This is a genomic window from Streptomyces sp. JJ38, from assembly GCF_019303475.1.
Lineage (GTDB): Bacteria > Actinomycetota > Actinomycetes > Streptomycetales > Streptomycetaceae > Streptomyces.
In genome coordinates, this window is sequence record NZ_JABLSI010000017.1 from 1 (window position 1) to 115,343 (window position 115,343).

The window sequence follows — 115,343 nt, forward strand, 5'->3', positions numbered from 1 at the left end:
GCCCGCCCGGTGCGGCCCGTGCTCAGCGCACGGCCATCAGCACCGCCTTGTTGAGGGAGGTCTCCTTGAACAGCTGGTGCGCGACCAACAGGAGCGTGCCGTCGCCGTACAGGGGACGCGCGTTGGAGGTCGTGGTCATCCGCCGCAGGTCCTCGTCGTCGTCCGTCGGCAGTTCGAGGAAGAGCTCGCCCTCGCCCGTCGCCGGGTCCAGGAGCTGGAGGTTGGCCTCGACCTCGTAGCCGCCGTCGGCGAAGGCCAGCAGCTTCCCCTCGTGCATGGCGACCGGCGAGATGCTGCCCGCCTGGCCCAGCTCGAAGACCTGCTTCTGGCCACCGGTCCCCAGGTCGTAGGAGACGATCTCGTTCGTCCGGCTCTTGCCGCCCTGGTGCGCCTTCGTCTCCAGGTAGATCACGTTGGCGTCCGGGTCCACGACGACGTTGTGGGCGTCCGTCAGGCCGATGCCCGCGGAGTTGTACTGGAAGCGCTCCTCGTCGACGGTGATCTTCTGCTGGAGCTTCAGATCCTGGGAGAGAACCATCAGGTCGGTGATCGAGATGCTGCTCTCACCACCCGCGTTGACACCGATGACCAGGGGGTTGGTCGAGAACACCCGCTTGATCTCCACACCGTTCGGGGCGACCCACTCGGCCTTCTTGCCCCCCTTCGCGTCCAGGTGCTGGAGCTTCTCCTCCTCGCCGAAACCGCACTCGACCTTCGAGAGGAACATCTCCCCGCCCACATAGGCGCGGTCCCGGCACTTGGTGTAGTCCTCGGTGGGCTTCCACAGCAGCTTGCCGCTGGTCAGGTTGTAGGCGGCCGAGCCGCCGATCCAGGCGGCGCCGGCGATGTCGCCGCTGACCCCGATCTGCGGGTAGCTGACGTCGGCCATGCTCTCGCCCTCCTTGGCCGGAAGGTCCGCTCGCCACAGCTCCTTGCCGGCCGCGAGGTCGATGCCCATGGCCTTCTCGCACTTGCGGCCCCACAGGATCATCGTCTTGTCACCGGAGGCCGTGTCCGCCGCGGCGCACCGCTCACCGCGGACCGCCGGGATCTCCCAGGCCTTCTGCCCCGTCTCCAGGTTGTAGGCGCGGACCGCGTCGTGCTCGTACTTGACGACGTTGTCCCCGGCGAACCAGACGCCCGGGAGCTCCATGATGATCTTGGCGTTGAAGTCGGTGGGCGGCTCTACCTGCCAGGCCAGCTCGCCGTTGGTGTCCTGCGGCTTCTTCTGCTCGCCCCCCTTGCCGCCGTCTTGGCCACCGTCCTGGCCGCCGTCCTCGCCGCCCTGGCTGTGGCCCTTGTCGTCGTCCTTGGCCTGCGCGTCGTCGTCACGGCTGGTGAACAGGAAGATGCCGCCGACGGCGATCAGCGCGACGGCCACCACGGCCGCCACGATGACGAGCAGCTTCTTGCTCCCGCCGCCCTGGCCCTGCGGCACGTTCGGCATCGGGTAGGTCGGCTGCTGGCCGTAGGGGCCGGGCTGGCCCGGCTGGGCGTACGGGGTGGGCTGGCCCGGCTGCCCGTACGGGCCCGGCTGCGCGTAGGGCCCGGGCTGGCCCGGGGCCTGGCCGGGCCCCTGCGGGTAGCCGTACCCCGCGGGCGGCGGCGTCTGGGCCGGGTCCTGGCCGGGCGCCTGCGGGTAGCCGTAGCCACCGGGCGCCTGCCCGGGCGGCGGCGGGGTCTGCGGCGGCTGACCGGGCTGCTCCGGCCCCTTCTGGAACGAGGGGCCCTCGGCCGGCGGCTCCTGCGGCGGGCCGAAGCCGCCGGACGGCGGCTGGTTCGGCGGCTGCCCCGGCGGCTCTGGCGGCTGGTTGGGCGGCGGCGGCTGCGACATGGCGATCCTTCTGCGCATGCGGACCGATTGCCCTGCCCCTCATTCCCCCGTAGGGACGAGCGAATCGGACATCTGGCCCGCCTGGTCTCGGCAATCGACTGGAAGTTGGGCGAAGCCCTTTGTACCACCGGACACCGAGGGCTCCTCGATCGGTTCCCGGGAGACGCCGCGGTCGCCACCGGGCCGGNCCGGGCCGGGTCACTGCCCGTCGGCCAGTTCCAGCCAGCGCAGCTCCAGCTCGTCCTTCCGCTCCGTCAGCTCGCGCAGCTCACCGTCGAGTTCCGCGACGCGTTCGAAGTCGGTGGCGCACTCGGCCATCCGCGCGTGCAGGGTGCTCTGCCGCTCCCCGAGCTTGTCGAGCTGCCGCTCGATGCGCTGCAACTCCTTCTGCGCGGCCCGGGAGACGGCGGCGGGCTTCCCGGCCGCCGGGGTGGCCGGGGCCGCGGCCCCACCCGTCGCACCGGCGCCCGTCGCGCCGCCGCCGGCCGCTCCGCCCGGCCCCTGGGCGGCCCGGGCCCGCTCGCGCCGCTCCAGGTACTCGTCGATCCCGCGCGGCAGCATCCGCAGCGTCCGGTCACCGAGCAGGGCGAACACCCGGTCGGTGGTGCGCTCGACGAAGTAGCGGTCGTGGCTGATGACGACCAGCGAGCCGGGCCAGCCGTCGAGCAGGTCCTCCAGCTGCGTCAGCGTCTCGATGTCCAGGTCGTTCGTGGGCTCGTCCAGGAAGAGCACGTTGGGCTCGTCCATGAGCAGGCGCAGCAGCTGGAGTCGGCGCCGCTCACCGCCCGACAGGTCGCCCACCGGCGTCCACTGCTTCTCCTTGCCGAAGCCGAACTGCTCGCAGAGCTGCGATGCGGTCATCTCGCGCCCCTTGCCCAGGTCCACCCGGCCCCGGACGCCCTCCACGGCCTCCAGCACCCGCAGGGCCGGGTCGAGCTCGGACACCTCCTGGGACAGGTACGCCAGCCGCACCGTGCGTCCCACGGTGATCCGGCCCCCGGCGGGCTGCTCCTCGCCGTCACTGCGCGCCGCGGAGTCCATGGCGCGCAGCAGCGACGTCTTGCCCGCTCCGTTGACGCCGACGAGGCCGATGCGGTCGCCCGGCCCCAGCTGCCAGGTCAGATGCTCCAGCAGCGCGTGCGGGCCGGCCTGGACGGTGACGTCCTCCAGGTCGAACACCGTCTTGCCGAGCCGGGCCCCGGCGAAGCGCGTCAGCTCGGCGCTGTCGCGGGCGGGCGGCTCGCTCTCGATCAGCGCGTTGGCCGCCTCGATCCGGAAGCGTGGCTTGCTGGTGCGGGCGGGGGCGCCCCGGCGCAGCCAGGCCAGCTCCTTGCGGACGAGGTTGCGCCGCTTGGCCTCCTCCGACGCGGCGATGCGCTCGCGCTCGGCCCGGGCGAAGACGTAGTCGCTGTAGCCGCCCTCGTACTCGTGGACGACACCGCCCTGCACGTCCCACATCCGGGTGCAGACCTGGTCGAGGAACCAGCGGTCGTGGGTGACGCACACGAGCGCCGAGCGGCGGGCGCGCAGGTGCGCCGCGAGCCAGGAGATGCCCTCGACGTCGAGGTGGTTGGTGGGCTCGTCGAGCACGACGAGGTCCTGCTCGGCGATGAGGAGCTTGGCCAGGGCGATCCGGCGCCGCTCGCCGCCGGAGAGCGGGCCGATGACGGTGTCCATGCCCTGGGGGAAGCCGGGGAGGTCCAGCCCGCCGAACAGCCCGGTCAGCACGTCCCGCACCCGGGCGTTCCCGGCCCACTCGTGGTCGGCCAGCTCACCGACGACCTCCTGGCGCACGGTGGCGGTCGGGTCCAGGGCGTCGTGCTGCGTCAACACGCCCAGCCGAAGCCCGCCCGCATGGGTGACGCGGCCCTCGTCGGCCCGTTCCAGCTTGGCCAGGATGCGGATCAGCGTCGTCTTGCCGTCGCCGTTGCGGCCCACGACCCCGATCCGGTCCCCCTCACTCACGCCGAGGGAGACGCCGTCCAGCAGGGTGCGCAGCGTGTACGCCTTGCTGACGGCTTCCAGATTGACCAGGTTGACGGCCATACGGTGCGGCTCCTTGTCACGGTGGGGCAATTCCCCAGCGTAGTCGCACCATTCGCCCCGCACCCGGGGGCGGTCCGGGCGCGGGGCGGAGGCCGGGGTGGAGTCGGCGGGTCAGGCCGGGGCGGGTCAGCCCGCGCCCAGGATCTCCGCCACGACCGGTCCGGCGTTCGTGCCGCCGTGTCCCGAGTTCGGAATCACCGCGGCGGCGGCCAGGTCGTCGCTGTAGCCGATGAACCACGCGTTGGGCTTGTCCTGGCCGTCCACCTCCGCGGAACCGGTCTTGCCGCCCTTGTCGCCGCCGACGGAGGCCATCGCCTGGGCGGCGGTGCCGCTGGTGGCCGTCGTCTTCATCAGCGAGCGCAGCTCGGCCGCCAGCGCCGGGCTCATCGCGCGCGGCGCGGTGGCCAGCTTGCGGTTGTCCACCGTGGGCGGGACGAGGTACGGCTGCTTGAACACGCCCGCCTTCACCGTCGCCGCGACGGAGGCCATGTTGAGGGGGTTCGCCCGCACGCCGCCCTGGCCGATCAGGGAGGCGGCCATCTGGGCGTCGGCCTGCACGGGCACCGAGCCGTCGAACGTCCCGGTGCCGACGCTCCAGGTCAGACCGATGCCGAAGAGGTCCCGGGCCTGCTGGGTGAGGTCGTCGTCGGCGAGCTCGGGAGCCTGGCTGATGAAGGCGGTGTTGCAGGACGCGGCGAAGCTGTCCCGGAAGGTGCCGCCCTTGATCTCGAACTCGTCCAGGTTCTGGAACTTCCAGCCGCCGTGGGTGAAGTACTTCGGGCAGGGGTGCGGCTTGTCGGCGCTGGCCAGGTTCTTCTCGATGAGCATCGAAGCGCTGACGACCTTCCAGGTCGAGCCCGGGGCGTACGAGCCGCGCAGCGCGAGGTTGAAGCCGCCGGCCGGGGCGTCCGCGATGGCCAGGATCTCGCCGGTGCTGGGCCGGATGGCGACGGCCGCGCCGTTCTTGTCCTTGAGCGCGGCCTGCGCGGCCCGCTGGAGGTTCGCGTCGATGGTGGTCGGGATCTTGCCCGGCTCGCCCTTCGACAGCTTCTTCAGAACCTTCTTCTCCTCGCCGCCCTTGTCGACGATCCGCATCGAGACGGGGGCGACGCCCTCGGAGTCCTCGGCGTAGCGCTTGGAGACGTCGAGGAGCACCTCCTTCAGCTCGGGGAACTCCTCGGCCGTCAGCTCCTCGCCGTCCCGGTCGACGGTGACCACCTCGGGCATGCCGCCCGCGTCGGTGACGATCCGCTCCCCCTCGGCCAGCTCCGGGTGCAGCACGGAGGGCTCCCAGTCGATGACGGGCTCCCCGGTGTCGGCGTCCCGGACGACGGTCAGCGCGCCGTCGTACTCGACGCTGCCGGTCACGTCCTCGTGGGCGACCTGGGCCGTGAGGCCGAAGGGCACCTTCGCCCCGCTGGGCGCGCCCTCGGTGAGCGTCACGCCCGTCACCCCGGCGTCCTCGGTGAACGCCGTCAGCGCGGCCCTGGCAGCGCCCTCCTCGTCGGTGAGCTCGGCCGCCTTCGCGGCGTCCCCGGACTCCCACGCGGTGAGGAACGCCTCCGCCGCGCCCCGCACCTCGGTGGCGCTGAGCGGGCCCGTCTCCTTCTCGCCGGGCTTGCCGTCGTCCTGGCCGCTCACGGTGCTGTTGCCGCTGTCCCCGTCGTCCCCCACCAGGGCGTACGCGCCGAAACCGGCCGTCGCCACAGCAACGGCACAGACGGCGCCGATCACCGCCATGCGCTGAGCGTCTCTCATAAGTCCTCGGTCCTCCACCCCTCCCCGGCGGCCACCGGGGACCACGTCGCACCCTAGAGCACGCGCCCGGCGGTGTGAGGGCACCGCCCTTCCCAGAGCCGGGCCGTTGCCGGAGTGTGACAGAGCGGCCCGCCCGCCGGTCAGATCCAGGTGCCCAGCCACATGCGGGCGCGCCACTCGGCCATGGACAGCTCCTGCCCGGTGTAGAGGGGCCAGAAGTAGACGAAGTTCCACACGACGAGCAGCGCGAGCACCCCGCAGGCCACCAGCCCGACGGCCCGGCGCACCTCCGTCGAGCGCGGCGGGCCGGCGGCGGCGCCCAGCAGCTGGGCGACCGCGAGGCACAGGAACGGCACGAACACGACGGCGTAGAAGTAGAAGATGGTGCGTTCCTGGAAGACGAACCACGGCAGGTAGCCCGCCGCGAGCCCGCACAGCAGCGCGCCGGAGCGCCAGTCCCGCCGCAGCGCCCAGCGGTAGAGGGCGTACACGAGCGCGGCGCAGCCGAGCCACCACAGCAGCGGCGTGCCCAGCGCCAGCACCTCCTGGGCGCAGCCGCCGCCCTCCGCGCAGCCGCCCTCGCCCGGCTCGCGGGACTCGTAGAAGTACGACACCGGCCGCGCGGTCACGAGCCAGCTCCACGGGTGGGAGTCGTAGGCGTGCTCGTCGGTGAGGTCGACGTGGAAGGTGAGCTTCTGCCACTCGTAGTGCCACAGGCTGCGCAGCGGGCCGGGCACGAAGCCGAAGGACGTCTCGGCCCCCGGCCCCTCGTGCCAGTTCCGGTAGTAGCCGCCGTCGCTGGCGAACCAGCCGCTCCAGGACGCCAGGTAGACCAGCCCCGCGACGGGGACGAGCGAGAGGAAGGCGGGGCCCGCGTCCCGGCGGAGCACGGCCCGCAGCGGTCGCCGGGCCCCCGCGGTGCGCCGGGCTCCGACGTCCCAGGCGACGGCGAGCAGGCCGAACGCGGCCAGCACGAACAGCCCGCTCCACTTCGTCCCGCAGGCCAGCCCGAGGCAGACCCCGGCCGCGAGCCGCCAGGGCCGCGCGCCCAGCGGCACGGTGCTGGCGACGGCGTCGTCCGGACGGTCCCCGGGCAGGGCGGCGGCCAGCCGGGCCCGCGTCCGGTCGCGATCGAGGAGCAGACAGCCGAAGGCCGCCAGCACGAAGAACATGAGGACGATGTCGAGCAGCGCGGTGCGGCTCATGACGAAGTGCAGCCCGTCCACGGCCAGCAGCGCGCCCGCGACGCAGCCGAGCAGGGTCGAGCGGAACAGCCGGCGGCCGATCCGGCACAGCATGAGCACGGACAGGGTGCCCAGCACCGCCACCATGAAGCGCCAGCCGAACGGCGTCAGGCCGAAGAGCTGCTCGCCCACCGCGATGACCCACTTGCCCACCGGCGGATGCACGACGTAGGAGGGGGTCTCCAGGAGCGGGATCGACTGCGGGTCGGCCAGGATGGCCTCGTTGGCCCCCTTGTCCCAGGTGCCCTCGTAGAACAGCTCCCGCAGCGACCAGGCGTCCTTGGCGTAGTACGTCTCGTCGAATATCACCTCGTGCGGGGAGCCGAGCCGCCAGAACCGCATCAGCCCGGCCACGAGCGCGACGAGGAGCGGCCCGCCCCAGCCGCGCCACCGCGGCTCGACGCCGAGTGCCGACCACACGCGCGTCCGCGCCACCGGGAAGGGCGGGACCAGCCGCTCCCGCACGCCGGCGCGCGGCCGGGGGGCGTACCCGTAGCGGCGCAGCCGGTCCGGCCACCCGGAGCGGGTGGGTTCGGTCGCGGGGCGCCCCGGCGCCGTGATCTCACTCCTCACCGGGACATCGTAGGGAACGCGGGGCGCACCGCCCCCGCAGGCGGCGGTGCGAGGATGGTGCGGTGACCGGAACGCTCGTACTCGCAGGAACCCCCATCGGCGACGTGGCCGACGCCCCGCCCCGGCTGGCGACGGAGCTGGCCGAGGCCGACATCGTCGCCGCCGAGGACACCCGACGGCTGCGGCGGCTGACCCAGGCCCTCGGGGTGCGGCCGGCCGGGCGCGTCGTGTCGTACTTCGAGGGCAACGAGGCCGCGCGCACCGAGGAGCTGACCGGGGAGCTGACCGGCGGGGCCCGGGTCCTGCTGGTGACGGACGCGGGCATGCCGTCCGTGTCCGACCCCGGGTACCGGCTCGTGGCCGCCGCGGTCGAGCACGGGGTCCGGGTGACGGCCGTGCCCGGGCCGTCGGCGGTGCTGACGGCGCTGGCCCTGTCGGGGCTGCCGGTGGACCGGTTCTGCTTCGAGGGCTTCCCGCCCCGCAAACCGGGCGAGCGGCGGTCCCGGCTGGCCGAGCTCGCCGGCGAGCGCCGGACCCTCGTCTACTTCGAGTCCCCGCACCGGCTCGCGGCCACGCTGGCCGCGATGGCGGAGGCGTTCGGCCCGGACCGGCGGGCGGCCGTGTGCCGCGAGTTGACGAAGACGTACGAGGAGGTCCGGCGCGGCCCGCTGGCGGAGCTGGCCGCCTGGGCCGCGGAGGGCGTGCGCGGGGAGATCACCGTCGTGGTGGCCGGCGCCCCGGAGCCGGACGCCGCCGAGCTGGACGCGACGGAGCTCGCCCGGCGGGTCGCGGCTCGCGAGGAGGCGGGCGAGCCGCGCAAGGAGGCCATCGCGGCGGTGGCCAAGGAGACGGGCGTGCGCAAGCGCGCGGTGTTCGACGCCGTCGTCGCCGCCAAGCCCCGGCCGTAGGGTCCCCGGGCCCGGGTCCCGGGGCCCGCCACGCGCCGTATTGCCGTTATGCGGCACTCTGCACCGATATCTCCTACTCCCCAGTACGGGTTTACGCTCGAATTCGGTAGTGGGAGGAGCCGCGATGACCGACTTCAGGGACGCGCCGCCGCGTACGGTCCAGGAGTCGTACGCCTTCGCCTGCCTGGCCTGCGGCCAGTCGTGGGAGCAGACGTACGAGATCGAGCACCACGTCGACCGGGACAACCGGCCGTACCTGCTCTACTTCGCCGACGGCGAGCGGGTCCCCTCCCCGCTCAGCCGGCTCACCTGTCCCCAGTGCACCGGGCACGACGTACGGATCGTGCGCGCGGGGCAGGCCGCCTCGGTCGCGACGGCGATGGGGGTGGGCTGGCCGCCGCTCAGCCACTGAGGCCCGCCGGAACGATGACCCGCCGGGGCCGCGCGGCCCGCCGGGACCACACGAGCGGCCGGGGCCGCGTGGGCGGACGTCCCGACTGAGCGGGTGGCAGCAGGCAGCCCATAGGATCGGACGCATGCCCGCGTCATCGACCGCCGACCCGTCCGCGCCACCGCTGCCCGAGCCCCTCGACGTGGCCGTGGCCGACTCCCACACCCACCTCGACATGCAGGACGCCACCGTGGCCGAGGCCCTGGAGAAGGCAGCCTCGGTCGGGGTCACGACCGTCGTGCAGATCGGCTGCGACCTGGAGCGCGCCCGCTGGGCGGCCGAGGTCGCGGGCGAGCATCCGGCGGTCTGGGCGGCCGTGGCGCTGCACCCGAACGAGGCGCCGCGGCTGGCGCTGGAGGAGGGCCCCCGGGCGCTGGAGGACGCGCTGGCGGGCATCGCCGAGCTGGCCGCCCTCCCGCAGGTGCTGGCCGTCGGCGAGACCGGGCTCGACTACTTCCGCACCGGCCCCGAGGGCATCGCCGCCCAGCAGGAGTCCTTCCGCCGGCACATCGCGCTCGCCAAGGAGCTCGACAAGGCACTGGTCATCCACGACCGCGACGCCCACGACGACGTCCTGCGCATCCTGGACGAGGAGGGCGCCCCGGAACGGACCGTCTTCCACTGCTACTCCGGCGACGCGGAGATGGCGAAGGTCTGCGCCGCCAAGGGCTACTACATGTCCTTCGCCGGCAACGTGACGTTCAAGAGCGCCCAACCACTCCGGGACGCCCTGGCCGTTGCCCCGCCGGAGCTGCTGCTCGTCGAGACGGACGCGCCGTTCCTCACCCCCGTCCCCTACCGGGGCCGCCCGAACGCGCCCTATCTGATCCCGGTCACGCTGCGGGCCATGGCCGAGGTGCGGCGGACGGACGTGAACGTGCTCGCCGGGCACGTCGCGGAGAACACCGCGCGGGCCTTCGGCTATCCGCCCGCCCCGTAGACTGCCCTGGTGAGCACACCCCCCGACCCCGCCGCCGCGGCCGGTGCGCCGGACGCGCTGCTCGGGCCCGCCGACGTGCGCGAGCTGGCCGCCGCGCTCGGGGTGCGGCCCACCAAACAGCGCGGGCAGAACTTCGTGATCGACGCCAACACCGTCCGCCGCATCGTGCGCACCGCCCAGGTGCGGCCCGAGGACGTCGTGGTGGAGATCGGCCCGGGGCTGGGCTCCCTGACCCTGGCCCTGCTGGAGACGGCCCGCTGGGTCACCGCGGTCGAGATCGACGACGCCTTGGCCGCGGCCCTGCCGGGCACGGTGGCCAGCCGCCTGCCCGAGGCCGCCGAGCGGTTCTCCCTCGTCCACTCGGACGCCATGCGCGTCACCGAGCTGCCGGGCCCCGAGCCCACCGCGCTCGTGGCCAACCTGCCCTACAACGTCGCCGTCCCGGTGCTGCTGCACATGCTCGCCACGTTCCCGACGATCGAGCGGACGCTGGTCATGGTGCAGTCCGAGGTCGCGGACCGGCTGGCGGCGGCCCCCGGCTCCAAGGTCTACGGCGTGCCGTCCGTCAAGGCCGCCTGGTACGCGGACGTCAGGCGGGCCGGGGCCATCGGGCGGAACGTGTTCTGGCCCGCGCCGAACGTGGACTCCGGGCTGGTGTCGCTGGTGCGCCGGGAACCGCCGGCCACCACCGCGAGCCGGGCGGAGGTGTTCGCCGTCGTGGACGCCGCCTTCGCCCAGCGCCGCAAGACGCTGCGGGCCGCGCTGAGCGGCTGGGCCGGTTCGGCCGCCGCCGCGGAGCAGGCCCTGCGGGCGGCGGGCGTCTCGCCGCAGGCGCGGGGCGAGTCGCTGACGGTGACGGACTTCGCCGCGATCGCCGAACAGGCGGCGGCCATCGGGAAGAACGTCGAAGAGACGGAACGAACGGTCGAGGGGGACTGACGGGATGAGCGTCACGGTTCGGGTGCCGGCGAAGGTCAACGTGCAGCTGGCGGTGGGCCCGGCCCGCCCCGACGGCTTCCACGACCTGGCCAACGTGTTCCTCGCCGTCGGCCTGTACGACGAGGTCACCGCGACGCCCGCGGCCGAGCCGCGCCTCACCTGCACCGGGCCGGACGCCGGCCAGGTGCCCCTCGACGACTCCAACCTGGCGGTCCGCGCCGCCCGGCTGCTGGCCGCCCGGCACGGCATCGCCCCCGACGTCCACCTGCACATCGCCAAGGACATCCCGGTCGCCGGCGGCATGGCCGGCGGCAGCGCCGACGCCGCGGGCGCCCTGCTCGCCTGCGACGCCCTGTGGGGCACCCGCACGCCCCGCGCCGAACTGCTGGAGATCTGCGCGGAGCTGGGCTCGGACGTCCCCTTCTCGCTGGTCGGCGGCGCCGCCCTCGGCCGGGGCCGGGGCGAGCTGCTGACCCCGCTTCAGGTCGGCGGCACCTTCCACTGGGTCTTCGCGGTGGCCGACGGCGGCCTGTCCACCCCGGCCGTCTACCGCGAGTTCGACCGGTTGACCGCCGGCCACGACGTCCCCCAGCCCGAGCCGTCCCCGGCCCTGCTCGACGCGCTGCGCACCGGCGACGTCCACGGGCTCGCCGCGACCCTCGCCAACGACCTCCAGCCCGCCGCGTTGTCCCTGCGCCCGGCCCTGGCCGACACCCTCGCCGCCGGCACGGAGGCGGGCGCCCTCGCCGCCCTCGTCTCCGGCTCCGGCCCGACCTGCGCCTTCCTCACCGCCGACGCGGCCGCCGCCCGCAAGGTGGCCGAGGCTCTCACCGCCTCCGGCACCTGCCGCGCCGCCCGCCCCGCCTCCTCCCCGGCCCCCGGCGCCACCGCCCTGCCCGCCTGAGCCGGGGCCGGCGGAGCCTCAGAGACAGCCGCGGAGGGCGCGGACGAGGGCCTGGGGACGGGGGTCGGACGTCACGGACCGCTGAAGGCCGCAGGTGACGTAGCCGAAGCCGAGGCCGTGCTCCGGGTCGGCGAAGGCGAGCGAGCCGCCGCGGCCCGGGTGTCCGAAGGAGGACGGGGAGAGCAGGGGCGACGAGGGCCCGTGCAGCATGTACCCGGAGCCGAAGCGGGTGCGGACGAGGAGGACGCGGTCCGGGCCCGCGGATTCCTCGGTGCGGGCGAGCGCGAGCGTGGCCGGAGCGTAGAGCCGGGTCCCGGGGCCGCGCCCGACGTCGTCCACGGGGCCGAGGAGCGCGGCGTAGAAGCGGGCCAGTGCGTGGGCGGTGGCCACGCCCGCCGAGGCGGGGTGCTCGGCGGCGCGGTAGGCGGGGTCGTTCTCGTCCGGCAGCGGGTCGATGACGGTGAACGCGCGCCGGGTGACGGAGGTGGGGTCCTGGTGGGCGCGGGCTACGGCGGGTTTGGGACGGACCTTCAGCCCCGCGGAGGCCGGGGGTTCGGGCGCGGTCACCGGGGCGACGCGTCCCACGCGGTGGGCTTCGGCGTCCGGGAGCCCGATCCACAGGTCCAGGCCGACCGGGGCGGCGATCTCCTCGGCGAACCAGCGGCCGAGGCTGCGTCCCGTGGCCCGGGCGACGACCTCGCCGAGCAGCCAGCCGTAGGTGTGCGCGTGGTAGCCGTGGGCGGTGCCGGGCTCCCACAGCGGGGCCTGGGCGGCGAGCGCGGCCGGGCCGCTGGCGCCGTCCCGGGCCTGCTCGGGAGTGAGGGGGGTGTCGAGGACGGGCAGCCCGGCGCGGTGGGCGAGGAGGTGCCGGACGAGGACGCGCTCCTTGCCGCGGGCCTTGAACTCGGGCCAGTACGTGCCGACGGGCGCGTCCAGGTCGATCCTTCCGCGCTGGTGCAGCAGGTGGAGGACGGCGGCGGCGGGGCCCTTGGTCGCCGAGCGGACGATCTGCGCGGTCTCGCGCTGCCAGGGCCGCGCGTCGGTCCCGGAGGCGTCGGCTTCCGCATGGCCGGCCCACAGGTCGACGACGGGGCGGCCGTCGCGGTAGACGGTGACCGCGGCACCGACGTCACCGCGCTCGGTGAAGCCCGCCCGGAAGGCGTGCAGTACCGGTTCGAAACCGGCGGCCACCGTGCCCTGGACCTCGGTCACTGCGCTGCTGCTCCTGCCTGGTGCCGTCCGGCCGCCCGCGGGGTGGGCGTGGCCGGTGTCGTACTGGTCGTCCCCTATGGTGCGCTACGCGTCCGGGAGGGCGACCGAGCGGGGGTCGAAGCCGAAGGGCAGCTCCAGCCGGTGGGCGCGCAGGAGGGCGTCGTCGCACAGCAGGGTGCGGGTGGGGCCGTCGGCTGCGATGACGCCGTCGCTGAGGATCACCGAGCGGGGGCACAGCTCCAGGGCGTAGGGCAGGTCGTGGGTGACCATGAGCACGGTGACGTCGAGTCCCCGCAGAATCTCGGCGAGTTCGCGACGGGCGGCCGGGTCGAGGTTGGAGGAGGGCTCGTCGAGGACGAGGATCTCCGGCCGCATGGCCAGCACGGTGGCGACGGCGACACGGCGGCGCTGGCCGAAGGAGAGATGGTGCGGGGCCCGGTCGGCGGCGTCGCCCATGCCGACGCGGTCCAGCGCCTCCCGGACCCGGGCGTCGAGTTCGGGGCCGCGCAGTCCGGCGTTGGCGGGGCCGAAGGCGACGTCCTCCCGGACGGTGGGCATGAAGAGCTGGTCGTCCGGGTCCTGGAAGACGATGCCGACGCGGCGGCGGATCTCGGCGAGGTGGGTCTTGGCGACGGGCAGTCCGCCGACGCTGACCCGTCCGGCTCCGGCGGTCAGGATGCCGTTGAGGTGCAGGACGAGGGTGGTCTTCCCGGCGCCGTTGGGGCCGAGGAGGGCCACGCGCTCGCCGCGGCCGATGGTGAGGTCGACGCCGAACAGCGCCTGGTGCCCGTCGGGGTAGGCGTAGGCGAGGCCGGAGACGTCCAGCGAGGCGGCCTCGGGAGTGGGGGCGGGGACGAGTGCGGGGCTCACAGGGTCCATCCCATCAGGCAGACGAGGAGGGCGGCGCCGGGGAGTGCGGCGGCGGCCGCCCACTGGGCCGGGCGCGTCGCGGTGCCGTTGTCGAGATCCGGCATGGCGCCGGTGTAGCCGCGGCTGAGCATGGCCAGGTGGACCCGCTCGCCGCGTTCGTAGGAGCGGATGAACAGGGCGCCCGCGGTCCTGGCGAGCGTCCCCCACTGCCGCACGCCGCGGGCGTCGAGGCCGCGGGACGCCTGGGCGATCCGCATACGGCGCAGTTCGCCGGCGATGACGTCGAGGTAGCGCACCATGAACGCGGCGATCTGCACGAGGAGCGCGGGCAGCCTGAGGCGGCGCAGCCCGAGCAGCAGGTCCCGCAGCTCCGTGGTGGCGGCGAGCAGGACGGAGCCGGCCACGCCGAGGGTGCCCTTGGCGAGGATGTTCCACGCGCTCCACAGCCCGGACTCGCTCAGCGACAGCCCCAGCCACTCCACCCGCGGCCCTTCGGCGAGGAAGGGCAGCAGGACGGCGAAGACGACGAAGGGCACCTCGACGAGCATCCGCCGCAGCAGGAAGCCCGGCGGTACCCGGGCGGCGACGGCCACGGCGGCGAGCAGCAGCGCGTAGCCGCCGAAGGCCCACACGGCGGTGCGGGGCGTGGACACGACGGCGAGGACGAAGGCGAGCGTTGCGACGATCTTGCAGTGCGCGGGCAGCCGGTGCACCGGTGAGTGACCGTGCCGGTAGAGGGCGTGGGCGTGCCCGGCCCCCATGTCAGACGCTTTCGCGCCGCGGAGTGCCCGCGGCGTTCCGCCCGGCCTCCCGGCGCCGGGCGAGCAGGTAGAAGCCGGTGCCGACGCCGAGCGCGGCGGTGACGCCGATCAGCCCGGCCAGGCCGCCGGAGAGCCGCTCGTTGTCGACCCCCTCGACGCCGTAGTCGGCCAGCGGGGAGTCCGCCGTGGCGCTGTCCTCGGCCTGCTGGATGATCTCGTGGTCGGTGGCGACGCGCTCCAGCCCGTCGAGCTCGGAGGAGGCGTAGAAGCTCAGGAAGCCCGCGCAGACGACGGTGGCGGCCAGGCCGCCCACCCACAGCGGGCGGATGGAGCGGGCGGTGGCGGGCTGCTCCTCGGGCCGCGGCTCCGCGGCGGGGACCTCGGTCTCGGAGCCGCTGGCGTCGCGCAGGACGAGCGGGGCACGCAGGCCGCGGGCGCCGTGGACGAGGTCGGGGCGGGCGGCGAGGACGGCACCGACGGCCAGCGCGGTGATGACGCCTTCCCCGACGCCGATGGCGGTGTGGACGCCGGTCATGGCGGCGAAGACGGAGCCGGTCGAGATGTCGGCCGTGCCGCCGACGGCGAAGAGCAGGGTGAACACCATGGCCGCGACGGGCACCGACACGAGGGCGGAGACGAAGGCGGCGGCCGTCAGCGAACTGCGGCGCCGGGGCAGGGCCGTGGCGAGCAGCCGGAAGAGCGGGTAGGCGACGAGGACGGCGACGACGCCGAGCAGCGTGATGTTGACGCCGAGCGCGGTGATGCCGCCGTCGGCGAAGAGCAGCGCCTGGAGCATGAGGACGACGGACAGGCACAGCACGGCCGTGTAGGGGCCGACGAGTATGGCCGCCAGCGCACCGCCCATGAGGTGGCCGCTGGTTCCGGCACCCACCGGGAAGTTGATCATCTGGACGGCGAAGACGAAGGCCGCGACGAGCCCGGCGAGCGGGGCGGCCCGCTCGTCCAGCTCACGTCGGGCGCCCTTGAGGGACACCGCGACTGCGGTGACGGCGACCGCCCCTGCGGCCACCGAGACGGGGGCGTCGAAGAATCCGTCGGGGACATGCATGGCTGATCGCCTCACGGTCGGCTGAATCATTTCGGTCGCGGCTGCGACCGGACGATGATAGTCCCCAGTTGCGAACGGCTTGCAAGAGCGCATGTCTCACACCGCGGACGGCACCCACGGCCCCTCGGCGGAGGAAGGCCAGGTCAGGGAAGCCTGTGGGGCAGCTCACAGCCGCCGAGCCGCACCAGGACGGTGATTTTCGGGTCTTACGGGGTGGACGGGCGCCCGCCCGCGAAGGAGCCGACGCATGCGACGACCGCTGACCATCGACCACACCGTCCGGGTACGGCTGCCCGGCCGCCCCGGCTCCGGGCCGGTGCCGGCCACGCTGCACTACGACGGCGCCGACCCGCTCGCCATGCGCGTCGCCTTTCCCGCCGAGGCCTCGCTGAACGGCACCGAGGTGACCTGGGTCTTCGCCCGCCGCCTGCTCGACGACGGGCTGCGCGGACCGGCCGGGGAGGGCGACGTCCGCATCCGCCCGGGCGGGGCGGGCCGCACGGTGCTGGAGCTGTGCGCACCGCAGGGCACCGCACTGGTCGAGCTCCGCCGCGAGGACCTCCACCGCTTCCTGGCGGCGACGTACACGTTCGTACCGGAGGCCGCCGAGTCCTCCCGCATCGACGTCGACGCCGCCCTGGCCGCCCTCCTCGGCCCCGTCTGAGCCCGATCCCCCGACACACCGGTGGCCCGGTACCGCGTGCGGTACCGGGCCACCGGGCGTCGGCGGGATGCCGGCGTCAGACCCTGGCGTGCTCGGGGGCGGGGTCGGGCGCGGTCTTGGTGGCGGTGAGGTGCTGCTGCAGCCGCTCACCCTCCACGTCGACGTTGGGCAGGATGCGGTCAAGCCACTTCGGCAGCCACCAGGCCTTGTCGCCGAGCAGCGCGAGCACCGCCGGGACGATGGCCATGCGCACGACGAACGCGTCGAACAGGATGGCGATGGCGAGGCCGAAGCCCATCATCTTGATCATGGAGTCGCCGGCCCCGATGAAGCCCGCGAAGACGCTGATCATGATGACGGCGGCGGCCGTGACGACGCGGGCGCCCAGCTTGAAGCCGGTGACGACGGCCTGGCCGGGCCGCTCGCCGTGGACGTAGGCCTCCCGCATCCGGGTGACGAGGAAGACCTCGTAGTCCATCGCCAGGCCGAAGATCACACCGATCATGAAGATCGGCATCATGCTCATGATCGGGCCGGTCTGGTCCACGCCCAGCAGCCCGGCAGCCCAGCCCCACTGGAAGACGGCGACGACGGCGCCGAGCGCGGCGAGCACCGACAGCAGGAAGCCGAGGGCCGCCTTGAGCGGCACCAGCACCGAGCGGAAGACCATCAGCAGCAGGACGAAGGCCAGGCCGACGACCAGCGTCAGATAGGGCACCAGCGCGTCGTCCATGACCTGTGAGAAGTCGATGAGGCTGGCGGTGAACCCGGAGACGAGCACGACCGCGCCGTACTGCTCCTCGATCTGCCCGGACATGCCGCGGATCTCGCGGACCAGGTCCTCGGTCTCGACGCTGCTGGGCCGGGTCTCGGGGATGACGGGCACGACGGCCGCGTTCTTCTCCTCGTTCATCATCTCCGGCTCGCCGACGACGGCGACGCCCTCGAGATCCCGCAGGGAGTCGCCGATGTCGCGGACCGTGCGGTCCGCGTCCCCGCCCTTCTCGACGACCTCGTCCAGGTCGACGACGACCATCAGCGGGCCGTTGAACCCGGGGCCGAAGCCCTCCGCGACCAGGTCGTAGGCGCGGCGCTGCGTGGTGGAGGTGGGCGAGTTGCCGTCGTCCGGCAGGCCGAGCGTCATGCTGCCGACCGGGATGGCGACGGCGCCGAGCCCGATGACCGCGGTCAGCAGGACGACGAGAGGGCGGCGCAGCGTGAAGCCGGCCCAGCGGGCGCCCAGGCTCGGCTTGGCGTCCTCGGAGGGCATCGGCGGAACGCCGGTCTCCGGGTTGGCCTTGCGCACTTTGCGGCCGAAGATCCGCTTGCCGACCATGCCGAGCGCGGCGGGCACGAGCGTGATGGCGACCAGCACCGCGATGACGACCGTGGCCGCGGCCGCGAGACCCATCTTGGTCAGGATCGGCACGTTGACGACGGCGAGGCCGGCCAGCGCGATGACGACCGTCAGACCGGCGAAGACGACGGCGGAGCCGGCGGTGCCGACGGCCCGGCCGATGGCCTCCTCGCGGTCCCGGCCCTCCATCAGCTCGGCCCGGTACCGGGAGGCGATGAACAGCGCGTAGTCGATGCCGACGGCGAGGCCGATCATCATGGCGAGCGTGTTCGTGGTGGCCGACAGACCCAGCGTGGAGCCGAGCGCCGCGATGCCGGTGACGCCGATCATGACGCCGATCAGGGCGGTGATCAGCGGCAGCCCGGCGGCCACGAGCGAGCCGAAGGTGAGGATGAGGACGAGCGCGGCGACCCCGATGCCGATGATCTCGCCGTTGCCCATCTCGGGTTCGACGAACAGCACGTCACCGCCGACCTCGACGGTCAGCCCCGCGTCCCGCCCGAGCTCGACCGCGTCCTCGATCTGCCCCCGGGTCTCGTCCGTCAGCTCGGGGCCCGGCACCTCGTAGACGCCGTTCGCGATGGCGGTGGTGGCGTCCTCACTGATCGACTTGGCCTCGAAGGGGTTCGGGACGCCGACGACCTGGCTGTGCTTCTCCGGGGAGAGCTCGCCGAGCACCTTCTCCACGGCGGCCCGGTTCTCCGGGTCGGTGATCTTCTCCCCGTCCGGGGCCTTGAAGACGAAACGGCCCTGGGCGCCGTCGGCGGCGGCGTCCCCGGGGCTGCGCTCCTCCATCAGGTCGAAGGCCTGCTGGGACTCCGTCCCGGGCAGGGCGAACTCGTCGTCCGGCGGATCACCGGCGGTGGAGGCGGCGCCGATCACGACGACGAGCAGCGCCGCCCACAGCAGGGCTACGATGCGCCGCCGCCGGAAGGCGAGCCGGCCGAGTTTGTACAGGAAAGTGGCCACGGGAGGGTTACTCCGGTCTGGTCGTGCGGGCGGTCGGTGCGAGATGATCGGACAGTTCGGCGGTGCGGGGCCGGTCGGCTCGGAAAATGACAGCCCCTGACAGAAGAGACGCCCAGGCGCACTGTACGGGTGCCCGCCCCTCGAAACTGAGGCGTAGGTCACATCCCCGCTGTGGAACGGTTCACCCCCGGGCGCGCGTCTCACACGCACTCGCGCGGGCCGGGCCGACTTGCCGGGCCCCTGGCACGGCCGAACCATAAGAGGGGTGAGTGACGACGCCGCGTACCTCCGGTATCCGCACCTCCACGGTGACCTGCTCTGCTTCGTCACCGAGGACGACGTGTGGGCGGCACCGCTCGCCCCGGCGGGCGAGCCGCCGGGGCGAGCGTGGCGGCTCACCGTCGACCGCACGCGGGTCGGGCCGCCCCGCTTCTCCCCCGACGGGCGGCACATCGCCTTCACCTCCTGGCGCAGCCTGGACCCGGAGATCCACCTCGTCGACGTCGCCGGCGGCCCGGCCCGGCGGCTGACGTACTGGGGCGCGCCGGACACCCGCGTCTGCGGCTGGACGCCGGAGGGCGACATCCTGGCCGTGGCCTCCCACGGGCAGCCCTTCTCCTACTTCACCTGGGCCTACCGGCTGCCGCTCGACGGCGGGCCCGGCGGGCAGCTCCCCTGGGGTCCGTGCAGCGACATCGCCGTCGCCGACCTGCGCGACTTCCCCGGCGGTGAGCGCCGCACCCTCCTGCTGACCGGCCGTCCGCCGCACGAGCCGGCCGCCTGGAAGCGCTACCGGGGCGGCGCCACGGGACGGATGTGGCTGCACGGCGAGCGGCTGTTGCCCGAGCTGGCCGGCCACCTCGACTCCCCCATGTTCGTGCGCGACGGGACGCGGACCGAGGAGGACGGGCAGCCCGCCTGGCGGGTCGCCTTCCTCTCCGACCACGAGGGCGTCGGCAACGTGTACTCCTGCCGCCCCGACGGCTCCGACCTCCGCCGCCACACCGACCACGCCGACTTCTACGCCCGGCACGCCGCCACCGACGGCAGCCGCGTCGTCTACCAGTGCGCGGGGGGCCTGTGGCTGGTGGACGACCTGAGCCCCGACGGGCAGCCACGGCGGCTGGACGTGCGGCTGTGCGGGCCGCGCCCCGGGCGCCGGAGCTACCAGGTCCCGGCCGCCACCCGGCTCGACGGCCTCGCGGTGGACACCACCGGGCGGGCCAGCGCCGTGTGCGTCGGCGGCAGCCTGTACTGGCTCACCCACCGCGAGGGACCGGCCCGGGTCATCTCCACCACGCCCGGCGTGCGGGTACGGCTGCCGGAGATGTTGGGCGCCACCGGGCGCATCGCCTACGTCACCGACGCCGAGGGCGCCGACGCCATCGAGCTCGCCTACCTGCCGAGGGCCAGCGGCGGCCAGAGGCCGCGCCGGATGGCGTCCGGACGGCTCGGGCTCGTCCACGAGCTGGTCGCCTCCCCGGACGGCGGCACCCTCGCCGTCGCCACGCACGACGGACGGCTGCTGCTCGTCGACGTCGCCGGGCTACTGGAGCGCGGGAACGACCTGACCGCGCGGCGCACGACGGGGGACGGCGGCGGGGAGGAGGGCGCGGGAACCACGCCGCCAGACGCCGGTCAGGACGGGCCGGCGGACGAGGACGAGGGGCCCGAACCGGCCGTCACCGAGCTGGTGCGCTCCGCCAACGGCCCGGTCCGGGACCTCGCCTTCTCCCCCGACTCGCAGTGGCTGGCCTGGGCACACCCCGGGGTCGGACGCTCCCTGCGGGAGATCCGGATCGGCCGGCTCGCGGACGGCACGGTCATCGAGGTCACCAACGGCCGCTTCGAGGACGAGCAGCCGGTGTTCACGCGGGACGGGCGGTACCTCGCGTTCCTGTCCTGGCGGGGCTTCGACCCGGTCTACGACGTGCACACCGGCGACCTGTCGTTCCCGCTGGGCTGCCGCCCGTACCTCGTCCCGCTGTCCTCCGCGACGCCCTCGCCGTTCGCGCTCAACCCGGAGGGCCGCCCCGCCGCCGGCGGCCTCGACCCGCGCGAGACGCCCAGCGGCTTCGACGAGGACCGCGCGGTGATGGTGGAGGCGGAGGGGCTGGCCAGCCGGGTCACGCCGTTCCCGGTGGCCGCCTCGAAGTACTCGGCGCTGCAACCGGTGGCCGGGGGCGGGGTGGTGTGGCTGCGCTACCCCATCTCCGGCGCGCTGGGCGAGACGTTCGTCAACCCGGCCGACACCTCGGGCCGCCCGACGCTGGAGTACTTCGACATCGCCCGTGCCAAGCGGGTGGAACTCAGCGTCGACGTCGACTCCTTCGCCGTCAGCGGCGACGGCACCCGCATGGTCCTCAACGACGAGGGCGACCTGCGGGCCGTGCCCGCCAACGACAGCCCCGACAGCGACTCCACGGTGTGGATCGACCTGCGCCGCATCATGCACGAGGTCCACCCCGTCGAGCAGTGGCGGCAGTCCTTCGAGGAGGCCGGGCGGATCACCCGGGCCTACTTCTGGGACCCGGGCATGTGCGGCATCGACTGGGACGCCGTCCTCGACCAGTACCGGCCGCTGGTGGACGCGGTGGCGTCCCCCGACGAGTTCGCGGACCTGCTGCGCGAGGTCCTGGGCGAGCTGGGCACGTCGCACGCCTACGTGGCCGGGTCCCGGCGCAACGAGGGGCCGCCGCACTACCAGCGGCCCATCGGGCTGCTGGGCGCCAACCTCGCGCGGACGAAGGACGGCGAGTGGCTGGTCTCGCGCATCCTGCCGGGCGAGTCCTCGGACCCCAGGGCCCGCTCCCCGCTGGCCGGTTCCGGCATCCGGGAGGGCGCCGTCCTCACCCATGTCGACGGCCGCCCCGTCGACCCGGTGGCCGGGCCCTACCCGCTGCTGTCCGGCGCCGGGGGCACCACGGTGGAGCTGGCCTTCCGCAGCCCCGACGGCTCCGGGCCGCCGCGGCGGGTCGCCGTCGTCCCGCTGGTCGACGAACGGCCGCTGCGATACCAGGACTGGGTCGCCAAACGCCGCGCCGTGGTACGCGAGTTGAGCGACGGGAAGTGCGGTTACCTGCACATCCCCGACATGGGCGGCTCGGGCTGGGCGCAGTTCAACCGGGACCTGCGCATGGAGGTCACCCGGCCCGCGCTCATCGTGGACGTGCGCGGCAACGCGGGCGGCAACATCAGCGAGTTGGTCGTCGAGGGACTGACCCGCCGCATCCTCGGCTGGGACCTCACCCGGGGCGCCGAGCCGGTGTCCTACACCTCCAACGCGCCGCGCGGGCCGATCGTCGCCCTGGCCGACGAGGCGACCTCCTCCGACGGCGACATGATCACCGCGGCCTTCAAACTCCTCGGGCTCGGGCCCGTCGTCGGCTCCCGCACCTGGGGCGGCGTCGTCGGCATGACGGGACGTCACCGGCTCGGCGACGGCACGATCATCACCGTCCCGATGAACGCCGCCTGGTTCGACGCCTACGGGTGGGACGTGGAGAACCTCGGCGTCGCCCCGGACATCGAGGCCCTGCGCACGCCGCTGGACTGGGCGGAGGGCCGCTACACGGTCCTGAGCACCGCCGTCGGGACGGCGCTGGACCTCCTCGAGAGCAACCCGGCGAGCACACCGCCCGACCACTCCGACGTCCCCGACCGTCGACGCCCCCCACTGCCACCCCGCACGGTTTAGGCCGACATGCGAAGTATGCCGGTGCGTGTCAGGCTGATCACGGCCGATCACGGCCGTTCTCTCACACTGACGTGGAGCAGCGGAACATGGGTATGCAGGACGAGTTCAAGAACAAGACGCAGAACGCGAAGGACGCCGCGCAGCGCGCGAAGGAGGAGGCCCGACGACGGGCCGGCCGTGGCGGCGACCGCGAGGAGGAGCGCGGCCAGGACATGCAGGACCGTCTCCAGGAGGAGCGGGACCGGCTCGGCGAGCGGGCCGACGACGCGCGTGATCGCCTCGGCCACTGATCCGGTCGGCGACCGCCCGCCGACGCGGGCCCGACGTCGGGGCGCACCCCCTCCCCGGGGGTGCGCCCCGACTCATCTCCCCTCCGGCCCGCCCTGGGCGGGCCGTCGCGCGTCGCGTCTCAGACGCGTTCGCGCTCGTCGGCGGCACCCCCGGCGCCGACGAGTCCCGTGTGCCTGCTGCCGCGGGAGGCGAGCAGCTTCGGCTCGGCCTTGCGCATCTCCCGCCTGCCGCCGATCCCGACGATGGTCGGCAGGGTGCCGCGGACCATCTGCATGCCGCGCAGCCACCACTGCCCGTAGACATGTGCGGACCGGCGCTCGACACCCGCGACGATCCGGTCCACGGCCGGCCCGAGCGGATAGGTCTTGTTCAGGGGCGGCGGCATGGAGTTGCGCCGCAGGTCGCGCATGAAGTCGTCCTCGTCCGCGCCCCGCACCATGTCGGTGTCGGTCCAGCTCAGATAGCCGACGCCGACCCGCACGCCCCGGTGGCCGACCTCCGCGCGCAGGCTGTGCGCGAACCCCTCCACGCCCGACTTGGACGCGCAGTAGGCCGTCATCATCGGCGCCGGGGTGATCGCGGCGAGCGAGGCGATCTGGAGGAAGTAGCCGCGGGACTCCGTCAGGACGGGCAGGAACGCCCGCGCGGTGACGGCCCCGCCGATGAGGTTGACCTCGATGACCCGGCGCCAGACGACGGGGTCGCTCTCCCCGAACGGACCGCCCATGGCGACCCCGGCGTTGGCGACGACGACGTCCACCTTGCCGAAGTGCTCCCTGACCTCGGCCGCCACCGTGGCCATCGCCTCGTGGTCGGTGACGTCGGCGTGCCAGTGCGCCGACTCCGTCGGCAGGGCGGCGCTCACCTTCTTCAGCGCGTCCGGCTCCAGGCCGACGAGCGCGATCTTCGCTCCCCGCGCCGCGAGCTTGCGGGCCAGCAGCTCGCCGACGCCGCGGGCGCCACCGGTCACCACCGCGACCTGGCCCTCCAGGTTCCAGCGCTTCATGCGTCCTCCTTCGTCCGGGGGGCCGCCGCGTCTCCGGCGGGCTTGAGATGGTCGGCGACCAGGCCGCGCAGGACGTCCGTCACCGAGGCCGGGTCCTCCAGCGGCGTCATGTGGCCGAGGCCCCGCTTCTCGTGGGCCCCCACGCACCGCGGCAGGTTGGCGACCAGCTCACGGGCGTTGGGCAGCGGGGTGAGCCGGTCGTGGGTGCCGGCCAGCACGGCCACCGGCAGGGTGAGCCGGGCGATCTGCGGGAAGAGGTCCAGGCTCTGGAGCACCCGGCCCCACCCCGCGCGCACCCGGCGGGGGCACGCGTGCACGATGCGGGCGGTGGCCTCGATCTGCTCCGCCGCCGCCGACGGGCCCATCGTGGCGTAGTGCAGCAGCCGACGGGTGACCGCCGAGACCGGGCCCAGCGGCGCCGACGAGTGGAGCAGCAGCCGGTGGGCGAAGCCGCGCGCCCGCGGCCCGCCGGGCGCCGGGATCACCCGGGCCCGTTCAGGCAGCCGCTGGGTTCCCGTGCTGCACAGGAAGGCGGCCGCCGCGTGCCGGGTCAGCGTGGGACGCCCGGCCGCGGCCACGATCGTCATGGCGCCCATGGAGTGCCCGCCGACGACGGCCCGTTCGCCCTGGGCCAGCACCGCCTCCAGGACGGCGCACAGGTCGTCGGCGAGGGCCTGTGTGCTGTACCGGCCGGGGGTGGCCGGGGACTTGCCGTGCCCGCGCTGGTCGTAGGCGACGACGCGCAGGCCGTCGGCCGTCAGGTTCCGGATCACCGGCGCCCAGAAGGCGGTGGAGCACGTCCAGCCGTGGGAGAGCACAACGGTGCGGCCGTCGGCCGGGCCGTGCTCCTCCACGTGCAGCCGGGCGCCGGTGCTGGAGGTCACCGTCCGGGTGGCCCTGGGCGTCGGCGGGGCGTAGGGGCCGGAGGCCGGGTGCGTGGTGTCGCTCACGCGGCGGCCCCCTTCGCGGACGCGGACGGCGCTGCGGGCTTGGCAGCGGGCTCGCCCCCGGCCGTGGCCCCGGACCCGGCGCCCGACGTCGCGCCGGGCTGCGCGGCGGGCTTCCGGGTGGGCTTCCGGGTGGGCGCCGTCTCGTCGGGCGCCCCGGCGGTGGCCGGAGCCGCGCGGAGGACCGTGTACTCCTCCAGCCGCACCTCGCGCGTCGCCCGGCGGAACTCGGTGGTGGTGCCGGGCCAGACGGTCGTGTTGCGCCCGTTCGCGTCCAGGTACCAGCTGTCGCAGCCGCCGGTGGTCCACACGGTGCGCTGCATCCGCTCCTGGATGCGGTGGCTCCAGGCGTGCACCGCGCTGCGCCTGGCGTCGAGCGCCACGCGGCCACCGAGCGTGTCGAGTTGGCGCAGGTAGTCGACCATGTAGTTCAGCTGGGCCTCGATCATGAGGATCATCGAGCTGTTCCCGAGCCCGGTGTTGGGCCCGATGATCGTCAGGAAGTTGGGGAACCCGGCCGCGCTGGCCCCGCGCAGGGACTCCATGGAGCCGTTCCACTCCTCGGCGAGGGTCCGTCCGTCGGCGCCCTTGATCCGGTGGGCGATGGGCATGTCGGTGACGTGGAAGCCGGTGCCGAAGACCACGGCGTCGGCCTCGGTCTCGGTGCCGTCGCTCGCGACGAGCGTGTTGGGGCCCCGGAACTCCCGGAGCCCGGAGGCGACCAGGTCCACGTTGTCCTGGGCGAGCGCCGGGTAGTAGCTGTTGGACAGCAGAATGCGCTTGCAGCCGATGCGGTAGTCCGGCGTGAGCTGCTCGCGCAGCACCGGATCCTTGATCGCCCGCTTCATGTGGGCCAGGGCGAGCCTCTGCACGAGCCCGAGCTCGCCGGGGTGCTTGGTGAAGGCGCTCACCTGGAGTTCCCGGATGCCCCACAGCAGTTGGCGGCGCAGGTAGCGGGTGGCGGGCACCTTGGCGTGCAGCCAGCGCTCGGCACCGGTGATCTTCCGGTCCATGCGCGGCATGACCCAGGCCGGGGTGCGCTGGAAGAGGGTGAGCCGCCCGACGGTCGGCTGGACGGCCGGGACGATCTGGATGGCGGAGGCGCCGGTGCCGATCATCGCGACGCGCTTGCCCCGCAGGTCGTAGTCGTGGTCCCACTGCGCGGAGTGGAAGACCTTGCCCTGGAAGCCGTCGAGCCCCGGGATGTCGGGGATCTTCGGGTCGGAGAGCGGGCCGGTGGCGGAGACGACGACGTCGGCGGTGAGCGTGCCCCGGCTGGTGCGCACGACCCAGCGCAGCTCGTCGGCGTCCCACTCGGCCTGCTCGACCTCGTGGTGGAACCTGATGTGCGGACGCAGCCCGAAGGTGTCGGCGACGTGCTCCAGGTACGCCTGGATGTGCGCCTGCCCGGAGAAGTTGCGCGGCCAGTCGGGGTTGGGCGCGAAGGAGAAGGAGTACAGGTGCGAGGGGACGTCGCAGGCGCACCCGGGATAGGAGTTGTCGTGCCAGGTGCCGCCGACCGCACCGCGGCGTTCGAGGACGACGAAGTCCGTGATGCCCGCTCGGCGCAGTCGAACGGCGGCGCCCAGGCCGCCGAATCCGGAACCGATCACCGCCACCCGTACGTGCTCATGTTCGCGCTCGGCCATGCCGCGCCCTCCCGGTCCGTACCGTTCGTTCAACCGTGCCAGCAATCACTGGCGCAGTCGCAGCGTAGAGGAGCGACCCCCGCCTGGATAGGGGTCGGGCGCAGAAAAGTTACCGGCGGTTGCACCCGCGTTCGCCCGGCGCCGCTCAAGGCCGGCCAGGGCCACCGGGGCCCGCCCGGCCCCGTCCCCTTCCCCGGCTGAGGTCATAGGCTGGCCGGGTGGGGAACTCACACGAGCGGCAGGACACGACCGACGACCGCGGCCGGACGCCGGACGCCACACCGGAGGCCACACCGGGCGCCCCGGCGGCGCATGACGGCCCGGGGGCCGACGGCACCCCGGCGGGACACGACGGCGTGGTGGGGCACGACGGCCCGGCGGCCGATACGGCGACGGGCACCGTGGGCGCGGAGCGCGAGTACCGGATGGCCGAGCTGGCCGAGGCCGCCGGGATCACCGTGCGCACCGTGCGCTTCTACCGCGAGCGCGGGCTGCTCCCGCCGCCGCGCCGCGAGGGCCGGATCGCCTGGTACAACGAGCACCACCTCGCCCGGCTCCGCACGATCGGCGCACTGCTGGCCCGGGGGCACACCCTCGGCGGCATCACCGAGCTGCTCACCGCCTTCGAGAAGGGTCGCGACTCCCATCAGGCCGCCGAACTCCTGGGCTTCGAACCGGCGTTGACGGCTCCCTTCTCCGAGGAGGTCCCCGTCCGCCTCACCCCCGAGGAACTGGCCGAGTACTTCCCCGGCGAGGCCACCCCGGACAACCTCTCCGACTCCATCGAGCTGGGCTACCTGGCCGTCGACGGCGACGAGATCGTCCACATCAGCCGCCGCCTGCTCGACGCCTCGGCCGCCCTCGTCCGCGAGGGCATCCCGCTGGCCGAGGTGCTGGCCGGGGCCCGCGAGGTCCGCGCGCACGTCGAGGCCATCTCCGCCGTCTTCGCGGGCGTCCTCACCGAGCACCTGCTCAGCGGCGACCGGCACGCCGAGGACGTCGCCACCGCCGTGGACCGGCTGCGCCCCTACGCGAAGCACATCGTCGACGCGGAGCTCTCCATGGCCCTCGACCGCGGGGTGCGCAGCAGGTTCGACGCCTGGCTCGCGGCCCGGGAGAAGCCCGACGCCTGAGGAACGCCGGACACGCCGCGCCCGTCAGGGGCGTGGGGAACTGCGCGAACGGCCACGGGGTGCCCGCAGCCTCCCACGCACAGACGGGGGCACCCGCGCCCACACGGCCTCCGGCGCGGCGGCAATGAGCCGGCGCAGCCCCCGGGCGGGGTTGTCGGCCCACCGGGTGGGCGGCCCTCAGCGCTCGAAGACCGCCGTGACCGGAGCGTGGTCCGACCAGCGCTCGGCGTGGCTCGCCGCACGCTCGACGTACGCCTTCACGCAGCGGGAGGCGAGCCCCTCCGTCGCGGCGATGAGGTCGATGCGCCAGCCACTGTCGTTGTCGAAGGCCCGCCCCCGGTAGGACCACCACGAGTAGGGGCCGGCCTGCTCCGGGTGCTGCTGCCGGACGACGTCGACGAAGCCGCCGTCCGCCGGGTCGAGCACGCGGCCCAGCCACTCCCGCTCCTCGGGCAGGAACCCGGCGTTCCTGCGGTTGGCCTTCCAGTTCTTGAGGTCGGCCTCCTGGTGGGCGATGTTCCAGTCGCCGCAGACCAGCGCCTCCCGGCCGGCCGCGGCGGAGCGCTCGCGCAGCTCCTTGAGGTAGGGCAGGAAGGCGGCCATGAACCGTTCCTTCTCCTCCTGCCGCTCGGTGCCGACCTCACCGGAGGGCAGGTACAGGCTCCCCACGGTGACGCCCGGCAGGTCGACCTCGACGTACCGGCCCGCGGTGTCGAACTCGGACACGCCGAAGCCGATCCGTACCGCGTCGGGTTCCCGCCGTGTGAGAACCGCCACACCGGCCCGGCCCTTGGCGGCCGCCGGGGCCCACTGCGCGTGCCAGCCCCGCGGGGCCCGCACCTCCTCCGTGAGCTGCGCGGGCTCGGCGCGGACCTCCTGGAGGCACACCACGTCCGCCTCGGAATCCTCCAGCCAGGGCAGATACCCTTTCTTGGCCGCCGCCCGCAGACCGTTGACGTTCGCAGTCGAAATCCTGAGCATCACGGCAGGGTACCGACATTTCCTTCCTTAGGATTTCCGGTATGCACACGGCCCGGATACGTTACGACGACCCCGACGCGCGGCGTCTGGAGGCGGAGGTCCAGCAGGAGTACGTCCTCCGCTACGGCGATGAGGAGGGCGACGCCACACCGCTGGACCCGGAGATGTTCGAGCCCCCGCGCGGGCTGTACCTGATGGTCTACGACGACGCGGGCGTGCCCGTCGCCACCGGCGCCTGGCGGGCCATGGACCGCGACGGCGAGGGCTACCAGGACGGGGACGCCGAGATCAAGCGGATGTACGTCGTCCCCGCCGCGCGCGGGCAGGGCCTGGCCCGCAAGATCCTCGCCCAGCTCGAAGCCGACGCCCGGGCGGCCGGGCGGGCCCGGATGGTGCTGGAGACCGGCGACAAGCAGCCGGAGGCCATCGCACTCTACGAGTCCGAGGGCTACGAGCCGTGCTCCAAGTTCGGCTACTACCGCAACGAGCCGGAGAGCCGGTGCTACGCCAAGACCCTGACCGCCTGAGCCCCCCGCCGTCCGAACACGTCGACGTCCTCGTCGTCGGCGCCGGGCTGTCCGGGATCGGCACGGCCTGCCGGCTGGTCAGGGACAGCCCGGGCCGCAGCTTCGCCATCCTGGAGTCCCGCGACGCCGTCGGCGGCACCTGGGACCTCTTCCGCTACCCGGGCGTCCGCTCCGACTCGGACATGTTCACGCTCGGCTACGCCTTCCGGCCCTGGCGGGGCGACCGTGCCATCGCCGAGGGCGCCGCCATCCGCGACTACATCCGCGACACGGCCCGCGCCTTCGGCGTCGACCGGCACATCCGCTTCGGCCACCGGGTGCTGCGTGCCGACTGGTCGAGCCGGGAGGCCCGCTGGACGGTGACCGCACGCCGGCTGGACACCGGCGAGGAGACGCGGATCACCTGCTCCTTCCTGGCCGCCTGCGCCGGCTACTACCGCTATGACGCGGGCCACACCCCCCACTTCCCCGGCGCGGACCGGTTCCGGGGGCCCGTCGTGCATCCCCAGCACTGGCCGGAGGACCTCGACTGGCGGGACCGGCGCGTCGTCGTCATCGGCAGCGGCGCCACCGCCGTGACCCTCGTGCCCGCCCTGGCCGAGTCCGCGGCCCACGTCACCATGCTCCAGCGCTCGCCGAGCTACGTGGCCGCGACGTCCGCCGCCGACCCGCTGGCCCGGCTGCTGCGTCCGCTGCCCGAGCGCCTGCGCCACTGCGCCGTCCGCTGGAAGAACGTCCTCGTCTCCCAGGCCGGATACCAGCTCAGCCGGCGCCGGCCGAAGCTGATGAAGGCCCTGCTGCGCCGGGGCGTCAGGACCTGGTTGCCGGACGGTTTCGATGTCGAGACCCACTTCACGCCCCGCTACGAGCCCTGGGACCAGCGGCTGTGCGCCACCCCCGACGGCGAGTTCTTCCGCGCCCTGCGCCGGGGGGACGCCTCCGTCGTCACCGACCGCGTGACCGCCTTCACCGAGACGGGCATCGCCCTCGCCTCCGGGGCCCATCTCGACGCGGACGTCATCGTCACGGCGACCGGGCTCACCCTCCAGCCCATCGGCGGCATCCGGCTCGGCGTGGACGGCGAGGAGGTCGAACTCGGCCGCACCCTCGCCTACAAGGGCGCCATGCTCTCCGGAGTGCCCAACTTCACGCTCACCCTCGGGTACACCAACGCCTCCTGGACGCTGAAGGCCGACCTCGTCGCCCGCTACGTGTGCCGCCTCCTCGACCATCTGGAGAAGACGGGCCACGCCGCGGCCGTCCCCGTCGCCCCCGCCCTGCCGTCCGGGGAGGAGCCCGATCCGCTCATCGACCTGCGCTCCGGCTACGTCCTGCGCGGCGTCGACGCGCTGCCCCGGCAGGGCGCCCGGGCGCCCTGGCGCCTCCACCAGAACTACCTGCGGGACCTTCGTCTGCTGGGCCGAGCCCGGGTCGACGACGGTCACCTGCGCTTCACCGTCGCGACCTCCGAGGCCACGACCTCCCCGGCCGACGCGCGGGGCTGACGCGCACGGCCGACGCGCGGGACGGCACGCACCGCTGACCTGCCTGACGGTCCCGTCCGCCTGCCCCCCGGTCAGGCGCCGGGCGGCCCCGGGAATCCGCTCAGCGGTGCATCGGACTTCTTTTCGGCCGCCCGGCGCGGCACGATGGCCGCCATGGAGAGGGACCGGTATGGGCGGTGAAGGTGAACCCCGCTGGGCGGCGTTCGGTCGGCGGCTGCGGTACTGGCGCTCGCGCTCCGGGCTGACCCAGGCCCAGCTCGGCTCGCTGCTGGGCTACCACCACAGCCACATCAGCAAGATGGAGCGGGGCTTTCGCGGGCCGCCGCCCCGGTTCCCCGAGGCCGCCGACGAACTCCTGCGGAGCGGAGGGGAGCTGACGGCCCTGTGGGAGCGCTCCAGCGGCGCCTCCTCCCCGCTCCTGCCCTACCCCGTCCCCGCCGTGGACGGCCAGCCCGCGCGGGTCACACCGGAGCTGCTGGCCAACTGGCCGTCGTCCCTTCCCGCCAACGGGCTGCCCTGCCCCCTGCACGACACCGCCGGGTGCGCCGTCCCGCCGCCCGGCCACGTCCTCGCGCCCGGCCGCGCGCTGCCGGTGGACACGGACGGGGTGCACGGCCTCGCCGCGTTGCTGGCCGCCTTCGAGGGCATGGCGGTCGGCCGCATCCGGGTGGACTGCGCCCCCGTCGAGCGGACGCTGCGGGCCCTGGTCGAGCGGTCGGAGCAGGTGGCCGCCCGCTCCGCGCCTCCGCTGCTGCGGCTCGCCGCACGCTACGCCCAACTCGCGGGCTGGCTGCGCGTACTGCACGACCAGCACGGGCTGGCCATGTCCTGGTACGGCCACGGGCTGCGCTGGGCCGACTTCTCGGGCGACGCGACGGCCAAGGTCGCCCTGCTCTTCGACATGGCCATGGTGGCCCGGATCGAGCGGGACCGCGACGCCGTCCACTCCTACGCCGCCGCCCTCGAACAGGCGGCCCCGGGCCGCCGCTGGGTCGCGACGATGGCCTCCCTCTACCGGGCGCGCGGAGACGCGCTGCGGGGCTCGCTCGGCGACGTCGAACGACACATCGCCCGGGCCCGAGAGCTCCTGGACGGCCTCGGTGAACGCGACCGCGCCGAGGCCCCGTGGCTGGTGGGCCCGCAGGGCGTGATGAGGCTGGAGTCCAGCGCGGCCGGGGCACTGCGGGACGTCGCCGCCCGGGCCCAGGACCCCCGCGCCGCCCACCGTGCCGTGGCCGCCAGTCGCGCCGCCCTGTGCGCCCTGCCCGCCCACATGCGCCCCACCCGGACGCTGCTCACCCTGCGGCTGGCCGACGCCCACGCCTGCGCCGGGGACCCGGAGGCGGCGGTGGCGGCCGCGTACGAGGTCCTCGACGACGCGCTGGCCGCCCCGCGCACCACCATCGTGCGGGAACTGGGCGGCCTGCAGGCCAGATTGACCGCCGACACCGACTGGGCCGGGACGGCGGCGGCCCGGCACTTCCAGGAGCGGCTCCGCGCCACCCTGCCCTCCCCCTGAGCGGACCGGCCCACCGCGGCCGGTCGCGTCCCGGCCGGACCCGGGGAGGAGTGGGTCCGGCCGGAACGCCCGAGGGTCAGTACACGCTGACCTTGTAGCGGTTCACCGCCTCGGGTACGGGCTGGTAGTACGTCGTGCCGCCGGAGCGGCAGTCACCACTGCCGCCCGAGGTCAGCCCGAGGGCCTTGCCGCCGTCGTACAGCGGGCCGCCGGAGTCGCCGGGTTCGGCGCACACGTTGGTCTCGATCATGCCCCGCACGGTGCCGGAGCCGACGTAGCGGACGGTGACGTTGAGCGCCGTCACCTCACCGCTGTGGGTGCCGGTGGTGGAGCCGGTGCGCTTGACGGACTGGCCCACGTAGGCGTCGTCGGCCACGAAACCGCCGGGGTGGCTGAGGGAGGTGTTCGTGTACTCGACGAGCGCGTAGTCGTTGTTCGGGAAGCTGGAGTGGACGGTCGGGCCGATGTGCGTCCTCTGGCCCGAGTCGGCGTACCAGTCGCCGGCGACGTCACCGCAGTGACCGGCGGTGAGGAAGTAGTACGTGCCGCCGCTTCGGACGTTGAAGCCCAGCGAACAGCGGTAGCCACCGCCGTAGATGGCGTCGCCGGCGGACATCAGGGGCTTGAGGACGCCGGGCGTCCGCTCGACCCGCAGGGCACCGGCGTTGGGCTCGGCGGCCTTCCGCAGCTGGGCCAGCTCGGCCCGCGAGACGGTGGAGTCGGCCTTGACGACGACGCGGCCGGAGGCCTCGTCCACGTGCCAGGCGATGCCCTCCACGTCCGTGTCGAGCACGGCCTTGTCGACCTGGGCCAGTTCGGTCGCGCTATACGCGTGCGGCTGGGCGGCGCCGGCGTTGGGCAGTCCGATCGTGGTGGCTGCGACGAGACCGGCTACGGCCCCGATCAGGTGAGCACGCTTGCGGATTCTCGGCCGGGGGGTGGTGCGCTTGATCCTCACTGCAAGCTCCTCCTGGAGTGGTAGGGCCCGTTGGGGTGCGGGCCTGTGGCCGGAGCGGTCCGGCGCGCGAGTTCGTCCCGCGCCTGACGTGCCCCTGCCAAGGACGCATTATGAAGGGGCCCTGAAGAACGTCAAGGCCCACCGAACGACGCGCCGAACCGCTCCGCACAACCGCCGCCCTGTACGCTTTCCTGACCCCGGCTCGCCCGGCGTCGGACTGCGGACGTCCAGAGGAGTGTGGTGATCGAGGGCCTGGTTCCCGCGCGGACCGTCTCCGTACACACCGCCACCCGCCCCATCGGTGACCCGGCATCGGCTCTCTTCCCCGAGGAGGCCGCAGCGGTGGCGGGGGCCGTGCGCAAGCGCCAGGAGGAGTTCGCCACGGTGCGCTTCTGCGCCCGCACCGCGCTCGCGCGGCTCGGCCACGCTCCGGCACCGCTGCTGACCAACCGCCGAGGCGCGCCGCAGTGGCCCGCGGGGGTGGTCGGCAGCATGACGCACTGTGACGGCTATCGGGCGGCCGCCGTCGCGCGAGCCTCCGCCGCGCTCTCGGTCGGCATCGACGCGGAGCCCAACGCCCCGCTGCCCCACGGCGTCCTGGGCAAGATCGCCCTGCCCGCGGAACGGGAACGGCTCGGCCGGCTGTCCGCTCTCCGTCCGGCCGTGCACTGGGCCCGGCTGCTGTTCAGCGCGAAGGAGAGCGTGTTCAAGGTCTGGTACCCGCTCACCGGCCGGGAGCTGGACTTCACCGAGGCGGAGGTGACGATCGAACCGGGTGACGGAACCTTCTCGGCCCGGCTGCTCGTCCCCGGGCCCGTCGTGGACGGCCGTCGGCTGGAGCTGTTCGGCGGCCGCTGGGCGGCGGGCGACGGGCTGGTCGTGAGCGCGATCGTGCTGCCCGCCCCCGAGCCGGGCGGCACGTCCGGGCGTTGACGCCACGCCACCAGGAGACCTCGGGGGACGGCGCGCACCGTCAGGAGAAGTTCCTGCGGAACATCCGGTAGAAGACCCAGGCGCACAGGCCGTAGAGGAGCACGGCCACCAGGGCGGCGGTCAGGAACGCGCCCGTCCCCCGGGCGTCGTAGGCCGCGAACACCCAGTACGTCGGCAGAACCGCCGGGACCCGGTTCCAGCCCTCCAGAGCTCCCAGGCCACCGGCCGCTCCCCCGGCGGCCAGCACGTAGAGCGCCTTGAAGGCCGTCAGACACTCGATCTTGTTCTTCGCCAGCGACACCGCGACGAGGAGAGCCACGGCCCCGCCCGCCGCGCACAGCGCCGCCAGCACCAGCGCCCGCCCGACCCCGTACGACCCCATCCCCGCGCCGAGCGTCAGGAGCAGGGGGTACAGCAGACCGAGGACGACCACCATCGTCACCCGGTGCCCCAGCAACCTCCCGGGGGAGACCGGCAACACCCGGAAGACCGCGAAAAGCCCCTGGTCACGCTCGTCCAGCATGATGAACGCCATCATGAACGCCGGGAACATGCCGACGATCACGCAGAACAGGCCCAGCAGCACGGCGTGATGGTCGCCCAGCGCGGGCCACTGGTCCTCCAGCGGCGGAACGCCGAAGCGGAGCAGCGCCAGGAAAATCAGCGGGACGAAGAGCAGCACCCCCACCGTCCGGTCACGGACGATGCACGTGAGGTCGTTCCGCCAGATGGCTCGCGCGATGCTCATGCCCGCCCCGCCTTTCCGCACAGGTGCGCCGAGAAGGACCGCACGGCCCACACGAAGGCGGCGGCGCACGACAGCGTCAGCAGCGCCACCGCGTAGCCGGCCTCCCACCAGGGCCGGGCCTCCAGCGAGCGCTGGATGAGCAGCAGCGACGCCTGGGTGGGCAGGGGGTAGTACAGGGTTGACGTGCCCAGCCCCAGGAAGCCGAGCAGGGGAAGGTAGAGCGGCACCAGGAAGACCGGGACGATCAGCAGGTACTCGTTCAACGAGCGCACCCGCACGACGGCCGCGAGCCCGATGAACACGAAGAACAGCGAGGTGAGGACGGTCGCGACGAGCAACGGCAGGGGCCGGAAACCCGAGCCGTGGCCCACCGCGGTCATCATCGTCGCGCACACCACCGAGATCGCGGTGAGCGACAGCGCCTTGGACCACACGTACAGGGCCGGGGACAGCGGCGTGACGGCCACCGCGTGCAGGGTGCCGGCGCCCCGTTCGAAGAGCACGAGGGCCCCCACGAACAGGAAGCCGATCATCGTCGGATCGGCGAGCACGAGCAGCACGGTCACGTCCGTCAGCCAGTCCTCCGGGAGCAGCCGCAGCCCGACGCCGTAGGCCGCCGTGACGAGCAGTGCCACCGTGACGATCTGGTGCCGCAGTTGGAGCCGCAGGTCCCATCCGACCGCCCGGGCCAGGGTCCGCAGGGTGGACCGGCCGCTCCGCCGCGCCGTCGTGGTGGGCCCGCTCACGACAGCCTCCGCCCGGTCGCCGTGACGAAGACGTCCTCCAGGGAACGCTCCCTGGAGTGCACCGACACCAGTTCGTGGTGGCGCAGCAGCTCGACGAACGTCTCGTCGGTGCCGAGCCGGTCGAGCGCGAACTCCTTGGCGGAGACGACCCCGTCCTGCCGGTACTCGACCACCACGCTGCGCCGGGAGCCGTCGGCGCGCAGTTCCCCGGGCGCTCCGGACAGCCGGATCTCGCCGTCGACGAAGAACGCCACGCGGTCGCACAGTTCCTCGGCGTCGTGCATGTTGTGCGTGGTGAGGAACACGGACTTCCCGCGACCGCGCTGTTCCAGCACCATGTCCTTCAGCAGGCGCGAGTTCACCGGGTCCAGCCCGCTGGTGGGCTCGTCCAGGAAGAGCACCCGCGGGTCGTGGAGGAGGGCGCGGACGAAGCACAGGCGCATCTTCATGCCCTTGGAGAAGTCCTCCACCCTGCGGTCGGCGTCCGCGTCCAGCCCCACGCGGGCCAGCAGCTCGGTGATGTCGGCCGTGGAACGGTAGAAGGAGGCGAAGAAGCGGAGGTTCTCCCGCGCAGTCAACTTCATGAAGAGGTTCGGCAGTTCGAATCCGACGCCGATGTCCTCGTAGTACTCCGGACCCCGCCCGCGGATGTCCCGGCCGAGGATCCGCACCGTTCCCTCGAACGGCGCCAGTCGGCCCGTCAGGATCTTCTGCACCGTGCTCTTGCCCGCGCCGCTCGGGCCCAGGAAGCCGAAGACCTCCCCCGGGCCCACCGTGAAGGAGATGTCCCGCACCGTGGGCCGCGACCCACCGCGATAGGTGTACGTCAGCCCGTCGACCTCGATCACAACATTCGCTCGCTTCCTGACGTCGCCTGTCTGCCGGGACCGCGGGCCCGCCGGGTGCCCCCGGCGGGCCCGTCCGACGCTACGGGGCCGGCTCCGCGACCCTGGCCACGATGACGCACTGGGCCTGGTCGTTCTCGTCCTCCCCCGCGACGCCGCGGATCTCCACCTCGTCGAACCCGGCGCGGCGCAGCGCGTTCCGCCAGCCGGGCACGTCCAGGAGCGGCGAACCCTGGACGCGCGTGTCCTCGTCCTGGAACAGCCACCAGCCGGCCGTCAGTCCGAAGGTCAGGGTGTTGTAGTCGAGCCGGTGGGTCAGCTCGTTGACGACCAGGATGCCGCCCGGCTTGAGCAGTTCGCGGCAGTTGGCCAGGGTCGTGTCGATGTCCCGCGTGGTGTGCAGGACGTTGCTCGCGACGACCACGTCCATGGTCCTCGGCTCGTACCCCTGGCCGGCCGGCGGGCGCTCCACGTCGTACGTGTCGAACTCGACGTAGGGGTGGTCCGGCCCGAACTGCTGCTCGGCGACCCTGAGAAAGGCGCCCCCGACATCCGTGTAGACGTACCTGAGCCGGTCCCCGAGGTTTTTGAGGGCGTCGAAGACAAACGTGCTGGTGCCGCCCGTCCCGGCGCCCACCTCGAAGATCTGCGGCCGGGAGCGGGAGTAGCGGCGGGCGAAGTGCCGGGTGTGCTCCTCGACCACGTCCGCGACCAGCCGGTTGTAGAACTCGCTCTGGATGCTGCCCTTGTAGATCTCGGCGACCAGCTCCATGGAGCCGCCGGGGAAGATGACGTCCGTGGCGTCTCTCCCGCCCGCCATGACCTGGAGGACGGCAGCCTGGCAGGTGGTGAGCAGGGGGAGGTACTCGGCGACCGAGGGGTGCGCCTTGGCCAGCTCTGCGGCCCGCTCCGCGATCTCCTCGTCCCCGCCGGGGAAGACGGCCTGGGGCAGCTTCCTCGTCGCCGTCAGAACACCATCCCGCTCCTGCACGTAACCCTCCCGCTCCAGGATGTCACAGCAGGCGTGGAACAGCCGGTCGTAGCCGGGCTGGACGGCGAGGGAGCGGCGGAGTTCCTGCCGGTCGGTGGCGGAGCCGTCGCCCGGGATCGCGCCGGAGCCGTGGAAGGCGTGCGCCAGCAGCCGGTTACCGAAGGCGGTGAGCGCCTCGAAGTCCCCGCGGAAGGCGGCGTAGGCGTCCTCGTCGACCTGCGGGGGCTGCTTGAGCAGTGACTCGATCCGGCGGGCGACAGGCGTCAGGGTGGGCTCCTCCAGCTGGTTGAGATGGTCGTTGTCCAGCTCCATCACCTGGAAGTCGCCCTTGACCACCTCCCGCCAGGGCGTGTCGTAGTCGTAGCCGTCCAGGATGCGCGTCGGCTTCCAGTACAGGGCACTGGCCCGTCCGGTGAAGCCGTCCATGGCCTTGAAGAAGAGGACGTCCGAGGCGGTGTAGTCCGTCATCTCGTAGATCTGGTAGATGCCTTCCGCCTGCTCGGAGCAGGTCAGTCCGCCCTTCAGATAGAGGTAGATGTCGTCCGCGGAGATGCGTCGGTCGCCCCGCGCCTTCGCCAGCCGGGCGAGCTCGGCCACCTGGAGCGGCGCCGGCAGGTGGGCGACCTCCTCCTTGCGGATGGCCCGTTCGGGGTGCTCGTCCAGCTTCAGGAAGTAGTTCGTCAGGTACATCTGGAGAAAGTCCCGGTCGTACATCCCGTGGTGCCGGTCGAACACCTCCTGCGTGGCCGGGTAGGTGTCGAACATGACCAGGTGACGGATCTCCTCCCCTTCGTCGTGCAGCCGCTGCGCCATCCGCATGGCGATGAGGCCGCCGAACGAGTAGCCGCCGATCACGTACGGGCCCTCGGGCTGGACCTGGCGGACGCAGGCGATGTAGTGGTCGACCATCTCGTCGAGGGTGTGCGGCATCGAGTAGCCGTCGGTACCGCGGGCCTGGAACGCGTAGAGGGGGTAGTTCGGGCCGAGGGCCTGGGAGAGGTTCTGGAACCAGGTGGAGTAGCCCGTCGCGCCGTGGACCCAGAAGGAGGGCTGGCCCTCCCCGCCGATGTTGATGGGCAGCAGCTCGGCGGGAAGCCGGTTGTTCCGGGCCTCCGGGGACGGCGTCTCGCCGGTCCTGGCCGGCCCGCGGCCGGGCAGGACTCCGCCGATCTCCTGGTCCGCGAAGAACTCCTCATGGACGTAGGCGGCCAGGGAGCGCAGCGTCGGGTGGTCGACGAGCGCGGTGAGCGGAACCTGGACGTCGAAGGTCTCCTGCACCACCTGCATGATCATGGCGCTGAGCATGGAGTCGACGCCGAAGTCCCTGAGGTCCCGGTCCTCGTCGAGCTCGTCCTCGGCCAGCTTCAGCTTCTCCAGGAGGATGTCCCGCAGCCCGGCGCGGATGTACTCCTCGCCGGTAAGCACCCCGTCCGGGTGCGCGGGGCCCGGGGCCGGGGCGGCGGCGCTTCCCGCGCCGCCGGCCTGGCGCACGGCGGGAAGCACGGTCATGGAGCCGCCCTCGGGGGCGGTGAACCAGTAGCGCTTCTCCTCGAACGGGTAGGTGGGCAGTGGCGTCCTCGACGGGCGCTCACCGTCCGACGGCAGGGACGTCCAGTCGACGGGCCGTCCGGTCACCCACGCCCCGGCCAGCTGGTCCGGCCCGCGGGTGACGCGCAGCGTCTCGCCGTCGGCGAACGCCCCGCCCTGGCCGCCCTGTCCCTGGGCGTCCTCGGCGACCCCCCGGTGAACCCCCGGAGCGGCGAGGTCACCGGCCGCCACGGCGGCGAGTCGCTCGCGCAGCGTGGCCAAGTCCGGCGCCACCACGGCAAGCCGCTCCCTCATCTCCTCGCGCCCCTCGCGGAGCGTGAAGGCCACGGCGTCGGCGTCGGGGCCGGAGGACGGCTCGCGCTCCCAGGCGTCCAGCCGGTCGGCGAGGCGCTCGACGGCGCGGGCGAGCGCGGCCTCGCTCCGGGCGGAGAGAACGAAGACGCGGTCGCCCTTCGCGGCCGGAACGGCTCGGGGCGGCCGGGCCGGCGGCTCCTCGACGAGGACGTGGGCGTTCACACCGCCGAAGCCGAAGGAGCTGACGCCCGCGCGCAGGGGGAGGCGACTGCCGTCCGGGCCCGTCGGCCGCTCCCAGGGAACGGTCCGGTCGACGATGCGGAACGGGCTGCCCGTCAGGTCCACGTACGGGTTGACCTCGTTCAGGTGGGCCATGCCGGGCAGCGCCTGGTGCCGCATGGCGAGGATGACCTTCATCAAGCCGGCGATCCCGGAGGCCGGTTCGAGATGTCCGATGTTGGTCTTCACCGATCCAACGCCGCAGTACGGCCGGTCGGGGAGGTCCACGCCGCGTTCCCGGGCGAGCCGGCGGAAGGCGAGCTTGATGCCGTTGATCTCGACCGGGTCGCCCAGCTCGGTCCCGGTGCCGTGCAGTTCCAGGTAGCCGATGCCCTCGGGCCCGACCCCCGCCTCGTCGACCGCCGCGCACAACAGGGCGGCCTGGGCCTCGGCGTTGGGCGCGGTGAGCGAGGCCGCGCGGCCGCCGTGGTTGACGGCCGTGCCGCGGATGACGGCGTGGACCTGGTCCCCGTCGGCCAGCGCCCGGGCGAGCGGCTTGAGCACCAGCATGCCGACGCCTTCACCCTTGACATAGCCGTTCGCCGCGGCGTCGAGCGTCTTGCACCGGCCGTCCGGCGACAGCAGGCCCATCATGCCCGCCGCCACGGTCGAGTGCGGGGAGAGGTTGAGGGACACACCGCCGGCCACGGCCAGCTCGCTCTCGCCCTGCCGCAGCGAGCGCACCGCGCGGTGCACCGCCACCAGCGAACTGGAGCAGGCGGTGTTGACGGGCTCGCTGGGGCCGTGGAAGTCGAGCAGGTAGGAGATGCGGTTCACCGAGATGGAGTGCTCGTTGCCGAGCCCGGACTGGGCGCTCATGACGCCCGCCTCGTGCAGCAGGTGCTGGTAGTCGCTGAACTGGATTCCGGAGAACAGGCCCACCTGCCGGCCGGCCAGCGCCGAGGGCCGGTACCCGGCGTCCTCGATCGCGCTCCACACCGTCTGGAGCAGCATCCGCTGCTGCGGGTCCATCATCTCCGCCTCGGCCGGGGAGATGCCGAAGAACAGCGGGTCGAAGCTGTCGGCGCCCTCGATGAAACCGCCCCACCGGAAGGGGACACGCTGCCCGGGCGGCAGGTCCTCGCTGTCGAGGGCGCGCCAGTCCCAGCGCTCGGCGGGCACCTCGGTGATCAGGTCCCGGCAGTGGTAGAGGTTCTCCCAGTACCGGTCGAGGTCGAACGAGCCGGGGAACCGGCCGCTCATGCCGATGACGGCGATGGGCTCGGCACCGTCCCCGTGCTCCGGGGCGGCGGCCCGCGGCTGCGCCGCCTCGCGGGGGGCGACGACCGCCCGGGCGCCCCGGCCGGAGCCCGCGGCGCGCGACTCGGCCGTCGTGGCCCCCGGTACCCGGGAGGCGAGCCGGTCGCCGTACTCCTCGACGAGCCAGTCCACGGCTCCGGCGACCCCGCGCCGCTCGTAGAACAGGGTGGGTGAGAAGGCGACGTCCAGGTGCTCCGAGACGCGGTCCGCGAGCGCCTTCAGGGACACCGACTCGAACCCGTACTCGCCGAGCGGGGTGCGCCGGTTCAGGCGTCCCGGGTCCAGGCCGATCGCCTCGCCGGCGAAGGCCGTCAGCGTCTCCTCCAGCCAGGCCCGCAGAGCCCCCTCCCGCGCCCGGGGCGAGTCCTCCACGTCCGCCGTGCTGTGCATCGTGACCTCCGGATCGTCCTGTGGTGCGGGAAGGGGGACGGCACCGGGCTGCGCCGTCGTGTCGAGCCAGTGACGTTCCCGGGCGAACGGATAGCCGACCAGGGAGACGAGCCTGCGCTCCCGGCCCGCGTGCAGCGCCCGCCAGTCGATCCGGGCGCCCCGCACCCAGCCCTCGGCGAGCGCCACCGGGTCTTCGGTGCCCACAGCGTCCGATTCCTGGCGGTCGGTACCGACGGGACCGTCCGCCAGGCTCCCGGTGAAGAGCGTGCCCGGTTCGGTCTCGCCCCGGGCGAAGGCCCGCAGCCCGCGCACCGCGCCCGCGAAGTCCTCGGCGATGACGGCGAGCCGCTCGTCCATGGCCTCCCGGCCCAGCTGAAGGGTGTGGGCGACGTCGACGAGCCGGGGCTCCAGCCCGGACGCCGACCGGGGTCGCGCGGCGGGCACCGCGAAGTGGGCTCGCAAGGCGTTCTCGTAACGCTCGATCAGGTGACCGGCCAGATCCCGCACGGTGTGCGCGGCGGGAGGCAGCTCGTCGGAGGGGACCCCGCAGTCCTCGGCCACGGCGATCCCCAGCCGCACCCTGGTCACCTCGTCGTAACCGCACTCGGCCAGGTCGTCGTTCTCCCCCACGTCTCCGGGGCGCAGGCCGAGCAGTTCACCGAGCCGGGTGAGCAGGTCGTCCTTCACCCGCTCCTCCAGCGTGCGCTCCGCCCCACGGCTGCCACCGGCCCAGCGGTCCAGTCGGTCGGCCAGCCGCGCGGCCAGTTCACCGAGCCGCTCCGGGGTCCTCGCGGAGAGAACAAGCACCTGCCGCCCCGGGTCACCGTCGTCCGCGGGCGGTGCGGGGCGCTCGGGCACCTCCAGGATCACGTGGGCGTTGGAGCCACCCGCCCCGAACGAGCTGACACCGGCGATCCAGCGCGGCCGTTCCGTGCCCCGCGGCGTCCACTCGGCCAGCTCCCGCTGCACACGGAAGGGTGAACTATCCAACTCCGCGTGCGGATTGAGCTCCTCCGCGTGCAGGGACGGCACCAGGGTCCGGTGCCGCATCTGGAGGATGACCTTGGTCACCGCCGCTACGCCGGCCGCCGACTCCAGGTGTCCGATGCCCGACTTGACCGAGCCGATCGGGACGCGTCCGGGGCCCGTGTGGCCGGACGCGGCGGCGTCCGGGGCGGTGTCGTGCGCGGTGGTGAAGGCCTCGGTGAGGGCGGCCACCTCGATCGGGTCTCCGAGGGCGGTGCCCGTTCCGTGCGCCTCGATGTAGCCGATGTCCTCCGGCAGCACCTCCGCCCGGCGCATCGCCTCCGTGATCGCGGAACGCTGCGCCCGGGTGCTGGGCACGGTGTAACCGTTCGTCCGGCCGCCGTGGTTGACGGCGCTGCCCCGGATGACGGCGTGCACGGTGTCGCCGTCCGCCAGGGCCGCGGCCAGCGGCTTCAGCAGCAGCGCCCCGGCGCCCTCGCCCGGGACGTAGCCGTCGCCGCCGGCCCCGAAGCTGCGGCAACGCCCGTCGGTGGACAGGAAGCGCGCCAGGCTGAGCTGGCGGTACTTGTCCGGGTGCGTGCTGAGGTTCACCCCGCCCGCGACTGCCGTGTCGCACTCGCCCCGGCGCAGACTCTCGCAGGCCAGGTGGATCGCCGTCAGCGAGGAGGAGCACATGGTGTCCAGCGCCATGCTGGGCCCGCGGAAGTCGAAGAAGTAGGACACCCGGTTGGCGATGGAGGCGTAGGACGACACCCCCATACGGCCGTCGGGGGCCGGACCGTAGCGCTGGTAGTCCCCGTACATGACCCCCACGAAGACGCCGGTCGTGCCCTCCCGCAGCTCGGCGCGGGTGCGGCCGGCGTCCTCCAGAGCGTGCCAGACCGTCTCCAGGAAGACGCGCTCCTGGGGGTCCATCATGTCGGCGTCGCGCGGGGCGATGCCGAAGAACAGAGGGTCGAACCTGTCGATGCCGTCGAGGAAGCCGCCCCACTTCGCGTAGCTCAGCCCGGGCCCGCCCTGGGGGGCGTAGAAGCCCTCCAGGGGCCAGCGGTCGGGGGGAACGGTGGTGACGCAGTCCCGGCCCTCGGCGAGGTTGCCCCAGAACTCCTCCAGATCCGCCGCCATGGGGTAGCGCCCCGCGACGCCGACGACGGCGATGTCACGGGGCTCCGTGGCCTGCTCGACGCGCCCGTCGGCCCGCCGCGATCCCGCGGCCGCGGTGGCGGGCAGGGCGCCCCCGGCGGCCGGACGGTCGGCGGGCGGTGCCTCGACGGGCCGTGCCTCCGGGGAGGGGTCCGGGTCCTCGGCGTCCCGCACCGCCACCCTGCTCTCCAGCACCGAGCCGTACCGGCGGGCGAGATGACCGGCGATCTCGGCGAGGGTGGTGTACTGGAAGAACAGGGTCTTGGGCAGCGGGCCGAACTCCTGCTCCAGCCGCTCGGAGACCCGCATCACCATGACCGAGTCAATGCCGTAGACCTCGAACGGCGCCTCGGGGTCGATGCGCTCGACCGGGACGCGCAGCTCCTCCGCGAGGACGTCCACCAGGATGCCCACGGCGAACCCCCGCAGGTCCTGCCGCTCCGTGGCCGCCGGGCCCGTCACGTCCCGCGGAGCCGCCGTCCCCGGCGCGACGGGGTCCGCCTCGCTCCGTGCACCCGCCGCGGCGAGGACGGCGGCGCCCTTGGCCAGCACGAGGTGCGGCGGCCCGGGGTGGGCGAGCGCCCGTTCGAAGGCGTCCAGGCCCTCGGCGACATCGAGGGCGTCACGGACGGAGAGGGCGGCGGCCATGCCTCCGCCGCCCCACGCGGGCCAGCCGATCGACAGGGTCCGGCCGGGGCGCCGCCCCTCCCTACGCCGCGCCTCCCGAGCCTCGGCGAACGCGTCGAGGAAGCCGTTGGCGTAGGCGTAGTCGCTCTGCCCGGGGTTGCCGACGGCGGCCACCACCGAGGAGAAGAAGACCAGGAACTCCAGGGGGTCCGCACGGGTCAGCTCGTCCAGCCACACGGCGCCGTCGCACTTGGCGGCGAGCACGTCCCGGGCCTCGTCCGGCGTCTTGTGGAGCAGGAACGCGTCACGCACGACCCCGGCCGCGTGGACGACCCCGTTCAGCGGGCCGAAACGGCTCCGCACGTCGTCCAACACCCGTGCCAGTGCGGCCCGGTCGGCGACATCCACCCGTTCGTGGACGACCTCGGCCCCCTCCGCCCGCAGGGAGCTCAGGGTCCTGAGCGCCTCGGGGCCGGGCCCGGAGCGGCTGAGCAGCACGGTCCGGGCGCCGTCGCGGGCGAGGCGGGCCGCCAGGGCCAGGCCGATGTGCCCCGTCCCTCCCGTGACGACGTAGGTGTGGCCAGGCCGGACCACGGGTTCGCCGGGGGCGGGGAGTGACGGCACCTCCACCAGCGTCCGCCGCTGCGGGGCGCCGGTGGCGTCGAGGCGGAGCTCCACGTCCGCGTCGGAGGAGGGATCAGCCAGCAGGACGTCCCACGCGGTGGCCGGAAGGGCGGCGTCGCCGACCGCCGTGGGCAGGCCGACCGTCTGCACGCACAGGTCGGGGTTCTCGCGGCGCGCCGTCCGGGCGAAGGCCCCCAGCGCGGCCAGCTCCGGCGGCGCCCCGGCGTCGGTGGCGGGGTAGGCCACCCTGACGGCCACCGGGCCCGGCAGCGGCGTGGCGCACAGGGCCCGGGACAGTGCCAGCAGCGCGCCGAACCCCGGCGTCCGGTCCGGTACCGCCGACTCCCCGTCGGACGCCGCGCCCGGCTCGGGGGACGGCGCCGCGCGGGCGGTCCACAGCAGCAGGACCCGGTCCGGGCGCCGCGTCTCCGGGATCGCCGCCAGCAGTTCGCCGTAGTCCTCGGTGGAGTCGATCCGCACCTCGTAGTGATCGGCGGCCCGGGCGCGGAAGCCGTCGCCGGGCGTCACCAGGACGACGGGCCGCCCGCCGGCCGAGGCCCGCAACCGGTCGGCCACCGCGCGGTCCAGGTCCAGGACGAGGACGGAGCCCCCGGCGGCCGGGGCGTCCGCGAGGGGCCGCGCCGCCCGCCACTCGGGCGTGAACCAGGCGAGGCCCTGCTCTGGTGACGGTTCCGGGGAGGGCTCCGGGGACGGGTCCCGGTCCGGGCTGCGGAGGGTTTCCAGGCCCTCCGCGCTCACCAGGACGGCGCCCGCCCCGTCCACGATCCGGATGTCGAGCACACCGTCCTCACGGCGCGTCAGGTGCGCGTAGCAGGCGTTTCCGAGGGGTGCGTGCACGGTCAGGCTGCGCAGTGCGTAGGGGACGCGGCGGCCGCGCTCCGCGCCGCCGAGGGCGATGAGGGCCTGCAACGCACCGTCCAGCAGGGTCGGCCGCAAAGAGTCCGGCTCCACGGGGCCGTCGTGTCCGGCGGGCACTGCGAGCCGGGCCAGCACCTCGTCGGCGGTGAACCGAAGTTCCCGCACCACACGGAAGCTCGGACCATAGGCGAACCCCAGTGCGCGGAACCTGCGGTAGCACTCCTCGTGGCCCATGACGGAGGCGCAGCGCGCCCGCACGGCCGCCAGGTCGACCGCCGGGGCCTCGGGCTCCCCGGCCTCCGGACCGAGCACGCCGGAGGCGCCGGGCACGTCCGACGCACGGCCCGGTGCCGCCAGGGCGAACCGGAGCGTGCCGTCCTCACCGGGGAGGAGGCGGATCTCCAGCCCCTCGGCGGTCGTCGGCTCCAGGGGGCGGTGCCAGCCGACCTGTCCGATCCGCCGCACCGGGCCGAAGCCCGCCCGGGCGGCGGCGACGCGGGCCAGCTCCAGGGACACCATGCCGGCCAGCACGGCGCGGCCCCCGATGGCGTGGTCGGCCACCAACGGGTCCGTCCGCCGCGGCCGGTAGCGGAACACGTAACCGTCCTCGGACGGCAGTTCCTCCAGCTCCGGACCGGCGGACCGGCCGTTCGACACGGCCTCGGAGTGCCAGTAGCGGTCGCGCTCGAAGGGGTAGGTGGGGAGCGGCACCCGCCGGTTGCCGCCGTCCGGGTGCAGCAGCGCGACGGGGAGCGCGATCCCGCGCTCGTACAGTTCAGCGCCGAACTCCAGGGCCTGGGCGCGACCGCCGTCGGGGGTGCCCTCGGTGAGGCGCTCCCGCAGCGTCTCCAGGAGCCGCGTCCGCTCCGCGCCGCTCACCCGGTCCGCCGGGGCCCGCTCCCCGCCCGGCGTGTCGAGCCGGTCCCGGATCGCTCGGCGCAGAGCCTCGGCCGTGTCGGCCACGAGCGCGGCCCGCTTCTCGAAGTGCTTCCGGCCGTCGTGCAGGGTGAAGGCGACGTCCTCGACGTCGTACGACGCGCCCCGGTCCGCGAGCCAGCCCTCCAGGTCGAGCAGCCGACGGCGCAGCGCCCCGGCGGTCTTCGCGGACACCAGGACGAGCGCCGGACGGCCGGCCCGGGCCGGGGCTGCGGCCGGGCGCGGCGGCTCCTCGACGACGAGGTGGGCGTTGGTCCCGCTGTAGCCGAACGAACTCACCGCCGCGCGCCGGGGTGTGCCCTCGCGCCGGGGCCAGGGCTCAAGGGAGGTCACGGGCCGGAAGGGGGTCTCGGCGAACGTGATCCGCTCGTTCGGCACGGCGTAGTGGAGGGTGGGCGGGATCTGCTCGTGCTCGAAGGCCAGCAGACACTTGATCAGCCCGGCCACCCCCGCCGCCTGACCGGTGTGCCCGAGGTTGCTCTTGACCGAGCCGATGGCGCAGAACCCCCGGTCCTCGGTGAACCGCGCGAACGACCGCGTCAGCGCCTCGACCTCGATCGGATCCCCCAGGGCCGTCCCCGTGCCGTGCGCCTCGACCAGCGAGATGGACCGCGGGTCGACGCCGGCCCCCTCGTAGGCCCGCAGCTGCACCTCCGTCTGGGCCCGGGAGCTGGGCGCGGTGATGCCGTTGGACTTGCCGTCCTGGTTGACCGCCGACCCCAGGATGACGCCCCGGATGTGGTCGCCGTCGCGCAGGGCCGCGTCCAGACTCTTGAGGACGACGACCCCGCAGCCCTCGCCGGGCACGAAGCCGTCGGCGTCCTGGTCGAAGGCGCTGCACAGGCCGCGGGGCGAGAGCATGCCCGCCTTGCTGGCGGAGACGTAGAAGCCGGGGCCGACGAACAGGCACACGCCCCCCGCGAGCGCCATCTCGCACTGCCCGCTGCGAATGGCCTGGCAGGCCAGGTCGACGGCGACCAGCGACGAGGAACAGGCCGTGTTCAGGGCCACGCTGGGACCGCGCAGGTCCAGGAGGTAGGAGATGCGCGAAGCCAGGATGGAGGTGTCGTTGCCCAGCAGAACCTGTGCGTCCGCGTCCGGTCCGCAGCGCTGGGCCTCCAGCGGGTAGTCGCTGGCCGGGGTGCCCGCGAACACGCCGCAGCTCGTGCCGGCGAGCGAGTCACCGGCGTATCCGGCGTCCTCCAGCGCGTTCCAGCAGCCCTCGAGGAAGAGCCGCTGCTGCGGGTCCATCCGCTCGGCCTCGCGGCCGGAGAGGTGGAAGAACAGCGGGTCGAACGCGGCGACGTCCTCGATGAACGCGCCCCACCGTGAGTTGGTCCTGCCGGGCGTGCGGGGGTCGGGGTCGTAGTAGTCCTCGGGCAGCCAGCGGTCCTGCGGCACCTCGGTGACGGCACACTCGCCCTCGGCCAGGAGCCGCCACAGCGCGTCCGGGGACGGCGCACCGGCGTAGCGGCCGGAGAGGCCGACGACCGCGATCCGCTGCTCCGGTGCGGACGCCCCCTCCGCTGCCGCCGGGGCGTCGTCCCGGTGCGAACCGGGGCGCCGCGCGGGCGTGCGCAGCTCCGCCAGTCGACGCCGGCCCTCCTCGGGCGATATGCGGCGCGCCTCGACGAGTTCGAGCACCCTCTTCATCGCGCTGTTCATGCGGGTCCCCCGAGTTCCATGTATGCCTCTTCAAGTGTCAGATCGCCCGCGGCCAGCCGCCGGAGCATGTCCTCTTCGTCCGGGCCGCCGACCGGGCCCGACGGGTGCGGGCCGGGCAGCGCGGTGTCGTCCGCCGCACGGGCCGCGGATGCGGCGGGTGCGTGATCGGCGTGTACGAAGCGCGCGAGTGCCGTCAGTGTGGGGTGGTCGAAGAGCGCGGTCGTACCCAGCTCGATGCCCAGCTCCGTGTTGAGCGTGCTCACCAGCTCGACGAGGATGATCGAGTCCACGCCGTACTCCGTGAACGGCCGCTCCGGATCGAGGTCGGCCTCGTCACGGCCCAGCGTCCTGGCGATGTACTCGGCCAGCCGCCGCTGGACGTCCTCCAGGGAGGACCGTCCCGGGTCTGGCTCCTGCCCGGCCGTTCGGTCCGTGCGTTGCGCCGGGATCTCCGGCCCCCGCACGTCGGCCACCAGCACATGCAGGCCCAGCCCACGCGGCGCCCCGGGAACGGCCTCCAGCACGACGGTCCGGTCGAAGCCGTTCTCCTTCAACAGCTCCTGCCAGGTCTCCGTGTCGGCCAGCGGGGAGGCCGGAATCCGCCGGACGCCGTCCTCGAACCGCCACCAGCCCGGCAGCAGACCGAAGGTGAGGGTGGTGAAGGCGCTGAAGGCGGTCGTCTCGCACAGGACCAGGCGGCCGTCGTCGGCCAGGAGCCGCCGCACGTGTGCCAGGGTCCGCCCGAGGTCCTGCGTGGCGTGCAGCACGTTCGCCGCCACGACGACGTCGAATCCACCCTCCTCGAACCCCTGCGCACCGGGCGGCTGCTCGACGTCCAGCCGCTTGAAGGTCACGAAGGGGTACTGCGCGGCGAACTCCCTCCGGCCGTGGCGCAGGAAGCTGGACGAGACGTCGGTGTAGACGTACTCGACCCGGTCCGCGTACGGAGTCAGGGCCGGGAGCACCGAGCGCGTGGTGCCGCCCGTTCCGGCGCCCACCTCGAGAACCCGCAGCGGCCGGCCGCCGGGCCCGCGGCGCCGCGCGGCCTCGGCCACCTCGCCCGCCGCCGTCTCGTTGGCGCCGGTCGCCAGGGGGTCGCCCCGGTACACGTTCTCGACGCGTCGCATGGACGAGTCGGGGAACAGCACCTCGGTGGGGTCGACCTTTCCGGTCAGCAGCCTCGGGTACGCCTGCACACAGGCTTCCAGCAGTTCCACGTGGGCGGCCACCTCCGGGTGATGAGCGGCCAGTTGGCGTGCCTCGGCGGAGAGGTCGCACCCCTCGGCCTCGGTGACGCGGTCCTTGGCGCACAGGTCCCGGCCGCTGCACTCCACGTAACCGGAGCCGACGAGGATGTCCGCCAGGGCGTCGGCCAGTTGGCGGTACTGGGGGACGACCCCCAGGGCCGTAGCCACCCCTGAGGCCGGCAGGCGGTCGCCGGGCTTGCGGAACGCGCCCAACTCCTGGAGGGCACGGAGCACCATCTTGGCGCCCAGGGCGTCCAGGGCGTCGTGCGCCCGCCGGAGCCGGGGGCCGTCCGCTGCCGCCCCCGCCGTCCCGGGCTCCGGGCACACGGCGCTGTCCGGGCCGTGCGCGTCGGTCAGGACGCCGAGCCGGTCCAGCAGCCGCTGCTCCGCCTTGATGGGCATGGCCTGCGACAGACCGCCCGCCAGCACCGTCTCCAGGGCCCGCATGCCCTCCTCGGGCGTGATGGAGTGCACGCCCATCGCCGCCATGCGGCGCCGGTAGCTCGCCTTGGCCACCACTCCGACCTCACCCCAGTAGCCCCAGTTGAGGACGTGCACGGGACGTCCTTCGGCGGCGAGTCCGGCGCCGAGGGCGTCCTGGAAAGTGGAGGCCGCCGCGTAGTTGGACTGGCCGGCGTTGCCACTGAACGACTGGGCCGACGAGTACAGGACCAGGAAGTCCAGCGGTTCGGCCCGCAGTGCCTCCACCAGCAGCACCGAACCGCGCACCTTGGGCGCGAGCACCGCGTCCAGCGCGGGCTCCTCCAAGTCGGCGACCCGGGAGTCCGCCAGGACCAGCGCCGAGTGGAAGGCGCCGTGGATGGGACCGAACCTCCGCCGCACCTCGGCGACGGCGCTGGCCAGGGAGGCCGCGTCCGTCGCGTCGGCCCGCACGTACAGCGCGCGGCCCCCGGCCGCCTCGATGGCGCGCAGGTGCTCCTCGACGCCGGGCGTCGCGGCCCGGCGGCCCAGCAGCGCGACGTTCGCCCCGGCCCGGCGGGCCAGGTGCAGCGCGGTGACGGCGCCGATGCCGCCGGCGCCGCCGAGGATCAGGTACGTGCCCCCGGTCCGGAACGGCGCGGTCCTGGGCGGTGCCGGGTCGGTGACCCGCAGGACCCGCTTCCAGCGGACGCTGTCCCGCAGGACGGTCTCGTCGCCGTCGGGGTGACCGCGGTCGGCGGCGACACTCCGGGCGACGGCGTCGGCCCCGGGCCCGGTGAGCTCGCGGGTGGCGACGTCGACACAGCCGACGCGCCAGCCGGGGTACTCCTTCGCGAGCGAGCGGCACAGCCCGAACAGGGCCGCGGCCGCGGGCTCGGGGCGTTCCGCGCCGGTGAGCGCGTGGCCGTCGCCCGTCACCGCGATCAGGTCCAGCGGCCGGTCACCGGAGTTCCGCGGCAGCAGCCCCTTGACCAGCCGGATCAGGGACCGAACGCCCGACTCCAGCGCCCGCTCCAGATCGGCCGCCGACCGGGACGTGCCCGGCGTGTCCGAGGCGTTGGAAGCGCCCGAGGCGCCCAAGGCGTCCGAGACCGGCAACCCGCCGAGGAAGTAGACCCGTTCCGGGTCCGGGAGGCCGCCCGTGACGGTGGCTGTGGCCGTGGTCCAGGCACCACCGTCCTCGGGGTCGAGGCGCACGATCCGGACGTCGGCGTCGCGGTGCAGTGCCGCGAGGCGAGCCGCCAGACCGTGGTCGTGGGGCGGCGTCACCACCCACACGCTGCCGACAGCGCCCGTCGCGGGTTCCCCGCCCCGCTCCCGGGGTTGCCACACCGGCTCCAGGACGCGCAGGGGAACGGGCTCCTTGAGCTCGCGGTAGGACAGCCCTTCGACGACCACACACGGGCGGCCGTCGCCGTCGAGGACGGTGACGTCGCACTCCTGGGCCCTGGTCTGCCGGACGTGTGCCCAGCTCTCGGCCGGGACCGGGCGCAGTAGCCGGACCGCCGCCATCGAGAAGGGCACCAGCGGGCGCTGCTCCGTCCCCTCCGGCTGGATCGCGGCGACGGCCTGTACGGCGCCGTCCATGACCCCGGCGGGCAGTTCCGTGCCGCCGTCCTCCCGGGCGAGGGCGACCAGGCCCTCACCCGCGCCGCTGCGGATGCCGACGACCGTCCGGAAGTGCGGTCCGTAGCGGACGCCCATGCGGTCGAAGCGGGCGTAGTGGTCGGCCACCGGCATCCCGCCGGTGCACCGGGCCCGCACGTCGTCGAGGTCGGTGCGGTCGTCGGCCCCGGCACCAGCGCTCAGCTCGCCCCGGCTGAACGTCTGTACCGCACCGGTGCCGTCGGGGCCACGGACCTCGAAGGAGTATCCGCCGCCCGCCGCGGCCCTGACGCACACCTCGGCGGTCAGCGCGTCGGTGACGAAGAACGGCCGCAGCCACACGGCCCGCCGCACCGTGACGGGCACGTCCCCCAGCAGGGCCAGGGCCGCGCGGTGCACGAGCGACAGATGGCCCGCCGCGGGCAACAGCGGCTTGCCGTCGACCACGTGGTCGCGTACGAGCGGCTGCTCGGGCCTCAGCGGGTACGCGAGGATCTCCTCCTCGCCCGCCACCGGGGCCACCGTGCCCGGCGCGGACGACCGCGCGGGGGGCTGCGCGGACGGCACCCAGCAGCTCTCCTGGGCGAAGGGATAGGTGGGCAGGGGGATGCGGCGCCCGTGGTCCCCGCCGTTCACCGCCTCCCAGTCCACGGACTCGCCGTGGACGAACGCCGTGGCCAGCCGCTCCAGTTCGCCGGCGTGGGCGGAGGCGCGGACCGCCGTCTCCGGGTCGGCCGAGCGTCGCCACGCCTCGATCCGCTCCCGCAGCTCCTCGGCTCCCCGGGCGACGAAGGCCGCCCGCACGGGGAAGTGGGACCGTCCCACGCCCAGGGTGTACGCGATGTCCCGCCACTCGTGCTCCGCGCCGTGCCGCCGCAGCCACGCGGACAGCTCCGTCAGCCGCTCGTCCAGCGCCTGCCGGCTCTTGGCCGAGACCGGGCACAGCCGCGGCCGGCCGGGCTCCTCGGCGGGGCGGGGCAGGCCCGCCGGTGCCTCACGTACCACCGCGTGCACGTTGGTTCCGCTGAACCCGAAGGAGCTGACCGCCGCGAGGCGCGCCGCGCCGTCCTCCGTGGGCCACTCGGCCAGCTCGGAGCTGACGTAGAAGGGGCTCTCGTCGAAGGGGATGTGCTGGTTGGGGGTGCGGAAGTGCACCGTCGGCGCCAGCCTGCGGTGCTTCAGGGACAGCAGGACCTTGAAGAGGCCCGCCACTCCGGAGGCGGTCAGGGTGTGGCCGAGGTTGGACTTGATGGAGCCGACGGCGCAGTAGCCGCGCCGCTCGGTAAACGCCCGGAAGGTGTCGGTGAGCGCCTCGACCTCGATGGGGTCGCCCAGCCGCGTGCCCGTGCCGTGGCACTCCACGTAGCCGATCCGCCCCGGGTCGATGCCGAACCGCTCGTAGACGGACCTGAGCAGTCCGCTCTGCGCCGGGGCGCTGGGGGCGGTGATGCCGCTGGTCCGGCCGTCCTGGTTGGCTCCGGTGCCCGCGATGACGCCGTGGATGTGGTCGCCGTCCCGCAGGGCGTGGTCCAGCCGCTTGAGCAGCACGACGCCCACGCCCTCCCCGGGGACGAAGCCGTCGGCGCCGTCGTCGAAGGGACGGCAGCGCCCGCGGGGCGAGAGCATGCCGGCCTTGCTCGCCAGGATGTGCAGCTCGGGGGTGGCCAGGGCGGCGACACCGCCGGCCAGCGCCAGTTCGCCGCGCCCCTCCCGGAGCGCCTCGCAGGCTAGGTGGACGGCCATCAGGGAGGACGAGCACGAGGTGTCCACCGCGAGGCTCGCCCCCTTCAGGTTGAGGTGGTAGGAGAGCCGCGACGAGAGCACCGCGGGATGGGTGCCCATGAACGTGTAGCCCTCCACGGGCACCCCGTGTTCCCGGAGCAGGTGGTGGTAGTCGCCCATCGACGTGCCGACGAACACCGGGCACTCGACCCCGTCGAGCGACCGGTCGCTGTAACCGGCGTCCTCGATGGCCCGCCAGGCCTCCATCTGGAACAGCCGCTGCTGCGGGTCCATCAGACGGGCCTCGCGCGGGGAGATCCCGAAGAAGTCGGGGTCGAACCGGTCGATGCCCTCCAGGACGGAACCCCACTTGCTGTACGTCTTGCCGGCCACCCGGGGGTCCGGGTCCCAGTGGACCTCCGCGTCCCAGCGGCTTCGCGGGATCTCCCGCACCGAGTCGCGGCCCGCGGCCAGGTTGGCCCACAGCTCGTCCAGGTCGGCGGCGTCGGCGAACCGGCCCGACATACCGATGACCGCGATGTCGTCGGGGCCGACGGCGACGGGGGCCGACGCTGCCCGGAGGTCCGGCACGGCGGGCGCCGTCGGCGCGGGAGCCGTGGACACGGCAGCGGGCGCCGTCGGCACCGGGGGCGTGGGAGCTGGCGACGCGACAGCGGGGGCCGCCGGCTCGGGGGTGCCCTCCGGGGCGCCCCCGCCGTCGGAGCGGCCGGACGCGTCGGCGCCGGTCATCTCCGCCACGTGCTCCGCGAGCCTGCGCAGCGTCGGGTAGTTGAAGAAGTCGGTCGGGCGCAGGTCCGTGCCCAGCTCCTTGTTGATCCGTTCCACGATCTCCACGGCGAGCACCGAGTCCACGCCGAAGTCGGAGTGGGGCACGTCGGGCTGGAACTCCTCGGCCGGGACCTCCAGCACCGCCGCCATCGCGGTGACGACGACCTCGGTGACGGTCGCGAGGTCCGGCCCCGCAGAGGCCGCCGGGGCCGGGGAGGGCGGCGCGGGGGGCACGACCGGGGCGGCCGGCGTCTCCGCCGGCCGGGGCGGACTCGCCTCGGCCACGGGCGGTTCCTCCCGCCCGGCGACCGCCGCCTCAACGGTCTCCGGGGAGGCCGGAGGCGCGGAGGGCGCCGTGGGCTCCGGCGACTCCGGGAGTTCCGGGACCCAGTAGCGGTCCCGGGCGAAGGGATACCCCGGCAGGGGGACCCGCCGGGCCTCACCCCGCGTCTGCGGCTCACCCGCCGCGTCCAGACCCGCCGTCCACAGGCGTGCGAGCCTCGTCAGGTCCCCGCTGCGGCGGACCGCGGCGAGGAAGGCCGCCCCCTCCTGCCCGTCGAGGAGGTCGTCCAGCAGTCCGGAGTGCCCATCCGCCCGGCCCCGGTAGGCGGTGGACGGCTCGTGGCCGTCCGCGAACTCCCGCAAGGTGGTGGCGAGTTCCCGGATGTCGGCCACGACCAGGGCCAAGCGTTCGCTCTGCGGCTCCCGGCCGGCGCCGAGGGTGAAGGCGATGTCGCGCAGCCGGTCGGGGTCCCGGTCGCCCGCGCCGGTGGCCGGAGCGGAGGACTCGGCCAGAGCTTCGGCCAGTTCGCGAAGGCTGCGCTGGCCGCTCGGCGCGGCAGCGGCGGCGGCCGCCTCACCGTGGACGGCCCGCAGGTGCTCCGCGAGTTCCGCCAGGGTGACCGGGTCGAAGCCCAGGCTCTCCAGGTCCTCGTCCAGGTCGACGAAGTCCGCGGGGACGCCCAGGATGTCGGACACGGCGGTGCGCAGGTCGGCCTCCGCCATGAGGATTCCGGCCGGGGACGCCGTCGGCCCGGAGCCCGGGAGCACCGCGTCGGCCAGGCTGCCCGCGAGTCCGCGCAGCTGTGTCTCCGTCCTGGCCGACAGGACGACGAGTTCGGTGCCCCGGCCGCTCTCCGTTCCTCCGGACCGCTCGGCGGCCCGCGGTACGTACTCCTCAAGGATCGCGTGGGCGTTGGACCCGCCGGCGCCGAAGGAGCTGACCGCGGCCAGCAGGGGGAGGTCCCGCCCGTCGGCCCGGCGGGGCTGCCAGGGCGCGTAGGAGCGCTGTACCTCGAAGGGACCGCCGTCGAAGGCGATGTGGGGGTTCAGCCGCTCGGCGTGCAGCGAGGGCACCAGGGCACGGTGCCGGAACTGGAGGAGCACCTTGGTGATGGCCGCGACGCCCGCGGCCGACTCCAGGTGGCCGATGTTCGACTTCACCGAGCCGATGGGGCAGGACGTCTGCCGCGCCTTCCCCAACGCCGCGAAGGCGCGGTTGAGGCCGGCGATCTCGATCGGGTCGCCGAGCGCCGTGCCGGTGCCGTGCGCCTCGACGTAGCCGATCTCCGCGGGGTCGACCCCGGCCCTGCGCAGGGCCTCGCCGATCACGTCTCCCTGGGCCGTCGGCGTCGGCACGGTGAAGCCGTTGCTGCGTCCGCCGTGGTTGACGGCCGTACCGCGGATCACCGCGTAGACGTGGTCGCCGTCGGCCTCCGCCCGGCTCAGCGGCTTCAGCAGCAGCGCGCCGACCCCCTCACCGGGCACATAGCCGTCGCCGCCCTCGCCGAAGCTGCGGCAGCGTCCGTCGGTCGAGGCGAACTTCGCCTGGCTGAGCTGGAGGTAGCGGTTGGGGTGGAGGATCGCGTTGACGCCGCCGACCAGCGCCTCGTCGCAGTCGCCCAGCCGAATGCCCGCACAGGCCAGGTGCAGCGCGGTGAGGGAGGAGGAGCACATGGTGTCCAGCGCGACGCTGGGGCCGTTGAGGCCGAGGACGTACGACACCCGATTGGCGACGGAAGCCGACAGCGAACCCGGCACGAACCCCTGGCTCTGCGCCGCCGGGGCCGCGCCGTACAGCTGGTACTGGGCGTACATGACGCCCACATAGACACCTGTCCTGCGGCCGCCCGGCGCCGAGCGGGCGTGCCCGGCGTCCTCCAGCGCGTGCCACGCCGCCTGGAGGAAGATCCGCTCCTGCGGGTCCATCAGCCGCGCCTCGCGGGGCGCGATGTTGAAGAACAGCGGGTCGAAGCGGTCGACGTCCCGCAGGAAGCCGCCCCACTTGGCGTAGGTCGTGCCGGCGCCGTCCGTGTCGGGTGCGAAGTACCGGGCGTGGTCCCAACGGGAGCGGGGCACCTCGGTGACGCAGTCCCGGCCGTCCTTCAGGTTCTGCCAGAACTCCTCCAGGGTGTCGGCCATCGGGTACCGCCCGCTGACCCCCACGATGGCGATCGGCTCGTCCCGCACCGCCGAGGACTCCACGCCGGTGGCCGAGGGCCGTGCGACGGCGGTGGCCTCGGCGACCACCGGAGCGGGCGACGCGGCGGGTTCGGCCACGGGTTCCGCGACGGGCCGGGCGGCGGGCTGCCCGAAGTGCTCGGCCACCGCCCGCGGGTGGCTCTCGACGAGGTACCGGCACAGGTCCGCCAGGCACCGGTGCTCGAAGAAGAGCGTCTTGGGAAGCTCTCCGAAGACCTCCTCCAGCTCCCGGGTGACGTTCATGACCATCACGGACTCGAGTCCGTAGCGCTCGAACGGCGTCCGGGGCTCCACCCGCGCCGGCGGCATCCTCAGCTCCTCGGCGACGAGTCGGGTGAGCCGGTCCAGCAGCTTCCGCTCCGCCGCCGAGGCGTCCGCCCCGGCGGGCGGGCCCTCCGGCTCCGGCGCCTGCTGCGGCTCCGGCTCCGTGTCCACGCCCGGCCGACCGGCGGCCTGGTCGTCGTCGACCGGCAGGAGCGTACGCAGGATGGTGGCGCGGCGGCCGTGGAACACGGCGCTGCGCGCGTGGGCCCCGCCGAGCACCGACTCGAAGACGCGCATACCCGTCTCCACGGGCAGCGGCACCCAGCCGAGGTTCTCCTCGATCCAGCGCTTGGCCTTCTCGTCGACGTCCATGCCGCCCGCCTCCCACAGCGGCCAGGCGATGGAGACGGTCGCGCCCGAACGGTCGCCGTCGTGGCGGCGGCCCTCCCGCCACTCGGCGAAGCCGTCCAGGAAGGCGTTGGCGAAAGCGTAGTCGCTCTGCCCCGCGACCCCGGTCACTCCGCTCGCCGAGGAGAACAGGGCGAAGAAGTCGAGCGGATCGCGGCGTGTGGCGAGGTCGAGGTGATGTGCGCCCCAGACCTTGGGCCGCACGACCGCCTCAGCGTGGTTGCGGGTCTTGCGGGCGACGAGCCCGTCGCGCAGCACGCCGGCGAGGTGCAGGACGCCGTCCAGGCCGCCGAACCGGGCGCGCGCCTCGTCGACCAGCGTGCGGGCACCGTCCTCGGTGGCGCAGTCGGCCGCGACGTAGCAGGCCCGGGCACCGTGCTCCTCCAGTTCGCGGAGGAAGTGGTCGGTGTCCCCGTCCCGGGGCGAGCGCCCGCTCAGGACCAGGCGGGCCTGCCACCGGCGGGCCAGGTGCAGGGCGAGTTGGCGTCCGAGGCCACCGAGCGCGCCGGTCACCAGGTACACCCCACCGGTTCGCAGCCGTGCGCCCTGAGGCTCAGGCCGCGCGGCACCGGCGGCCGCGCCCTCGGTCTCGACCAGGCGGCGGGCCTGCCGGTTCCCCTCGCCGTCGTAGCGGACCTCCTCGCCCCCGGCCACGGCGGCGGCGAGTTCCGCCGCGACCAGCCGGGCATCGGCCTGGCCACGCCTGGCCGCGGTCCCGCCCGGCGCGGGGAGGGTGAGGGTGGTGAAGGCGTAGGACGGGTGCTCGGCGGCGACGGCCCGGCAGAAGCCGCCCACCGCACCGAAGGCAGGCGCCTCGGCCGGTGTCAGGCAGACCAGTCGAACGGGCGCCCCGGGGGCCCGGCGCGCCAGCGCGGCGGTCAGCCCCAGCAGCGCGTGGAACCCCGTCTCCAGGTCGTGCGCGGTGACGGCGGCGTCCGCGGCGGACGGGCCGCCCGCCCAGGCGTGGACCACGGCGTCGAACGGCGCCCGAGCGACCGTGGTTTCGGCTGTGGACGCGGCCGTGGGCCCGGCCAGCTCCGCCAACAGCCGTTCGTGGTGTTCGCCGTCGCCGGGCACGATCTCGAAGCGGTCCTCCCCCATCCGGCGGAAGCGCTCGCCCGGCAGGACGCGCACGATACGGGTGGCCGGCGCCGCCTCGGCGGCGAGCGCGTCGGCCAGCCCCCACGCGTCGTCCCGGTCGAACACGAGCACGGTGCGCGGCGCGCGTTCGGCGGCCGCCGGCCGTGCGGCCGGCTGCCAGACAGGACGCAGGGCCACCACCGCCGAGCGAACGCCCCGCACGGGGCGGACCACCAACCCCTCCACGCGGGCCACGACGCGACCGCCGTCGTCGGCCAGCGTCAGGTCGAAGACCTGGGGCCGCCCCTGCTCGTCCAGCGCTCCGGGACGGGGACGGGCGTGCACCCAGCACGCGTCGGGCAGCGGGCCGGGACCGGTCAGCACCCGCTCCACGGCGAACGGCACCCGGGCCGGGCCCGGGGAAGCGGGGTCGTCGAAGGCCACCAGGGTCTGGAAGGCCCCGTCGAGGAGGGCCGGGTGGAGCCGGTAGCCGGTTTCGGGCGCCCGCGGGCGCCCGGAGGCGTCGAGCTGTATCCGGCCCAGCGCCTCCCCGGCCCCCGAGCGGACGGATTCGAGCACGCGCAGGACGGGCCCGTACCGCAGGCCCTGCTCGTCGAACCGCCGGTAGCAGCTTTCGCCGTCGATCCGGGTGGTGCAGGCGGCGGCAATCGCCGTCACGTCGAGGAGGCCGAGGCCGTCGTCGGCCGCCGGTTCCGCGGCCCGGGCGGAGCCGCGCAGGACCCGGCCCCGGACGTGCACCGCGCCGCCGTCCTCCCCCGCGCCGGAGACGGTGAAATCCGCGACGGCGGGATCGGCGCCGCGCGGGACGAGGGTCACCTCGACGTGGTGGGTGCCGTCGAGGGGCACCTCGACCGGCGCGTCCCACACGAGGTCCGCGAGGGTCGGGGCGCCGTCGAAGCCCGACTCCGCAGCGGCGGCGAGGACCATCTCGACGACCGCGGCGCCCGGCAGCAGGGCGCGCCCCGCCACCAGGTGGTCGCGCACCAGCGGTGCGGCGAGGCTGAAGGCGGTGACGAAGCGCTGGCGGCCGAAGACCGAGACGTTGCGGTCCAGGAGCGGGTGCCGAATCGCCGGATCGGCGACGGGCAGGCCCACGCCCGCGGCGCCGTGGCTGAGCTGCGGCCAGTGGCGCTCGGGCCGGAACGGGTAGCCCGGCAGCCCCACCCTCGGCGGGGCGGGCGTGTCCAGTCGGCTCCAGTCGACGGTCTCGCCCCGGACCCACCGGCGGGCGGCGCCCTCGAGGTCGTCCTCGGTCGCCGGTTCCGGATCCGCCCCTCTCCGGGGCTTCCCACGGACTCCGTCCGCCGTCCCCAGGAGGACACCGTCACGGGCGCCGTCTCGGGCACGGTGCTCGGCGAAGTCCCGGAGCCGCTCGACCAGGTCCGGCACACCGGGGACGACGAGGGCGAGCCGGTGCTCGAACGCCTCCCGGCCCTCCCGCAGGGTGTACGCGGCGCCCGCCAGCCAGGCGGCGCCCTCGTCCGGCGCGGTGGCGTGGTGACGCCCGGCGTAGTCGGCGAGAGCGCCCGCCTGGGCGCGCAGGCCCTCCTCGGTGGGCGCCGACAGCAGGACGAGCCGGGGGCTCGCCACGGCGGGCGACGGCACCGGGCGCGGCGGCGGGGGCTCCTCGACGATCAGGTGCGCGTTGGCGCCTCCGGCCCCGAACGAGCTGATCCCGGCGAGGCGCGGCAACGGCGCACCGGCCTGGTCCGTTCGGGCGGGCCAGTCCTCCGCCGTGCGCTGGAGCCGCAGCCCGGCGGCCTCGAAGTCGATGTGCGGGTTGGGCGGATCGGCGTGCAGCGAGGGGACGAGGCGGCGGTGGCGGAGCTGGAGCACCACCTTGGCCAGGCCGGCGATACCGGCGGCGCCCTCCAGATGACCGATGCTGGATTTCACCGATCCGATGGCGGTCGGGGGCTGTCCCTCGGGGCGCGGGCCGAGGGCGCGGGCGAGCGCCGTGACCTCGATGGGGTCGCCGAGCGAGGTGCCGGTTCCGTGGGCCTCGACGAAGCCGATGTCGCGCGGTGCGATCCCGGCCCTGCGGCAGACCTCCGCGATGAGCCGGGCCTGCTCGTTCGGGTTGGGCACGGTGTACCCGTTGGTCTTCCCACCGTGGGCCGTGGCGCTGCCGCGGATCACGGCGTGGACCCGGTCCCCGTCCGCGAGGGCGTCGTCCAGCCGCTTGAGGACGACCGCGCCCACGCCCTCGCCGGGTACGTATCCGTCACCGCCCTCGCCGAAGCTGCGGCAGCGTCCGTCGCCGGCGGCGTAGCGGCCTTGGCTGAGGTCGATGTGCTTGGCGGGATGGAGCGTGAGGTTGACTCCGCCCGCGACGGCCGCGCTGACGTCCCCGCGCGCCAGCGCCTCGCAGGCCAGGTGGATCGCGGTGAGCGAGGAGGAGCACATCGTGTCCACGGCCAGGCTGGGGCCGCGCAGGTCGAAGAAGTGCGAGACCCGGTTGGCGATGGACGCGTAGGACGAGCCCAGGTACAGCGGGTTGCCTCGCACGGCCTCCTCGGCCTGGAGCAGCTGGTACTGGGAGTACATGACGCCGATGTAGACGCCCACCGCCTCACCGGCCAGCCGGGCGCGCGTCAGCCCGCCGTCCTCGAACGCGTGCCAGACCTCCTGGAGGACGAGGCGCTCCTGCGGGTCCATCCGCTCGGCCTCGCGCGGGGAGATGCGGAAGAACTCGGCATCGAACTCGTCGATGCCGTCGAGGAAGCCGCCCCACTTGGTGTAGCTCTTCCCGGGGACGCCGGGGCGCGGATCGAAGTGCCGCCGGTGGTCCCAGCGGCTCTCCGGGACCTCGGTGACGCAGTCGCGTCCGGCCACGAGGTTCTCCCAGAAGGCGTCGAGGTTCTCGGCCTGGGGGAAGCGTCCGCTGATGCCGACGACGGCCACGCGGGTGTCGCCGTCCCGGGGCGCGGCCGGTGCGGCGGTGGGAGCCGCGTTGACGGGGGCCGCGTTGACGGGGGCCGCGTGGGCTCGGGCGGACGCCGCGGGCGTGGGCCCCACGGTGGCGGACAGGAGTCGCCCGACGGCCTCCGCGTGCTCCAGCGCCAGGTGGTCGGCCAACGCGCTCACCGTCTGGTGCTCGAAGAGGAGGGTCGCCGAGACCGTTCCGACGTGCGCCTCGATCGCGCGGACCACGTTCAGCGCCATCACCGAGTCGAAGCCGTAGCGGTCCAGCGGCTCGTCGGGGTCAATGGTGTCCGCGGGTACGCGCGCCTCGGCGGCGACGATCCCGCACAGCCAGTCGGCCAGCCGTCCCGTCCGTTCCTCCGCGGCCTCCGCGGCCTCCGCGGCCTCCGGCCGGGGGGCTTCGCCGACCGGCGTACGGGCCTCGGGCGTGCTCAGCAGGCGGACGGCCTCCTCCACGCCGATGGCACCGGACCGGATCCTGCTCAGGAGGGCCTTGCGGCCCGTAGCGTCATTCTGCAAGGAAAGCCTCCAGGGCCGACTCGGCCTCACTCTCGTCGATCTCGCCGTTCCGGAACCGACGGAGCAGGTCCGTCAGGTCCGCGCCGTTAGGCGCGGCGGCTGTACCGACATCGGGCAACTTGATCGTCAGGCGCTTCAGCGCGAGCACCTCACGGCCCTCTTCGTCCAGAAGCTGGATGTCAAAGGTGTGGACGTCCCGGCGGCCGGTCACCGGGTGGGCCGTCGCACAGACCAGGACCGACTGCGGCAGCCGGGCCGACTGGACCAGCTCGTCGAGTGCGACGGGGAGCAGCGGGCGGGTCGCCCCGAGGCCGCGGACGGCGGGCATGGCGGCGAGGACCTGGAGGGCCCCATCCGCCAGGCTGGGGTGCAGCCCGTAGGCGGCACGGGTCCCCGCGAGGGCGTCCGGGAGCCGGAGCCGCGCCAGGACGACGTCCTGGCCGACCCGCAGGTCGCGGAGGCAGGCCAGCGCCGGCCCGTGTGCCAGCCCCATGCCGGCCAGGACCCGGTAGTGCTCGGCGACCGGCACCGGGTGGGGACACGAGCGCCGCAGGGCGTCGAGGTCCGTCCGGTGCGCGGGGGTCTGGGCGGCACGCGGTTCGAGCCTCCCCCGCGCGTGCACCACGTCGGCTGACCGGATCTCGAAGCGGGTGGCGTTCCCGTCCCGCTCCAGGTGCACGGTGACGCGCACGGGGCCGCCGTCGGTCACGAGCGGACGCAGCCACTGGAGGCCGGTCACCGCGTCCGCCCGCAGCCCGGCCTCCCCGGCGGCCTGCACGGCCAGTTCGGGGTACAGCACCCCGGGCAGGGTCGGACGGCCCTCCACCAGATGGTCGGTGAGGAAGAACTCGTCGCCGGTCAGCTCGGCGGCCAGCTCGACGGGCGTGGCTCCGGGTGCGCTCACCCGCTCCAGCTCGGGCGCCTCGTGGGTCGTCGGACCGTAGACGGTGTCCCGCCCGGTGTACCAGTACCGCTGGCGGTCGAACGGGTAGGTGGGGAGCGGGATTCTGCGGCAGCCCTCGCCCGTCCACAGGTCACGCCAGTCCGTGTCCTGTCCGGCCAGGTACCGGGTGACGGCCTCGGCCAGCAGGGGGTCGTCGGCCGCCGGCGGCGGTGGCGCTCCGTCCCCGTCGAGGGCCTCGCGCAGACGGGCCCTCAGCTCGTCCTGGTCGCGGACCAGGAACACGGCCCGCTCCCGGAAGTGGTCCCGGTACAGCTGTAGGTTGCCGGCGATCTCGGGGAGGGGCGCGGTCGTCCCGTGCCGGTCCAGCCAGTCGGCCAGCCCCTCGATGCGCGCGGCCAGCGCCCGCGGGGTCTGCGCCGACAGGGGGACGGCGAACTGCGGCCGGGCAGCGTCGTGGGGACCGACCGCGGTGTGCGAGCGGACGGCGGGCGCGGGGTGACGCGGTGCGGACGGCTCCTCCAGCACGACGTGGGCGTTGGTCCCGCTGAAGCCGAAGCTGCTGACCGCGGCGCGACGCGGCAGCCCGTCCCGGGTGGTCCAGGGACGCAGCTCGGTGTTGACGTAGAACGGGGTGTCGGCGAATTCGATGAGCTGGTTGGGCGTGCGGAAGTTGGCCGACGGGGGAAGCTGGCGGTGCCGGAAGGCCAGCAGCGTCTTGATGACTCCGGCGATGCCCGCCGCCGCGGCCGTGTGACCGATGTTCGTCTTGACCGAACCGATCGGGCAGAACGACTTCCGGTCCGTGTAGCGGCCGAACGCGTTGCTGAGCGCCTCGATCTCGATCGGGTCGCCCAGCCGGGTCCCCGTACCGTGGGCCTCGACGTAGCCGAGCGTCTCCGGGCTGATGCCCGCCCGCTCGTAGGCGGCGAGCTCCACGGCGGTCTGCGCGGCGCCGCTGGGCGCGGTGATGCCGTTGGTCCTGCCGTCCTGGTTGATCGCCGAGCCCTTGATCACTCCGTGGACGTGGTCCCCGTCCCGGAGCGCGGCGTCCAGCGGCTTGAGGACCAGCGCGCCGACCCCCTCGCCCGGCCCGAAGCCGTCCGCCGCGTCGTCGAAGGTCTTGCAGACACCGTCCGGCGCCAGCATGGTGCCGTTGCTGGCCACGACGAAGTAGTCCGGCGCGAGGGTCAGGAACACCCCACCGGCGACGGCCGTCTCGCACTCGCCGGCCAGCAGGCTCTGGCAGGCGAGGTGCACGGCGACGAGCGAGGAGGAGCAGGCGGTGTTCACCGCGAGGCTGGGGCCGCGGAGGTTGAGGAAGTAGGAGATGCGGGCGGCCAGGACCGACGCCTCGTTGCCCCAGAAGGACTGGGCCTCCTTCAGGACCTCCGCCTTGTTCATCCGGGTGAGGTATTCGCTCGGCCCGACCCCCACGAAGACCCCGCAGGGGCGCCCGTTCATCGCGCGGGCCGGATAGCCGGCGTCCTCCAGCGCCTTCCACGACTCCTCCAGGAAGAGCCGCTGTTGGGGATCGGTCTGGGCCGCCTCCTTCCCGGACATGGCGAAGAAGGGTGCGTCGAAGGCGTCGATGTCGTCGAGGAACGCGCCGCGGGAGCAGTACGTCGCGTCCAGGCGGGTCGGGTCGGGGTCGTGGAAGCGCTCGCTGGACCAGCGTTCCGCGGGAACGTCACCGGCCGAGCACACGCCTCGGGCGAGGTTGTCCCACAGCGCGTCGAGGTCGTCCGCCCCGGCGTACCGGCCGGACATGCCGATGACGGCGATGTCGGCGGTACCGCCTGTGCGGCCGGCGGGCCGTCCGGCAGTGGCGGCGGACCGCTCCTCGCGCTCCGGCGCGGCGAGCGCGCGCGAACCGCCGTCCGCCGTGCCCGCCGGGTCCTCGGGCTCCGGCACGGTGACCACGACGCGGCCGATCGTGCCCCGGTCGGCCTTCAGGGCGTACGCCTCGGTGACGCGGTCGAACGGGACGACGTGCGCGACGAGCGGCCGGATCTTGCCGAACTCCAGGTGCTCGGCCATCGCCTCCAAGCACGGAATCCGCCGCTCGGGATGGTTCAGGAAGTACTTCTTGGTGTTGAAGCTGTGGAAGCTCTGGTTGTCGACCATCCGGGACAGGTCCAGCCCACCGGACGCCTGGAGCCCGAAGACGGCGATCTCGACGTAACGCCCGTCCGGGGCGAGCAGGTTGAGCCCCTCCTGGGTCGCGCCGTCCCCGAGGGTGTTGATGACGACGTCGACCCCGGCGCCGCCCGTCCTGCGCAGCACCTCCTCGGGGACGTCGCGCTCCTGGTGGTCGATGGGGTCGGGCACGCCCATCGCGACGAGGTGGTCGACCTTGCGCCGGGAGCCGGCCGTGGCGATGATCTCGGCTCCCGCGAGCTGCGCCAACTGCACGGCCATCAGCCCGTTCGTCCCGGTCGCCGCCCGGATCAGTACCCGTTCACCGGCCCGCACCCCGGCCCGTTCGAAGGCCAGCCACATGGCGAGGAAGGCGACGGGCACGCCGCACGCCTCCTCGTGCGTGAGGTTGTCCGGCTTGCGTACGACGAAGCTCTCGTCGGTGAGGACGACCGACGCCTGCCCACCCATCTCGGGACGAGTGAGCGCGATCACCGCGTCGCCTGGCTTCACCCGCTGGACGCCGGGCCCCACCCGGCGGACCACCCCGGAGACCTCCACCCCGGGGGTGAACGGGAAGTCCGGCATCATCGGGTACAGGCCCTTGGCCGCGAGGAAGTCGGAGAAGTTGACCGGGAAGGCCCTGACCTGGACCTCGACCTCGCCGGGGCCGGGCGCCACCGGCTCAATGGGCACGAGCTTCAGATCCGCCGGACTGCCCGGACGTTCGAAGCGCACCGCTCGGAACCCGGCACCGCCCTCCGACGCAGCCCCCGGCCCCGGCCCCCGCGTCGACGCCGTGGGGCGCACGCCGTCGAACTCCCCCACGTGCCCGCGGTGTTCGCCGACTTGCCACTCGGCCGGGCTCTCGGGGCGGCTCACGGGGTGGTCCTCCGGACGGCTCTCGGGGCGTTCGTCCGGACGGTCCTGCCGGTGTTCCCCGGCGGGTTCGACGGGCGGCTGTCCGACACGCAGCCGTTCCGCGACGACGCTCTCGTGCCGCTCGACCACGTGGGCCGCCAGCTCCCCCACCGTCGGGTAGTCGAAGATCACGATCGTCTTGAGCGTGATGCCGAGTTCCTGGTTGATCCGGTTGATCAGCTCGACGCCCACGATCGAGTCCACGCCGTATGACGACAGCGGACGGTCGGGCGCCAGCTCGTCCGGGGACATGCTCAGCGCCTCCGCCGCGAACGCGGTGATCAACCCGGCGACGTGGCCGGGCAGATCGACCACCGCCGACGCGGCGGGAGCGGCGGGTTCCGCGGGAGGCGGAGGCACGGCAGCGGCGGGTTCCGCGGGACGGGGCCGCACGGCGGTGCCCGCCCCGGCGGCGGGCACCGCCGTGATCACCCGCTGGGACAGCGATCCCGGCACGTCCGCCTCCCCGTGTACGTCCACTCCCGTGAACCCCGCGTGTTCCAGCCGTCGCCGCCACATCTCGTCGTCGAGCAGCGGGGAGGACGGCAGCCGCCGCGCGGCGTCGGTGTAGGCCCACCAGCCGTCCAGCAGGCCGAAGGTGACGGTGTGGAAGGCCAGGGCCCGGGTCACCTCGGTGAGCAGGAGCCGGCCGGACGGGGCGAGCAGGGCCCGGGCCCCGTCGAGGGCGCCGTCCAGGTCGGCCACGGCGTGCAGCACGTTGGCCGCGATCACCACGTCGTACCGGCCGGTCTCGAAGCCCTGCGCCTCGACCGGGCGCCCAATGTCGAGGGATCGGAAAGCCATGCGGACGTCCCGCCGATCCGCCCAGCGGCGTTCGGCCTCGTGCAGGAAGCGCACGGAGACGTCGGTGTAGTCGTAGTCGGCCTCGATCCCGGCGCCGCGCAGGGCCGCCAGCGCCTCGGCGCTGGTGGCGCCGGTGCCGGCACCGATCTCCAGGATGCGCGGGCGGCGGCCCGCCGCCGTCTCGCGAACATGGCGCACGACGTGCTCGGCCAACAGCCGGTTGCAGTGGTCGACGAGCCGGGCGCCCCGGTAGACGGACGCCACCCGCTCACTGGACCCCGCCGGGAACAGCACCTCGGTCGGGGAGACTTCCCCGGCGAGCACCGCCCGCAGGCCGTCCAGGCAGCCGCACACCAGCTCCAGCCGCGCCGCCAGGCCCGGGTGTGCGGACCGCAGGGCCGCCGCGCGTTCGCTCCGGGCCCGGCCCTCGGCCGCTCCTGCGGCCAGGACCCGCCCGGTGGCCCACATCCGGTCCCCGTCCAGTTCGACGAAGCCGCCGCGCGCGAGTACCCGCACCAGCCCCTCGACCAGGCGGCGGTGGTGCGGCCGGGCGCCGAGCGCCTCCTCGGGCTCGCTCAGCCGGTGCTCCTGGCCGGGCCGTTGGAGCAGTCCCGCCCCGCGCAGCAGCACGCACAGCTCCAGGGCGATGAAGTCCTCAAGGGCCCGCTCCTCGGCGAGGTGGCTCGCCGCACCGGTCATCAGCGCGGCGCCGTCGTACGCGGGCTCGGCTCGCGTCGCGGCGTCGTCACGCACACCGATGCCGTGCAGCACGTGCTCGTCCGCGTCGAGGGCGACGAGCTGCCGCCTGCCGGACGCCAGCACACGTTCCAGGGCCGCCATGCCGTCCGCCGGTTCGATGGGCCGGAAGCCGCGGGCGCGCAGCTCCTCCCGGTAGCGCGGCGAGGCGACGGCCCCGACGGTTCCCCACACGCCCCAGTTGACGATCTGTACGGGGTACCCGGCCCGGCCTGCCAGAGCGCGGGCGAAGCCGTCCTGGGCTGTGGACGCGGCCGCGTAGTTGCCCTGTCCCATGGAACCGGTGAAGGACTGCACGGAGGACAGGAAGACCAGGAAGTCCAGCGGGACGTCCGCGAACAGCGCGCCGAGAACCTCGCTGCCGCGTGCCTTGGGGTCGTAGACGGCGTGGAACGCCTCGGCGTCCGTCCGCTCGATGATCGAGTCCCGCAGCACCATCGCCGCGTGGAAGACGCCGTGGAGCGCGCCGAAGCGCTCCGTGGCGGCTTTGACCGTGCGGCGCATGGCGGCGAGGTCCGTGACATCCGCCGACAGGTAGACGGCCTCGCCGCCCAGCTCGGCGATCCGGGCGACCACGCTCGCCGTCTGAGGGCCCGGTGCACTCCGACCGACCAGGACCAGCCGGGCCGCGGCCGTCCGGGCCAGGTGCTCGACCAGGGCACGGCCGATGCCTCCGGTCCCGCCGACGACGAGGTAGGTGCCGCCCTGGCGGTACACCGGGCGCGCGGGTGCGGGCAGCGGGCGGGGCCGCAGCCGTTTCACGAAGCGCCGACCGGCACGCAGGGCGATCTCCTCGCCGTCCCGCTGGGCGGGCTCGGCGAGAAGCGCGTCCGCCGTCGGGTCCGGCGCGTCGGCCTCGCCGGCGCCGGGCGCGGGCGTCTGGAGGTCGACGCAGCGCACGGCCAGCCCCGGGTACTCCTTCGCCAGGGTCTTGCACAGGCCCACCAGGCCGGCGGCCCGCGGATTCCCGGTCCTGGCGCCGTCCACGTCGTGCACGTCGTCGGTGACGACCCCGAGCGACCGCAGCGACGCCATCCGGTCGGTGTCCGACAGCGCCCTGACGAACCGGAAGAAGACGCCCGTGGGGTCGGGGACGGGATCCCGGCCCGAGACGGGGGCCGGTGCCTCCCGCGCGGGCCCTTGCAGCCCGCCGAGGAACCAGACGTGCCGGACGTCGCCGAGCCGCCCCAGCAGTTCGCGCAACGCCGCCTCGTCCGCGGCGTCCACCTCCCACAGCCGCTCGGCCAGGACCCGGGTCGCCGTGCCCGGGGCACCCAGCCGTATGCGCCAGGTGTCACCGCCGCGGGCTCGGGAGGTCAGGGCTCCTTCGAGGGCGGTGGAGTGGGGCGGGCACACGAGGAGCGTTCCCCCGCCGGGTGCCGGGGGCGTGGGCGCCCCGTCGCCCTCCGAGAGGGGCTGCTCGACCCAGTACGGCTCGAAGAAGAAGCCGTCGAACCGCCGCTCGTCCGGCTGCGGGCCGACGGCCTGCGCACGCTCCCCGGTCCCACGGAGTTCGCCGGGCCCGCCGGGCCCGCCGGGCTGCTCGCGCACGGTCACGCCGCGGAGTTCGGCGCGGATCCGACCGGTGTCGTCGAGCACGTTCACGTCGTACTGTCCTTCGTCGGCCCGGCTCACGTGGACGTGCCCCGAGGACGGCAGCGGCTCCCGCAACTCGGCCGACTCCAGGGCGAAGGGCAGCCGGGTGGCCCCCGCGCCGGCCGGTGCGGTGAAGCCGAACGCGCTGACGGCCTGGAGGGCGGCATCCAGCACCGTGGGGTGCCACGCCGGGTCGCCCGGCACCGGGCCCGTGTCCCGGGTCGTGAAGGACCCGAGGACGTCGTACTCGCCGACGCGGACGTCACGCAGGCCGCGGAACAGCGCCCCGTAGTCGAGACCGAGGGCGCGGAATCGCTCGTACACCTCGTGGTGGTCCAGCGTCACGGGGCAGCGCCGCCGAACGGCCGCCAGGTCGACCGTCGAAGGGCGGTCCGCCCCCGGGGCGCCGGGCAGTTCCTCCCAGGCGCCGCGCGCGTAGGTCACGGCCCGCCCGTCCCCGTCGGACGCGCACACCTCGTACGTGACGCGCCCGCCCTGCTGCTCCCGCAGCCGCACCTCGACGGCCCGGTCCTGCCCCGGCTCGACGGTCAGCGGCCGGAGCCAGACCGCCTCGCGGAGCCCGAACCTGCCGGGGCGCCGGGAGGACAGCGCGGTGTGCGCGAGGGCGAGGTGGGCCACGCCGGGCAGGACCGGCCGACCGTGCACGCGGTGCTCGGCGAACCGCCGGTCCCCGGACTCCAGCCGGGTACGAGACGTCCAGCCGCCCTGCCGGTCCTCGGCTCCGGGTATCCAGTACCGCGTGCGGGCGAACGGGTAGGTCGGCAGGGAGAGCCTGCGGGGACGGTCGCCCTGGTAGAGCCGCTCCCACTCCACGTCCTCGCCCGCCGTCCAACGCCGGGCGAGCGACCGCGGGTCCTCGCCGTCCGGCCGCACGGCCGGAGCCCCGGGGGCCGTGGTCACGACGCCGTGCCACAGCCACCCGTCGCGCGCCTCGCCCCGGGTGAACGCCTCCAGGCAGTCGGCCAGGACGCGGGACTCCTCGCAGACCACCGCCAAGCGGTGGTCCATGACCTCGCGCCCGAGTTGCAGCGTGAACGCGAGATCGCGCAGGCCGTACCGCGTCGGCGCGGCGGCGGACGCGCCGTCGGAAGTGGCGGGGAGCGCGGCGACGACAGCCTTGACCGAGCGTTCGGACAGCGGCTCCTGGACGCCCTCGGCCGTGGCGCACCGCTCGGCGATCCACTCGCGCAGCCCGTCCAGGGCGACCGGCCCGAGGCCGAGGTCGCCCAGCGGCTCGTCGGTGGGCACCTCGTCCGGAACGACGCCGAGGACGTCGGCGACCACGGCGATGAACGCGGACTCGATCCCGTGCGTCCCCTGCGCGGACCCGGCGCCGGGCTCCTGCCCGGCCCCCTGCTCCGCGGTCCGCAGCGTGCGGGACAGCAGGCCGGCGTACTCCCTCAGCGCCTCGTCGGTGCGGGCGGAGAGGACGAACACGCGCGCGCCGCGCTCTCCCCCGGACCCGGTGGCCTCCGCGCCCGCGTCCTGCTCCAGGTACTCCTCCAGCACGACATGCCCGTTCGTCCCGCCGAAGCCGAAGGAGCTCACCGCGGCGCGCCGGGGCAGCTCACGGCCGTCCGGCCCCGTCCGCCGCGGCCAGGGCTCCGTCGTGGCGGGAATCCGCAACGGGCCTCCGGCCAGCTGGATGTGCGGGTTCAGCTCCTTGATGTGCGGGCTGCCGGGCAGCTTGCCGTGCCGCATCGCGAGGACGGCCTTCACGATGCCGGCCACCCCCGCGGCCGCCTCCAGGTGCCCGATGACCGGCTTGACGGAACCGATCGCCGTGCCGCCTCCGGTAAGCCGGGGCAGCCCGGCCTGGTCGCGCAGTTCGCGGTACGCCCTCTTCAGCCCGTTGATCTCGATGGGATCGCCCAGCGCGGTGCCGGTTCCGTGCACCTCGATGTATCCGACGGTCCCCGGGTCGACGCCGCGCTCCGCGAAGGCGTCGACGATCAGCGACGACTGCGCGTTCGGGTTCGGCGTCGTGAGGGTGTTGACGCGGCCGCCGTGGTTGACCGCGCTGCCGCGGATCACGGCGTGGACGTGGTCGCCGTCCCGCACCGCCGCCGAGAGCGGCTTGAGCAGCAGGGCGGCGACGCCCTCACCGCGGACGTAGCCGTCGGCCGCCGCGTCGAAGGTCTTGCAACGCCCGTCCGGGCTGAGCATGCCGGCCCGGGAGAAGGAGATGTAGACGGTCGGTGAGAGCAGCAGGTTGACCCCGCCGACGAGGGCGGTGTCACAGCTTCCGGCCCGCAGGGACTCGACCGCGGTCCGCAGGGCGACCAGGGAGCTGGAGCACGCCGTGTCGATGGGGAAGCTGGGGCCCCGCAGGTTCATGAGGTAGGAGACGCGGTTGGCCGTGATGGCGTGGAACAGCCCCGTGGTGGTGTACGCCTCGGTCGGCACCCCGGCGTCCCGCAGCAGGTCGTAGTACTCGTGCGTGGCCACGCCGACGAACAGCCCGGTGCGGTGGGCCGAGAGGTCCGACGGGCGGTAGCCCGCCTCCTCCACGGCCCGGTAGGCCGTCTGGAGGAACAGCCGCTGCTGCGGGTCCATGAGCTGCGCTTCGCGCGGGGAGATGCCGAAGAAACGGGCGTCGAAGGTGTCGACGTCGTGGAGGAATCCACCCCACTTGCTGACGGTCGCGTTCTTCCGCTGCCCTGTGGGGTCGTAGAACTCGCGCCAGTCCCAGCGGTCGGCCGGCACCTCGGTGATCAGGTCGTCGCCGTTCTCGATGTGCCGCCAGTACGCGTCGAGGTCGCGGCAGCCGGGCATCTCGGCGTGCATGCCGACGACGGCGATGGGGTCGCGGCCCGCTGGCCCCGCCGCCGCGTCGGCTTCCGCGACGGCGTCCGCCGGTTCCGCCTCCCGGACCGTGGCCACCACCCGCGGAGACGTGGAGTCCGCGTGGGCTGCGGCCCGCACGCTCCGCACCGCCTGCTCCGCCTGCGCTGCCCGCTCTGGCCGTGCTGCCTCGGCGGGCACGGCACGGCGGGGCTCGGCGCGCTCCTGCGGGCCCGGCGAGAGACGGGCGGCGACCTCGTCCGCGAACGCGTCCAGGAAGTGCCCAACCAGCTCGTCGACCGTCGTGTACTCGAAGAACGTGGCCGGGGTGATGTCGACCCCGAGAAGATCGTTGAGCCGGTTGGCCAGGCGGCTGAAGGAGAGGGAGTCGAAGCCGTAGTCGCCGATCTGGCCTCCCGGGTCGACCCGGGACGGGTCGAGCTTCACGATCTGCGCCACTTCCTCGACCAGTACCGAGCGCAGTGCCGTCTCCCGTCGCGGCGCCACATCGTCCACCGGTTCCTCCACTTCCTCCTCGGGGGCGCCGGCCGGTGGCGGCGTGGAGCCCTGTTCCTCCTCCGGGCGGGCCGGTTGCGCGGGGACGGTGGTGCCGAGCTGGGCCGCCACCTTCTCGCCGTCTCCACCCACGAACAGCACCGGTCCGGGCGGTCCGTCGAGCACGGCGTCCAGTGCGGACAGCGCCGTCTCCGTCTCCAGCGGCGACAGCCCGAGGCCGGCCTTCAGCCACGCCCGCACCTCGGCGTCGACGCCCATGCCGCCGTCCCGCCACAGCGGCCAGTTCACCGACGTGGTGTGGCCGTGGCGGGTGCCCCGGCGGCAGCGCTCCTCGCGCCACTCGGCGAAGGCGTCCAGGAACCCGTTGGCGAACGCGTACCCGGCCTGTCCCGCGCTGCCCAGCGGCGCCGCGACGGAGGAGAACAGGCAGAAGGCGTCCAGCCGCCGGTCGGCGGTGGCGGCGTCCAGGTGGACGGCGCCGAGCAGCTTGGGCCCGAGCACCTCCTCGATCCGCGCCAGGTCCTGGTTGACGAGGAAGTCGTCGCGCAGCACGCCCGCGGCGTGGAAGACGCCGTGCAGCTCGCCGAACGCCTCCTCGGCCGTCCGGACCGCGGCGGCCGCACCGTCCGCGCCGGACACGTCCGTCCGCACGTACCGGGCCTCGCCGCCGTCACCGGCGATCCGGGCCAGGATCCGGTCGATCCGCTCGTCGTGCGGCGAGCGTCCGGCCAGGACCAGACGGGCACCGTGACGGGCGGCCAGCCGACGCGCCACGAGCGCGCCGATGCCGCCCGCCCCGCCGCTGATCAGGTACACACCGCCGGCGCGGAGCGCGGCAGACGAGCCGGGTGGCGGCGCGCTCTCCGCCGTCCACGTCCTGACGGTGCGCAGCCCGTCCCGGTGGCGGACCTCGGCGTTCGCGAGGGAACGGTCGCGCAGCTCGGCGACCAGCGTCCGCGCCGCACCGCCCCGCCCCTCGGCGAGGGCCGCCAGCTCGGGCGCGGGCAGCTCGACCAGCGAGGTGGCGAACCGCTTGCTCTCCCGGGTCAGGGTGCGCAGGAAGCCGCCCAGCGCGGCATAGCCGGGCTGCACGGTGTCGTCATGGCCGGCGCCGCCGGGGTGGCCGCACACCAGGGACACGCGCCTGCGGTCGCCGGACCGCAGCAGGGCGCGCACCAGGAGGAACAGCGGCCGCAGGCCGTCGTCGAGCTGCGCTCGGACACCGGCGACGCCGTCGGCGAAGTCCGCGGACGGCCAGGCGTAGAGGACGTCGAGACCGGCGCCGCCCGACAGCCCGAGGTCGCCCAGGGCCCGCACGAGCTCACCGAAGTCCTCCGCCCGGGAGGGGCGCAGGGTGACGGCGTGCCCCCCACCGCCGTCGGCCACGGCTCGGAAACCGGCCCCGGGCGTGACGACGACGGACGGTCCCGAGGCGCCGTGCGCCGCCGCCTCCGCGACGAGCGAGCGTCCCGCCTCGGGGGACGGTGCGAAGACGAGCGTGGTCCCGGCGCTCCGCTCCCCTTCCGGCCGCGCGACGGCCACGACCGGACGCGGCGTCCAGGCCGGGCGGAAGAAGGTGCCCGCCGAACGCGCGGCGCCCGGCCCGTCCCCGGTGCCCGGCCCGCTGGGTCCGGCGGTCCGCCAGGGCCGCAGCCAGAAGTCACGGACCGTCAGCAGCACCCTGCCCTGCTCGTCACACAGCCTGACCTCGACCTTCTTGCCCGCCTCGGTCCACGAGCGGATGGCGACGTGGGCGAAGCCGCGGCGTGGGGTACCGGCCGCCACGTCGACGCTGCCGATCGTGAAGGGCAGGTGCAGTCTGCCGCGCCCCTCACGCCGCTCGATGAGCCACAGGGACGCCTGGAGCGCGGAGTCGAGCATCGAGGGGTGCAGCACGAGCCCCTCGGCACCGCGCTGCGCGGCGTCGGGGAGCCGGATCTCCGACAGCGCCTCGCTCTCGCTCCACCACAGACGGCGAACGCCCTGGTAGGCGTCGCCGAGTTGCAGCCCGAGCCCGTGGACGAGGGGGTAGAACTCCTCGGCGTCCGCCCGTTCGCCGCAGCGGGCCCGGACCGCGTCGAGGTCGACGGAATCCGGCTCCGTGCTCGGCTCCGGCGCCGCGGTGTCGGCCTTGCCGCGCCCGTGGACGTGGCGCACGCCCTCACCGTCGACGCTGTACAGCTCGTACGCCCAGCCCTCGGGCACCGGCTCCAGCCCGAGGTGGAAGCGCTGCGGGACCGGCACGGTCATGGCGTCGGCCCAGACGTTGTTCCGCAGGCGTACGGCGGGTCGGCCCAGGCGCAAGGTCGCCTCCCTGACCAGCTCCAGGTACCCCACGGCGGGGAAGATCGGCACACCGTCGACCCGGTGGTCCGCGAGGAAGAACTCCTCGCCGGTGAAGTCGACGAAGGTGCCGGAGCCGCCCTCGGCGACACCCGAGACGAACGGATGGCCCGTCCCCTGCGGGCCCGTCTGCTCCGGCTCCGGCTCCGGCTCCGGCTCCGGCTCCGGGGGCAGCCAGTAGCGCTCGTGGGCGAACGGGTAGGCGGGCAGGTCGACATGGCGCAACGGTCCACCGGGGTAGAGCTCGGCCCAGGGGACCTCGGCACCGGCCGCCCAACTCGCCGCGAGCCGGGCGAGGTCGCGCGACCGCACCGCCTCCGGTACCGCGTCCTGTGCCGCCCTGCGGGCTCCGGGGGTGCGGTCGGTCGTCCAGCAGCCGTCGGCTGGCGGCCGTCCCTCGGCCACCGCGGCCAGCCGTCGCGCGAGGTCCGGCAGGTCGGTGGCCAGCAGCGCCACACGCTCGGGCAGTGGCTGCCGCCGCACCTGGAGGTGGTGGGCGACCTCGGAGAGCCGCAGCTCCCCGTGCCGGTCGGCGAGTTCCCCGGCCAGGTTGGCGCAGTGCTCCCGCAGCCGCTCGCGGTCCTTGGCCGATACGACGATCAGCTGCGACTCCCCGTCCGGGGCGCCCCGCGGGGCCTGGGGCCCCTGGTACTCCTCGACGATCACGTGTGCGTTGGCTCCTCCCGCACCGAAGGAACTGATCCCGGCCCGACGGGGCAGTTCCCGCCCGTCCGGACCGGTCTTCCTGACCCAGGGGGCCGACGTCCGCTGGAGCCGGAAGGGCGTGGTGCTGAGGTCGAACCGGGGGTTCTCCCGCTCCGCGTGCAGCGAGGGGACGAGCGTCCCGTGGCGCAGTTGCAACAGCACCTTGGTCAGGCCCGCGATGCCGGCAGCCGACTCCAGGTGCCCGATGTTGGTCTTGACCGACCCGAGGGCACACCCGTCCCCGGCCGCGGCGCCGGAGCCGGGAGCCCCGTCGAACGCCTGCGTCAGCCCGGCGATTTCGATGGGGTCGCCGAGGGCGGTACCCGTGCCGTGCGCCTCGACGCAGCCGATCGTCTCGGGGCCGACCCCGGCGTCCTGGAGCGCGCGGCGGACGAGTGCCGCCTGGGCGCGCGGGTTCGGCACGGTGAATCCGCTGGTGCGGCCCCCGTGGTTGACCGAGCTGCCCCGGATCAGGCCGAGGACGCGGTCGCCGTCCGCCACGGCCTGCCGCAGGGGCTTGAGTATCAGCGCGCCCGCGCCCTCGCCGGGGACGAACCCGTCGGCGTCCGCCCCGAAGGCACGGGACCGCCCGGTGGGCGAGAGCATCCGCATCTGGCAGAGCCAGCGGTGCTTGATCGGGTGCAGATAGAGGTTGACGCCGCCGACGAGGGCGAGTTCGCACTCGCCCCGCCTCAGGCTCTCGCAGGCCAGGTGCACCGCGTGCAGTGAGGAGGCGCAGGCGGTGTCGACCGGCATGCTCGGGCCGTGCAGGTCGAGCCAGTAGGAGACCCGGTTGGCGACGGACCACTGAGTGGAGGTGGGGATGCCCGGTTCTCCCGCACGCCACTGGTCCGGCCCCCACAGCAGGTAGGTCTGGGTGGTGACGCCCGCGAAGACCCCGACCCGGCGCTGTGCGGGATCGTCGGGGTCGCCCAGGCGGTACGGCGGGTAGCCAGCATCCTCGAAGGCCTGCCAGGCCACCTCCAGGAAGATCCGCTCCTGGGGGTCCATCACCTCCGCCTCACGCGGGGAGATGTTGAAGAACAGCGGGTCGAACCGGTCGACGTCGTCGAGGTAGCCGCCCGCGGTGCAGTAGATGCCGCTGTCCGCCGCCGCGTCGCCTGAGTCGGGCAGTGCCCAACGGGCGCGCCGGGAGGGCGGGAGGTCGGTCACGCAGTCCCGGCCGTCGGCCAGGTGGCGCCAGAAGGTGTCGAGGTCCGGGGCGAGCGGGTAGCGGCCGGACATGCCGATGACGGCGATGGCGTCCCCCTCCGTGCCGGGCGCGGCGGCGGTCGGCCACGGTGCGGCCCCCGGTTCCCGCCCCTGCTCCGGACCGGGCTCCGGCCCCTGCTCCGGACCGGGCTCCGGTCCCCGTCCCGGCCGCGCGCCGCGTCCGGACTCCGCGGCGCACCAGGCGGCCAGTTCCTCGGCCCGGTGGTCGGCGACCCGCTCCGCGGCCTGGGCCAGAGTCCGGCACTCGAAGAGCAGCGTCTGCGGTACGGGCCCCAGGTCGGCCTCGATGCGGGAGTTGAACTGGCTGATGCGGATCGAGTCGATGCCGTACTCGTCGAAGCCCAGTTCCGGGTCCACCTCGCCCGCGTCGACTCCGAGCAGGTCGGCGAAGACCCGGGTCAGATAGCCGACCGCGTTGCGGACGGAGACCTCCGCCGCGGCGCCGGAGGCCGCGGTCTGCCGCTCGGGCTGGTCCGCTTCCCGCGCATCCGGCCCGGCACCCGTGAGGAGCCAGGCTCCGCCGTGCGCGGTGGCGTGGACGAAGACGCGGTGACCGGCCGGGCCGGTGAGGACCCGGTCCAGCGCGTCGAGCCCCTCCTGCGTCGGCAGGGGGAAGACCCCGCGATCCGGCCGGAAGACGCTGCTGCCCGAGTCGACGACGCGCATGCCGCCGTCCTCCCACAGCGGCCAGCCGACGGCCATCGACCGACCGGACCGCAAGCCCCGGTCACGGCGGCGTTCCCGCTCGGCCACGAAGGCGTCGAGGTAGGCGTTCGCGGCGGCGTAGTCACTCTGGCCGACGTTCCCGGACACGGCGACCACGGAGGAGAACACGGCGAAGAAGTCCAGCGCGTCGTCGCGGGTGGCCTGGTCGAGATGGAGCGCGCCGAGGACCTTCGGGGCCAGCACCGCCCGGACGTCGTCAAGAGTCTTCCCGCTCAGCAGACCGTCCCGCAGCAGCCCGGCCGCGTGGAGGACGCCGTCGATCCGCCCGTACCGCTCCCGTACCGCGGCCGTCACGGCCTCGGCCTGACCGGGATCGCGAAGGTCGGCGGTCAGGTACACGGCTCGCGGGTCCTCCCCGCCGAGCAGCCGGGCCAGCGCGGCGGACCGCTCCGCCGACAGCTCCGAGCGGCCGATCAGCACGACCCGTACCCCGGGCGTGCGCAGCAGGTGCTCCGCCGTCAGCCGACCGAGCCCACCGGCCCCACCGCTGATGACGTACACACCGCCGGGCCGGATGCCGGGGCCGCCCGCCGCCCCGGCCGCGTGCGCCGCCTCCGGCGCGTGCGGCCACTCCGGCTCCGCCTCCCCGTACGTCTCCACCAGACGGGCTCCGCCGAGGTGGTGGACGGCCTCGCCCGTGCTGCCGGGGCCGAACTCCCCCACGGCGCACCGCCAGACCGCCGCGTCGCCCGGTCGGCCGGGCACGGTGACCGCGCGAAGCAGCACCCGGGAGGTCTCCCGGCGCAGGCTGCGGGCGAGCCCGGCGACGGCCGCCGTCTCGGAGCCGGCCGTCCCGGAGGCGCCGGGCACGCGGGCTTCGCCGTCCTCGGCGACGGGGGCCAGACAGACGATCTCGGCACGCCCCTCCACGCCGAGCGAGGCGGTGCCCTTCGCCAGCAGGAACGCGCTGTACACCGTCTCGGCGAGCCGTTCCTCGACCGGGGCGTCGGCGCGCGGGGCGAGCAGGTGGATGATCCGGCGGGGCGGTTCGCCTTCGGCCCGGAGGGCGGTGAGGGCGCGCCGCCAGTCCTCCTCCACCGTCGGGCGCACCGTCCAGGTTCCGGCGTCGTCCCGTTCGCAGGACTCGCCCAGCCGGACCCAGCGCGTCGTGTGGTCCGGCAACGCGCGCCGGACGACGTCCCGCAGCTCGTCGTGGAGCCGTTCGGGCACCACCAGGAGCAGCTGGCCCGCCCTGGGGTGCTCGCCCGGGGGCAGCGGCGCGGGGACCAGACGGCGGCTCAGCTCCCGCAGCCGTGCCCGAGTACCGGGTTCGGGGTCTGTCCCCGGGTCCGCCGCGTCCGTGGCGGGCGGCGGCGCGGGTGCCACGACGGTGTCCCGCTTCAGGCGGTGCTCGCTGCGGACGAACTCCGTCGTCGGCAGGGACAGCAGCCGGCCGGGTGCCCCCGTACCGGTACGCCGCCAGTGGACGGGGACGCCCCGCAGCCACAGGTCCAGCAGCGGACGGGCGAGCGCGTCGCCGAACGCCTCCGGCCCGTCGACGGCGACGTTGGGGACGTCGGCGCCCGCCTCTCCGACCGCGAGGACGGCCGCCCCCTCCGGGCCGCGCGCCGCGCTGTCCCGACCGGCCACCCCGGCCCAGGCGTTCAGCTCCTCCAGGCCGGCGGGCGCGTCGGTGCGGGACCGCAGCAGCGGGCTGCCGCCCTCGGCCGGAAGCCGCCCCGTGCGCCGACGGGCCCGCCCGGCCACCGCGACGCGTTCCGTGTCGTCCCCGAGAACGAGGGCGATGGTGTCCTGTCGGGTCAGGACGCCGTGCAGCAGCAGGTCCAGCAGCTCGTGCACCGCGGTGTCGCCGACCTCTCGCTCACGGCCGATGCCCCACTTCCGGTGGAGCAGGTCGAGCGCGTTCTGGGCGGCCAGGACGCGCAGGGTGGCGGCCGGGCCGGCCGGCTCCGCCGACGTCCGGTGCCAGGCGTCACCGTCCAGGGGCAGCCGCGGCCCGTTGCCGCCGCGCTCGGCCAACAGCCGGTCCCATTCGTGGATGTGGCCCCGGAAGGTGTGCTGGACGTCCGCGAGCCGGGCGGCCTGGTCGTGCGTCCGCGCGGACTCCTCGGCTTTGATGCGCAGCCCGGCCCGCAGGGCGGACAGGTAGTCGGCGTCCAGGCGGTAGGGGTGCAGGACACGGCCGGTGACCGGCTCGGCGAACGGAATGCCCGGGGCGCGGAGAGCTGCCGCCTCCACCGGCTCCTCACCGGCGGCGAGGCGGGCGGCGGCCGGGACGTCAAGGGCGCCGATCGCCGCGAGCGCGGGCCAGACGCCGGCACCGTGGGCGGTGACCGACTCCGGGGCGAAGCCCGCGTCCAGCAGCGCGCGCACGGTCAGATAGGTGAACAGGAACGCGTTCCGCGGGCCGTCGCCGCCCTTGCGCAGCTCGCGCAGGGCCGCCGCGGCAGCACGGGACTCCTTCCGCAGACCGGTCACGGCGTCCGCGTAGAGGGGGGAAGCCAGCAACGCGCCGAGCCGCCGACGCGCCGGCACGGCGAGCCGCCCCACGGACAGCCGCCACGGGCCGTCCGCGATGGCCTCGGGGGCTGGCCGGGACGAGTTCAGCAGCGCGGTGACGTCCTCGGTGCCGGAGACCAGGCCGCCGAACCGGTACGGCAGGTGCTCCCGGCCGACCGCCAGCGTCCGGCAGATGTCGGCGGCCGGTTCCGCCGTCCACCCGTCCTCCGGCCGGTGCTGGCGCCAGCGGTCGAGCAGGCGCTCCAGGGCCCGAGGGCTGCGCGCCGAGAGCAGGAAGGGGTGACGCACCGTGGCAGAGCGGCGCCCCCGGCCGGACGGCGACGTCTCCCCGGAACCGGCGGCTGCCCGAAGGCCCTCCCGGTACTCCTCGACGACGACGTGCGCGTTCACCCCGCCCATGCCGAACGAGCTGACCCCGGCGCGGAGCGGCTCACCGTCCCGGTGCGGACGCCACTCGGCACGCGCCCGCGCCACCTGGAACGGGCTCCCCTCGAACCGGATCAGCGGGTTGGGTTCGCGGATGTTGATGCTGGGCGGGACCGTCCGCGCGCGCATCATCATCAGGACCTTGACCAGCCCGGCGACGCCCGCGGCGGCCTCCAGGTGGCCGATGTTCGGCTTGACGGACCCGAGCCCGCACCAGCCCACGTCCTGCGAGGCGGCGGAGAACACCCCGCGCAGTGCGTCCACCTCGATCGGGTCGCCCAGCGACGTCCCGGTGCCGTGCGCCTCGACGTAGGTGACCGTCCGCGGGTCCCACCCGGCGCGGTCCAGCGCGGCCGAGACGACCTCGCGCTGGGACTCGACGCTGGGGGCCGTGATCGTCGCACCGCCGCCGACGTGGTTGACCGCGCTGCCCGCCAGCACGCCGTAGATGTGGTTCCCGTCGCGGACGGCGTCCTCCAGACGGCGCAGCAGCACCATCGCGACGCCGTCCCCCGGCACGTATCCGTTCGCGTCCCGGGAGAACGTCTTGCACAGGCCCTCGGGGCTGAGCATGCGGGCCTTGGAGAACGAGACGTACTTCCACGGGTGGAGGTTGAGGCTGACGCCGCCGGCCAGTACGTAGTCGGCGTCCCCGGTGTGCAGCGCCTGGGCCCCGGTGTGCAGGGCCACGAGGGACGAGGCGCAGGCGGCGTCGACGGACATGCTGGCGCCACGGAAGCCGAAGAAGTGGGAGAGGCGGTTCGCCAGCAGGCAGTCGTAGCCGCCGAGTCCCGAGTGGCTCTCCACCGGGGCACCGTCCTTGGCGGCCTCCTGAAGGTGGTCCCGGGCCATCACGCCGACGTACACCGAGGTGCGGGCCCGGCTCAGTTCGGCCATGGGAACGCCGGCGTCCTCGACGCAGTGCCAGGTCTCCTCCAGCAGCAGCCGCTGCTGCGGGTCCATGATCGCCGCGTCGTTCGGGGAGACGCGGAAGAACGTGTGGTCGAACGCGTAGGGCCGGTCCAGCAGGCCGCACCACTTACTGACGGCGGTGCCCGGGACGGAGATGTCGGGAGAGTAGTACCGCCCGACGTCCCAGCGGTCGGGGGTGATCTCGCCGACGGAGCAGACGCCAGCCTCCAGGTTGCCCCAGAACGCCCGGTGGTCCGGCGCCCCCGGGAATCTGCAACCGATCCCGACGACCGCCACGCGCTCGTCGCCTCCCTGCGCGCCCTGTCGGCGCGTCCGGTCTGCCGCGGTCACTTGCGGGCCTCCCCCTCGATGGCCGTGTCCAGCTGCCGGGCAGCCGCTTCCATCAGCCGAATCCCGATCTCGTCGACGTGGCGCTCGCGCCAGCTCTCCAGCCGGGTGCCCCTGACCCACTGGTTGAAGGCGCCCAGCGCGGGACCGCAGTGCACCTGGAAGTCCACCCGGCTGTCCGCCAAGCCCTGCATGGCGACCCGCTGGCTGTGGCCGAAGTACCACCGGAACACCAGGGCCATCCGGTGTTTCGGATTGCGCTCGGCCTTCTCGATTTCCTGCGGGTCGCGCTGGGCGAAGTAGTCCCTGGTCTCCTGCCACACGTCGGCCAGGGACCTGCGGAAGTACCGCTGTTCGATCAGCGCCCGCGTCTCGGCGTCGATCTCCTCCAGCGACTCGTGTCGCCGGTACAGGTCCCGGAGTTTGCGGGCCCTGGCCGGGAAGAACACCCCACGCTTGAGGACCTGCACCTCCGCGCCGAGTTCGAACATGTCCCCGGCGGGGGCGTAGTCGGTGTCCTGCACGTTGATCTGCTGGAGCATGTCCTTGGCCAGGTCGCTCATGTCCGCCTCGACCGTGCACTGGTTGATCGAGCCGGTGAGGACGAAGTCGGCGCCGAGGAGGAACGCGGCCGCGGCCGCCTCCGGCGTCCCGATGCCGCCCGCCGCCCCGACCCTCACCCGGGTCGAGTAGCCGAACTCTCCGGCCAGCCGGTCGCGCAGCCGCGTCATGCCCGGGAGCAGCACCATGAGGTTGCCCCGGTCCGTGTGGCCGCCCGAGTCCGCCTCCACGCACAGGTCGTCCGCCATGGGGACCCGCGCGGCCAGCGCCGCCTGCTCGGCGGTGACGAGCCCCTCCTGTTCCAGCAGGCCGACGAGCCGCTCCGGCGGCGGGCTCAGGAAGCTCTCGGCCACCTCCGGGCGGGAGACCTTGGCGAGGACGCGGTTGGCGATCCGGACCTCGCCGTCCGGCCCCTTCGTCAGCCCGCTGAGCCGGTAGTGCACGAGCGCGCGGGTGACCTTCATGAAGGCCGAGGCCTCCAGCGTGCGGATGCGCCGCTCCAGGAGCAGTCGGACGGTGCTGTCCTCGACGGAGGGAAAGGTCGGGTTGTGGACCAGGTTCACCCCGAAAGGGGCCCCGGGGGGCAGCTCGGCGGTGATGCGGTCGATCGCCGAGGCGACCCGCTGCCGGTCCAGGCCGCCGCTGCCGAAGAACGCGAGCAGCCCTGCCCGGGCCGCGCGGATGACCAGCTCCTCGGAGGCGATCCCCCGGTACATGGAACCGCAGACGTAGGCGTACCGCGTGCCGTAGGCGGCCCGGAAAGCGGCGCTGCCCAGCGACTGCGCACTCCGGGCCGCGCGGGCGGCCGCGCGGCCGGGCCCCTGGTCACGCGGCGCCGGCTCGGCGGGCGTGGCGGCGGGGACGGACACGACCGGCCCGGGGCGCGACTCCGCGGCCGGCGTCTGCCGAATCCCGCTGACCAGCTTGGTGAGCACGGTCCCGGGGCCGACCTCGTCGAACTCCGTGACGCCCCGCGCCATGAGATGCCGGATGCCCTGTTCCCAGCGGACCGGCCGGACGAGCTGCTCGGCCAGGGCGCGGTGCAGACCGTCCTGCTCGTGCTCCCGGCCCGTGACGTTCGCGATGACGGGCACAGACAGCGCGTTGAACGTGATCTTGGCGAGGAACCGCTCGAACTCCTCCCGTGCCGCCTCCATGTAGCGCGAGTGGAAGGCACCACTCACCCGCAGCGGGATGTAGCTCTTCGCACCGGCGCCGGTGAACGCGTCCCGCGCCCCGTGCACGACGTCCTTCGGCCCGGAGACGATGAGCTGGTCGGGGGTGTTGTAGTTGGCGATGTCGATCTCGGACAGCCCGGCCTCGCGCAGGACGGCGCCGACCTTCTCCTCACTCAGGCCGATGATCGCCGCCATTCCGCCGTCGCGGACCCTGGCCATCAGCCGGCCGCGTTCCTTCACCACCCGCAGACCGGTCTGGAAGTCGAAGGCGCCCGCCGCGAAGAGGGCCGTGTACTCGCCGAGGCTGTGCCCGGCGAGGAAACTCGCCCCGTGCCATCCGCCCCGCACCCGGTCCAGATAGGAAAGCGCCGAGACGGTGTACAGGGCGGGCTGGGTGAATTCCGTCGAGTCCAGCCTGCGTCCCGGGTCGTCGCCGCACAGCTCGGCTATCGAATAGCCGAGTATCTCGTCGGCGTCGGCGACCAGTTCCGGAAACCGGTCGAACAGGCCACGGCCCATTCCGCGGGACTGCGAACCCTGGCCGGGGAAGATGATTGCCTTCATGCGCTCTCCACGTTGTGCCGGTTCTCCGGTTGGCGGACGACGGCTCCCGGCCACCTCCGCCAGACGCGCCAGGCTCTGCCCGTCGCGCCCGAAGGGGTCGACCAGTGCGGTGCTCTGCGAGCGGGAGCCGGGCGGGAAGTTCCGCGAGGCGAAATTCGCCATGGTCGCGGAGGGACCGAGGTCGAGGTAGCGGAGAGGACCGTGCCGGTTCTCCAGGAACCGGACCGCCCCCCGGAAGTCGATCGGCCGTCTGACCATGTGCCAGAAGTGGTCGAGGCCGATGTCGCGCAACGCGGAGCCCGTCGCGCACGAGACGAAGGGCACGTCCGGGCGGCGTACCCGCAGCCCGGACAGGGCCCGGCGGTAGGGCTCGGCTGCCACGTCCATCAGCCGGGAGTGGAAGGCGTAGGTGACCGGCAGACGCTGGCACAGCACGCCGTCCGCCCTCAGCCGGCCCTCCAGGCGGGCGACCCGGTCCGGCTCGCCGGTCAGCACGAAGTGCTGGTCGAAGTTGACCGCGGCCAGTTCGAGGCCGTCGCACAGGCGGTCGTCCAGCCGCCCTTCCCCGTCACCCGTCCGGTATTTCCGCACGTCGTCCAGCACGGCGATCATGCCGCCCGGCGGGCAGTGCCGATCCACCAGCCTGACCTGCTCGGCGATGGAGTACGCGAGGTCCCGGACGTCCAGGACGCCCGCGGCCACCGCGGCGGCGAACTCCCCCAGACTGGCCCCCAGCACCAGGTCGGGTCGCACCCCTCGGGCACGGAGGGTCTCCACCAGGGAGATCTCCACCATCAGAATCGCGGGGTGCGTGTGCCGTAACCGCTCGAACGGGTGCGCCGGGCCCCGGTCCTCCCGGTATGTCTCGGCCAGCACACCGGGCAGTCCCGCATCCGCGAACACCGCGTCCAGGGATCGCATCGAGCGCGCGAAATCCGCGTCGGAGCGGTACAACTCCCGCGCCATCCCGTAGTACTGGGAGCCCTGGCCGGAAAACATGAAAACTAAGGGCATGGACAAAGAAATTCCCCCGTTTGGCCACATGGACCACCCTGAGCAGCACTCCGCGGTCCACCCGTGACCGCGGACCCGCACGTCCTCATCTCCGGAACACCCGGGATTCCACATCCGGGCACGCACGTCAGCTCGAGGCGCCGCCACGCAGGGGCGACTCACCGATCCGGAAGACTCAGGACTACCTGCCGCGCAGGTACATAAGAAATCAGCACCGGACGTCTTCACCCACTGACGCCGGGCACGACTGAAGCTCCCCCTCACTCCATGGCCGTCAAGTTGACCGGTAACCGGCCTTGACTGGGCGCGATCCTACAGAACAACTCGCGTCACCCTCAAGGGCAGTTGGAGAACGACGGACCAAGCCTTCACACCCACTGGGGAATACCAATTGGTAACTTCATCGCGCCTGGTCAGCGACGCACTCAAACCTACTTTCCGGTAACCGTCACAATTCCGATCTTCGAACGGCCGCGAAACCGGCCCGGCGCCGCCGCCGACCGCTGTCAGCCAGCCGCTGCGGAATGCGCCCGTGAACGTCCACGAACTGCTGGCCCTCCTGCCCGGCCCCGCGACGCTGGCCGGACGCTGCCGCGTGTTCACACGCCTCGGCGCCGTCCTCAACGACCACGTCCCCGCCCACATCCACGGGCCCGACTGGCGCGAGGGGGTCGACCTGGCACGGGTGGAGAACGGTTCCGGCGCCCCGCACGCCTCGCGTTCGATCCGGCCGGGGTGGTCCTCTGCGGCTTCGACCACGAGTGTGCGGCGACCCCGTGGCGGGAGACGGACAGCGCCGCATGGCAGTGCGGACGGGCCGAGTTCGCCGACGACGAGGGGACGGCGCCGACTTCCTCTGCGAACTCCTCGCCGACGGCAGCGCGGAGGCCTGCACACGCTTCGCCGAGGACTACTCCGAGCAGCAGGTGGACCGGCGGGCGGTCGCGTCGATCCTGACGGCCGCCACCCCCTGACCGCGCGGCCGTCGCCGCGCTCTCCCCCACGGCCGACTCCGCGACCATCGCCCGGCACGCCCGCACCCTGCGCTACCCGCTCGCCCCGATTCGGCGACAGACCCCCTGACCTGATCCCGCCGATGCCGTCACCTTGTCCCCGGCGGTTCGTTCTCCAAGGGCTGGTCGGCGGGTAACCCTCATGGTGGGGAACGCCCCTGGGAGAGACGGTCAGACGAGGCTTGGGAGTGGACGATGGCGGTGGGAGCCGACACGGAGCGCGCGCGGGGAGAGCGCGTGGCGGGACGGGTGTGGACGGTGCGCCTGGACCCCTGCGGACGCCCGTCCGCCGGCGCGGTGAAACTCTCCTGCTCCCGCCCGGCCTGCCCCGACCAGCGCTTCCCCGAGGGCACCGCAGCGGGCCGCAAGGCCGCGGTCGGCCACGTCAACCTGCATCTGGCCCGTGTCGGTGAAGGCGGCGGGCCTCGCGGAGAGGCGTCCTGTGCCTGCCGCGCCGCCGACTGCGCGTGGCACGCCCCCGACCCCGGCACCGGCCGGCACGGCGAACCCCGCTCAGGCGCGGGAGCGCCGCGGTGCGGGGGCCCGGTGGTGCTCACGGTGTACGCCGACCGCGCCGGACGGCTGTGGCGGATCGCGGAGACGTGCGCGCGCTGCGCCGCCGCCACGCCCGACTGCCGCGTGCTGGACACCGCCGCCCCGCCGGACACCGCCGCCCACGCCCCGAGGACCCCGTTCGCCGGGCCACAGTCCCCCGACGGCAGGACGGCGGCGTTCTCCGACCAGGGGTGCGCCGTACCCGCACCGGTCCCGCCGACGCCCGGCGCGGGTTCCGTGCCCCACGCCCGCACCGCGTCACCGGCTCGAAGTCCCCGGCGGGCGAAGCCAGCGGGGAAGATCGCACAGCGCGTCGTGCCGCACGACCTCCAGCCGGACACCCTGCGACGGGAACTCATCGAGCTGGGCGACGCGTTCCGCGCCTACCAGCGGCGCCCCGAACCCGACCTCGCCCTCCTCGCCGAACTCCACGACCGCAAGGCCCGCGCGTTCGCCCTGTGGGCCGAGGTGACCGGGGACGCCTGCCTGCGCGAGGAGGCCGAGCGCGCCGAGAAGGCCGCGCAGACCACCCGCGAGATGAACGCCCACCGCACCGGCGTGCCCCTCGGCGGTACGAACGGGGAACCCCCGGTAGCCCGGCTCCTGACGGGCCAACAGCCGGACCACGCCCGTGCCGTGCTGGACCACGTGCGCACCGAGGCCCCGCTCGCCGAGCCCGAGGCCCACCTGGCGGTGCTCATGCTCACCCTGCGCGCCGCCCGCCGCGGCACCGCGAACGTCACCGGGCAGGACCTCACCGGCTGGCTGCGGGACGACGCCGAGCGCGTCCTGGAACAACTGGCCGAGACCGGCTGGCTGCACCTGCCCACGACCGTGCCGGAGATCCTGGCCTCCCGGCCGGAGGACCCCACCGCCCTCACCATCCCCTCACTGCTCCCCGACGGGCCCCGGCCGCTCACTCTCGGCAAGACCACCCGCTCCCGCATCTCCGGCTGGGCCCAGAAGACCGTGGGCGACCGGAAGATCCGCAAGAAGAAGCTCCCCGCCGCCGCCCGGCTCCTGGCCCTGTACACCGCCGCCCACACCGGCCCTGACGGACACCTCGGCCGCCCCGAGGACGAAGGGCTCTCCCTGGACCAGGTGGCCGCCTTCTGTGCCCTGACGCCGGAGCAGGTCACCGAGCACGCCGATCTCCTCGTCACCGCGGACTGGCTCGCACAGGCCGAGACGGCCGACGGACGGCTCCGCGGCGGACTCACCGAGCGCGCCCTCCCCCTGGGCGCACTGCTGTAGAGCGAGCGCCTTTCCGCGGGCAGAGTCAGTCCCACCAGAAGTCCCGGCGGTGGGCACCGGGGTGATCGTTCCCCGTCGTCATCACCGCCTGCCCCGCCGTGGAGTCGGGCTCCGGTGAACCGTTCCGGGTTCGGCCAGGACTCCGGGCTGCATGGGCCCCGGACAGCTCAGATGCTTCACTTGTGCTGGGCAGATCCGTAGCGGGCCACGACCTCGGCAGCGCGATCGCGCAGAGAGGTGCGCAGCCACTGCGGGGTCAGGACTTCCGCGCCGGTGGCGTACTGCCACAGGGCCCACTCGGCGTGTCGCGCATCCTGGAAGATCACGTTCAGTCGCAGCCAACCATCCGCGTCGGCTTCCTCGGCGCACACGGCCAGGGCGGTCCCCACCAGGTGTTCGCGCCGCACTGGGTCCAGCCGCACCAGGACGGCGGCCGTGTTGCCGCCGGCCCGGAGCCGCGTGTTGCGTTCCTGCCAGGGCCGGTCCAGGTCGACGGTGTCCTTGTCCGGTCGCTGCACGGGTTCGTCGAGTTCCTCGGCGGCCAGCATGCGGGACAGCCGGTAGGTGCGGTCCGCGCCGGGTCGCTCGGCGAGCAGATAGCCCTGTTCGCGTACGGTCACCAGGCCGACCGGGTCGACCGTCCGGAGATCCGCACGACCACCTGAGACCTCAGCACCACACACGGAGATCACGCACGCCCGTCGACCGTCCCAGAAGGCCCCACGCACCCGGACCACCCCGAAACGTCAGGCCAACGACCGCCAGGCAACCGCTCCCGGCACCGAACCCGTTCGGACAACACCTCGAACAAGCCCCGGAAACGCCGAGATCCCGTCCGATCAATCAGATCGGACGGGATCTCGTGAACTCTTCCTGAGCGAACTCAAGAACAGTCGACTGTGGGGTGTTCACGAGTGGGGCTGACCAGCAGGGGGAGCGTCTCGTGAAGATCGCTTCCCGCGCGGGCTGTGATCGCTTCCCGGATACACTCCCCTGATGCCGTTGATGCGCTTGGACATGGTCGATGAAGGTACGGCGCTCGCTCTGGCGGGTGTGGATGTCCGGCTGTACACGGCTGGTGGTGCGCGGGTCGCCCTTGGAGCTGCAGCAACCGTGATCGTCTGCGATGCCCAGGATGAGCTGGCTGTCAGCGGCGTGTGGGACGAGAGGGAATTCCGTCTTCACGGGCCGGCCCCTGCCGCGATTGTGCCGCGACTCACGGGGCCGATGCCGTTCACCCCGGCGACGCCTGAGCACGAGCTCCCCATCCATCTGTTCGTCCGCCTCGACGGCGGCTGTGTCTATGTGGGTGTCGTGCAGCCTGGGGGATGCGAGTGGACCGAGGATGAGCTTGTTCAGTGTGAACTGTGGATCGAGCCTCCGTTGAGCAGTGAGGTACTGGAGAGAGTGCGTCCGCGGAGTGAGCCGCCCGTCCTCCCCGGTTTGGACTGGCTGCAGTACGTGAACGCTGACCGGGTAAAGGCCTTGGAACTCTTCGTCACGGGCTGGTATCCCGCTACTGAAGCGCCTCGGCCCGCGAGCGAGGTGTCCGTTCCTGTCCCGCGCGCGCTGGCCGAGTTCTACCGACTGGCCTGCGAACGCCCTGCGATCTTGGGATGCCAGAACAGGATCCTGCCTCAACCAGAGCGGTCCGCCGGTTCCGATGGAGAGCACACGTTCATCGGCGTCGAGAATCAAGGGGGCTTCCACTGGTCGGTCCTCTGGTCGCCCGACTCGGCGGAGAGCGATCCGGCTGTTTGGCTCACCGTGGACAGGCGGTCGCAGCCCCGCGCCGAGCGCGAGTCGCTGAGCGGATTCCTGCTCCAGTTCTCCCTTCACGAGGCAGCGATGAGTGCGCCCTACTGGGCCACGATCGACCGTATGCCGCGAAGCCTCGTCACCGAGTTGAGGAGCATGCTCCGCCCGGTTCCACTGAAGCCGTTCCTTTCACCCGTCAGCCCCATGAACTTCTTGGTGGCCCCTGGCTTGGTCGCCCACATCCACGACCGCGGCAATGACGAGGTCTCCGTCTGGATCAGCGCCGTCCATCGCAGCGCGCTGACGCCCCTCGGCGAGCTGGATCTTCCTTGGCGGTCATTCGCCGGCTGATCGCGGCTGGTGCGGTGTGGATGATGGTGTGGCGACGAGCATCAGCGACGACCATGTGAAGGTCCACTTCCGGATGGAAGTGGACGAGGACGGCTGGCCGCCGGCAAGCGTGGAGAGCCTGTGGGCCGTGGACCTTGGCGATGGAACGGTGCGGTTGGACAACACGCCCTGGTTCGTCCGCGGAGTCGCCAGCGACGACATCATCCGCGTGGACATTGACAATGAAGGCGTTCGTTGGGCCGGTGAGACGGTCGAGGCCGCGGAGCACTGCACGATCAGGTTGATCGTTCTGAAGGACAGTGGTTCAGCTGCCGCCCGTCAGTCCGTGCTGGAGACCTTTCATCGCCTCGGGACCACCGGCGAGGGGATCGAGCAGTTCAGGATGGTGGCTCTCGATGTCCCGCCCGATGCGGACCTGCCACAGATTCGGAAGCTCTTGGAGCACGGCGAGGCTGAGGGATGGTGGCACTGGGAAGAAGGGTGCGTCACCACAGCTTGGCGAGCCACAGCCACTGCTTGACCGTCACGTTGGCGGCGATCGTCCCCCTCGGATCCCATGCGCTCAGCCGCGATTATTGTCCGCCCACTCGTCGCTGTTCCACATGACGGGCATGGCACCGACAGGTTCGAACTTGATGTTGGCGTCGTTGCTGTGGACCAGGCTGAAGAAGCGTCGTTGGAGTACGGCCGCGTGGCGGGCCTGGTCGGCGATGATGTCCAGGACGATCTGGGCTGTTCTGGGACATACAGCGGTGAAGCGGTCGTAGTCGGTGAAGGACAGAACGAGTCCGGTCCCTTCGGGTGAGTCGTCGTACCCTCCGTAGGAGGCCACGTCGCCGAGGCAGTCGTTGAGTGCGTCCAGATTGTGTCCGTAGTAGTCGGGGAAGTGCAGGGCGGCGGCAATCGCGCGGTGCATGTCCTGTTCCGTGATCCACTCGCCTGCTGCGAGGCGGACGACGCGGAAACCGAGCTCTTCAAGCCGCAGCACGGCTTGAGTGAGAAGCCGTCGGCGCCAGAAGAGGGTGGAGGGTGCTTCCACCACCTGCCGCCCCACCGCCGGGTCAGCTACCTGGCCCTTCTCGACCGCGTCCTGGCCCCCGGCGGCCATCTCGCGCTCACCTGCTTCGCCGCCGGCGAGCAGGGCATGGGGTCGGATCTCGCCGACGCGGACCTCTACCGCCAGCGCGATCTGCAGGGTGGCCTCGCCTACACGCCCGAATCACTGCGCTGGATCTTCTCCGACCTGGTGGAGGTGCAACTGCGCCGCATGCGGGAGGAGCCTCCCGAGTCAGCATTGTTCGGCGTGACCTTCCTGTGGACCGCGTTGTTCCGTCGGAATGCGGCTGCCTCAGGCGACGTTCGCCCTGTTCACGACTTCGCGTAGGCGCTCGTCCTGGGCGGCGTGCTTGTTCCGCCAGATGATGTAGCGGCGGATCATGCTGCTCTGCTCCTTGTGGCTGGCGTGGTCGGTGCCGTCGAGGGTGAAGTAGCGCAGGGCGGTGAACTGGGCCTCGATCCGGTTCAGCCATGAGGAGTTAGCGAACGTTGTCTGATGCGGCACTAGGTCAGTCCGCACCGGCCCCACACCGCGGCCGAGTTGGCGGGCCTGCGGCACTGGGCCACCCATCTGCCCCGGCAGCAGAAGGCCGACGCGCTCGCGCTGCTGGGGCTGGGTGCCGGTCTGGGGCTGACGCCGAAGGAGGTCGCGGCCAGTCGAGGCATCGATCTGCGCCGTCCGAGCGTCGACGGGCCGCTGCTGCACAAGGGCGTCGAGCGGCTGGTTCCACTCGTGGCCCGGGCCGCCTGGGATCCGGTTCTGAGTGAGCTGGCAGAGAGGGCGGGCGGTGGGTACTTGTTCCGGCCGAGGCGGACCGTCGAGTACGCGAAGAACTTGATCGGCTCCTGGTCCCTGCTCCACCGGCCGCGGGATCTGCCTGCGGTGTCGGTGGGCCGGTTGCGGGCAACGTGGATCGTCGAGCTGATGCGCGCGCATATCGATCACCCTCTGATCGCCCAGGCGGCCGGGCTCTCTTCCGCCGCGTCCCTGGCCCGCTGGCAGCACCTGGTGGCGCCCGTGGACGAGGTGACCGCGGCCCGGCTCCTGCGAGGCCCGGAGGAAAGGTGACCAGGCCCCGGTCCTGGCGAAACCCGGAGAAGATCAAGCGGTGCCGCCCTCGGCCGGTCACCGACGCGCCCGCCCTTATCCCCGACTCCAAGGTCGGCCAGCTTGATGCACTGCTCCACGAGTCCGGAGTCCTCGGGCTGATCGACACCGAGCTGCAAGGCCGACCAGGCCCGAAGGGGCTCCCGGTGCGGACCGTGCTGGTGGGGTTGTTGCTGGCGTTGCACTATCACCGAAGCGCCAGCCTGGCGGACGTCTGCCGGGTGCTGCTTGATGAGCTGCGGGGCCCCGCGCGGACCTGGCTCGGTGTTCCAGACAGCAGTCGTGCCGATGCCCACGCCAGGATCGCGTTCTCCCGCCGCGTCTATCGTTCCTTCGACCGGCTGACCACCGCCCTCGACCCCCTGCGCTGGGACCGGCGACGCCGGCTTCCCGCCGAGGAGGCCGGAATCGTGGCAGCCGCCTGGGAGGACACGGACGCAGAGCGCACACGTCGGCGGGAGCTGCTCCAGGAAGTCAGTGATCGTCTGGTGCTGATCACCGTCCGCCTCGCCCACCGCCGGGGCCTGTTCAAGGGCTGGCGGGGCGACATCGCCGCCGACACCACCCCGATCCCCGCCTGGCACCAGCCGCCCCAGGAACGACGGGGTTTGGCCTCCGTTGAACTCACCGCCGGCTGGCACTACTGCGGAGGTGCCGAGGAAGGGATCTTCGGACACTCTGCCAGCCTTCTGGTCGCCTCCAGCCGACGGCACCCCGCGGGGCACGCGCAGGCCGGGGAACGCGTCAGCCGCCATCCGCAACTCGCCCTCGGCCTCGTCCTGGACACCCCAGGCAAACGCATCGGCCCGAACGCGGTCCACTCCCTCGCCCGCCTTGCTCCGCTCGGTTTCCCGACCGGACTGCTGGCGGCCGACCGCGCCTACACCGACCAGATCACCGAGCACTTCGCCCAGCCAGCACGCACCATGGGCTCTCAGGTGGTCCTCGACTACAAGCAGCAGCACCGGGGCGTTCAGGGCACCCACCAAGGCGCCCTTCTCGTCGACGGATCGCTCGCCTGCCCCGCCATGCCGGACGCGCTGGCCCACGCGACCGCCGGGCTCGACGACAGAGCCGTACGCGGCATCAGCGATAGCCACGAGCTCCGCGATCTGATCGCCGCCCGGGAACCGTACTTCCTCAGGCTCAAGCAGTCCGCGGACCAGCGGGGCGCAATCAGGCTCCAGTGCCCGGCCAGCGGGCCTTCGCCTGCCGTGTCGTGTCCCCGCTTCAACCAGGTCCACCGCGTCCCGGCACCACGGCCGGCCGCGGTAGACCTCACCAGCAAACGGGCCACCGCCGCACACGCTGCGGCCAAGCCCACCGTCCCGATCCCTCAAGGCGAACGGCTGCGGCCGCTGCCCAAGGACGAGCTGCCGCGGATCTGCCGAAAACCCACGATCACCGTCCGGCCCGGTGACCTCGGCAAGCTCGACAAGTTTCGCCAGGACCGGCACTACCTTCACCCCACTTGGCAGGACGCCTACCGGCCCGAACGAGCGAACATCGAAGGCCTCAACGGCAGGGCCAAGAGCCACGGCATCAACATCTCCGACCCCACGAAAAGGCTCGCGCACGGACGCGTCGCGCAGACCATCCTCCTCGCGCTGATGGTCTGCAGCGTCAACCTGCACATCCTCTTCACCTGGCACCAGACCACCGGAACCCGAGCGACCGCAGCCACCCACGCGATCACTACGCCCAACGGATCCGTGCCCCCGCCACCCGACGCGGCCGGCCTGCCACCGCCCAGAAGGGCGACACTGGACACGACTCCCTGACGCCCCAGAACGAGCCAGCGGGATGTCGCACACCCAGGAGAGGCCCCGCCGCGTCCCACACGCCCGGATCCCCCTTGATCGCCGCCCAGTCTCCCTCGGCAACCACCTCAGGATCCGCCCGCATTCGGACACCGCCTCGAACAGACCCCGGAAACGCAGAGATCCCGCCCGATCAATCAGATCGGACGGGATCTCGTGAACTCTTCCTGAGCGAACTCAAGAACAGTCGCACTGTGGACCTGAGGGGATTTGAACCCCTGACCCCCTCGTTGCGAACGAGATGCGCTACCGGACTGCGCTACAGGCCCTTGCGACGGGTGAAACTGTAGCACCTGGGAAGGGCGCCGGGAAAATCCAGGCCGGCGGGCTACTCGTTGGCCGCGCGGGGGTGGTCGTGGTCCGCGTATTGGTCGAAGAGCGGGGTGCGGCCGCGCCTGCGGTCGTCGGTGGGGGCCGCGGGGGCGGCGGGGGCCGCGGGGGGTTCCGATCGGGCGGAGCTCCAGGTGTCGGGGGCGCCGAGGTCCACCCCCGAGGCGTGGCGGGGAGCCACCGGGGCGTTGACGTAGGTGGGCAGCGGGACGGGGACGGGCTCCCAGCCGTCCGGGTCGTGCAGGGCGCGGGGCGTGCGCTGCTGGTCGACCCACTCGGCGTGGTCCGTTTCCTCCACCAGGGCTCGCCGGTCGTCCGTGGGCGTGGAGCCGGCCCGGGGCTCGCTGGCGGCGGGGGGTGACGGGGTGGCGGCCGCGGCGGCGTGGCGGCGTTCCCGGAGGCGGCGCGCCGCGGCCTCGGCCTGCTGCTGATCGGGCCGGGCGCTGGCGAGCCGGGCGGCGTGGCGGCGGCGCTCCTGGCCGCGGACGTACAGGACACAGGCGGTGAGCAGGGCGGCGGGCAGCGCGGGGGCCCACAGGAACCGGATGCCGCCCACGGCGGCGGCGACGGAGCCGAGGGTGAGGGCGAGGAAGAGCACCATCGTGGTGCGGCGGCGGCGGCCGAGGAGCTTGGCGCGGGCGGCGCGCTCCTCGGGGGTGAGGGCGGACCGGGGGGCGGCGGGATCCTGCACGCCGACGTCCGCAGTGGCCGGGGCCGGGGTGGCCGCGTGGGCGGGGAGGCCGGGGTCCGGGGCGGCGGCTCCCGGGCCGGCGTGGGCTGACGGGCCGGCGTGTGGCTCCGGGCCACGGGCGCCGGCGGGGTCGGCGAAGCGCCGGATGGCGTCGGGGGTGCCGTCCGGCCGCTCGTGCGCCGGATGCTCCGGCCGCTCGTCGTCGCCGTCCTTGGCCTGGCGCCGGCCGGTGGACATCCGTCCGGTCAGCGCGCGGATCGCCGTGCTGAACCGTTCCGTCGGACGGGCGTCGTTGAGTTCGTCCTGACGGCGGAGCCACATCGGCACCAGGTAGGCGGCCCAGGCCCCGACGATGACTGCGTAAATGAGGCCGCTACTGCTCACGTCTCACACCGTAGAGGGGTTTGACGAGGTGTATCAGCCAATCGGTGCGGTGTGTCGCACGATCTGCCTGACATCTCGACACTTTCTCTCTGCTGGCCCAGGCCGGCAATTCACTGAAACCGCGTGGAATTCGAACGTTTATGCGAATTCTTTTGTCGGCGCGCCGCTTTGCTCACTCCGGCTACATCTGCGCCGTGCCCGGCAGGGAGCGGGAGTGCCAGCGGGTGAGCAGCCCCTCGGGGACCTCCTCGGCCGTCAGCGCGTACACGAGGTGGTCACGCCAGGCGCCGTCGATGTGGAGGTAGCTCGGCCGGACGCCCTCCTCCCGGAAGCCCAGCTTCTCGACCACCCGGCGGCTCGGCCCGTTCTCGGGGCGGACGCAGATCTCGATGCGGTGCAGGCCGACAGGGCCGAAGCAGTGGTCCACGGCCAGGGCGACCGCCGTCGGGGTGATGCCGCGCCCGGCCACGGCCTGGTCGATCCAGTAGCCGATGTGAGCGGAGCACATCGACCCCCAGGTGATGCCCGCGACGGTGAGCTGGCCGACGAGGCGCCCGCGCCACAGGACGACGAAGGGCAGCATCCGGCCCGCCTGCGCCTCGCTGCGCAGATGGCGGACCATCTGCCGGTACGTGGGGCGCTGAGGCGGGAACCGGCCGGGCGGGGCGGGCGGCACGGTGGCCTCCCACGGGCGCAGCCAAGCGCGGTTGCGCTGGTTGATCTCCCGCCATGCCCGCTGGTCGCGCACCTTTATGGGGCGGAGGGCGATGTCGCCGTCCGCCAGCACGACCGGCCATACGGCGTTCAGTGCGCTTCACCTCTGGGGTGGTCGCCGCCGCGCAGCTGGTCGACGGCGTGCGGAAGGATCTCGGCGAGGACGGCCAGGCCGTCCTTGACCCCGCCCCGGGAGCCGGGGAGGTTCACGATCAGGGTACGTTCCGCGACGCCGGCGAGGCCACGCGAGAGGGCCGCCGTGGGGACCTTCGCCCGCCCGGCGGCCCGGATGGCCTCGGGGATGCCGGGGATCTCGTGGTCGAGGACGCGGCGGGTCATCTCGGGGGTGAGGTCCATCGGGGTGAGTCCGGTGCCGCCGGTGGTGACGACGACGTCGTAGCCGACGGAGACGGCGTTGCGCAGGACCTGCTCGACCGGGTCCCCGTCGGGCACCACACTGGGCCCGTCCACCTGGAAGCCCATGGCGCGCAGCCCCTCGGCGAGCAGCGGCCCGCCGGTGTCGGCGTAGACGCCGGCGGCGGCGCGGTTGGAGACGGTCACGGCCAGCGCGCGTACGGGAGTCGGGTTCATGAGCGCTTCCACTCCCCGGACTTGCCGCCCGTCTTCTCCTCCACCCGGACGTCGGTGATGACCGCGCCCTTGTCCACCGCCTTCACCATGTCCACGACCGTCAGCGCGGCGACCGAGACGGCGGTCAGGGCCTCCATCTCGACGCCCGTGCGGTCCGTGGTCTTCACCGTGGCGGTGAGCTCCACGGCGTCGTCGGTGACGTTCAGTTCGACCTTCACCCCGGAGACGGCCAGGGGGTGGCACAACGGGATCAGCTCCGGCGTCTTCTTCGCCCCCATGATCCCGGCGATGCGGGCGGTGGCGAGCGCGTCGCCCTTGGGCAGTCCGCCGTCGGCGCCGCGCAGCAGTTCGACGACGCGCGGTGCGACGAGGACCCGCCCGCTGGCGGTCGCGGTGCGCGCGGTGACGTCCTTCGCGGAGACGTCGACCATCCGGGCGGCCCCGGACTCGTCGAGGTGGGTGAGGTGCTGCTGGCTGTTCATGGGCAGCACCGTACCCGTACCCGCCGTCCGCCGACGCCGCCGACCGCGCCGCGAACGGACGCCCGAGACCCTGGCCCGGCGGCCGGACGACACCGGAAACCCGGAGGGCCCGCGCACCGTGCTCAGCCGAGCGGCACGACCTCCAGCTCCTCGCCGTCGTCCACCCGGGTCAGGGACTCGGGGACGACGATGAGCGAGTCGGCGTGCGCGAGGGCGGCGATGAGGTGCGAACCGGCCCCGCCCACCGGGGTGACCTCGCCGGGCCCGGTGCCGCCCGCCCCCGGCGGGGTGTAACGCCCGCGCAGGAACTGGCGCTTGCCCTCCGGCGAGCTGAGCGGGGCGCCGTCCGGGAGCCGGAGCACTGCCCGCGCCCGGGGCCGGTGCACCTCGGCACAGCCCATGAGGGTGCGGATGACGGGCCTGACGAAGAGTTCGAAGGAGACGTACGCGCTCACCGGGTTGCCCGGCAGCGCCAGCAGCGGCACCCGGTCGGCGCCGATGAGGCCGAAGCCCTGCGGCTTGCCGGGCTGCATGGCCAGCCGACGGAACTCGACGCCGCCGCCCCAGGCCACGAGGTCGTCGCCCGGTGCCGAGCCGACGCCGCTGAGCGCCTCCTTGACGACGTCGTACGCGCCGACGCTCACCCCGCCGCTGGTGACGATCACGTCGGCACGGGAGAGTTGGTCCTCCAGGGCGGCGCGCAGGGAGTCGGCGTCGTCGGCGACGGCGCCCACGCGGTAGGGCAGGCCACCGGCGTCCCGGGCGGCGGCGGTGAGGACGTAGCTGTTGGAGTCGTGGATGCGGCCGGTGCCCAGCTCCTCGCCGGGGGCGACGAGCTCGCTGCCGGTGGACATGACGACGACGCGCGGCCGGGGCCGCACCGGGACCGAGGCCCGTCCGATGGCGGCCAGCAGGCCGAGCTGTGGGGCGCCGAGGACGGTGCCGGCGGGCAGCGCGAGCGTGCCGGCGCGCACGTCGCTGCCCCGGCTGCGGACGTACTGCCCCGCCCGCACGGGACGGTGGACGCGGACCTCACCGCCGGCGCCCGAGGGGTCGGCGGCGTGCGCGGTCATCGCGTCGGCCGGGCCGCCGCCGGTGCCGCCGTCGGTCCACTCCACGGGGACGACGGCCTCGGCTCCGGGCGGCAGCGGGGCGCCCGTCATGATCCGGGCGGCCTGCCCGGGGGCGACGACGGGCAGGTCGGTGCTGCCCGCCGCCACGTCGCCGACGACCGTCAGCACGGCCGGGAACTCGGCGCCGGCGCCGTGGACGTCGGCCGTACGCACGGCGTACCCGTCCATGGAGCTGTTGTCGAAGGGCGGGAGCGCGGCGGGCACGAGGACGTCCTCGACCAGCACGCAGCCCTGCGCCTCCAGCAGGGGCAGCTCGATGGGCTCCAGCGGACGGACCGAGCCGAGGACGTCCGCGAGATGGTCGTCGACGGACCAGACGTCGGTCACAGCCGCACGGCCTCCTGGATGAGGGGTTCCGGGGCGCCGTCCACCGAGGGCGCCATCTCCTTGGCGACGAACTCCCGCAGCCAGGAACGGAACTCCGGCCCGAGGTCCTCGCGCTCGCAGGCGAGCCGGACGATGGAGCGCAGGTAGTCGCCGCGGTCACCGGTGTCGTAGCGACGACCGCGGAAGACGACGCCGTGCACGGGCCCGCCGAGTGACGGGTCGGCGGCGAGGGCCTGGAGGGCGTCGGTGAGCTGGATCTCGCCGCCGCGCCCGGGCTCGGTGCGCCGGAGGACGTCGAAGACCGCGGGGTCGAGAACGTAGCGGCCGATGATGGCGAGGTTGCTCGGTGCGGCGGCCACGGCCGGCTTCTCCACCAGGTCCCGCACGGCGAAGACGCCGTCGTCCCGGGTGCTGTCCACGGCGGCGCAGCCGTAGAGGTGGATGTTGTCCGGGTCGACCTCCATGAGGGCGATGACGCTGCCGCCGTGCCGCTCCCGGACCTCGGTCATGCGGGCCAGCAGCGGGTCGCGGGGGTCGATGAGATCGTCGCCGAGGAGGACGGCGAAGGGCTCGTCGCCGACGTGCGGGGCGGCGCACAGGACGGCGTGGCCAAGGCCCTTCGGGTCGCCCTGGCGGACGTAGTGCATGGTGGCCAGCTCGCTGGACTCCTGCACCCGGCCGAGCTTGGCCTCGTCGCCCTTGGTGCGCAGGACCTCTTCCAGCTCGTAGTTGCGGTCGAAGTGGTCCTCGAGGGGACGCTTGTTGCGTCCGGTGACCATGAGCACGTCCGTCAGCCCCGCGGACACCGCTTCCTCGACGACGTACTGGATCGCGGGCTTGTCCACGACCGGCAACATCTCTTTCGGTGTGGCCTTGGTCGCGGGTAGGAAACGGGTGCCGAGACCGGCTGCCGGGATGACGGCCTTGCGGATCAAAGGACGTGTCTCAGTCATGGAGGAACCCTATCTGGTGCATTTGCGGCTGCGGGCGGATGCCGGGCGGCCCTGCTCGGGGCGCCACCCTGGCGGTGGCACCATGCGGTCGGACGGACGAGCGGCGGCCCCGGACGGCGCGGGCCCGGGAGTGAGGAACCGGACATGGATCACCAGCACCACACGGACGACGACCGCCCCGGCCCGCCTCCGTCCGGCCCGCCGAAGCGGGACCTGCGCCGCACGCTGCTGGCGCGGCGCAGGTCCCTGTCCGAAGAGGACGCGGCGCGGTCCGCCGCGGTTCTGGCCGGGCGGGCCCTGGACCTGCCGGAGCTGGCCGGGGCGGGCACGGTGGCCGCGTACGTGTCGATCGGGGCCGAGCCCGGGACGCGGCAGCTGCTGGACGCCCTGCGGGCGCGCGGCGTCCGGGTGCTCCTGCCCGTCCTGCTGCCGGACAACGACCTGGACTGGGCCGAGTACGCCGGGCCGGGGTCGCTCCGCCGCGCCGGGCGCGGGCTGTGGGAGCCCACCGGGAGGCCGCTGGGTCCGGAGGCCGTCACCGGGGCGGACGCCGTCCTGCTGCCGGGGCTCGCGGTGGACCGGGGCGGGCTGCGGCTGGGCCGGGGCGGAGGCTCGTACGACCGGGTACTGGCCCGGCTGGCGGCGGCCGGGGCGCGGCCCGCGCTCGTCGTCCTGCTCTACGACCACGAGCTGCTTCCCGAGGTGCCCGCCGAGCCGCACGACCGGCCGGTGCACGCCGCCGTGACGCCGTCGGGCGTGCACCGTTTCCGGCGCACGCCCGACACGGGCCGACCCGCCGGCGGCCGGGGGCCGGGGGCGGGGCCGGGGGCGGCTAGGGAGTGAGCGCCATCGTGTCCTCGGTCGCCTCCGCTACGGCCTCCTCGCTGTAGGCCCAGGGCAGCAGCTCGCCCTCCGCCCACAGATCGGTCTGGTCCGTGTAGTTCGGGTGGTAGGCGTGGCCGGAGGCGCCGGTGAGGTTGATCCAGCGGGACTTGTCGAAGTCCTCCAGGTTCACGACCATCCGCATCGACGGCACCCAGACGACGTCGTAGCCGCCGGCCGCGTTCCAGCCGGTGGCGTTGACGGCGTCCTTGCCGCCGGGCAGTTCCCAGGGACCGCGGTTGAGGAGACGCTGTACCAGGCCGGGGCCCTCGGTGCCGAGGGTCTGGTTCTCCAGCATCAGCCGGTGCAGCCGGCCCCAGCTCCAGGTGTCGATGTTCTTGCCCAGCTTGGTCGTGAGCTCCCAGCGGGCGTCCTTCAGGGCCCGGGCCAGCACGTCGTCGCGGCCCTTGGCGGCCGGGCTCTCCAGCCCGTCGGCGCGCGCGGTCCACCAGTCGTTCTCCGGGTCCTCCAGCAGCCGTCGGACGACCTCGAACCAGCGGTCGCCGCCGTCGGGCTGCGCCGTGTCGGGGTCGCGCTCGCCGCACTCGGGAACGGTGCGGGGGGTGCCGTCCAGGTCCTCCAGCGGGCCGGAGTCGTCGGCGGGGCGCACCCGCAGGCACTCGCCCTCGACCCGCAGTTCCTTCGGCAGCTTGTCACCGAAGGCCAGCCTCAGCAGGTTGCGCCAGACGCCGTTGAAGTAGGCGGCCGGGGCGGAGTCTGCGCTCTGCGTGTAGTCCCAGCCCTCCAGGAGCTGTTGGGCCTCGCGGACGTAGGGGTCGCTGACGTCGATCTTCAGCAGGTACGGGACGAGGAGCTTGGCGATCTCACTGCTGTTGTCGGACTGCATGGTCTGCATGTCGTCCATGGAGATCTTCCCGCCCTCCTTGATCTTCGACTGGATGAGGTCGTTGATCCGCTGGCTGCGGGCGCCGTAGCTCCAGTCGTCGGTGAGGAGGTAGGGGTAGCGCTCCCGGTCGATGACGGCCTGGTTCGCGGTCACGACGTAGCCGCGCTCCGGGTTGTACTCGTAGGGCAGCGCCTCCTGGGGGACGAAGCCCGTCCACTCGTAGTCCGGGTCCCAGCCGGGCGCCGGGTACCGGCCGTCGCCCTTGCCCCGTGTCGGGATGCGGCCGGGGGCCTGGTAACCGATGTTGCCCTGGGTGTCGGCGTAGATCAGGTTCTGGGACGGGACGGCGAAGTCGCGGGCGGCGGCCCGGAAGTCCTCGAAGTCGGCCGCCCGGTTGAGCGCGAAGAGGGCGTCCATCGTCGCGGAGGGCTCCAGCGCGGTCCAGCTCAGCGAGACGGCGTAGCCGTCGCCGCGGTCGGGGGCGGCCCCGGTGATGGGCGCGCTCTCGCCGACGCGGGACAGCTCGGTGTCGCGGTCGGAGATGATCGGGCCGTGCCGGGTGGAGCGCACGGTGATCTCCCGGTCCTCGCCGCCCGCGACCTTGATCACCTCGGTGCGCGTCTCGTACGGGACCTGCTCGCCGTCGTAGAGGTAGGTGCCGTCCTCGATCTTCTCCAGGTACAGGTCGGTGACGTCGGCGCCGAGGTTGGTCATGCCCCAGGAGATGTCCTGGTTGTGGCCGATGACGACGCCGGGCATGCCGGAGAAGGTGAAGCCTGAGACGTCGTAGGGGCACTCCTCGCTGACCTTCGTGCAGTGCAGGCCCATCTGGTACCAGACCGAGGGCAGTTGCGGCGCGAGGTGTGGGTCGTTGGCGAGCAGCGGGCGGCCGGTGGTCGTGTACTCGCCGGAGACGACCCAGGAGTTGGAGCCGATGCCGCTGCCGTTGGGGCCGAGGAGGGAGGGCAGCGCGTCGAGCGAGTCGGCGATGCCGCCCAGCTGCGTCCGCACGCCGTCGGCGTCGGCCCCGTCCGGCGTGCTCTCGCCCGCCGAGCCCTGGCCGCCCTCGGAACCGGCCGGGTCCTGGGTGCCGTCGCCCGACGAGTCCGGCGTGGCCCCGCCGTCGGGGGCCTGGGCGTCGCCGTCACCGGTGGCCGGGGCACCGTCCGGGGAGAAGGTGTCGTCCTCGCCGACGCCGCCGCCCTCGACGATCGGGCGGTGCCGGTCGTAGGGGTAGGCGGGGTAGAGGTCCTCGATCTGCTCCTCGTCCAGGCGGGTCGACATCAGGGAGCGGTCGACCTCCTGCCTGAGGTTGCCCCGCAGATCCCAGGCCATGGCCTTCAGCCAGGCCACGGAGTCGACGGGCGTCCACGGCTCGGGCTCGTAGCCCTTGTTGACGAAGCCGAGGAACGCGTACTCCAGGGACAGCCCGGAGCCGCCGTGATCCTCCAGATAGGCGTTGACGCCCGCGGAGTACGCCTTGAGGTGGTTCCTGGTCTCCTCGGAGAGCTTGGTCTCGTACTCCTCCTTCGCCACGTCGTGCCAGCCGAGCGTGCGCAGGAAGGCGTCGGTGCGGACCTGGCCCTCGCCGAACATCTCGGAGAGCCGCCCGGAGGTGGTGTGGCGCCGGACGTCCATCTCCCAGAAGCGGTCCTGGGCGTGGACGTAGCCCTGCGCCATGAACAGGTCCTCGGTGCTCCCGGCGTAGACCTGCGGTATGCCGTTGGCGTCGCGTTTGACCTCGACCGTGCCGGACAGACCCTCCAGCTTGACGGAGCCCGTCGTCTGCGGGAAGGAGTCGCGAACGGTGCCGACCGTCCAGACGCCGCCGGCGACCAGCCCCCCGACGAGCAGCAGCACCAGAGTGATCACAACCAGGCGGGCGCGCCGGGACCGTTTCAGAGCGGGCATCGCTGTCCTTCGGGGCAGGGTGGGACGTTACGGCCGGTGGATTCCGGCGGATTCCGGGGCTGGGACTCCGGGGGATCCGTGCTGGAGCAACTCTAGGCGCCCGGGGAGCGGGCTCTTGCGGGGCATCGGGGCCGGGGCCGAGGCGTCCGCCTGCGTCCGCCGATCAACCGATGGTAGATTGTTAGACTAGGCAACGAATATTTACCCGATCTTTGCACGACAAGAGGGCATGACAGCGGGGCACGCCAGCGGACTCGCGCACGGCCGGCTCAGATGAACCACCGCAGCCAGACGCGGCGCTCGTCGGACCCGGGCGCCCGCACCTCCCGCGAGTGCCGCGCCCCGGAGCGCCGCGTCGTCGTCCGGGCCGCGCGCCCCGGACGTCGTCCGCGACCGCCCCGGCCCACCGGCCGGACGCCCGCCCGTCAGACACCCGCCGGATCCCCCCTGGGTTCCGCCGGAGCCCGAGAAGAGAGGAACGGCCCCTGACTGTCGACCGCCTCAACGAACTCCTGCTCGCCTGCGCCCTCGTCCTCCTGGTCGCCGTGGCCGCCGTCCGGCTCTCCACCCGCAGCGGGCTGCCGACGCTGCTCATCTACCTGGGGATCGGCGTCGCCATGGGCCAGGACGGCCTGGGCGTGCAGTTCAGCGACCCCGAACTCATGCAGGTCCTCGGCTACGCGGCCCTGGTGATGATCCTCGCGGAGGGCGGGCTCGCCACGAAATGGCGGGAGATCCGCCCGGCGGTGGGCGGAGCGGCGGTCCTGGCGACCGTCGGCGTCGGGGTCAGCGTGCTCGTCACCGCGGCGGCGGCGCACTATCTCGTGGGGTTGTCCTGGCAGTTGTCCCTGGTTCTCGGCGCCGTCGTCTCGTCCACCGACGCCGCCGCCGTCTTCTCCGTCCTGCGGGTGATCCCCCTGCCGCGCAGGCTCAGCGGCATGCTGGAAGCCGAGTCCGGCTTCAACGACGCGCCCGTCGTCATCCTCGTCGTGGCCTTCTCCGCCCTGGCGACCGACCCGCAGCCCTGGTACGCGCTCATCGGCACGATCGTGCTCCAGCTCGCCATCGGCATCATCGCGGGCGGCGTCGTCGGCAAGCTGGGCGAGCTCGGCCTGCGGCACATCGCCCTGCCCGCCTCCGGCCTCTACCCGATCGCCGTCCTGGCTCTCTGCGTGCTCTCCTACGCCGTCGGCGCCCTCGCCCACGGCAGCGGCTTCCTCGCGACCTACATCACCGGCCTCATCCTCGGGAACGCCAAGCTCCCCCACCGCCCCGCCGTGCGCGGCTTCGCCGACGGGGTGGCCTGGATCGCCCAGATCGGCCTGTTCGTCCTGCTGGGGCTCCTCGTCACCCCCAGCGACCTGCTCGACGACTTCTGGCCGGCCATCCTGATCGGGCTGGCCCTCACGCTCGTCGCCCGGCCGCTGTCCGTCGTGCTGAGCCTCACCCCGTTCCGCATGCCCTGGCGCCAGCAGATGCTCATGTCCTGGGCGGGGCTGCGCGGCGCCGTCCCGATTGTGCTCGCGACGATCCCCATGGTCGCCGGGCTCGAACAGAGCGACCGGATCTTCAACATCGTCTTCGTGCTCGTCGTCGTCTACACGCTGGTCCAGGGGCCGACGCTGCCCTGGCTCGCCCGCCGGCTGCGGATCGGCAACGGGGACACGACCATGGACGTGGACATCGAGTCCGCGCCACTGGAACGGCTGCGCGGGCACCTGCTGTCCGTGTCCATCCCGGCGGCCTCCCGCATGCACGGCGTGGAGGTGTCCGAGCTGCGGCTGCCCCCGGGATCGGCCGTCACCCTCGTCGTGCGCAACGGCAGGAGCTTCGTCCCCACGCCGACGACGGTGCTGATGCGGGGCGACGACCTCCTCGTCGTCGCCACCGACGCGGTGCGGGACCAGGCGGAACGGCGGCTGATCGCCGTCGGACGCGGCGGCAAGCTCGCCGGCTGGCTGGGACGACGCCCCCACCCCGGACCGCCCGGCGCCTCCGGCCCGCCGGGCCGCTCGGCGCCGAGCCGTTGACCCGGGCCTAGGCGCGGTTGGCGGCTCGGACTGGCGGTGGCGCTTACGGCCGGTGGTCCGGGCCGCTGCCGGTGACCCGGGCCGCCCGGAGGCCGGGCCGAGGGCTGTCTGCGAGATTGCCGCTCCTGGCCTTGGAATGCCAGGCTGTACTCACTGGTTACACTCGATGTACAAAGACATGGTTTCCCGACCCTGCCTGATGCAGAGCCGGCACCCGCCGACGTGAGATCCGTCCGGAGGTGCGAGAGGACGGCTCTCGGTGCGCAAGACGGCCCGCAGACCCGGGCGCGCACTACCAGGCGGCAGAAAGGCCCGGCCGTGGCCTCCAAGCCCGGCTACCGTCAGTTGCTGCGCACCCCCGGTGCCTGGTCGTTTCTGATCCCCGGCTTCCTGGCCCGACAGCCGTTCGCGATGCTCACCATCGGCATCGTGCTGCTCGTCCAGCACACCACCGGCTCCTTCGGCACCGCCGGCGCCGTCTCCGCGGCCACCGGCGTCTCGATGGCCCTGTGCGCGCCGCAGGCCGGCAAGCTCGCCGACCGGTTCGGACAGCGCGCCGTACTCGTCCCCGGCGCCGTCCTGCACGCCGCCGCCGTCACCCTTCTCATCTTCCTCGCGCTCGCCGAGGCCCCGCTGTGGTCGCTGTTGCTGACCGCCGTGCCCACCGGCGCCTCGGTCCCGCAGGTCGGCCCCATGGTGCGGGCCCGCTGGGCGCACCGGCTGAACGGCGGCCCGCTGCTGCCGACGGCCGCCGCGTTCGAGTCCGTCACCGACGAGCTGACCTTCGTCGTCGGTCCCGTCCTGGCCACCGCGCTGTGCACCGGCGTCCACCCCGCCGCCGGGCTCACCGCCGAGGCCGCGCTGACCGTCGTCGGCGGGCTCCTCTTCGCGGCCCAGTCCCGCACCGCACCGCCCGCGCACCGCGCACCGGGCACCGAGCGCTCGGGGCGCTCGGCCCTCGCCGTACCGGGCGTGCGCGTCCTCATCCCCGTCTTCCTCGGCATCGGCGCCGTGTTCGGGGGCATGCAGGTCTCCCTGACCGCCTTCACCGAGTCCATCGGCCAGCCCGGAGCGAACGGCCTGCTCTACGGCGTCTTCGCGGGCGGCAACATGCTCGCGGGTGTGGCCTGCGGCGTCATCGTCTGGCGCTCCGCACCCCACCGGCGGCTCCCCCGCGCCTCGGCCGTACTGGCCCTGATGACGGTGCCGCTGTGGTTCGCCGCCTCGGCGGGCACCACCGCCGTGCTCGGGGCCGTCGGCCTGCTCGTCGGCCTCGCCGTGGCCCCGGCCATGATCACCGGGTTCACGCTCGTCGAGCAGCTCGTCCCGGCGAGGTCCCGCACGGAGGCCTTCACCTGGCTCACCGGCGCCGTCGCCCTGGGGCAGGCCGCCGCGGCCACCACGGCCGGGCAGCTCGCCGACGGTTTCGGCGCGGCGGCCGGTTTCACGGTTCCGCTCATCGGCACGGCACTGGCCGCGCTGGCCGTCAACACCCTGCGCGCGCACCTCGCGCCGCGCCCCGCCCAGGGCTCCGAGTCGACGGTCGCGGCACGTGGCGCCGGTCACCGTGTGACCGTTGCAGTGGACTAAGCCGCCGGAATACTGCACCATGGAGCGTCGTTAGCACTCCATAGAGACGAGTGCCAGGAGGAGCAAGTGCCGACGTACCAGTACCAGTGCACCGAGTGCGGCGAGGGCCACGAGGCGGTGCAGAAGTTCACCGACGACGCCCTCACCGAGTGCCCGAGCTGCTCGGGGCGCCTGAAGAAGGTGTTCTCCGCCGTCGGCATCGTGTTCAAGGGCTCCGGGTTCTACCGGAACGACAGCCGCGGCTCGTCGTCCAGCAGCACGCCGTCGTCGAGCTCCTCGGGCTCGTCGAGCTCGTCCGGCTCCTCGGACTCCTCGTCCGGCTCCTCGTCGGACAAGGGCGCGGCCAAGAGCGAGTCGAAGCCCAAGGCCGCCTCGCCCGCGGCCTGAACCCCGCTCGCACGCCTTCCACCCGCCGCCCGGCGGGGCGAGCCCCTCGCGGGGTGCCGCCGCCGGGCGCGTCCGGGCACCTGTACGGGCTGGTGGACGTCCCGCCAGAGGGTGCCGTCGCACCGGGTCCTAAGGTGTCCCGCATGACGAATCCCGCGCAGGCCGAGATCGGTGTCATCGGAGGCTCCGGCTTCTACTCCTTCCTGGACGACGTCACCGAGATGCGGGTGACCACGCCGTACGGGGATCCCAGCGACGCTCTGTTCGTCGGTGAGCTGAGTGGCCGCCGGGTCGCCTTCCTGCCCCGGCACGGGCGTGATCACGGACTGCCGCCCCACCGCATCAACTACCGCGCGAACCTGTGGGCCCTGCGGGCCGTCGGCGTGCGACAGATCTTCGGACCCTGCGCGGTGGGCGGGCTCCGCGAGAAGTACGGACCGGGCACACTCGTCGTCCCGGACCAGCTCGTGGACCGCACGAAGGCGCGGGCACAGTCCTACTTCGACGGCGAGGAGCGCGCCGACGGCAGCCGCCCCAACGTCCTGCACGTCTCCTTCGCGGACCCGTACTGCGAGACGGGCCGCGAGGTCGCGCTGGCCGCCGCGCGCGGGCAGAGCTGGGAGCCGGTGGACGGCGGGACGATGGTCGTCGTCGAGGGCCCCCGGTTCTCCACCCGGGCGGAGTCGCGCTGGCACGCCGCCCAGGGCTGGGCCGTGGTGGGCATGACCGGGCACCCCGAAGCCGTCCTCGCCCGCGAGCTGGGCATGTGTTACAGCTCGCTCGCACTCGTGACGGACCTGGACGCCGGTGCGGAGACGGGCGAGGGCGTCTCCCACACCGAGGTGCTCCAGGTCTTCCAGGAGAACCTCGGGAGGCTGCGCACCGTGCTCTTCGACGCCGTCGCGGCCCTGCCCGAGTCCCCCTCCTGCGGCTGCTCGGAGGCCCTGGCCGGGTTCGACCCCGGCATCGACCTGCCGTGAGCCGGGGCGAGGGCGTGGGCGGGGGCGTGGGCGAGGGCGTGCGCGGAAAGTTGTCCACAACCGGCGAGTAATCCACAGGGTCGAGCGGGAAAGCGGTGGCTGCGGCACCGTGGTGGGCGTTCCCACCCGCGTCGCCGAACCGAGGTGCCCGCCGATGTCCTCAGCTGCCACACCCCTCTGCTCCCCGACCGCCGCCCGCACGTCTGCCGCCCCGGGCGCCCTCACCACCCCGGCTGCCCCCGGCACGGTGCCGCCGGGCTCCGCGCCACCCGGGCTTCTCCCGCCGGGGTCCGCGCCGCCTGGGTCCGCACGGTCTGGGTCCGCACGGTCTGGGTCCGCGCCGCCGGAGTCCGCGCGGCCGGACTCCGCGCCGCCGGGAGCCTTCTGCGCGGCCACGGCCTCCGTTCCGCCCACCACGCCTCTGCCGGCCTTCCCTCCCGTGCGGGCCGGGCTTCTGCTGCGGCACCGGCTGCGCACAGCCCTTCGCCGGGTGCGCCGCACGGCCGGTCTGGGCCTGGCGCTGGGCGCCGTGCTCCTGGTCGCCCTCAGCCCGGCGCGCGGGGGTGCCGACCCACCCCGGCCCGAGCGCCCACCGGGCGCGGGGCAGGGCACCGCCACCGAGCAGGAGCCACCGCCTCCCCGCACCGCACCGGAGGAGCTGGTGCGGGCCCCGGTACGGATCGCCGACGAGGAGGTCGTCCGGCTGCTGGAACCGGGCGACCGGGTGGACGTCCTGGCCGGTCCGCCCACCTCCGCCTTCGCCGCCGCCGATCAGGGTGGCGCATCACGCGCCGGGCCGGTTCCGGGAGCCGACGCGGCTGCCGGGGCGCGCACCGAGCCCGACGGCGGGGCGACGGCGGATGTCCTGGCCCGGCGGGCCCGGGTGGTCCGGGTACCCGAACGCAAGACGCGTACGGACGCGGGTGGGGCTGTGACCGGGTCGCTTGCCGCGCACGGCGCGCTGGTGGTTCTCTCGGTACCGCGTTCCACCGCCGCCCGGTTGCTCGGCCGTGCGGCCCTGGGGGCGCCCCTGGCGGTGACGCTGCGATGAACTCCTCCTGTCGCCCGACGTACGTCTACCGCACAGGTGCGCTGCACACCAGCCGTACGAGGGCACCGGATTGGACAGGCGGGACGGCGCTCGTGCAGCGTGCCGGGTGCGGTGTTGCGGAAGCCTGCACTCCGACGCACACCGCGCCCCACCCCCGAGCGTGTGCGTCAGCACGCACAGAAAGGCAGTCCGTTGAGCGAGAAGCAGAGCGCCCTGGCGGGATTCAAGGAATTCCTGATGCGGGGCAACGTGGTCGAACTGGCCGTTGCCGTCGTCATCGGCGCCGCCTTCACCAAGATCGTGAGTTCCGTGGTGGACGGCGTCATCAACCCCGTCGTGGGGGCGATCGGGCCGAAGGACCTGGACGCCTACGAGTCCTGCCTGAAGTCCCCCTGCGTGGTGGACCCGGAGACGGGCGAGGCGATCGCCGGCATCACGATCAAGTGGGGTTCGGTCATCAGCGCGTCGATCACCTTCCTGATCACCGCGGCCGTCGTCTACTTCCTCATGATCATGCCGATGAACCGCTACAAGCAGCGGGTCGCCGCCCGTCAGCCCGTGGACGACACCCCGCCCGCGAAGACGGAGCTGGACGTCCTCTCCGAGATCCGGGACGCTCTCGTCACGCAGCGCGACGGCTCCGAGCCGCGCCAGGAGGCCGTCGTCGCCGGGCCCCGGGACGGCGGGCAGAACCGGGGTTCCTGAGCGGATACCTCACAGGTGGTGCGGCGGCTTCTCGTCCAGGAACCGGGCCAGGTCGGCCGCCGCGTCTCCGGTCGTCGCCGACGACGATCCGCCCCAGCCGTGATCCGTGTCGTCCGCGCTGGGACGGCTCAGCGGATCGCCGAAGTCCAGCGCGGCCGCCGGATCGCGCGGGGCGCCGGGCTCGGGCGCTTCCGGCCGGCGGGCGGGGTCCTGCGATGCGGTCATGGTCCCAGCCTATCCAGGGCCTGGTGCCACCACAGGTCACGCCCCGGCACCCAGGGCACCGGCCGCGGGACGTGGTGCACGACGATCACCGACCGCACCGTGGGACAGTCGGCCAGGACCCGGTCGGCCTGCTGCTTGGCCGGGTAGAGCCCCCCGGCGTGTTCACAGGCGTCGGCGACGACCAGGATCCGGGCTCCGGCCTCCCGGAGCGCCTGGCGCAGGGTGGGCTCCGGGGCCCCCATCGGCAGGGACACACGCAGCGCGTCCAGGCGTCCGCAGGCCATCGTCACCACGACCGACTCCGGGGACATCGGGAGCAGCACGGCCACGCGCTCTCCCGAGACGGCCCCGAGCCGGCGCAGGGCACCGGCCGCCAGCCGTGCCTGGCCCAGGAGTCGCGGATGCAGATACTCGGCCGTCGGCGGTGGCGTGGAAGGCCGCGGCCGCTCGCCTTCGTGGCCTCCCCCGCCGTTCCGGCCGGTCTTGGCGGTCGGGTGCCCGGCCTCCCGTGCCGGGCCCCCCGCGGAACCGAACTCCGGAAAGGCCGGAAGGCCCGGAGGGGACGACGCGAGGGGGCTGCTGTTCTGGTGCTGATCCGCCGACATGCCGTCCAGCGTCCGGGGCACGCATGAACGTCTGATCAACGTTCGCTGTACGCCCCGGCACCGTTCCTCGCGCCGCGGGAGCTGGTACCCATGTTCCGTGGCTGACGAAACCGAGATCAGGCGACAAACCCGTCCCGCCCCGCGCGGCACCGGCGACACAGGGCACGCTGGGCCCGGCCGGGCGACGGCCGGAGACCGGCGGGAGCAGGGCCCACACGACGCGCTGACCGACGTGCCGGGGATGCGCGTGGGCCATGCTCAGCGCGCCGACGACGGCTGGCTCACGGGCACCACCGTAGTGCTCGCGCCCCAGGGCGGTGCGGTGGCCGCCGTGGACGTGCGCGGCGGCGGGCCGGGGACGCGCGAGACGGACGCCCTGGACCCGCGCAACGTGGTGCAGCGTGTCGACGCCGTCGTACTCACCGGCGGCAGCGCCTTCGGGCTCGACGCCGCGACGGGGGTCGCGTCCTGGCTGGAGGAGCAGGGGCGCGGGGTCCCGGTCGGGCCGGACCCGGCGCAGGTGGTGCCGGTCGTTCCGGCGGCCTGCCTCTTCGATCTGGGCCGCGGCGGGGACTGGCGGGCCCGTCCCGACGCCGCCCTGGGGCGGGCCGCCGCCGAGGACGCGCGAGCGAGCGGGAGCGCGGTCGCGCAGGGGAACGTCGGTGCCGGCACGGGGGCGGTGACGGCCGGGCTCAAGGGCGGCGTGGGCACGGCTTCCACGCGGTTGTCCTCGGGGCCGACCGTTGCCGCGCTGGCCGTGGTCAACGCGGTCGGTACGGTGCTGGACCCGGAGTCCGGCGTGCTCTACGGCGAGCTGTTCGCGGGCCGCTACGCACCCCCCGCTCCCGAGCGGCACACTGCCGCCCGAGAGCGGCTGGAACGCGCTCGGGCCGCGCTCGGCATGCCGCCGCTGAACACCACGCTGGCCGTGATCGCGACGGACGCCGCGCTCACCAAGGCGCAGGCGCAGAAGTTGGCCGGGTGCGCGCACGACGGGCTCGCCCGTGCCATCCGTCCCGCGCACCTGATGCACGACGGGGACACGGTGTTCGCCCTTTCCGCGGGCCGGCGGGAGCCCGCCGGGCCGGCGGAGCTGAACGCGATCCTGGCCGCCGGGGCCGACACACTCACCCGGGCGATCGTCAAGGCGGTGCTCGCCGCCGAGACCGTGAGCACCGCCCATGGCGAGATCCCCGCCTACCGGGACCTCTACGACCGGGCCTGAGCGAGGCCGTCGCGAGCGCACGTGGGCAGGTCACCCCTGTGCCCGGCGACGGTGGAGCCCCCGAGGCTGGTCGGCGCGTGCGGCCCTGCCGCCAGGGCCGCACGCCGCCCACCGGCCGTGTTCCGCTCCTGACACCTCCCGGCGCGCCCCGGGCGAGAGCCCGTCCCGCCCGGGGCGCAGCGTCCAACCGCCGAAGCTACGCCGCCGCGTCGAAACCGGTGTCGCGTGCCATGCGCTTCAGCTCCATCAGCGCGTGCTTCTCGATCTGGCGAATCCGCTCGCGGGTCAGCCCGTGCTGCTTGCCGACCTCGGTCAGCGTCCGCTCGCGACCGTCCTCGATCCCGTAGCGGGCGCGGATGATGGAGGCCGTCCGGTTGTCGAGCCGGCCGATGAGGCTCTCCAGCTCCTCGCTGCGCAGCAGCGTCAGCACGGACTGCTCGGGCGAGATCGCCGAGGTGTCCTCCAGCAGATCGCCGAACTGCGTCTCCCCCTCGTCGTCCACGGACATGTTCAGGCTCACCGGGTCCCGCGCCCAGTCGAGCACGTCGGTGACGCGCTCGGGCGAGGATCCCAGCTCGGCGGCTATCTCCGTCGCCTCGGGCTCGCGCCCGTGCTCGCGGCCGAACTCCCGCTGCACGCGCCGGATACGGCCGAGCTCCTCGACGAGGTGCACGGGCAGCCGGATCGTGCGCGACTGGTCCGCGATGGAGCGGGTGATCGCCTGACGGATCCACCACGTCGCGTAGGTGGAGAACTTGAAGCCCTTGGTGTAGTCGAACTTCTCCACGGCCCGCACGAGGCCCGCGTTGCCCTCCTGGATCAGGTCGAGCAGGGGCAGGCCGCTGCGCGGGTACCGACGGGCGACGGCGACCACGAGGCGCAGGTTGGACCGGATGAAGACATCTTTCGCCCGCTCGCCCTCGGCTACGACGGCCTCGAGCTCCTCGCGCGTGGCCTGCTCACCGGCTCCACCGGCGAGCGGTTCCTCCGCACCCTCCAGGATGCGGCGGGCGTAGACCCCGGCCTCGATCGCGAGCGAGAGCTCCACTTCCCTGGCGGCGTCCAGCAGTGGCGTGCGGGCGATCTCGTCGAGGTACATGCCGACCAGGTCACGGTCGGCGACATCGCCGCCTACGCGCGCACTGTTCGCCGTTTCAGCACCTTCGACGGCGGGCTGCTGACGACGGGCGACGGCACGGGTTGCCATGCGCTCTCCCTTGCGTGTGTCACTTGCTGGGCGGTGGCGGACCGGACACCCGTGTCTGGGGACGTCCGGAACTTCCGTCCTGCCTGACCGGGTAACCGTTTCCGAACATCTCAACGAGTCGAATCCGGACAGAATTCCCAACTTGCCCGCCGTTTTTTTGATCATGCAGTATCCTGGCCCGCCGCAACCTGGAGGGGGCGCGTGGCAACCCCGGCAGAGGTGCAGGTCAGACCGGGCGACGAGGAGGACCTCGACGCCCTGACGGCGCTCTACAACCACTACGTCACTGAGACGCCGATCACATTCGACCTGACGCCGTTCACCCCCGACGAGCGACGTCCGTGGCTGCTGTCCTACTCCAAGGACGGCCCCCACCGGCTCCTGGTTGCGGAGGAGCGCGTCTCCGCGTCCGACGGGGGCCGCGCCGACGCGCCGACCCCCGCCCGCGTGCCCGCCCCCGGCAGGCTGCTGGGCTACGCCACGAGCAGCCCGTTCCGGGCCAAGCCCGCCTACGCGGGCTCCGTCGAGGTCACCGTCTACCTCGGCCCGCGTGCCGTCGGGCGCGGCGTCGGCGCCCTCCTCTACCGCCGCCTCTTCGCCGAGCTCGCCGGCGAGGACGTCCACCGAGCCTTCGCGGGCATCGCGCTCCCGAACGAGGCCTCCGTCCGCCTCCACGCCCGGTTCGGCTTCCGGTACGTCGGGACGTTCGGCGAGGCCGGGCGGAAGTTCGGCCGCTACTGGGACGTCGCCTGGTACGAGAAGTCACTGCCGGGTTAACGGCGCCGAACCGAACCGCCCGCACCCCCCTACCGCACGCCGGAAACACCCCTATGTCGCGGGGGCCCGGCACTTCTTCCCGACCCACGCGGACAGCCTGCACGGCAGGGTCCGCGGTCTCCGCGCGCCCTGGTCCTTCGTCCCCGGGACGCCACGGAAGTGAGAGTCACCATGCCCGCGACATCCACGCGTGCCACCTCGCATGACACCCGCCATGACGCGAACACCCGCCTCGCGAACGCCCAGCTCCCCAGCGCCCACCTCGCGAGCGCCGCCGAGCCGGACTCGCCCGGCTACGAGGCGTCCGTCGCGCACACGACGGAGCAGATCCGTGCCGCCCAGCGGCTCCGCCACCAGGTCTTCGCCGAGGAGATGGGCGCCCGGCTCCACACCCCGCTCGCGGGCCACGACATCGACGACGTCGACGAGATCGCCGACCACCTGGTCGTCACGGAGCGCGGATCCGACACGATCGTGGGTACCTACCGGCTGGTGCCGCCCGGCCGTAGCGAGCGGCTGTACTCCGACGGCGAGTTCGACCTCGCCTCGCTCACCGCCCTGCGTCCGACGCTGATCGAGGCGGGCCGCTCCTGCGTCCACCCCGACCACCGCAACGGCACGGTGATCAACCTGCTCTGGTCGGCGCTGGCCCGCTACGTCCTGCTCTCCGGCCACCGCTACCTCGCCGGCTGTGCCTCCGTGCCCCTCTCCGACGGCGGCCGGGCCGCGCACACCGCCTGGCGGCTCGCCGAGGGCAGACACGCCGCCCCCGACGCGCTGCGCGTCACCCCGCGGCAGCCCTGGCGGCCCGTCGCGCCGGCCCCCGAGCACACCTCGCCGACCCATCTGCCCCCGCTGCTGCGCGGCTACCTGCGCGTCGGCGCCTGGCTGTGCGAGCCCCCGGCCCATGACCCCGAGTTCCACACCGCCGACTTCTTCACCCTGCTCGACATGGAGCGCATGAACGAGCGCTACCGCCGCTACTTCCTCGGCGAGACGGCGAGCGGGGCGGAGCGGTGACGCTCTGGCGCGTCACCTCCTCGTGCACGGCGAGGTGCGTGGGGCGCGCCACCCGGACGGTGTCCGCCGCGACCGCCGCCCGACGGCTGTCCGCCCTCGGCGCGACGGTCGGGCGGGCGGCCCGCGACGGCGAGGCGCTCGCCGACCCGGTGCTGCTGCGCGACCGGGCCCGGGGTGTGCTCGGCTCGCTGGACATCGCCCTGGAGATCTCCGGTGCGCCCCTGCCCGGCTTCGGCCCCCGTCATCCGGCCGACGGCCCCGGAACGCTGATCGTCGCCAACCACATCTCCTGGCTCGACGCCATCGCCCTGCTCGCCGCCGCGCCCACCCCGCTGCTCGCCAAGCGGGAGGTGGCGGAGTGGCCGGTGCTCGGACGGCTCGCCCGCCGGGCCGGCACGCTGTTCATCGACCGGGACGCCGTCCGCACGCTGCCCGACGTCGTCGCGGATGTCGCCGCCGTCCTGCGCGCCGGGCGGCCCGTCGCCCTCTTCCCCGCGGCCACCACCTGGTGCACGGCACCGGGCGGGCCCTTCCGCCGGGCCACCTTCCAGGCCGCCGTCGACGCGGGCGCCCCCGTACAGGCGGTGACCCTCGGCTACCGTCAGTACGGCGAGCCGAGCACCGTCCCCGCCTACGTGGGCGAGTCGTCGTTCCTGACGTCCCTGCGCCACGTCGCGCGGTGCGCCGGGCTCGCCGTCACGGTCCGGGCGCACCCGCCGCTCCCGTCAGCCGGCCTCGACCGCCGTGAACTGGCCCGGCTCGCCCAGGCTTCCATGGCCGACCCCGTCCCGCCGCCTCGCCGGGCGGCCGAACGGCCCGTCCACGTCTGACCCGGCCACCCGGACGGCGCCAGGGAGGGGTCGCGGACACGCGCGCCGGGGCGGCACCGGCCGTGCGCCGGTGCCGCCCCGTTCCCCGCCGTCGTCAGTGCGCCAGCACCGGCACCGGCTCCGGGCCGTCCGCGTCCTTCGTGCTTCCGGCGACCGGGCCACCGCCCTGCTGGCCGCGGGCGTTGACCAGTGTGAAAGCCAGGGCCGAGGCGCCCAGCAGAATGCCGAACGCCACCCAGATCGCCGTCGTGTAGCCGTGCACGACCGCGAGCATCCGGACGTCACCCACCACCGCGGTCGAGGGAACGTAGGACGCCGCGGCACTCGCCGCGATGGTGTTCAGCAGAGCCGTACCGATCGCGCCACCCACCTGCTGCGAGGTGTTGACCATCGCGGAGGCCACTCCCGCGTCCTGGGGCCGCACGTTGTGCGTCGCGAGCGCCATCGCCGGCATGAACGCCGTTCCCATGCCCAGGCCCAGCAGCAGCTGAGCGGGCAGGATCAGGGCCGCGT

Annotated in this window: 63 protein-coding genes, 1 tRNA gene and 3 pseudogenes (1 of these 67 running past the window's edge); 31 read left to right on the forward strand and 36 right to left on the reverse strand. The window is 73.7% G+C overall.

Annotation, left to right across the window (positions count from 1 at the left end; all coding sequences use genetic code 11):
* Window positions 1–22: 22 nt before the first annotated feature.
* The 4 genes from HPT28_RS11445 to HPT28_RS11460 form a co-directional block, all read right to left on the reverse strand.
* Window positions 23–1,834, reverse strand: coding sequence for a PQQ-binding-like beta-propeller repeat protein (locus HPT28_RS11445; RefSeq protein ID WP_219090923.1), 1,812 nt, complete (start codon window positions 1,832–1,834; stop codon window positions 23–25).
* Window positions 1,835–2,032: 198 nt separating this feature from the next.
* Window positions 2,033–3,880 (reverse strand): ABC-F family ATP-binding cassette domain-containing protein, encoded by a 1,848-nt coding sequence (locus tag HPT28_RS11450; RefSeq protein ID WP_219090924.1) that lies wholly within the window; start codon window positions 3,878–3,880, stop codon window positions 2,033–2,035.
* A 126-nt stretch (window positions 3,881–4,006) separates the two neighbouring features.
* The gene (locus tag HPT28_RS11455) at window positions 4,007–5,638 is read right to left on the reverse strand and encodes a penicillin-binding transpeptidase domain-containing protein (protein WP_257578447.1); all 1,632 of its coding nucleotides are present in this window, start codon (window positions 5,636–5,638) and stop codon (window positions 4,007–4,009) included.
* Between the two features lie 140 nt (window positions 5,639–5,778).
* Entirely contained in the window at window positions 5,779–7,455 is a 1,677-nt protein-coding gene (locus tag HPT28_RS11460) for a phospholipid carrier-dependent glycosyltransferase (RefSeq protein ID WP_219090925.1), read from the reverse strand.
* Window positions 7,456–7,517: 62 nt separating this feature from the next.
* Between HPT28_RS11460 and rsmI the strand changes: the two genes are divergently transcribed.
* From rsmI to HPT28_RS11485, 5 genes are all read left to right on the forward strand, one after another.
* A complete protein-coding gene (gene rsmI, locus HPT28_RS11465; RefSeq protein ID WP_219090926.1) occupies window positions 7,518–8,363 on the forward strand; it encodes a 16S rRNA (cytidine(1402)-2'-O)-methyltransferase in 846 nt (281 codons plus the stop codon).
* A gap of 124 nt (window positions 8,364–8,487) precedes the next feature.
* A complete protein-coding gene (locus HPT28_RS11470) occupies window positions 8,488–8,775 on the forward strand; it encodes a hypothetical protein (RefSeq protein ID WP_219090927.1) in 288 nt (95 codons plus the stop codon).
* Between the two features lie 124 nt (window positions 8,776–8,899).
* On the forward strand, window positions 8,900–9,754 hold the full coding sequence (locus HPT28_RS11475; RefSeq protein WP_219090928.1) for a TatD family hydrolase: 855 nt from the start codon (window positions 8,900–8,902) through the stop codon (window positions 9,752–9,754).
* 9 nt (window positions 9,755–9,763) lie between these two features.
* The gene (gene rsmA / locus HPT28_RS11480) at window positions 9,764–10,693 is read left to right on the forward strand and encodes a 16S rRNA (adenine(1518)-N(6)/adenine(1519)-N(6))-dimethyltransferase RsmA (protein ID WP_219090929.1); all 930 of its coding nucleotides are present in this window, start codon (window positions 9,764–9,766) and stop codon (window positions 10,691–10,693) included.
* Between the two features lie 4 nt (window positions 10,694–10,697).
* Window positions 10,698–11,597, forward strand: a complete 900-nt coding sequence (locus HPT28_RS11485; RefSeq protein ID WP_219090930.1) for a 4-(cytidine 5'-diphospho)-2-C-methyl-D-erythritol kinase — start codon at window positions 10,698–10,700, stop codon at window positions 11,595–11,597.
* An 18-nt stretch (window positions 11,598–11,615) separates the two neighbouring features.
* On the opposite strand, the gene HPT28_RS11490 is transcribed toward HPT28_RS11485, so the two are convergent.
* The 4 genes from HPT28_RS11490 to HPT28_RS11505 form a co-directional block, all read right to left on the reverse strand.
* Entirely contained in the window at window positions 11,616–12,809 is a 1,194-nt protein-coding gene (locus HPT28_RS11490; RefSeq protein ID WP_219090931.1) for a serine hydrolase domain-containing protein, read from the reverse strand.
* Window positions 12,810–12,893: 84 nt separating this feature from the next.
* Entirely contained in the window at window positions 12,894–13,688 is a 795-nt protein-coding gene (locus HPT28_RS11495; RefSeq protein WP_219090932.1) for an ABC transporter ATP-binding protein, read from the reverse strand.
* Entirely contained in the window at window positions 13,676–14,440 is a 765-nt protein-coding gene (gene cbiQ, locus HPT28_RS11500; protein ID WP_219090933.1) for a cobalt ECF transporter T component CbiQ, read from the reverse strand. Before cbiQ ends, HPT28_RS11495 begins: the two co-directional genes overlap by 13 nt.
* 1 nt (window position 14,441) lies before the next feature.
* Window positions 14,442–15,509: an energy-coupling factor ABC transporter permease gene (locus tag HPT28_RS11505; protein WP_219090934.1), complete on the reverse strand. Its 1,068-nt coding sequence runs from the start codon at window positions 15,507–15,509 to the stop codon at window positions 14,442–14,444.
* A 247-nt stretch (window positions 15,510–15,756) separates the two neighbouring features.
* On the opposite strand from HPT28_RS11505, the gene HPT28_RS11510 reads away from it, so the two are divergent.
* Window positions 15,757–16,173, forward strand: coding sequence for an SsgA family sporulation/cell division regulator (locus tag HPT28_RS11510; protein ID WP_219090935.1), 417 nt, complete (start codon window positions 15,757–15,759; stop codon window positions 16,171–16,173).
* Between the two features lie 76 nt (window positions 16,174–16,249).
* On the opposite strand, the gene HPT28_RS11515 is transcribed toward HPT28_RS11510, so the two are convergent.
* Entirely contained in the window at window positions 16,250–18,499 is a 2,250-nt protein-coding gene (locus HPT28_RS11515; RefSeq protein WP_219090936.1) for an MMPL family transporter, read from the reverse strand.
* A 265-nt stretch (window positions 18,500–18,764) separates the two neighbouring features.
* Here HPT28_RS11515 and HPT28_RS11520 point away from each other — a divergent pair, with 265 nt between their 5' ends.
* The gene (locus tag HPT28_RS11520; protein ID WP_219090937.1) at window positions 18,765–22,196 is read left to right on the forward strand and encodes a S41 family peptidase; all 3,432 of its coding nucleotides are present in this window, start codon (window positions 18,765–18,767) and stop codon (window positions 22,194–22,196) included.
* A gap of 86 nt (window positions 22,197–22,282) precedes the next feature.
* Complete coding sequence (locus HPT28_RS11525) at window positions 22,283–22,486, forward strand: hypothetical protein (RefSeq protein ID WP_219090938.1); 204 nt, start codon at window positions 22,283–22,285, stop codon at window positions 22,484–22,486.
* A 119-nt stretch (window positions 22,487–22,605) separates the two neighbouring features.
* Here HPT28_RS11525 and HPT28_RS11530 read toward each other — a convergent pair whose 3' ends face one another.
* Genes HPT28_RS11530 through HPT28_RS11540 form a run of 3 tightly spaced genes read right to left on the reverse strand, consistent with a single transcriptional unit; the run spans window position 22,606 to window position 26,089 of the window.
* On the reverse strand, window positions 22,606–23,493 hold the full coding sequence (locus tag HPT28_RS11530; RefSeq protein WP_219090939.1) for an SDR family oxidoreductase: 888 nt from the start codon (window positions 23,491–23,493) through the stop codon (window positions 22,606–22,608).
* Complete coding sequence (locus HPT28_RS11535; RefSeq protein ID WP_219090940.1) at window positions 23,490–24,443, reverse strand: alpha/beta fold hydrolase; 954 nt, start codon at window positions 24,441–24,443, stop codon at window positions 23,490–23,492. Before HPT28_RS11535 ends, HPT28_RS11530 begins: the two co-directional genes overlap by 4 nt.
* Complete coding sequence (locus HPT28_RS11540; RefSeq protein ID WP_219090941.1) at window positions 24,440–26,089, reverse strand: NAD(P)/FAD-dependent oxidoreductase; 1,650 nt, start codon at window positions 26,087–26,089, stop codon at window positions 24,440–24,442. Before HPT28_RS11540 ends, HPT28_RS11535 begins: the two co-directional genes overlap by 4 nt.
* Window positions 26,090–26,514: 425 nt before the next feature.
* On the opposite strand from HPT28_RS11540, the gene HPT28_RS11545 reads away from it, so the two are divergent.
* Complete coding sequence (locus tag HPT28_RS11545; protein WP_219090993.1) at window positions 26,515–27,222, forward strand: MerR family transcriptional regulator; 708 nt, start codon at window positions 26,515–26,517, stop codon at window positions 27,220–27,222.
* A gap of 177 nt (window positions 27,223–27,399) precedes the next feature.
* Here HPT28_RS11545 and HPT28_RS11550 read toward each other — a convergent pair whose 3' ends face one another.
* Window positions 27,400–28,203 carry an exodeoxyribonuclease III gene (locus tag HPT28_RS11550; RefSeq protein WP_219090942.1) on the reverse strand — a complete coding sequence of 268 codons (804 nt, stop codon included), beginning with the start codon at window positions 28,201–28,203 and terminating at the stop codon, window positions 27,400–27,402.
* Between the two features lie 41 nt (window positions 28,204–28,244).
* Here HPT28_RS11550 and HPT28_RS11555 point away from each other — a divergent pair, with 41 nt between their 5' ends.
* From HPT28_RS11555 to HPT28_RS11565, 3 genes are all read left to right on the forward strand, one after another.
* Window positions 28,245–28,730 carry a GNAT family N-acetyltransferase gene (locus tag HPT28_RS11555; RefSeq protein ID WP_219090943.1) on the forward strand — a complete coding sequence of 162 codons (486 nt, stop codon included), beginning with the start codon at window positions 28,245–28,247 and terminating at the stop codon, window positions 28,728–28,730.
* Window positions 28,703–30,235 (forward strand): NAD(P)/FAD-dependent oxidoreductase, encoded by a 1,533-nt coding sequence (locus HPT28_RS11560; protein WP_308119172.1) that lies wholly within the window; start codon window positions 28,703–28,705, stop codon window positions 30,233–30,235. The genes HPT28_RS11555 and HPT28_RS11560 overlap by 28 nt, the downstream gene beginning before the upstream one ends.
* A 169-nt stretch (window positions 30,236–30,404) precedes the next feature.
* Window positions 30,405–31,754, forward strand: coding sequence for a helix-turn-helix domain-containing protein (locus HPT28_RS11565; protein ID WP_219090944.1), 1,350 nt, complete (start codon window positions 30,405–30,407; stop codon window positions 31,752–31,754).
* Between the two features lie 76 nt (window positions 31,755–31,830).
* On the opposite strand, the gene HPT28_RS11570 is transcribed toward HPT28_RS11565, so the two are convergent.
* On the reverse strand, window positions 31,831–32,712 hold the full coding sequence (locus HPT28_RS11570; RefSeq protein WP_219090945.1) for a S1 family peptidase: 882 nt from the start codon (window positions 32,710–32,712) through the stop codon (window positions 31,831–31,833).
* 240 nt (window positions 32,713–32,952) lie between these two features.
* Here HPT28_RS11570 and HPT28_RS11575 point away from each other — a divergent pair, with 240 nt between their 5' ends.
* A complete protein-coding gene (locus HPT28_RS11575; protein WP_219090946.1) occupies window positions 32,953–33,645 on the forward strand; it encodes a 4'-phosphopantetheinyl transferase superfamily protein in 693 nt (230 codons plus the stop codon).
* Window positions 33,646–33,685: 40 nt separating this feature from the next.
* On the opposite strand, the gene HPT28_RS11580 is transcribed toward HPT28_RS11575, so the two are convergent.
* The 7 genes from HPT28_RS11580 to fabD form a co-directional block, all read right to left on the reverse strand.
* Entirely contained in the window at window positions 33,686–34,393 is a 708-nt protein-coding gene (locus tag HPT28_RS11580; protein WP_219090947.1) for a hypothetical protein, read from the reverse strand.
* On the reverse strand, window positions 34,390–35,139 hold the full coding sequence (locus HPT28_RS11585) for an ABC transporter permease (RefSeq protein WP_219090948.1): 750 nt from the start codon (window positions 35,137–35,139) through the stop codon (window positions 34,390–34,392). The genes HPT28_RS11580 and HPT28_RS11585 overlap by 4 nt, the downstream gene beginning before the upstream one ends.
* Window positions 35,136–35,987, reverse strand: coding sequence for an ABC transporter ATP-binding protein (locus HPT28_RS11590; RefSeq protein WP_219090949.1), 852 nt, complete (start codon window positions 35,985–35,987; stop codon window positions 35,136–35,138). Before HPT28_RS11590 ends, HPT28_RS11585 begins: the two co-directional genes overlap by 4 nt.
* A 79-nt stretch (window positions 35,988–36,066) precedes the next feature.
* Window positions 36,067–47,607 carry an SDR family NAD(P)-dependent oxidoreductase gene (locus tag HPT28_RS11595; protein WP_219090950.1) on the reverse strand — a complete coding sequence of 3,847 codons (11,541 nt, stop codon included), beginning with the start codon at window positions 47,605–47,607 and terminating at the stop codon, window positions 36,067–36,069.
* Window positions 47,604–61,109 (reverse strand): SDR family NAD(P)-dependent oxidoreductase, encoded by a 13,506-nt coding sequence (locus tag HPT28_RS11600; protein WP_219090951.1) that lies wholly within the window; start codon window positions 61,107–61,109, stop codon window positions 47,604–47,606. The genes HPT28_RS11595 and HPT28_RS11600 overlap by 4 nt, the downstream gene beginning before the upstream one ends.
* Complete coding sequence (locus tag HPT28_RS11605; RefSeq protein WP_219090952.1) at window positions 61,099–80,724, reverse strand: SDR family NAD(P)-dependent oxidoreductase; 19,626 nt, start codon at window positions 80,722–80,724, stop codon at window positions 61,099–61,101. The genes HPT28_RS11600 and HPT28_RS11605 overlap by 11 nt, the downstream gene beginning before the upstream one ends.
* Window positions 80,721–84,023 carry an ACP S-malonyltransferase gene (gene fabD / locus HPT28_RS11610; RefSeq protein ID WP_219090953.1) on the reverse strand — a complete coding sequence of 1,101 codons (3,303 nt, stop codon included), beginning with the start codon at window positions 84,021–84,023 and terminating at the stop codon, window positions 80,721–80,723. Before fabD ends, HPT28_RS11605 begins: the two co-directional genes overlap by 4 nt.
* Window positions 84,024–84,838: 815 nt before the next feature.
* Between fabD and HPT28_RS26795 the strand changes: the two genes are divergently transcribed.
* Both HPT28_RS26795 and HPT28_RS11620 read left to right on the forward strand, forming a co-directional pair.
* Complete coding sequence (locus HPT28_RS26795; protein WP_257578450.1) at window positions 84,839–85,012, forward strand: hypothetical protein; 174 nt, start codon at window positions 84,839–84,841, stop codon at window positions 85,010–85,012.
* A 276-nt stretch (window positions 85,013–85,288) separates the two neighbouring features.
* Window positions 85,289–86,860 carry a hypothetical protein gene (locus tag HPT28_RS11620; protein ID WP_308119175.1) on the forward strand — a complete coding sequence of 524 codons (1,572 nt, stop codon included), beginning with the start codon at window positions 85,289–85,291 and terminating at the stop codon, window positions 86,858–86,860.
* A gap of 176 nt (window positions 86,861–87,036) precedes the next feature.
* On the opposite strand, the pseudogene HPT28_RS11625 reads toward HPT28_RS11620, so the two are convergent.
* Window positions 87,037–87,588, reverse strand: a pseudogene (locus tag HPT28_RS11625) (helix-turn-helix transcriptional regulator); the annotation flags it as partial.
* Between the two features lie 268 nt (window positions 87,589–87,856).
* Between HPT28_RS11625 and HPT28_RS11630 the strand changes: the two are divergent.
* Together HPT28_RS11630 and HPT28_RS11635 are read left to right on the forward strand one after the other, a co-directional pair.
* Window positions 87,857–88,969 (forward strand): hypothetical protein, encoded by a 1,113-nt coding sequence (locus HPT28_RS11630; RefSeq protein ID WP_219090956.1) that lies wholly within the window; start codon window positions 87,857–87,859, stop codon window positions 88,967–88,969.
* 73 nt (window positions 88,970–89,042) lie between these two features.
* Window positions 89,043–89,489, forward strand: coding sequence for a DUF4265 domain-containing protein (locus tag HPT28_RS11635; protein ID WP_219090995.1), 447 nt, complete (start codon window positions 89,043–89,045; stop codon window positions 89,487–89,489).
* Window positions 89,490–89,531: 42 nt separating this feature from the next.
* Here HPT28_RS11635 and HPT28_RS26800 read toward each other — a convergent pair whose 3' ends face one another.
* Window positions 89,532–89,885, reverse strand: coding sequence for a barstar family protein (locus HPT28_RS26800; RefSeq protein WP_257578451.1), 354 nt, complete (start codon window positions 89,883–89,885; stop codon window positions 89,532–89,534).
* 111 nt (window positions 89,886–89,996) lie between these two features.
* On the opposite strand from HPT28_RS26800, the pseudogene HPT28_RS11645 reads away from it, so the two are divergent.
* Window positions 89,997–90,353 (forward strand): annotated as a pseudogene (locus HPT28_RS11645) (class I SAM-dependent methyltransferase); the annotation flags it as partial.
* On the opposite strand, the pseudogene HPT28_RS11650 reads toward HPT28_RS11645, so the two are convergent.
* A pseudogene (locus HPT28_RS11650) lies at window positions 90,318–90,515 on the reverse strand (transposase); the annotation flags it as partial. The pseudogenes HPT28_RS11645 and HPT28_RS11650 sit on opposite strands and share 36 nt — an antisense overlap.
* Before the next feature lie 51 nt (window positions 90,516–90,566).
* On the opposite strand from HPT28_RS11650, the gene HPT28_RS11655 reads away from it, so the two are divergent.
* Together HPT28_RS11655 and HPT28_RS11660 are read left to right on the forward strand one after the other, a co-directional pair.
* Window positions 90,567–91,094: a hypothetical protein gene (locus HPT28_RS11655; RefSeq protein WP_219090958.1), complete on the forward strand. Its 528-nt coding sequence runs from the start codon at window positions 90,567–90,569 to the stop codon at window positions 91,092–91,094.
* Entirely contained in the window at window positions 91,091–92,914 is a 1,824-nt protein-coding gene (locus tag HPT28_RS11660; protein ID WP_219090959.1) for a hypothetical protein, read from the forward strand. Before HPT28_RS11655 ends, HPT28_RS11660 begins: the two co-directional genes overlap by 4 nt.
* A gap of 234 nt (window positions 92,915–93,148) precedes the next feature.
* Here the strand turns inward: HPT28_RS11660 and HPT28_RS11665 are convergent.
* The 7 genes from HPT28_RS11665 to galU form a co-directional block, all read right to left on the reverse strand.
* Window positions 93,149–93,222 (reverse strand) — tRNA-Ala (locus HPT28_RS11665).
* Between the two features lie 59 nt (window positions 93,223–93,281).
* Window positions 93,282–94,358 (reverse strand): hypothetical protein, encoded by a 1,077-nt coding sequence (locus HPT28_RS11670; RefSeq protein WP_219090960.1) that lies wholly within the window; start codon window positions 94,356–94,358, stop codon window positions 93,282–93,284.
* A gap of 181 nt (window positions 94,359–94,539) precedes the next feature.
* Entirely contained in the window at window positions 94,540–95,166 is a 627-nt protein-coding gene (locus HPT28_RS11675) for a GNAT family N-acetyltransferase (RefSeq protein WP_219090996.1), read from the reverse strand.
* Window positions 95,163–95,675 carry a molybdenum cofactor biosynthesis protein B gene (locus HPT28_RS11680; protein WP_374226954.1) on the reverse strand — a complete coding sequence of 171 codons (513 nt, stop codon included), beginning with the start codon at window positions 95,673–95,675 and terminating at the stop codon, window positions 95,163–95,165. Before HPT28_RS11680 ends, HPT28_RS11675 begins: the two co-directional genes overlap by 4 nt.
* Window positions 95,660–96,145 (reverse strand): cyclic pyranopterin monophosphate synthase MoaC, encoded by a 486-nt coding sequence (gene moaC, locus HPT28_RS11685; RefSeq protein WP_219090962.1) that lies wholly within the window; start codon window positions 96,143–96,145, stop codon window positions 95,660–95,662. The genes HPT28_RS11680 and moaC overlap by 16 nt, the downstream gene beginning before the upstream one ends.
* Before the next feature lie 122 nt (window positions 96,146–96,267).
* A complete protein-coding gene (glp, locus tag HPT28_RS11690; RefSeq protein WP_219090963.1) occupies window positions 96,268–97,605 on the reverse strand; it encodes a gephyrin-like molybdotransferase Glp in 1,338 nt (445 codons plus the stop codon).
* On the reverse strand, window positions 97,602–98,558 hold the full coding sequence (gene galU, locus HPT28_RS11695) for a UTP--glucose-1-phosphate uridylyltransferase GalU (RefSeq protein WP_219090964.1): 957 nt from the start codon (window positions 98,556–98,558) through the stop codon (window positions 97,602–97,604). Before galU ends, glp begins: the two co-directional genes overlap by 4 nt.
* Window positions 98,559–98,702: 144 nt before the next feature.
* On the opposite strand from galU, the gene HPT28_RS11700 reads away from it, so the two are divergent.
* Window positions 98,703–99,401, forward strand: coding sequence for a 5-formyltetrahydrofolate cyclo-ligase (locus HPT28_RS11700; RefSeq protein WP_219090965.1), 699 nt, complete (start codon window positions 98,703–98,705; stop codon window positions 99,399–99,401).
* Here the strand turns inward: HPT28_RS11700 and HPT28_RS11705 are convergent.
* Window positions 99,391–102,198, reverse strand: coding sequence for a penicillin acylase family protein (locus HPT28_RS11705; protein WP_219090966.1), 2,808 nt, complete (start codon window positions 102,196–102,198; stop codon window positions 99,391–99,393). The genes HPT28_RS11700 and HPT28_RS11705 overlap by 11 nt on opposite strands.
* A 440-nt stretch (window positions 102,199–102,638) precedes the next feature.
* Between HPT28_RS11705 and HPT28_RS11710 the strand changes: the two genes are divergently transcribed.
* The 6 genes from HPT28_RS11710 to mscL all read left to right on the forward strand — a co-directional run bounded on the left by HPT28_RS11710 (window position 102,639) and on the right by mscL (window position 108,941).
* Complete coding sequence (locus tag HPT28_RS11710; protein WP_219090997.1) at window positions 102,639–104,228, forward strand: potassium/proton antiporter; 1,590 nt, start codon at window positions 102,639–102,641, stop codon at window positions 104,226–104,228.
* A gap of 318 nt (window positions 104,229–104,546) precedes the next feature.
* The gene (locus HPT28_RS11715; RefSeq protein WP_308119176.1) at window positions 104,547–105,818 is read left to right on the forward strand and encodes an MFS transporter; all 1,272 of its coding nucleotides are present in this window, start codon (window positions 104,547–104,549) and stop codon (window positions 105,816–105,818) included.
* A gap of 66 nt (window positions 105,819–105,884) precedes the next feature.
* Window positions 105,885–106,205 carry an FmdB family zinc ribbon protein gene (locus tag HPT28_RS11720; protein ID WP_219090967.1) on the forward strand — a complete coding sequence of 107 codons (321 nt, stop codon included), beginning with the start codon at window positions 105,885–105,887 and terminating at the stop codon, window positions 106,203–106,205.
* A 143-nt stretch (window positions 106,206–106,348) separates the two neighbouring features.
* Window positions 106,349–107,185 carry an S-methyl-5'-thioadenosine phosphorylase gene (locus tag HPT28_RS11725; protein WP_219090968.1) on the forward strand — a complete coding sequence of 279 codons (837 nt, stop codon included), beginning with the start codon at window positions 106,349–106,351 and terminating at the stop codon, window positions 107,183–107,185.
* A 439-nt stretch (window positions 107,186–107,624) separates the two neighbouring features.
* Window positions 107,625–108,236, forward strand: a complete 612-nt coding sequence (locus HPT28_RS11730; protein ID WP_308119177.1) for a hypothetical protein — start codon at window positions 107,625–107,627, stop codon at window positions 108,234–108,236.
* A 192-nt stretch (window positions 108,237–108,428) separates the two neighbouring features.
* Window positions 108,429–108,941, forward strand: a complete 513-nt coding sequence (gene mscL, locus HPT28_RS11735) for a large conductance mechanosensitive channel protein MscL (protein WP_219090969.1) — start codon at window positions 108,429–108,431, stop codon at window positions 108,939–108,941.
* A 9-nt stretch (window positions 108,942–108,950) separates the two neighbouring features.
* Here mscL and HPT28_RS11740 read toward each other — a convergent pair whose 3' ends face one another.
* Entirely contained in the window at window positions 108,951–109,166 is a 216-nt protein-coding gene (locus HPT28_RS11740) for a hypothetical protein (RefSeq protein ID WP_219090970.1), read from the reverse strand.
* Window positions 109,163–109,771, reverse strand: coding sequence for an AMP-binding protein (locus HPT28_RS11745; RefSeq protein ID WP_219090971.1), 609 nt, complete (start codon window positions 109,769–109,771; stop codon window positions 109,163–109,165). The genes HPT28_RS11740 and HPT28_RS11745 overlap by 4 nt, the downstream gene beginning before the upstream one ends.
* A gap of 223 nt (window positions 109,772–109,994) precedes the next feature.
* Here HPT28_RS11745 and HPT28_RS11750 point away from each other — a divergent pair, with 223 nt between their 5' ends.
* Window positions 109,995–110,996, forward strand: coding sequence for a P1 family peptidase (locus HPT28_RS11750; RefSeq protein WP_257578469.1), 1,002 nt, complete (start codon window positions 109,995–109,997; stop codon window positions 110,994–110,996).
* A gap of 196 nt (window positions 110,997–111,192) precedes the next feature.
* On the opposite strand, the gene HPT28_RS11755 is transcribed toward HPT28_RS11750, so the two are convergent.
* The gene (locus HPT28_RS11755; RefSeq protein WP_219090973.1) at window positions 111,193–112,203 is read right to left on the reverse strand and encodes an RNA polymerase sigma factor RpoD/SigA; all 1,011 of its coding nucleotides are present in this window, start codon (window positions 112,201–112,203) and stop codon (window positions 111,193–111,195) included.
* A gap of 219 nt (window positions 112,204–112,422) precedes the next feature.
* Between HPT28_RS11755 and HPT28_RS11760 the strand changes: the two genes are divergently transcribed.
* The 3 genes from HPT28_RS11760 (at window position 112,423) to HPT28_RS11770 (ending at window position 114,830) form a co-directional block, all read left to right on the forward strand.
* Window positions 112,423–112,980 (forward strand): N-acetyltransferase family protein, encoded by a 558-nt coding sequence (locus HPT28_RS11760; protein ID WP_374226956.1) that lies wholly within the window; start codon window positions 112,423–112,425, stop codon window positions 112,978–112,980.
* Window positions 112,981–113,151: 171 nt separating this feature from the next.
* Window positions 113,152–114,000, forward strand: a complete 849-nt coding sequence (locus HPT28_RS11765) for a GNAT family N-acetyltransferase (protein ID WP_219090975.1) — start codon at window positions 113,152–113,154, stop codon at window positions 113,998–114,000.
* 38 nt (window positions 114,001–114,038) lie between these two features.
* A complete protein-coding gene (locus HPT28_RS11770) occupies window positions 114,039–114,830 on the forward strand; it encodes a lysophospholipid acyltransferase family protein (protein ID WP_308119179.1) in 792 nt (263 codons plus the stop codon).
* A gap of 94 nt (window positions 114,831–114,924) precedes the next feature.
* Here HPT28_RS11770 and HPT28_RS11775 read toward each other — a convergent pair whose 3' ends face one another.
* Window positions 114,925–115,343: the 3' portion of an MFS transporter gene (locus HPT28_RS11775; RefSeq protein ID WP_374226955.1), read on the reverse strand. 1,087 nt of this gene lie beyond the right edge of the window; the window shows 419 of its 1,506 coding nt (coding positions 1,088–1,506); the start codon falls outside the window, past its right edge; the stop codon is at window positions 114,925–114,927.

Bases quoted from the DNA above. Each gene is read 5' to 3' on its own strand.
- HPT28_RS11510 (WP_219090935.1), top strand. From the start codon at position 15,757: ATGCGACGACCGCTGACCATCGACCACACCGTCCGGGTACGGCTGCCC.
- HPT28_RS11595 (WP_219090950.1), bottom strand. From the start codon at position 47,607: ATGAACAGCGCGATGAAGAGGGTGCTCGAACTCGTCGAGGCGCGCCGC.
- HPT28_RS11700 (WP_219090965.1), top strand. From the start codon at position 98,703: ATGGATCACCAGCACCACACGGACGACGACCGCCCCGGCCCGCCTCCG.
- HPT28_RS11485 (WP_219090930.1), top strand. From the start codon at position 10,698: ATGAGCGTCACGGTTCGGGTGCCGGCGAAGGTCAACGTGCAGCTGGCG.
- cbiQ (WP_219090933.1), bottom strand. From the start codon at position 14,440: ATGGGGGCCGGGCACGCCCACGCCCTCTACCGGCACGGTCACTCACCG.
- fabD (WP_219090953.1), bottom strand. From the start codon at position 84,023: ATGTTTTCCGGCCAGGGCTCCCAGTACTACGGGATGGCGCGGGAGTTG.
- HPT28_RS11745 (WP_219090971.1), bottom strand. From the start codon at position 109,771: ATGTCGGCGGATCAGCACCAGAACAGCAGCCCCCTCGCGTCGTCCCCT.
- HPT28_RS11530 (WP_219090939.1), bottom strand. From the start codon at position 23,493: ATGAAGCGCTGGAACCTGGAGGGCCAGGTCGCGGTGGTGACCGGTGGC.
- HPT28_RS11740 (WP_219090970.1), bottom strand. From the start codon at position 109,166: ATGACCGCATCGCAGGACCCCGCCCGCCGGCCGGAAGCGCCCGAGCCC.
- HPT28_RS11630 (WP_219090956.1), top strand. From the start codon at position 87,857: ATGCCGTTGATGCGCTTGGACATGGTCGATGAAGGTACGGCGCTCGCT.
- moaC (WP_219090962.1), bottom strand. From the start codon at position 96,145: ATGAACAGCCAGCAGCACCTCACCCACCTCGACGAGTCCGGGGCCGCC.
- HPT28_RS11755 (WP_219090973.1), bottom strand. From the start codon at position 112,203: ATGGCAACCCGTGCCGTCGCCCGTCGTCAGCAGCCCGCCGTCGAAGGT.
- HPT28_RS11545 (WP_219090993.1), top strand. From the start codon at position 26,515: ATGGCCGAGCTGGCCGAGGCCGCCGGGATCACCGTGCGCACCGTGCGC.
- HPT28_RS11705 (WP_219090966.1), bottom strand. From the start codon at position 102,198: ATGCCCGCTCTGAAACGGTCCCGGCGCGCCCGCCTGGTTGTGATCACT.
- HPT28_RS11550 (WP_219090942.1), bottom strand. From the start codon at position 28,203: ATGCTCAGGATTTCGACTGCGAACGTCAACGGTCTGCGGGCGGCGGCC.
- HPT28_RS11450 (WP_219090924.1), bottom strand. From the start codon at position 3,880: ATGGCCGTCAACCTGGTCAATCTGGAAGCCGTCAGCAAGGCGTACACG.
- HPT28_RS11445 (WP_219090923.1), bottom strand. From the start codon at position 1,834: ATGTCGCAGCCGCCGCCGCCCAACCAGCCGCCAGAGCCGCCGGGGCAG.
- galU (WP_219090964.1), bottom strand. From the start codon at position 98,558: ATGACTGAGACACGTCCTTTGATCCGCAAGGCCGTCATCCCGGCAGCC.
- HPT28_RS11495 (WP_219090932.1), bottom strand. From the start codon at position 13,688: ATGGACCCTGTGAGCCCCGCACTCGTCCCCGCCCCCACTCCCGAGGCC.
- HPT28_RS11455 (WP_257578447.1), bottom strand. From the start codon at position 5,638: ATGAGAGACGCTCAGCGCATGGCGGTGATCGGCGCCGTCTGTGCCGTT.
- HPT28_RS26795 (WP_257578450.1), top strand. From the start codon at position 84,839: ATGGCAGTGCGGACGGGCCGAGTTCGCCGACGACGAGGGGACGGCGCC.
- HPT28_RS11565 (WP_219090944.1), top strand. From the start codon at position 30,405: ATGGGCGGTGAAGGTGAACCCCGCTGGGCGGCGTTCGGTCGGCGGCTG.
- HPT28_RS11540 (WP_219090941.1), bottom strand. From the start codon at position 26,089: ATGGCCGAGCGCGAACATGAGCACGTACGGGTGGCGGTGATCGGTTCC.
- HPT28_RS11525 (WP_219090938.1), top strand. From the start codon at position 22,283: ATGGGTATGCAGGACGAGTTCAAGAACAAGACGCAGAACGCGAAGGAC.
- HPT28_RS11505 (WP_219090934.1), bottom strand. From the start codon at position 15,509: ATGCATGTCCCCGACGGATTCTTCGACGCCCCCGTCTCGGTGGCCGCA.
- HPT28_RS11580 (WP_219090947.1), bottom strand. From the start codon at position 34,393: ATGAGCATCGCGCGAGCCATCTGGCGGAACGACCTCACGTGCATCGTC.
- HPT28_RS11635 (WP_219090995.1), top strand. From the start codon at position 89,043: ATGGAAGTGGACGAGGACGGCTGGCCGCCGGCAAGCGTGGAGAGCCTG.
- HPT28_RS26800 (WP_257578451.1), bottom strand. From the start codon at position 89,885: ATGCACCGCGCGATTGCCGCCGCCCTGCACTTCCCCGACTACTACGGA.
- HPT28_RS11725 (WP_219090968.1), top strand. From the start codon at position 106,349: ATGACGAATCCCGCGCAGGCCGAGATCGGTGTCATCGGAGGCTCCGGC.
- HPT28_RS11765 (WP_219090975.1), top strand. From the start codon at position 113,152: ATGCCCGCGACATCCACGCGTGCCACCTCGCATGACACCCGCCATGAC.
- HPT28_RS11475 (WP_219090928.1), top strand. From the start codon at position 8,900: ATGCCCGCGTCATCGACCGCCGACCCGTCCGCGCCACCGCTGCCCGAG.
- HPT28_RS11555 (WP_219090943.1), top strand. From the start codon at position 28,245: ATGCACACGGCCCGGATACGTTACGACGACCCCGACGCGCGGCGTCTG.
- HPT28_RS11470 (WP_219090927.1), top strand. From the start codon at position 8,488: ATGACCGACTTCAGGGACGCGCCGCCGCGTACGGTCCAGGAGTCGTAC.